Here is a 112,319-nt window from a genome sequence, read left to right as displayed (position 1 = left end):
GTCCAAAGGCGCAAGCTGGCCCGACTTCACTTCCGCGCGCGCGGCAAGCAAATCGTCCATATGCTCGCGCATCAGCTCCGCCAGAAGGCTCTGTTTGTCGCTCGTATAATTATACAAAGCCCCCGCCTGCACGCCCACCTCACCCGCAATCTGGCGCATCGACACGGCCGCATAGCCATGACGCGCAAACAAAGCGCGCGCAGCCGCGCGGATGCGCGGGCCCGTGATATCAGAGTGTGATCCTTGAGTGCGTGCCATAAGCTAGACTTAACTGAACACCCGTTCAAATCAAACCCTTTGCTTGCGCTTTTCGCTCCTCTAGGGCATCACAAAACCCGACACCGCCTCAGGAGCCCCCCATGCGCGCGCCTATCGCCCTTTTTCTCGCCCTCACACTCACCGCTTGCGCGGACTTCCCCGAGCTTGACGCAACCGTGACAAGCGAGATGAAAGCGGCCGATTACCCCGCCCTCGCGCCCACTTCCGAGCTGACAGCGTCCCAAGCCGCTCCCCGCCTGACCGAGACAAGCGCCTCCGAGCTAACAGGCCGCGTCGCATCCTTACGCGCCCGTGCATACCGCTTGCGTGGCAGCATCGTCAGCAGCGCCGACAAGGCGCGTATGCAGGCGGGTGTGAGTGAGCCGGTGGAAGCAGGCGAGTAAACTCAAGTGCAGGTCATCAGCGACATTTCCTCCCTCAAAGGAGCCGATTTTTCATTTCATGAATTCAAGTCTCTACATTTTGACGGCATGGATATTTCCCGGTATCGCTTTGATAATTGCAGCTTCCAAGACTGCTCTTTCGCCAGCGCCCTCATGGAAGAATGCGTGTTTTCCAAATGCAAAGCCCTCAAAGCCGATTTCAGCCATGCCCGCCTGTCTGATGCGTGTTTTGAAGACTGCAACCTGTCTCTCAGCAACTGGACAGGAGCAGATGTTTCCAGCGCAACTTTTCACGACTCCAAGCTAACAGGAGCCGATTTCAAAGACGCGCGGAGCTTGGGAATAGCTTTCAGAGGCTGCGTTCTCTCCGGCGCATTCTTGCGCAAAATGAACTTCAGGAAATACCATCTGGAAAACATCGACTTCACAGATGCCGACCTTGCCGGATGCGATTTCCGCGACACAAGCTTTGACAACTGCCGCTTGGGAGGCGCCCATTTGGCAACCGCCCGCTTCGAAGGCTCCGATCTGCGGCTGGCAGACCTCGGTGCGCTCACGTTCTCAAGCGCAACCTGCTTTAAGGGTGCGATCATCTCCAAAACCCAAGCAACCGAACTGCTGCACGGCTTGGGTTTGAAGGTTCATTAAGCGCTAAAAATTTCTTTAGATTCAGCATACTTCACGTCAGGGTGGGTCGTTGCTTGATCTAATGCTGGCCACAGAGCCTAGCAGCGACACAGTCTCCAACTGAACCACTCGTTACCACGGCAAAGAACTGCTGCCACATATGAGACTGGGCCGCCACAGTTAGGGCATTCTTTCTCTGAAAAGCGCTCATCGTCCCCAGGCCCACAACAACAACCATATCCAATCCGCCTTTCCCCTCCCCTTTCCAACAACCCACGTTGCAAGCCCGCGCGTTAGCGGCTAAATCGCTATTCAACACATCTGACACAGGTAAAAGGCGATATTCCCATGACAAACCCCCTCCGTTTGGGCATCGCAGGCCTCGGAACTGTCGGCGCTGGTGTCGTCAAGATCGTCCGTCAGAAGTCAGAGCTTCTCGCCGCCCGTGCAGGCCGTCCGATCGAGATCGTCGCCGTCTCCGCCCGCTCGCGCGACAAGGACCGTGGCGTAAACCTGTCCGACTACGCATGGGAAGATGATCCCGTCGCCCTCGCCAAACGCGAGGACGTCGATGTCTTCGTCGAACTGATGGGCGGCTCCGAAGGCCCGGCCAAAGCCGCAACAGAAGCCGCACTTGCCCTTGGCAAGGATGTGGTCACAGCCAACAAAGCCCTGCTCGCACATCACGGTCAGGCGCTCGCTCTGGCAGCCGAAGCAAAAGGCGCCGTCATCCGCTATGAGGCCGCCGTCGCAGGCGGCATCCCCGTCATCAAAACGCTGCTCGAAGGCCTCGCAGGCAACGAGATGACCCGCGTCATGGGTGTTATGAACGGCACTTGCAACTATATCCTCACGCGGATGCAAGCCACAGGCCAAGGCTACAACGCACTCTTCGAAGAGGCGAACGCCCTTGGCTATCTTGAGGCCGACCCAAACCTTGATGTCGGCGGCATCGACGCTGGCCACAAGCTCGCGATCCTCTCCTCCATCGCCTTTGGCACGCAGGTCAACTTTGACGGCGTGCAGCTTCAGGGCATCGGCGAGATCACACTGGAAGATATCACCCAAGCTGCCGATATGGGCTATCGCATCAAGCTCCTTGGCGTGGCCCAGATGACAGGCCGTGGCCTTGAGCAACGCATGACCCCTTGCCTCGTGCCTGACACCTCCCCCCTCGGGCAGCTCGAAGGCGGAACAAACATGGTTGTGCTTGAGGGCGACCAAGTCGAGCAAGTCGTGCTGCGCGGCCCCGGAGCGGGCGAAGGCCCCACAGCCAGCGCTGTGATGGGCGATGTAATGGATCTCGCCCGCGGCATCCGTCCCTATATTTTCGGTCGTCCCGCGTCCGAGCTTGTCGCCGCGACCCCTGCCAATGCTTCGGCCCCCGCGCCTTACTATCTGCGCATCTCGCTCGTCGACAAACCCGGCGCACTCGCCAAAATCGCCACAGCTTTGGGCAACGCAGGTGTCTCTATCGACCGTATGCGCCAATACGGCCACGCTGACACCTCGGCCCCCGTGCTGATCGTCACGCATAAATCGGCCCACCCCGACCTGCTCGCCGCACTGGCCGCTATCGAGGCGCTTGATGTGGTCGTCGGCAAGCCCGTGGCCTTGCGGATCGAGGACGTCTGATTGCACGCACGCGCGCTTTGCGCCACACTGGCGGCAACAGATAGCAAGCAGGCAGAGCATGGCATTTCTAGGCGTTGAAACTTCCCTCACAGGGCGCAAGTGGCTTGGCCCAACCGTCGAGCTCGAGCGCGCAAGCGAGCTCATCGTGCAAGAAACAGACCTGCCCCGCGCGCTGGCGCAGGTGCTTGCCCGCCGCGGTGTCTCTGCGCAGGAGGCCGAAGGTTTCCTCGCCCCCCAGTTGCGCGACCTCATGCCAGACCCGCGGTCTCTCAAAGACATGGAAAAAGCCTCCGCCCGCATCGTCACAGCATTGGATAAACGCGAGCGCGTGGCCATCTTCGCCGACTATGATGTCGATGGCGGCACATCCGCTGCCCTCCTGCTCGACTGGTTCCGCGCCCTCGGCCATGATGCAACGCTCTATGTCCCCGACCGTATTGATGAAGGCTACGGCCCCAACGCCCCCGCAATGGAAATGCTCGCGCGCGATCATTCCCTCATCATCTGCGTGGATTGCGGCACTTTGAGCCATGAGGCGCTCGCAGCGGCGTCAGGAACCGATATTATCGTGCTTGATCATCACCTTGGCGGCGAAACCCTTCCGCCCGCGCTGGCCGTGGTCAACCCCAACAGGCAGGATGAAACAGGCGATCTCGCCCATCTCTGCGCTGCCGCCGTGGTCTTTCTCACACTGGTCGATGCAGGCCGCATCCTGCGCGAAGCAGGTCGCAAAACCCCTGATCTCCTCGCCATGCTCGATCTCGTCGCGCTGGCCACGGTTGCCGATGTCGCCCCGCTCATCGGCGTCAACCGCGCCTTTGTCGTGCAGGGCCTCAAGATCATGTCGCGCCGCGCACGCCCCGGCCTTGTCGCACTCTCCGATGTGGGCCGCCTTGATACCGCACCAAAGGCCTATCACCTCGGCTTCGTCCTGGGCCCGCGTATCAACGCAGGTGGCCGCATCGGGCAGGCCGACCTTGGCGCGCGCCTGCTCTCCTGCCGTGACCCTCACGAGGCAAAAGCGCTCGCCGACAAGCTCGACATGCTCAACACCGAGCGCCGCGGCATCGAAGAAGAAGTGCGCGCCGCCGCCCTCACCCAAGCCGAAGAGCGCGGCTTTGAGGCCCCCCTCGTCTGGGCCGCAGGCGAGGGCTGGCACGCAGGTGTGGTCGGCATCGTCGCCTCCCGCCTGAAAGAATCAACAAACCGCCCCGCAATCGTCATCGGCTTTGACGGCGACGAGGGCAAAGGCTCCGGCCGTTCTGTCACAGGGATCGACCTTGGAGCAGCCATCCAGCGCCTCGCCATGGACGGCCTCATCGAAAAGGGCGGCGGGCACAAAATGGCCGCTGGCCTCTCGCTCTCGCGCGCACAGCTTGAGCCCGCCATGGCCCGTCTCTCCGAACTGCTCGACAAACAAGGCGCAGGCGCGCTCGGCCCCTCCGATCTCAAACTCGATGGCGCGCTCATGCCGGGGGCCGCCTCCCAACAGCTCATCGAGCAACTCGATGCCGCCGGCCCTTACGGTGCCTCCGCCGCCGGCCCGCGCTTTGCTTTTCCCGATTGCGTCATCCACTTCGCCAAACAGATCGGGACAGGCCACCTCAAGCTCACCTTCTCCGATGGCACAGGCCCCCGCCTTGAAGCCATCGCCTTTGGCGCATTCGACACAGCGCTTGGCCCCACACTCTTGAACCACGGCGGTGCACGCTTTCACCTCGCAGGGCGGCTTGAGCTCAACACATGGCAAGGGCGCACCAGTGTTCAACTGCGCCTTGACGATGCCGCCCCCGCCCACTGACGCCCGCGTTTCACCTCACGGAAAAAAAAGTGAAAATCCGCGCAAATTTAGGCTTGCACAGATGCGCCACTTTCCCTAGAAACCGCCTCACGGCTGGGTATGCCCCGTTCGTCTATCGGTTAGGACGTCAGGTTTTCAACCTGAAAAGAGGGGTTCGACTCCCCTACGGGGTACCACAGCTTTCTCCCTTGAAAGCAAGCATCACAAAAGCGTTGCCCCCTTGGCAAATCGCTTCAACATGCCCACATTCTGCCTTTACCCGTGAACTTTAAGGGAGCCTCCGCCATGAATTACCAGAAAACACCAGAATCCCTCGCCGCCCTCACCGATGAAGAGCGTTTCGTCACTCAAGAGAGCGGCACAGAGCGGCCCTTTACGGGCAAATACAACAGTCACTTCGAGGCTGGCCTTTATGTGGATATCGTCTCGGGCGAGCCGCTCTTTGCCTCCAGCTCCAAGTTCGAATCAGGCTGTGGCTGGCCGAGCTTCTCCAAGCCCGTCGAGGAAGCCTACGTGAACGAGCTGCGCGACATGACACACGGCATGGTCCGCACCGAAGTGCGCTCTGCCCATGGCGACAGCCACCTTGGCCATGTCTTTCCGGACGGTCCGCCTGAAATGGGCGGGCTACGCTACTGCATCAACTCCGCAAGCCTGCGCTTTGTTCCCAAAGATGAAATGGAAGCCGAAGGCTACGGAGCCTACCTAAACCAAGTGGAGGACGCATCATGACAACCGAAACCGCAATTCTCGCAGGCGGCTGCTTCTGGGGCATGCAAGACCTGATCCGCAAAATGGATGGCGTGGTCAGCACCCGTGTCGGCTACACAGGCGGCGATGTGCCCAACGCCACCTACCGTGACCACGGCACCCACGCCGAAGGTATCGAGGTTGTGTATAACCCCGAAAAAATAAGCTACCGCAAGCTCTTGGAGTTCTTCTTTCAGATTCATGATCCGACCACGGAGAACCGCCAAGGCAATGATCGCGGCATGTCATACCGCTCCGCGATCTACTACATGGACGAGGCGCAAAAAGCCGTCGCGGAAGACACCATCGCCGATGTAAATGCCTCTGGCCTCTGGCCCGCGCGCATTGTGACAGAACTTGAGCCCGCAGGTGATTTTTGGGAAGCCGAGCCAGAGCATCAGGACTATCTGGAACGGATTCCAAATGGTTACACTTGTCACTTCATCCGCCCCGATTGGGTTCTCCCCAAGCGCTCCGCTGCAGAGTAAGCACTAAACTCAAGGCAGTATATCTTTCAACCTCCGCCTGCTTCCCTTCAGGCGGAGGTTTTCTTTTGTGCGACAAGCTTCTGAAACAGAAGAAGTTTTCAGTTTTTCCACAGCCTCATGTTGCAGGTTTCACAAGTCTCGCCGATAAACCCTCTTTACTTCTTATTTGTGCATACATATCAATTCACCCAAGCAAACCAAGGGTAAGCCATGCGCAACGAAGAATATTCAGGATGGGAAGACGTGCGCGCCGAAGCGTTGCGCCGCATTCAGTCGCGCGCATGGGCGCCCGGCGCGCTGATTCCCTCCGAAGAAGAGTTCGCCCGCGAGCTTTCTTGCGCACGCACCACGGTCAACCGCGCCCTGCGCAGCCTCGCTGAAGAGGGGCTGCTTATCCGCAAGCGCCGCGCCGGCACCCGTGTCGCCGAGCTGCCCCAGCGCGCGGCCAAGCTCAATATCTCTCTGGTCGCCGAAGAGATTCGCGCCCGTGGGGCAAGCCCGTCCCATCTCTGCATCCTGCAAGACAGCCGCCCGCTGCCAAGCCATATCGCGGCGGCTATGTCGCTGCCCGTTGCCGCGCCGCTCATTTATGTCGAAACACTGCATCTCGCCGATGCCCGCCCCTTTGCCTTTGAAACCCGCTTTATCAATCCGCAAAGCGTGCCCGCTGCCAGGGAGGCCGACTTTGCGAGCGTTTCCGCCAACGAATGGCTTTTGCGCCACGCGCCGTTCAACCACGGCACACTTGATTACTCCGCCCGGCCCGCTGAAGCGGAGGCTGCAGAAGCCCTCGGCTGCGCGCCCCAAACACCCACACTTGTGCTCGACCGCGTCACCCACGGCCCCGAGGCCGCTATCACTTGGGTTCGCATGGCCTACGCCCCCGATTATCACCTCACCATGAAGCTTTAACCAAAGGAGCCCAACATGCCTCATCCGCTTCTCACCCAAGACCAGATCGAGACCTACCAGCGCGACGGTGTCATCGTCATTCGAGGCCTCTTCAATGACCATGTCGAAACCTTGCGCGCAGGTGTTGAACGCAACATGACCGAGCCAGGCCCTTTCGCGTCCGAAAATAAAAAAGACGGCGAAAAAGGCCGCTTCTTTGATGATTATTGCAACTGGCAGCGCATTCCGGAGTTCGCCGAGGTCATCGCACACTCCCCCGCCGCCGAAGTTGCCGCCGACCTGATGGGCAGCCAAACGACACAAATGTTCCACGACCATGTCCTCGTCAAGGAGCCGGGCACCTCGATGGCGACCCCTTGGCACACTGACGGGCCTTACTACTTCGTCGATGGCGTGCAAAATGTCAGCTTCTGGTCACCGCTCGACCCCGTGAAAGACGCCGCCCTGCGCTGTGTCGCAGGCAGCCACGCTTGGGAAAAGCCAGTGATGCCAATGCGTTGGGTCGCAGGCGAGAGCTATTTCCCCAATAAGGAAGATTATATGCCCGTCCCCGACCCCGAAGCCGAAGGCATGGACATTCGCGAATGGGAGATGGAGCCGGGCGATGCCGTCGCCTTCAACTACGCCATCCTGCACGGCGCACGCGGCAACACCTCCCAAACCCGCCGTCGCGCCTTCAGCCTGCGCCTTGTCGGCGATGATGCCCGCTATGTCGAGCGCCCCGGCCCGACCTCGCCACCCTTCCCCGATCACGGCATGAAAGCAGGCGAGCGCTTGCGCGACGATTGGTTCCCCGTCATCTACACGCGCTAATCCGGCGTAAATCGGGCACAAATTACAACATCTTGGGGGGCAAAATCGCGCGCCCCCCAAGGAAGGGCTGGCCAAGGCTTCAGTTTTGATTCAAACTTTCTGCTTAAAACGAGCGCAGGACAATGAAAGAGAAGCCCGAAGCCATGGTCATTCAAGGCCCGAAACAACTCCCGATCCTGCTCAAAGGCGCGCGCAAAACCGATGTGCGCAGCCAGTTCGCAGCGCTCTGCTACCGGATGCGAAAAGGTGAGCCCGAAGTCTTGCTCATCACCTCGCGCGGCTCCCAGCGCTGGATCATCCCCAAAGGCTGGCCAATGGCCGAGAAAACCCCCGCAGAAGCCGCGCTGCAAGAAGCATGGGAAGAAGCGGGCGTGAAGGGAAAGGCCTATGATCGCTGCTTGGGGCTGTTTTCCTACACCAAAGAACTCAGCCCGAAAGAAAGCTTGCCTTGCATCGCATTGGTCTACCCTGTGCACGTCACCTCGCTTGAAAAGAACTTCCCCGAAAAAGGCCAGCGCCGCCGCAAGTGGTTCAGCCCGAAAAAGGCGGCAGGTAAAGTCTCGGAACCGGAACTGAAGAAAATCCTCAAGACTTTCGATCCCCGCCTGCTCGAAGCCTGAGGCCCGCACAAGGCTTGCACGACGCGCCACAAAGCTTATCTATTTACTAACGATACCTTAAAGGCACGCGATGATCAGTTTTTCGCTCAAATGCGCACATGGCCACAGCTTTGACAGCTGGTTTCAGTCCTCTGAAGCCTTCGAGAGTCTGCGCGCGTCCGGCAAAATAGAATGCGCCGTCTGCGGCTCGCCCGAGGTTGAAAAATCCCTCATGGCGCCGCGGGTCAGCACGCGCGATACGTCAAAAGGCGCACTCAGCCAGCCCGCGCACCCCGCCGAACAGGCATTGTCCGAGATGCGCCGCAAAATTGAGGCCAATTCCGAATATGTCGGCCCCAAATTCGCCGCCGAGGCCCGCAAAATGCACTTGGGCGATGCGCCGGAGCGTGCAATCTATGGCGAAGCCAAGGTGGAAGAGGCCAAAAAGCTCATCGAGGATGGTGTGCCTGTCATGCCCCTGCCCTTCAAGCCGAACAGGAGATCAAATTGAGCCATATTCTCATCACCGGGGCCAATCGTGGCATTGGCGCACGTCTCTCCGAGCTTTACACTGTCACGGGCGACACTGTCACAGCCACCGCCCGCAGCGGTGATGGCTACGCCGCCCTCGATGTGACCAATCCCGCCAGCGTCAAGGCGCTGGCCAATGCCATGTCAACCGAGACAGTCGATCTGCTCGTCTGCAACGCAGGCATCTATCAGGACAAGGGCCAGATTCTGGAAGATGGCTACCCCGCGCAAATGTGGGCTGATACGTTCGCCACCAATGTAACAGGCGTCTTTCTCACCGTTCAGGCCTTCCTGCCGCATCTCCTGCGCTCCGAAGCGCCCAAAATCGCGATCATTTCTTCGCAAATGGGCAGCGACACCCGCGCGCCGGGCGGCAGTTATATCTACCGCAGTTCCAAAGCCGCCGCGCTCAACCTCGCGCGCAATCTCGCAACCGATCTGAAACCTGAAGGCATCGCCGTGGGCTGCTATCACCCGGGTTGGGTCCGCACCGAAATGGGCGGTGAAGGTGGCGATATAGACGTGGCCCAGTCCGCTGAAGGCCTGATCAAGGAGTTCGACGCCCTCAGCCTCGAGACAACAGGCTGCTTTCGCACATGGGATGGCCGCGATCACCCCTATTGAGTCGCTCATTTTGACGCGGCATCACGCTCTTGCTCTCACGTCTCAGAGAGACTAAACCGCGCTTCACGTAATAAAGAGGCCTCCCATGCCCGTTCTGGTGATGAAATTCGGCGGCACATCCGTCGCCAACCCCGACCGCATCCGCCGCGCAGCCAAGCGCGTGGGCGTTGAAGTGGCCAAGGGCTATGATGTGATCGTGATTGTCTCGGCTATGTCCGGCAAGACAAACGAGCTTGTCGGCTGGGTCAATGAAACCTCCCCGCTCTATGACGCGCGCGAATACGACGCGGTCGTTTCCTCGGGTGAAAATGTGACAGCGGGCCTCATGGCGCTGACATTGCAGGAAATGGACATCCCCGCACGCTCTTGGCAGGGCTGGCAAGTGCCTGTGAAAACCACTTCGGCCCATGCCTCTGCACGGATTGAAGATATCCCCCCCGCCAATATCGAAGCAAAGTTTGCCGAAGGTATGCGCGTGGCCGTTGTGGCAGGCTTTCAAGGCATCAGCCCCGAAGGGCGCATCACAACACTGGGCCGCGGCGGCTCCGATACAACGGCTGTCGCCTTTGCGGCGGCGTTCAAGGCCGAGCGCTGCGATATCTACACCGATGTCGACGGCGTCTACACCACCGATCCGCGCATCTCGTCCAAGGCCCGCAAGCTTGATAAAATCGCCTTCGAGGAAATGCTTGAGCTGGCCTCGCTTGGTGCAAAAGTCCTGCAAACCCGCTCGGTCGAACTGGCCATGCGCTACAAAGTCAAACTCAGAGTGCTAAGCTCTTTTGAAGAACAATCCGACGATGCGGGCACGCTCGTTTGCGATGAGGAGGAAGTTATGGAAAACCGCCCCGTATCAGGCATCGCCTATTCCCGCGATGAAGCCAAAATGACGCTGCTCTCCGTGGCCGACCGCCCCGGCATTGCCGCAGCAATCTTCGGCCCGCTCTCCGAGGCCGGCATCAACGTCGATATGATCATCCAGAACATCGCCGAAGACGGCCGCACCGACATGACTTTCTCCTGCCCCGTCGATCAGGTGAAGCGCGCCGAGAAAGCCATGGAAAACGCCAAAGAAAGCGGCGAAATCAACTATCACAACCTCGTTGCCGACACCGATGTAGCCAAGGTTTCGGCCGTGGGAATCGGTATGCGCAGCCAATCCGGCGTGGCCGCGACCATGTTCAAAACGCTATCTGATGAAGGAATAAACATTAAGGTTATTGCGACATCGGAAATCAAGATTTCCGTGCTGATCGACAGGAAATACATGGAACTCGCCGTCCAAGCGCTGCATGATGCGTTTGAGCTTGAGAAACAGGCCTGAGGTTTTCCTTGGGTCAGACCACACAAGGCCCGCAATAAAATGACAGAGCCAAGCGTCCCAATCAAAACAGACAGCCGGCATATGCTGGCCCGTCTGCGCGAGGTTATGGCCGAGGACAGTGCCGGTCAGGCGCGGCTTGATACCATCACCAAGCTTATCGCCGAAGAAATGCACTCAGAGGTTTGCTCGGTCTACCTCTTTCGCGACGATGACACACTCGAACTCTGCGCCACCGAAGGCCTCAAGGCCGAATCTGTCCACCAGACCCGTCTCAGAATAGGCGAAGGCCTCGTTGGGCGCGTCGCGCGCAAGGGCCAGCGGATCAACACCCCCGATGCCCCTTCCGAACGCGGTTTCCGCTTCATGCCCGAAACAGGCGAAGAAATTTACTCCAGCTTCCTCGGCGTGCCGATCCAGCGCTTGGGCGAAAAGCTCGGCGTGCTTGTTGTCCAGACCAAAGACGCCCGCGAATTTGCCGATGAAGAGGTCGATGCCCTCGAAGTTGTCGCCATGGTGCTCGCCGAAATGGCCGAGCTTGGCGCCTTTATCGGAGAGGGAGCGGCCCTTTCGGCGCGCCACACCCAACCCGTCCTTGTGCGCGGCACAACAGGACAGGAAGGCGCGGCCGAAGGCCACGTCTGGCTGCACGAACCCCGCGTGGTGGTGACAAACCCCTTCGCCGAAGACCCGCACCGCGAATTGGAACGCCTCAACGAAGCGGTCGAGGAGTTGCGCGTGGGCGTTGACAAAATGCTCGCAGGCGCGCGCGGCGGCGGCAAAGAACAGCTCGACGTGCTCGAAGCCTACCGCATGTTCGCCAATTCCAAAGGCTGGATGAGCCGCATGGAGCAAGACATCGGCCGCGGCCTCTCCGCCGAAGCCGCTGTCGAAAAAGAACAATCCACCGCCCGCGCCCGTATGCAGCAGGTAAAAGATGCCTACCTGCGCGAGCGCCTGCATGATCTCGATGATCTCTCCAACCGCCTTTTGCGCATCCTCACGGGACAGGGGCTCAACACCGGGGCCGAAATGCCGTCCGATCCCGTGCTGATTGCGCGCAATATCGGCCCCGCCGAACTGCTCGATTATGGCCGCTCGCTCAAAGGCATCGTGCTCGAAGAAGGCTCTGTCGGCTCCCACGCCGCCATCGTTGCCCGCGCATTGGCAATTCCGCTTGTCGTGCATGCCACCCGCATCACCACAGAGGCGCTTAACGGCGATCACATCATGGTTGATGGCGATCAGGGTGTCACACACCTGCGCCCGGATGACAGCGTCGTCGCCGCCTTTCGTGACAAAATCGCAATGCAGGCGGATGCCCAGGAGCGCTACGCCTCAATTCGCGACAAGCCCGCCGAAACGCGCGATGCCCAGACAATCAACCTGCACATGAATGCAGGCCTCATGGCCGATCTGCCCTCGCTTGACGGATCAGGTGCCGATGGCGTCGGCCTGTTCCGCACCGAATTGCAATTTCTGGTGCGTAACCAGATGCCACGGCGCTCCGAACTCTCCGCGCTTTATGCGCGTGTTCTTGATGCGGCACAGGGCAAACGTGTGGTGTTTCGCACGCTCGATATCGGCTCTGACAAGGTGCTCCCCTACATGAAGCCCCACGACGAGCCGAACCCCGCGCTTGGCTGGCGCGCCATCCGTGTGGGTCTCGACAAACCCGGCATCATGCGCATGCAACTTCAAGCGCTTCTGCGCGCCGCAAACGGCCGCCCCCTGACGGTGATGTTCCCTTTTGTGGCCCAGTCCGAAGAGTTCCGCGCCGCCCGCGACGAGATGGACAAAGCCATCGCACGCGAAAAAGTGCTCGGCCACTCCCTGCCCGACACTCTCGAAATCGGCGCGATGCTGGAAACGCCCTCACTGGCCTTTGCCCCTGACAAATTCTTTGACGAGGTTGATTTTCTCTCTATCGGCGGCAACGACCTGAAACAATTCTTCTTCGCCGCCGATAGAGAAAACGAACGCGTCCGCCGCCGCTATGACAGCCTCAACGTGAGCTTTCTGACGTTTCTGGAAGGCATCGTGAAACGCTGCGCCGGCTCGAACACCCCGCTCAGCTTTTGCGGTGAAGACGCGGGCCGCCCGCTCGAAGCGGTCTGCCTCGCAGCCATCGGCCTGCGCACACTGTCAATGCGGCCCGCCTCCATCGGTCCCGTCAAAAGCCTGCTGCGCCGCGTGGACTTGGGCGAGGTCAAAGCCCTCATTGACGCCGCCGCCGAACGCGGCGATCAATCGGTTCGGCCAGCGGTTGTCGAGTATATCCGCTCCCTCAACTGAGGTTTTGCGCTGCGCTACGCGCATCGCGGCGGGGGCCTCGCTTCGCTCGGCCCCGACTTTTATGCCTTCGGCGAGGATATTTTTAGCAAGAAAAAGACAAGGAGCGCCTAGCTGGTGCGGTTGATCTTGGTTTTGCGTATCTTTGTTTTGAATCGTGCCAGCAGATCATCATGCGAAAGGTCCGAATTGATCGCGAGGCGACGTAGGCCGAAATGCACATGCGCCATGTCCTGATAATAGCTCGTGTAGGCGTAATTCGTCGCAGCCCCCGCCGCCGCGCCCAAAACAGGCACGGTCTGAGCCGCAAGTTTCTGGCCCAAAACAACGGAGAGGCGCGGTGCAATCCGCGCAATCAACCCGCTCAAGGCGGCTCCGTTAACCATGATCCGCGTGGAGAGAAACGCAAGATCCGCACCGTCATCGCCATCCAGCGGCCCTGCCACGGCAAAAACAGTGATACAATCGTATTTCACGGCCTCTTCAGAGGTGTCAAACCCGTGCTCCTCGGCAATCGTCTGGATGGCCCGCAAGAGCACTGTTGTTGTCACCGGCAGTTCGGCCAAAGCCGAGGGCAGCCCGCCAAAGCCGCCCGCCGCGCCCATGGCCGTTGTCAAGGCGCGGGTCATCCAGCTTGGCTCGCCCGCCATAGTGCTGCGCGAGCGTGTCGCCGCATCAAGGGCCAGGCGCAAAGCGCGTTCGGTCTGGCTTTCCAGCCCTTCGCGCACAGGCCTTGGCAAGCGCTCCAGCAGGCTGTCGGCCTGACCGCCGATCTGGTTGAGCAGATCAATCACCAAACCGCCTGCGCGCCCGTAACGCCGCGCCAGCGCGGTAAGCTCGGCCTCGACTTCGGCTTCGGAAATCGGCGCGCCCAGTATCTCCATACCGCGTATATCCATGCTCTGTGTCATGCCTTAAAGATCGTGCGCAGCGCTTTGGTTTTCAAGCGTCTTTCGTGACTTTCCCCGTAATGCCGTTCCAAGCCCCGTCTTGAAGCTCAAATCCCAGCACCCGTGCAGGGTTGGTCGGCGGCGGCATTTCCACATTCGCCAGCGGCGTAAAACCAAAGCGCACATAATAGGGCGCATCGCCCACAAGCATCACCCGCGCCCAGCCGCCCGCGCTGGCCGCCGCCAGGCTTTCGCGGATGAGCAACCCGCCCACCCCCTCGCCCTGACGTGTCGGATGCACGGCCACAGGCCCCAGCAGCAAGGCACGCGCAGGCCCGATCCTGACGGGCCAGTAACGGATTGCCCCTGCCAGCTCGCCAAACTCGTCGCGCGCCACATGGCTCAGCCCCTCGGCCGGTGCAACGCCATCGCGCAAACGATAGGAAGAAAGCCCCTCACGCCCGGGCGCGAAGCACAAATCATAAAGTGTCTCAACCTCCCAGCCCTCCTCAGGCTGCTCGGGGCTCAGCTTGATCACGCGGCAAAACCTCCTTTGCACTGGAAACGCCCCTAGCACGGCGCTATGCACGGGGCAAACGCCACGAAGGAGCCCGCGCCATGTTTTTCCGCCCGGAGGAGGGCCACGGCCTTCCGCACAACCCGTTCAATGCCCTCATTGTCCCCCGCCCGATCGCATGGATATCAACCCGCGGCAGCGCAGGTATCGACAATCTTGCGCCCTATTCCTTCTTTTCGGGTGCAGCCTATGTGCCTCCGCAGGTGATGTTTGCTTCAACGGGTACAAAAGAAGACCGCGACGGCACAAAAGATACCCTCGCCAATATCCGCGAAAGCGGCGTCTTCTGCGTGAACCTCGTCGAGGAAGCGGCGACCGATGCAATGAACGCGAGTTCGCAGACTTTGCCTGCCGGGATCTCGGAGTTTGATCACGCGGGGCTCACCCGCACGGCGTGCGAAACCATCCCCTGCGCAAGGCTTGAAGGCGCACCCGCCTCGATGGAGTGCAAACTGGTCGATATCCACAAAAGCCGTGGCGCATCCAACTACGTTGTCATCGGCGAGGTCACGGGCATCCACCTGCGCGATGATTGCATGGTCAACGGCCAGTTTGACGCTACCCGCTTTAACCCGCTCGCCCGCATGGGCTACCGCGAATATAGCGTTGTGCGCGAAGTGTTCGAACTGTCACGCCCGGATGACTGAACAGCAGGGCCACAGCAGGCAAATACGACACCCGAAAGTCGAAAACATGCTTGCTAATACCTGACCCGCTGCCATGCTGGCTCTGATATGCGCCTCCTGATCTCCTTCGCCGCCCTGTTTATGTCAGTGGCGCTCTTGCAACTCTCGACAGGTGGGGTCGGCCCGCTTGATGCGCTTTCAGGCATCGCTCTGGGTTTTTCCCGCGCCGAGATCGGTCTGCTCGGCTCCGCACATTTCCTCGGCTTTTTCATTGGGTGCTGGTGGGCACCGCGCCTCATGGGATCCGTCGGTCACTCCCGCGCTTTTGCCGCCTTCACATCGCTCGGGGCCATCGCCCTTCTGGCGCATTACATCGTGATCGGCCCCTATGCCTGGGCGCTGATGCGGATCGCTTCCGGCCTCTGCGTGGCGGGCTGTTACACCGTCATCGAAGCCTGGCTGCAAGCAAAAGTCACAAATGAAACCCGCGGCCGCACCATGGGTGTCTACCGCCTTGTCGATATGAGCGGCTCGCTGTTCAGCCAACTGCTCATCGGCTTTCTCGCCCCCGCGCACTATGTTTCCTACTCGATCCTCGCCATCCTGTGCTGCGCCGCGATCCTGCCACTCACACTCACTTCGGCCAGCCAGCCCGAAACTCCGAGCGCCCCGCGCCTGCGTCCGATGCTGGCTGTCGCGCGCTCTCCGCTCGCCGCCGTAGGCGTTGTGGTCGCCGCCCTCAGTTCGGCCTCGTTCCGCATGGTCGGCCCGGTCTATGGCCAGGAAGTCGGCCTGCAAGTGACCCAGATCGCAACCTTTCTCGCCGCTTTCGTCCTCGGCGGCGCTCTCGCACAATACCCGGTCGGCTGGCTCGCCGATAAATACGATCGTCGGTGGGTGCTGATCTGGCTCTCCGTCGCCGCCATCATGAGTTGCGCGTCCACAGCCCTGCTGCAAAACCTCAGCACAACAGGTATCCTCCTCAACGCCGCTTTCTTCGGCCTCACCACCTTCCCGATCTACTCTGTCGCCGCCGCTCATGCCCATGATTTCGCAAGCTCCGAAGAACGCGTCGAGCTCTCCGCCGCGCTCATGTTCTGGTTCGCCACAGGTGCCATCGCCGCGCCGCTCGTCGCCTCATACCTCATGGAAGCCTTCGGCCCGCCGGCTCTCTTCATCATGATTGCCGTGGGCCACGCGGGCCTCGCCGTATTCGGCCTTGCCCGCATGCGCAAACGCGCCAGCCCCGCCCAGCGCACGCCCTACATCTATGCACCCCGCACGTCCTTCACCATTGGCCGCCTCCTGGGCCGGAGCCGCGACAAACCCTGACTCCCCCGGCTTATTCTGTTCAAAATACCTTGGGGGTCCGGGGGCAAAGCCCCCGGCGGGTCGGGTTTTCGCGAAGCGAAAATCCGAAACCTGTAGAACCTACGCAAATCATCCGTTACACACCCGCCAAAGCGCAAAACAAAGGCTCTCCAGATGGCACGTCACCTCATCACCTCGGCAATCCCCTACATCAACGGGATCAAACATCTGGGCAACCTCGTCGGCTCCCAGCTCCCAGCCGATCTTTACGCCCGCTACCTGCGCCAGCGCGGCCATGAGGTGCTCTTCCTCTGCGCCACCGATGAACACGGAACGCCCGCCGAACTCGCCGCCGCCAAAGCCGGCAAACCCGTCGCCGACTTCTGCGCCGAAATGCACGAGGTCCAGGCCAATATCGCCAAAGGCTTCGGGCTCTCGTTTGATCACTTCGGCCGCTCGTCCAGTGCGCAAAACCACGCGCTCACACAACACTTCGCAGGCGCGCTCTATAAAGCGGGCCTCATCGAAGAGGTCACAGAAAAACAGATCTACTCCCCGGCCGATGGCCGCTTCCTGCCGGATCGCTACATTGAAGGCACCTGCCCCAACTGCGGCTTTGAAGATGCCCGCGGCGATCAATGCGACAACTGCACCAAACAACTCGACCCGACCGATCTGATCAATCCGCGCTCCTCCGTCTCGGGCGCCACCGATCTGGAAGAACGCGAAACCAAGCACCTCTACCTCAAGCAATCAAACATGCGCGAGCAGTTGCAAGACTGGATCAACAGCAAAACAGACTGGCCCGTCCTCACAACCTCCATCGCCAACAAATGGCTCAATGACGGCGACGGCCTGCAAGACCGTGGCATCACCCGCGATCTCAACTGGGGCATCCCCGTCAAGCGCGGAACCGAGGATTGGCCCGGCATGGAAGGCAAGGTCTTCTACGTCTGGTTTGACGCCCCCATCGAGTATATCGCCTGCGCGCAGGAATGGGCCGATGCAGGACAGGGCCGCGACTGGGAGCGCTGGTGGCGCACCGACAAAGGCGCCGATGATGTCACCTACACCCAGTTCATGGGCAAGGATAACGTCCCTTTCCATACGCTCTCTTTCCCCGCCACCATTCTGGGCTCGGGCGAACCTTGGAAGCTTGTCGATTACATCAAATCCTTCAACTACCTCAATTACGAAGGCGGTCAGTTCAGCACCTCCCGTGGCCGTGGCGTATTTCAGGATCAGGCGCTCGATATCCTGCCCGCCGATGTCTGGCGCTGGTGGCTCCTGTCTCACGCGCCCGAAAGCTCGGACGCCGAGTTCACATGGGAAAACTTCCAAGCCTCGGTGAACAAAGACCTCTCCGATGTGCTGGGCAATTTCGTCTCCCGCGTCACCAAGTTCTGCCGCTCCAAGTTCGGCGAAACTGTCCCGAGCGCCGGTGAATACGGCCCGACTGAAGACGCGCTCATCGCCGACATCGAGGTTCGCATCCGTGCTTACGAGCAACACATGGAGGCGATGGACGTGCGCAAATCAGCTGCCGAACTGCGCGCCATCTGGGCCGCCGGCAATGAATATCTGCAAGAGGCCGCTCCGTGGAGCGTCTTCAAAACAGACGAGGACAAGGCCGCCGCACAAATCCGTCTCGCGCTCAATCTCATCCGCCTTTATGCGGTTCTGTCTGCTCCCTTCATTCCGACAGCCTCGGCAAAGCTTTTCACCGCGATGAACACACTTGATACAAGCTGGCCCGATGATCTGCGCGCAAGCCTCGGCAGCCTGGAAGCGGGCCACGAGTTCTCCGTTCCGGACAACCTCTTTGCCAAAATCACCGATGAAGAGCGTGAAACCTGGGCCGCCAAATTTTCGGGCATCCGCACATAACTCCTTCTCTATTTCACGTCCCCACCGTGCGCCGCATTAGCTAATTTTCCCTTAACAGCTACGGGGTTTTAGCGGTGCACGGGGGGTGCACGCCCTGTGCACGCTTATCGCCCCCGTGGAATCAGCGGCCTTCCCCCGCTCTTAACCAAGCGGTGCGCAGCCGTAATATTCACTTCAGACTTGACTCATGCGCCCCATCTACTTAACATGTTAATTAGATAAGAGGGACATAACCGATGCCGCACTTTTCCATAGAATATTCGGCAAACCTTGAAGAGCACGTTGATATGCCGGCGCTGCTTGATGTGCTCCGCCTCGCGGCCATCGAAACAGGCCTTTTCCCCCTCGCAGGCATCCGCATCCGAGCCTTCAAAGCCAATCACGTGAGCATCGCCGATGGCGACCCCCGGCACGCCTTCCTCGATCTCGGCATCCGCCTGCGTGAAGGCCGCCCTCAAGATGCCAAAGAAGCCGCAGTATCTCATATTTTCAAGACCCTAGAGGGCTTTCTCGCCCCTGCCATGGCCCAACATTCCATCGCCCTTTCCATGGAAATGCGCGACATCGACGCCAGCCTAAGCCCCAAGGCCGGCTCCATCCGTGACCACCTGAAGAAAGACAACTGACATGAGCGATTTAACCGCAAATATCTCCAAGGCTCAGGCTTACCTCACCCGCTTCAAAGAGGTTGGTGTCATGAACCGCATCAACGGCAAATCCCTGCCAGCGCTCTCTGGCGAGACCTTCAAAAACCACTCGCCGGTCGATGAAGACTTCCTCTGCAACGTGGCCAAGTCCGGTGCGGCCGATATCGACGCTGCCGCCCGCGCCGCCCACGCCGCCTTCGCTGAATGGCGCGACCTTCCTGCCGTTAACCGAAAGAAAATACTGCATAAAATCGCAGACGGCATTGAAGCCCGCGCCGAAGAAATCGCCTTCGCCGAGTGTCTTGATACGGGCCAGCCGCTCCGCTTTATGTCCAAGGCCGCCCTGCGCGGCGCAGAGAACTTCCGCTTCTTTGCCGACCGTGCGCCCGCCGCACGTGACGGCCAGTCGCTGCCCTCACCCACGCTGATGAATGTGACAACCCGCGTGCCCATCGGCCCCGTCGGTGTCATCACGCCATGGAACACGCCGTTCATGCTCTCCACATGGAAAATCGCGCCCGCGCTGGCCGCTGGTTGTACCGTGGTTCACAAACCCGCCGAGTTCAGCCCTGTCACCGCCAGTATCCTCTGCGAAATCGCCCATGAAGCGGGCCTGCCCGATGGCGTCTGGAACCTCGTGAACGGCTTTGGCGAAGACGCAGGAAAGGCACTCACCGAGCACAAACTGATCAAGGCCATAGCCTTCGTCGGCGAGAGCAAAACAGGCTCCATGATCATGCGCCAAGGCTCCGAATCGCTGAAGCGCGTGCACTTCGAACTCGGTGGTAAGAATCCCGTAATCGTTTTCGACGATGCTGATCAGGACCGTGCCCTCGATGCCGCGATCTTCATGATTTACTCCCTCAACGGAGAACGCTGCACATCCTCCTCCCGCCTGCTTTTGCAAAAGAGCATCGCAGGCGAATTTATCGACAAGCTCGTCAAGCGGGTGAACAACATAAAAGTGGGTCATCCCCTTGATCCCAATACAGAAATTGGCCCGCTCATTCACAAGGTCCACTATGACAAAGTCTGCTCCTACTTCGATATCGCCAAAAAAGACGGCGCCACAATCGCTGCGGGCGGCAAGGCCCCTTCAGGCAAAGGTCACTATGTTTCCCCCACCCTCTTCACAGATGCCACCCCCGATATGCGCATCGCTCAGGAGGAAATTTTCGGCCCCGTCCTGACAACCCTCACCTTTGAAACCGAGGAAGAAGCGCTAGAAATCGCCAACAGCGTTGATTATGGCCTCACAGGCTACGTCTGGACGCAGGATATCACCCGCGCCATGCGCTTTACCGACAAGCTCGAAGCTGGCATGATCTGGGTGAATTCTGAGAATGTCCGCCACCTGCCCACTCCCTTCGGCGGCGTCAAAGCCTCGGGCATAGGCCGCGACGGCGGCGACTGGTCGTTCGAGTTCTACATGGAACAAAAACACATCGGCTTCGCCATCGGCGAGCACACCATCCCGCGCCTCGGCGCCTGATCTTCACTCGTAGCCCGGAGACACACCATGCCCGTTCCCGCCCCGAACCTTTACCCCGATTTCAACATCGTGCGGCTCTCTCATGTTGAATACCGCGTGAAAGACCTCGCCAAATCGCGGGCGTTCTACGTCGACACCCTCGGCCTGCAAGTCACCCATGAAGACGAAAGCCGCATCTACCTGCGCGCCCTTGAAGAGCGTGGCCATCACTGCATCGCTCTGGTCAAAGCCGACGCAGCCGATGTGGGCGTTTTGGGCTTCAAGCTCTATGATGAACCCGACCTTGAGAAAGCTGAAGAATGGTTCAAAGCCAAAGGCTTGCCCACAGAATGGGTCACACGCCCGCACATGGGTAAGACCCTGCGCACCCGTGATCCCTGGGGCATCCCGCTTGAGTTTTATGTGCGCATGGACCGCCTCGCGCCGATCCATCAGGAGTACAAGCGCTACCACGGCGTGCGCCCCCTGCGTATCGACCATTTCAACATGTTCTCGTCTGATGTCGACGCCTCAGTGGCCTTCTACAACGAGATGGGTTTCCGCACGACAGAATACACCGAAGATGCCGACAGCGGCAAAGTCTGGGCCGCATGGATGCACCGCAAAGGCGGCGTGCATGACGTGGCTTTCACCAACGGCACAGGCCCGCGCCTGCATCACACGGCCTTCTGGGTTCCAACGCCTCTGGCGATCATTGATCTGCTTGATGTCATGGCCACCACAGGCTGGGTTTCCAACATCGAGCGCGGCCCGGGCCGCCACGGAATTTCCAACGCGTTCTTTCTCTATATCCATGATCCCGACGGCCACCGCATCGAAATTTATTGCTCTGACTACCAGACAGTTGATCCGGACCTTGAGCCAATCAAATGGGACCTCAAAGACCCACAACGCCAAACCCTCTGGGGCGCGCCTGCGCCACGTTCTTGGTTTGAGCATGGCAGTGTTTTTGAGGGGGCCGAAACCCGTGAAAGTGAACTCAAGGCGCAGCCGATTATCGCGCCGTAAGGAGGCCACATGTGCAACTCATCTGAAGGAACAGCTAAGGGCGAAGTGCTCATCAACAATGGCCGCGTGCGTGTCACCCGCTGGTCTTTTGCCAACAAGGGCGACAACACAGGCTGGCACAGGCATGAGCACGACTATGTCGTTGTCCCGCAGTTTGATGGAACACTCGAAATTGCGCAGCCCGGGGGAAAGCATATGACAGCCACGTTGCAAACCGGCGTGCCATACTATCGCGAAATCGGCGTCGAGCACGATGTGATCAGCGGCAATAACTTCCCCTGCGCGTTTATTGAAATTGAACTTCTCGACAAGAAAGGCTGAGCCATGCGCTTTGCGACAGTAAACACCGAAACAGGCCAGCTCTACGGGGCGGTCGTCGAGGGCGGCTTTATCGCCCTCTCGCCCGATTTCTCCGAATGGAGCACGATGCGTGATGTCATCGAGGCAGGTGGCTTGCCAGCGCTTGCCAAGGCCGCCGAGGGCCGTGCTGTAACCCACCCCAACGACAGCTTCACCTACGCAGTTCCCGTGCCCGACCCCGAAAAAATAATCTGCGTCGGCGTCAACTTTCCTGACCGTAACGCCGAGTATAAAGATGGGCAGGATGCCCCGCCCAACATGTCGCTCTTTCCGCGCTTTGCGCGCAGCTTCACGGGCCACGACGAGGCGCTGGTGCGCCCGCCCGAAACACCCCAGCTCGACTATGAAGGCGAAATCGCCGTCATCATCGGCAAGGGAGGGAGGCGCATAGCCCAAGCTAATGCATTTGATCATATAGCCGCCATAAGCCTCTGTAATGAAGGCACTTTACGCGATTGGGTGCGCCACGCAAAATTCAACGTCACCCAAGGCAAAAACTGGGACAACTCAGGCGCAATCGGCCCTTGGCTTGTGCCCTTCGAACGCGCCGAACAGCTTGATGACATCCGCCTCACAACCCATGTAAACGGCGAACTCAGGCAAGATGACCGCACCTCGCGAATGCTCTTTCCGATCCGTCGACAGATCGAATACATCTCGACCTTCACCACTCTGGTTCCGGGTGATATCATCATCACAGGCACCCCCACAGGTGCTGGCGCGCGCTTTGATCCGCCCCGCTTTCTCGTGCCGGGTGACGAGATCATCATCGCCGCCGAAGGTATCGGCGAGCTCAGAAACACGGTGCGCGACGAATGACACCTGACGAGATCAAATCCGCTGCAACTGTACTTTTTGAAGCCGAGAAAACGGGCGTTCAAACGGGACTGCTTTCTGTCGCTTATCCGCAGATCAACATGGATGATGCCTATGCGATCCAGGCCGAGCTTGTCGCTCAAAAGAAGGCCGCAGGGCTCAAAACCATCGGCTGGAAAATCGGCCTCACTTCGCGCGCAATGCAGATGGCGCTCAATATCGACATCCCCGACAGCGGCGTGTTGCTTGAAGATATGGCCTTCAAAAATGGCGCGGTAATCCCTGCGGGCCGTTTCATCCAGCCCCGCATCGAGGCCGAAATCGCCTTTGTGATGAAGGCCCCCCTCAAGGGAAAAGTAACCCGAGCACAGGTGATTGCCGCCACAGATTATGTCGCGCCAAGTATCGAAATTCTCGACACCCGCATCCTGCGCGCCGACCCTGCCACAGGCCAGAGCCGCAAGATCTTTGACACCATCTCCGACAACGCTGCCAACGCCGGCATCGTCATGGGGGATGGGCGGTTTGACCCCGCATCAGACCTGCGCTGGATCGGCGCTATCGTCTCCGCGAACGGGCAGGTTGAGGAAACAGGCCTCGGTGCAGGTGTTCTCAATGACCCCGTCGAAGGCATCGTCTGGCTCGCCGCGCGCATGGAGCTTTACGGGCAAAGCATCGAGGCGGGGCAAGTCATTCTTTCAGGCTCGTTCATACGGCCCTTGGAGTGCCCTGCCGACACCCTGATTGAGGCCGACTTTGGCCCATGGGGCGTGGTCAGCTGCCGTTTTGAATAAAGCGTTTGGCGATATCGCCAGACATATAGCTCACCCGTCCGCCAGCAATGGTCGCGGCCATGCGGCGGCTTTCGCCGTCTACGATCATAAAATCCGCGCGCTTGCCCGCCGCCAGAGAGCCGCGGTCCTCAAAGCCCAGAAGCCGCGCTGGCCCGCTAGACACAAGCGCCCAAGCGCCTGCCAGATCGAGCATCCCGGCCTCCTCAACAAAGAACGCCGCGCGCCTTAGCGAAGGATAATGATAATCCGAAGCAAGCGCATCACAATGCCCCATCGCGATCATATCCACTGCGCTCACATTGCCATTGTGGCTGCCGCCGCGCACCACATTGGGCGCCCCGAGAATGACCCCCGCACCCAGCCCACACGCAGCCTCTCCTGCCTCCAAAGTCTCGGGGAATTCAGATAGCGTTACGCCTCGCTCTTGCCAAAAGGCACAGTCATCACGCGAACGGTCATCATGGCTTCCAAGCGTCACACCACGCGCCAACAGCCTCTCGGCCAGCCCGCGGACGGCCTCTGGCACCAACCCGCGCTCGTCGTGCATCTTTTGCAGCTGTTTGTGTAGCGTCTCGGGGCTACGGCGGCTTTTCAGTGCCATCCCGTTCAAACGGCGCGGCACAAGTCCTTTGGCAAGGCGCTCATGCGGGATATGATCGTTAAACACCACATACTCGACACCATGTTCCGCCACGAGCGCTTCAAAGCGGTCGTAGTCCTCAAGCATATGGGTTTCAAAGCGCAGCTGTCTGCGCAGATCCGTCACCGTATCTCCCGCCATGTGGCCCAGAGCCTCAAGAAACTGCGCTGCAAAATCGGGGCCCCGATAGCCGCCTTCCCAGCTGAAAAACTGCGCCATAACAGCCGTGGTAATTCCGTTGGCGGCAAGCTCGGCCTCTGCCGCGCGCAGTCCGGCGCCAAGGTCTTTCATCGCACCACGACGCATCGCCAGATGGCGCTCGAACCCGTCGCCATGAATGTCCACAAGCCCGGGCAGAACAAGATAGCCCGCAAGATTCACCTCGCGGCCACCCGCCTCACAAATCAACCCGTCCGAAAACGAAAGCGGTTCACGCACCAAACCCTCGGGGCCAAGCACATCCGCACCGACCAAACGCAACGAAAGCTCACTCATCTCGCAGCGGCCCTTCCTCTGAAAACATGTTGAGCATGGTGAGATCGTGGTTGAACTTTCCGTTGCGCAAAAACTCTAACACCTGAGCCACAACAAGCGGATTGTTCATCAGAAACGTATGAGTCACGGGCAGCACGATATGGTCTTTCATGCCTGTCACCTTGGTTGACGCAACCGAAACCTTACCGTCGTCAGCGCCCTTCAGCAGCACCGAAAACGCAGGGCTGAGCGAGCGATTGCCCGCAATCACGCCCAGATCGAAATCAACATCCGGCAAATGCGCGGCAATACCGTCGGGCCCCGTGCCAAGCTGCTTTCCCGCAGGTCCGTTGAACCAGCCAAACGCCTCCCAATCGCCAAACTCGTCCACAACCTCCGAGCCCTGATTGGGCGGGGCCAGCATCACTACGCGCCCAAGGTTCTCGGGCTTCACTCCCGCAAACCAGTAGCGCAGCAAAATCCCGCCCATAGAATGCGTAACATAGTGCACCGTATCGTCACCACAGGCCTTGGTCGCCTCGGGCAGAACAGCCGTAGCAAGCGACGCCACGGTTTCCTTCGTCGAAGGGTAATTCGGGCGGATCACGGTGTAGCCCTGCTCCTCGAGCACCTCTTCCATCAGAAAAAGCGAAGCATCACTGCGCGCCAGCCCGTGCAACAGAACAACGCAATCCGCCCGCACGAGGGCAGGCAATAAACACAAGAAAAGGGCTAATCCATAACGCATGCGCTTGAGATAGCCATTATAGCTGGCCTATGAAAGAGACAAAGGAGCACAACCATGCCCCAGCGCCCCATTCGTCTCGCCACCCGCGCGATCATCCTGCACGACAACAGGCTCCTGATGGTCAATGCCTTCGCGGGGGATACCTCCGATCTGTGGTGCGCCCCCGGCGGCGGGGCCGAGCCGCATCAAAGCCTGCCCGACAATCTGGCGCGCGAAGTCTACGAAGAAACGGGGCTGCACATCTCGGTTGGTGCGCCTTGTCTGGTCAACGAATTTCACGCGCCCTCGCATAGCTTTCATCAGGTTGACCTCTACTTTCGCTGCAAGATCATTTCAGGCGCTTTGACAGAGGACTGGCAAGACCCTGAAAATATCGTCACCAAGTGGCAATTTTTCAGCCGCCAAGAGCTTGAGAGCATCCGCTACAAGCCCGACAGCCTGCCAGATATCGCTTGGGGCGATGGCGCCTTCTACGATGCCTTGGAGCCCTTGGTACGATAAAGCGAAAGCACCACACCGCCCAAGACCATGCTTGCAGCCACAGCAAAACGCCAGCTTGGCGGCTCTCCCAGAAAGAGGACCCCGCCTGCAAGTGCTATGATAGGCACAGTGAGCTGCGCCACAGCCGCCACGCTTGAGGGCAGTTCAGGCAACACCCGGTACCAGAGCGCATAGCCCAGACCCGAAGTGACAGCACCAGAAAGAGCCGCCAGAAGTGCGCCAGTTCCACTCATCCCATCCCAAAGAAAAAACGCGGGCAGAAGCCCCAAGGGGGTCGCCCAAACAAAATTACGCGCCGTTGCAGCCAGCGGATCATCTGCCTTTGCGCCGACAAGCGAGTAAATACCCCAGCCGAGAGCGGCGATGAGCATTAGCGCAGCGCCGCCCACAGGAACAGGCGTGGCACTGTTTGGCCACATCAAGAAAGCAAGACCCGCAAAAGCAAGAGACACGCCCGCCCATCGCATCGGCGGCACATGTTCCTGCCGCAAAAGCGCACCGGCAAACATCGTCACCTGCACACCGCCAAACAGGATCAGCGCCCCAAGGCCCGCATCAAGGCTGATGTAGGCAAACGAGAATCCAAGCACATAGGCGAGGAGCGAAAAAGGCCCCACAACGCTTGTCAGCCGCCAGCTCGCTCGCCCACGGATCTGCACCAGAAGCGCAAGCACCAACGCACCCGAAAGAAGGCGCAGCGCCGCAAAGCCCGCCGCCCCCGCCTCGCCGCCGCTCAATGCCATACGGTTCAGAACCGAGTTCGCCGCAAAAGCGACCATCGTAAGTGCAACAAGCATAATCAGTCGCATTGGGTTTGCTGTCTCCATGATGGATGCTGGCAGTTTGCGCGAAGCCGCTGGGAGGCACAAGAAAAGCCCTCCCTTGACAGCCGCACATCTCGCCCTTATCTGCCCCTCAGGGTTCGGACCCCTGCCGCTCGCAGGCGCAAGCCATGGTGAAGTCCGAAAACAACATGAAAAACCGACGTCAGCCCAAGCGGTTCGTTGGCAACGCGAGCGCCCAGCCCATCTCCGCAAGACTGCTGAATGAGGTTAACATGACACATCTACTCCCCTCCCTTGATGCCCTCAAAGCTCAGGCAAAAGCCCTGCGCCGCGCGCTTGATCACCAAGGCAATCCTATCACGCATAGCCAGTCGCTTGAGCTTTTGGCGCAGCAGCTTGGCCACCGTGACTGGAACACATTGCACGCCCAAATCGGCAATCAACCTGCCCAGCCCTTCGCGGTCGGCCAGCGCGTTAGCGGACATTACCTGAAGCAACCGTTCAAAGGCACCATCATTGCGCTCAACAACCAAGGTGGCGGTCAGTATTTCCGCCTCACGCTCGACTTTGACACGCCTGTTGATGTGATCACCTTCGAGAGCATGTCAAACATGCGCAAACGTGTGAGCGTAACAGTCGGCCGCGATGGTCGCACGGTTGAGAAGACCTCCGATGGTCAGCCTCATATGGTGCTGGACATTTAACACCTTCGGGCTGCGCCTCAAGGCGTGGCCCGTCTACTGCCCGTCAAATGCTTTGGGATAGACAAGCTTTGCCTCAGGTGTGCTATCCACTCCAGCAAGTAAAGTGTGCTCAACCGGATATGGGCTCTGCAATTTCGCCGCCCGCGCATGTGAAAACCCGGTGCGCTCGTAAAATTCGGGCTGCCCTAACACAACAACAGGCTGCCCCGCACCCTCCGCCCAGGCTACCAGCTGCCCAATCATCCGCTTGCCGTGGTTCTTCCCTTGCCAATCAGGCCGGATCGCCACAGGCGCAAGGCAGAGCCAGCCTTTCGGCGCAACCATCTGCGAGAGTGCATAGTATCCGATGATATCTTCGCCCAAAGGCAAAACCATCTCCCCCGCCATCGCGCCGCTCTTGCGCAGTTTCCCCACAAGCTCGGCCTCATCGGGGCCACCGAACGCCTCGCGCAACACCGCATCGACCTGCGCAGTTTCATCAGGCTTCATCGGGCGCACGAAAGAGGGGAAAAGAGGAGTGGTCATGGCGCAACCTTAAAGGATTGCACAGATAAGAAAAGGGCGCCCCATATGGAGCGCCCCTCTTTGTTTCAGGCGTCACCCTCTCGGTGGGTTTTCTTCCAGAAAACCACCTGTCGGGCAGACAGAATTCGCTACGCGAATTCGTCTTACATCATGCCGCCCATGCCGCCCATGCCGCCCATGTCGGGCATGCCGCCACCTGCGCCACCGTCTTTTGACGGTTTGTCAGCAACCATGGCTTCTGTTGTGATCAGAAGGCCCGCAACCGAAGCTGCGTCTTGCAGAGCTGTGCGAACAACTTTCGCAGGGTCGATAACGCCGAACTTGAACATGTCGCCATATTCTTCTGTCTGTGCGTTGAAGCCGAACTTCAGGTCGCTGCTTTCGCGGATTTTGCCCGCAACAACCGCTCCGTCAACACCGGCGTTCTCGGCGATCTGGCGCAGAGGCGCTTCGACAGCTTTGCGAACGATGTTGATGCCGACGCTCTGGTCGTTGTTCTCGCCTTCAAGACCGTCAAGAACCTTGCCAGCCTGAACGAGAGCAACACCGCCGCCCACAACGATACCTTCCTGAACAGCCGCGCGTGTGGCGTTCAGAGCATCGTCAACACGGTCTTTGCGCTCTTTCACTTCCACTTCTGTCATGCCGCCAACGCGGATAACAGCAACACCACCTGCGAGTTTCGCAACACGCTCCTGGAGTTTTTCACGGTCGTAATCAGATGTTGTTTCTTCGATTTGCGTGCGGATTTGTGCCACGCGCGCTTCGATTTCGGCTTTGTTACCAGCGCCATCAACGATTGTTGTTTCGTCTTTGGTGATGGAGATTTTCTTGGCCGTGCCGAGCATGTCCATTGTGACAGACTCAAGCTTCATGCCGAGGTCTTCCGAGATCACCTGACCACCTGTGAGGATCGCGATGTCTTGCAACATGGCTTTGCGGCGGTCGCCGAAGCCGGGTGCTTTAACAGCCGCAATTTTCAGACCGCCACGCAGTTTGTTAACCACGAGTGTCGCAAGAGCTTCGCCTTCAACATCTTCTGCGATGATGAGAAGCGGCTTTTGGGACTGGATCACTTGCTCGAGAAGCGGAACCATCGCTTGAAGTGATGACAGCTTTTTCTCGTGAAGCAGGATGAGGCAGTCTTCCAGCTCTGCAACCATTTTGTCAGGGTTTGTCACGAAGTAAGGTGACAGGTAACCGCGGTCAAACTGCATGCCTTCAACAACAACGGTCTCTGTTTCGAGGCCTTTGTTTTCTTCAACGGTGATAACACCTTCGTTGCCGACTTTTTGCATCGCGTCTGCGATTTGCTGGCCAATTTCGCGCTCGCCGTTGGCTGAGATCGTGCCAACCTGGGCAACTTCGTCAGAGCCTGACACGTCACGGGCTGCTGCTTTGATCGCTTCAACGACTTTGCTTGTGGCAAGGTCGATACCGCGCTTCAGATCCATCGGGTTCATGCCCGCGGCAACCGATTTCATGCCTTCTTTGACAATGGCTTGTGCCAGAACTGTCGCAGTTGTTGTGCCGTCGCCGGCTTCGTCGTTGGTGCGTGAGGCCACTTCTTTGACCATCTGCGCGCCCATGTTTTCGAACTTGTCTTCAAGCTCGATCTCTTTGGCAACAGAGACACCGTCTTTGGTGATGCGTGGTGCGCCGAACGATTTGTCGAGCACTACGTTGCGGCCTTTCGGGCCGAGAGTAACTTTAACCGCGTCGGCAAGAATGTTCACACCTTTGAGCATCCGGTTGCGGGCGTCGGTTCCAAACTTTACGTCTTTAGCTGACATAGTTTGCTCCTAATTTATTTGAATTTCGGGGGGACAGTTAGGCAATGATGCCCATGATGTCGGATTCTTTCATGATCAAAAGCTCTTCGCCGTCAATCGTGACTTCTGTGCCGGACCATTTGCCAAACATAATGCGGTCGCCCGCTTTTACGTCCATTGCAATGCGATCGCCGTCTTCGTCGCGTGCACCCGCACCAACAGAAACGATCACGCCTTCGGCGGGCTTTTCTTTTGCGCTTTCGGGGATGATCAATCCGCCAGCTGTTTTTTCTTCGCCTTCTACGCGGCGAACGACTACGCGGTCGTGAAGCGGTGTAAATGCCATCTCTCGAGGCTCCTTACGCTTGAGTTTCAATATCCAACCCGGCTTCTAACCAGGTTTAGCACTCACTACATAGGAGTGCTAACGGCGCATAGCTAGGGCGCGTTCAGGAATGAGTCAAGAAAGGTAGCAAAAAATTTGTGACTATCTGTTTCTTCATCCGCAGCTTGCGTCACCGATCCCTGCATCATAGCCTCACATCAAACACTTCAGAGGCCCCAATGCTGCGCACCCTTCTTCTCACAGCTCTTCTCGTCCTGCCCGTCACGGCCCATGCCGACGCTTGCACAGGTCGAAACCTGTTCACAACCATGCCTCCGCCCGAGATTGCCAGCCTAAATGCCAAAGCCGCGACACAGCCCTATGCCGAAGGACTGCTCTGGCAGGCCACCAAAGGTGCGCGCACCATCACGCTTTTTGGCAGCTATCATCTGCCCCACGAGTTCACCGAAGCGCACCTTGAGCGCCTTCTGCCCCTCGCCAGCACTGCTGATGTCACCTACTTCGAGATGAACGCCGCCGATACAAAGCGCTTCGAACGTGAGATGGCGCAAAAACCCGACATGATGTTTGTCACCTCGGGGCCGACCCTTCCCAGCCTTCTCACGCCCGAGGAATGGGCCTCTGTTCAGGTCAAGATGCAGGCACGCGGCTTTCCGGCTTTCATGACAGCCAAGATGAAGCCGTTTTTCGTCTCGATGATGCTCGGCATGAGCCCCTGCAAAATGCGCCTTATGCAGCAAGGCGATTTGGGCATTGACCGCGCCCTCGCCGAGGCACTCGCCGAAGAGGGGCTACCCACCCGCTCGATTGAAGACTACCGCACCGTCGCCACGCTTTTTGATGCTTTCTCCTCCGAAAAGCAGATCGAATTTCTGCGGCTCTCGCTACTTGAGCTGGTCAATCCTGACGATATGGTCGAAACACTCTATCAAAGTTACATAGCCGAAGAAATCGCGTTAATCTGGGAATACACCGAGGCACTTTCCCTTGAAACAGGCGGAGAAAATGCCGCCGAAGATTTTGCTCTCTTCGAGCAACTTCTGCTCACCAACCGCAACACAGCATGGCGCTCCGAGCTGCTCGCCGCTCCTGAAAAAGATATCCTCGTCGTGGTTGGCGCCGCGCATTTCCCCGGTGAAAACGGTGTGCTGAACCTGCTTGCAAATGAGGGCTACGCCATCACCCGCCTCAAACTCAATCAGGAATAATCCATGCAACTCAAAGCCAACGGTATTACCCTAGAAGTGCAGGATCATGGCGAGGCAGCCAACCCAGCCCTCATCCTTATTCGCGGGCTTGGCACACAGCTGGTTCACTGGCCCGACAACCTGATCAACGGCTTTGTCGCCGCAGGCTTTCGCACCATCGTTTTCGACAACCGCGATGTCGGCCTTTCACAACGCTTTGACGATGCCCCTGCGCTCTCGCAGGCCGACGATATCATCGCAGCTGCCATGCGCGGCGAAGCCATCGAAGAGGCCTACGCCCTTACCGATATGGCAGCCGATGTGATCGGAATCATGGACGCGCTCGGCATCAAGCGCGCGCATATCTTCGGCATCTCCATGGGCGGAGCCATCGCCCAGCTTCTCGCTCTCCACCATCCCGAGCGCCTCCTGACAGATACGATCGTGATGACAACCTGTCGCCCGCTCGTCGAACGCGGCGCTGTAGCCGAGCTTTTGCCTCAGCTCGTGGCGCGTGATGACGCCTCGCTTGAAGCGGCCGAAGATGCACTGATGGCGGAATACGGTATCTGGGGCAGCCCCGGTTACCCTGCCGATGAAGCCTACATTCGCGCGCAGGCCCGAGCCGCCTACCTGCGAGGAGGCCCAAAGGCCGCTGGTATCAACCGCCAGCTTCTCGCCACGATGAACGCCCCCGACAGGCGGCCCGCCTTGAACAAAATCGAAATGCCCTGCTGTGTTATTCACGGGCTGGACGACACCCTCATCCCGCCCGAACTTGGCGCCGAGATTGCCGAACACATCAAAGGCAGCGAATACCACCCGATCAAAGGCATGGGGCATATCATCACCCCGCTCCTATCGCCCGAAATTGTAAGACTTGTCGCCACGTTCATAAAAACAAAAAGCCCCCGCTAGGAGGCTTCTCAAGGCTCGGTATGTTGACAAGAGCTCAGCCCTGCCTTCCCTGCTTATGCTTAGTAAGCTACCGGGTTACAGCCTTCGCCTGCAACATCGTCGCAACCTCTGGCTTGTGCGCCGTAAAGGTTCTGATAAGAAGCTTCGCTCATTTGAACCTGAACAAGGTTTTCACCCGCGTTGCGCGAGCCACATGCAGAAAGGCTGGCAACCATGGCAAGGGAAGCAGCAGAAAGGAAAAAGGATTTACGTGTCATTGGGGCAGCTCCAAAAAGTTATCCACTCCAGTTTTAACCATGTCTGACGAAATCACAAGCGCAAGATCACCTTGAGGGCTTCATCGCCGCACGCCCCACAGAGCTCAGCGCATAAACGCCTTTATCCGCTTTTTCAAACCAACCGTAGTAATTGGCGCGCATCATTATCGTCGCCCGCTCAACGCCGGTTGCGGCCTTCACATCGCGCCCGCGGCATGGCCCGTGCTTAGCCAGATGGCGGGCGCATTTCTCAGCCCCCTGCCTATAAGCGGTCATAATCGTTTCGCGGCTCATGCCGCCAGCGTTCGGATCACCTTCGCGGGCCTCGAACTCGCGCATCAACGCGGCCTTCTTCGGCTTTGACTTACGCGGCTGAAAAGCCGCAGGGTCGCTGTGTGCCTGCACTGTCCCGTCTTCAAGGTTTACCGATAGAACCCCCAAAGCAAGCCGCTTGCACAAGCCGACATTGGCTTTGAACGCCTTCCAGCCTGCCCGCCCCTTCCAACGCGGCACAGCCACATACACACTGTCCGTCAGCCTTTGCCGTGCAATGGCCTGATGCATAAGCTGAAGCGAGAACCCGGTCTTGAGTTCCACAATCACCGGCTCCTCGCCCGCGCGCCGCGCCACAACATCGGCTGCACCCACCTCGCCTTTCACATCATAGCCCAAGGCTTCAAGATAGGCTTTCACAGGAGCGTAGAGCTCGGTTTCTTTCAACTTTGTCATGGAGGTAATCTGCCCCGAGCAAGGCCTCGTGACAAGCCCGCATCATAAGCCTATAAGGCGCGCAAATCAGTCTAATCTTGCAGGAGCAGCCGTAATGACAACCCTCGTTCTGGGCCACAAATCCCCCGACACCGACAGCACAGGCTCGCCCATCCTCTGGGCGTGGTATCTCAACGAAGTCAAAGGCCAAAGCGCCGAAGCCGTGCTTCTGGGCGAGCCCAACACCGAGGCTGCCTTCATGCTCGCAAAATGGGATCTCCCCAAGCCCCGCATTATCGCCGATCTGGATGAAGACCAGCCCTGCGTGATCGTCGATACAAACAACCCCGCCGAGCTGCCCGCAGGTGTGAACAACGCCGATGTGCAGGCCATCATTGATCACCACAAGCTCGTTGGCGGCCTTGAAACAAAAGGCCCGATCGAGATCACCATTCGCCCACTCGCTTGCACCGCCACCTTGATGATCGACCTCATGGGCGATGACGCCGTCAAAATGCCCGACTGGGCCAAAGGCGCAGCTCTCACCTGCATTCTCTCGGATACGCTCGAGTTCCGCTCACCCACAACCACACCGCACGACAAGGCCGTGGCCGAACAGCTCGCACGCGATCTGGGTGTCGATATCCCCGCCTACGCCGCAGAAATGTTTGCCGCCAAGTCTGATGTTTCCGCCTTCTCCGATGCCGAGCTTCTGCGCATGGACAGCAAGGAATACGAAGTCGCCGGCACGAAATTCCGCGTCTCCGTGCTCGAAACCACAGCGCCCGAGACAGTGCTCAGCCGCAAGGCAAGCCTGATCGACAGCTTGGCATCCGTTGCAAAAGAAGATGGCGTGGATCAGGTGCTGCTCTTTGTGGTCGATATCCTGAACGAAGAAGCCACGCTGCTTGTGCCAAACGAACTGGTCAAAACACTCGCCGAGAAAAGCTTCGGCGCAACGGTTTCTGGCGATGCGGTCGTTCTGCCAGGTATCATGAGCCGCAAAAAACAGATCATCCCAAGCCTCAAACTCTGATCTGCTGCCAATCAATCAAAAGGCGCTCCATTCAGGGGCGCCTTTTCTCTTTATGGCCGTTCTCATGCTCGCAAAAATTGCCCTATCTCCCCTCCTCGCCGTTCAAGCGCTGCAAGTGCGCGCCCGCGCGCTGCAACTGCCCGAGCCCGACGGCACACGCACAGGCCAAGCGGGACAGGGTGCGCCCCTGCGCCTGCTCATTGTTGGCGATAGCTCTGCAGCAGGTGTCGGCGCATCACACCAAACGCGTGCGCTTACGGGCCAACTCAGCGAACGCCTAAGCGTGCAACATAACTTCTCGTGGCAGCTTGAGGCGAAAACCGGCGCGACCACAGCCTTGACCATCGCACATCTAAATGCCCTGCCAGCTCAGGCGTTTGATGCCGCCCTCGTTGTGCTCGGCGTCAACGATGTCACCCGCCTTGTGCGCCCGAAGGTCTGGCTTGAGCAACAACAAACCCTGCACAGCCTTCTGCAGCACAAATTCGAAATACAGCACATCTATCGCTCGGGTCTGCCACCGATGGCGCATTTTTCGCTGCTGCCCCAGCCCCTGCGCCGTATTCTCGGAGCCGATGCGGCACGACTTGATCATGCCCTCGCGCAGCTTTGCGCTGCCAGCACGGCACTCACCCATATCCCGCTCGACCTGCCCTTCGCCTCCGAATATCTCGCCGAAGACGGTTTTCACCCTTCCGAGGCAGCCTATGCCCGATGGGCTGAATTGCTCACACCCCATTTCCTCAAAACCCCCTAACTCTTTTTCTTGCTCCAAATATCCCCGCCGGAGGCTCCGCGCTATCCATAGGCGCGCCCTTGGGAGAGGCTTCCCCACTCTCGCAGTTCTGTTGCGGATTTTCGCAGAAAATCCGCCCACCGCGACGCAGCAAAGCTGCGGCGCAACCCCTCTTTTCAACCCCCCGCCCTCCTGCCATAACACTCTCAAGCCTTAAAGGAGCCTGCCCCATGACCCGTATCATCCCCGCTCTCAGCGAAATCTCTGCCCAATATGACGCTCTCTTCGTCGATCTATGGGGCTGCGTCCATGACGGCGTCAAAGCATTCCCCGAGGCCGTGGCCGCACTTCAGGCCTATCGCGCCAGCGGCGGGATTGTGATCCTTGTCACGAACTCCCCCAAACCTCGTGAGGGCGTCGCCAGCCAGCTTGTCCAGTTCGGTGTGTCTGACGATGCCTATGACAGCATCGCAAGCTCGGGTGATTCTGCGCGCGCCGCCATGTTCCGCGGAATGGTTGGGGAAAAGGTCTATTTCATGGGTGAATGGGAACGCGACGCAGGCTTCTTTGAGCCGATGGAGATCATCCATGAGCCTGTGAATATCACCCGGGTCCCCTTGCCGGAGGCCGAAGGCATCGTCTGCTGCGGCCCGTTTGACCCGATGGCAGATCCCGCTGTGAACCGCCCCGATTTTCTCTATGCCAAGCAAAAGGGCATGAAACTACTCTGCGCCAACCCCGATATCGTTGTCGACCGTGGCGAGGTGCGCGAATGGTGCGCGGGAGCCTTGGCCGCGCTTTACACCGAGATGGGCGGCGAAAGCCTCTACTTCGGCAAACCCCATCCCCCAATCTACGATCTGGCCCGCCGCCGCCTCGCAGCGCTCGGAAGCAAGGCCGACACCAGCCGCATCCTCGCCATCGGCGATGGCATCCACACCGACATTCAGGGCGCGCAAGGCGAAGATATCGACTCTCTCTTCATCACAGGTGGCCTCGCCGCTTCAGAAACCAAAACCGGCAACCAGCCCGATGCAGAAGCCCTCGACGCCTTTGTAACCAAAGCAATGGTTACACCGACCTTCGCCATAGGCCGCCTGCGCTGAGCAAAAATAGAAACGGCCCGCACAAGGCGGGCCGCTCCTGAAGCATCCAAGCTCTCGGGCTTAGCGCTTGCCGTTGCTCATAATGTAGAAAACGATCCCGCCAAGCAGCGCGCCGATCACCCAGGCATAACCACTCAACACAGCCAGCGCCGGAACCCAAACCGCCGCGATCGAGAAAACCGCCGCAATCGCCATGGCGACAAGCGCGGTGTTGTTCCATCCGTTTGTATAGTGATACTCGCCACCTTCCATGTTGTAGAGGTCATCACGGTTCAGCTCTTCACGGCGCAAGAGATAGTAATCGACAATCATGATGCCATAGAGAGGCGCAAGCACGGCCCCCAGCGTGTTCACAAACCCGCCAATGCCGACTTCACTGATAAACGCAGTCCATAGTCCGCCAATCACCAGGGCAAAGCCCGAGGTGATAAGCCCCGCCATGCGAAAGCTGATCGACTTCGGCGCAAGGTTGGCAATCCCGTTCACCGCAGGAATGAAGTTGGCCACAAGGTTAATGCCAACCGTTGCTGCAAAAAAGGTAATCGCCGCAATCACACCCAGCAACACCGAGTCGGTGCGCGCCACAATATCGGTCGGATTGATAAGCTTTTCACCATAAACCACAGCCGCACCAGCCGTCGTCAGAAGCGCCAGCGCCGAAAACAGGATCATGTTGAAAGGCAAGCCCGCAAGGTTGCCCTTCTTCATCGCGCTCTTGTCTTTGGCATAGCGTGAGAAGTCCGAGAAGTTGATCATCACAGCAGCAAAATAAGCCACCATCGTGCCGACAATCGCCACAAAACCGGCAATCTCCGTGCCCCATGTGCCTTCCGGGTTGGCAAAGATTGTGCGCGCCTCACTCAGAAGCATTCCGTCCGATTTGACCCAAAGCACAATCACAAGCCCGATCATAACCGCATAAACAAACGGTCCCGCAAAGTTGAGGAAGCCTTCAACCCAGTCCATCCCGCGCCAGAAAATCACGATGTGAAAGGCCCAGACGATCAGGAACGCAACCCAATCGACCCCGTCCAAGCCAAGCATCTGAGCTCCAGGCTCAAGGCCCGTGACCGAGCGGATGAGCAGGGAAATGGCAGTCGAGGCGAAATAGACCTGAACACCATACCAGAAGACAGCCGTGATGGCCCGCAATATAGCGGGCAGCTTGGCACCCTGCGTGCCCATACTGGCGCGCGCGAAAACGGGATAAGGGATACCGTATTTTTCACCTGCCGCGCCGGAGAGGTTCACAAGAAACATCACAAACAATCCTGCAGCAATCAGCGCCGTGAAGGCTGTCCAGCCGCTCACACCAAATGATATGAAAAGAGATGCCACAAGCGTGTAGCCAAAAAGCGACTGAACATCATTCGCCCAAATGTTGAAAATAGCAAACCAGCCCCAAGTCTTTTGGTCCTTGCTCACGGGGTTGAGCGTGTCGTGGTCCCCTTGCGCGCCATGCGCTCCTGAGTTGTCCATGTTGTTCTCCAGTTTCTGTCCCTGTTGATCCCGCTCCGAGATACCTGTTTTGCGGCTCCCTTGAGTCAGGTGCTTTGTTGATGTCGACATCATCAAAAATTGCACCTAACATGTTAGAAGAAATTTCTTCTGGCAGATATATCGGGAAACCAAGTAAGTGTTTATTGAATTGCCTGCAAATCAAGGCCAATAAGGCAGGCCATCCGCCCATTTTTACCGCACTCAAAAAACCTGCAAGGGGGCGTAATGCCAAAAGAAAAACCCGATCTTCAGACCGAACGAGCTTTGTCTGCATTGCTTCAACAGCTGCGCAGCGGTGAGCTTGCAGGTGGCACATTCCTGTCCATGCCGATGCTCGTGGAAAGCCTCGATATGCCAATCTCTTCTGTGCGCGAGGCCGTAAAACGAGCCGAAGCCACAGGGCTTCTGACCATCCTGCCAAAACGCGGCATCATGGTTATGGACGCAGGTCCGGAAACAACCCGCGACTGTCTCGAGCTGCGCGCCATGTTTGATTGCGAGGGCGCACGCTGCCTGATCGAAAGGGGCTCGGAGATGCCACTCGGTGCATTACGGCAAAGCCACGAGTCGCTCTTGAAAGAAGCCGAACAGGAAGCTTTCCCCGATCTGTCCCCCCGCGCCATCTCAACGGATCTATTGCTGCACGACACGCTCGCTGCCGGTATTGGCTCCCAACTAGCGGCGCGTCTTTATGCCGAAAATCGTGACAGAATCGCCATCATCCAGAATTCACGTCCCTTTTTGCCCGCCCGTATCGTCTCGGCCATGCGGGAACACCTTGATATCATTGCTGCACTGGAGGCCCGTGACGTCTCTGCGGCACATGACGCGATCCGCACTCACCTGCGCAACACACTCGGTTGGTGGGGCGTTCAAAGTTGACGCCACTGAGTGACCGAAGCAGAGTTTCCACTTGATCTTTCTGCAACTGCGAAGTAATAAAGTTTCAATCAAAGGCCGCTTAGCGCCCGAATGTTACCAAGCCATATCACGTAAAGGAAGGGCACAATGTTGGATAATCTGCCCCGCGGGACCATCACAATCGAAGAAATCGAGATGGGCATGACGCGCCATCTGCGCAAAACAGTCACCGATGAAGACATCGAGATGTTCGCGCAAGTCTCGACCGATAGAAACCCGGTTCACCTTGATGATGCCTATGCCCAAGACACTATTTTTGAGGGCCGCATCGCCCATGGTATGCTCACAGCGGGCCTTATCTCGGCTGTGATCGGCGAGCAGCTCCCGGGCCACGGCACGGTTTACATGGGCCAGACACTCAAGTTCCTCGGCCCCGTCCGCCCCGGCGACACCGTTCTGGCCGAAGTCGAAGTGATCGGAATCGACGTGGCAAAGCGCCGCGTGCAGCTTGAAACCCGCTGCCTTGTGAACGGCAAGAAAGTCCTCATCGGCGAGGCAACCGTGCTCGCTCCCTCAGGCAAGTTCGACTGACCCTTCCCTAAGCCAAGGTGGACAGAGCGGCCAATTCGCGCCACAAGAGGGCGCAGTTTCAGCTCCCTAAATCCGCGAGGCCACTTTGCAAAACGATCCCGCCTATGCGCTGAGTGCGCGCATCCTGCAAAGCGCCGCCGCCTCGCCCCGCCGTGCTGAAAAAGAAGTCAAGCTCGCGCTCAAGACCCATCCTAAAAGTGCGCATCTGCATTTCGCAGCTGGCCTCATCGCGCTTCAGCAGAAAAAGCCGAAAGACGCGCGCAACAGCTTTATCCGCGCGATCAACACCGGCAATGCACCCGCCGCCGCCCACTTGAATGCAGCCTTGGTTGAGGCCGACATTGGCCAATTTCCCCGCGCGCTTGAAATGCTCGACCGTGCCAGTACCCGCTTCCCTGACGACCGCCAGTTTGAAACAACCGCAATCAAGCTTTGCCTGCAAACCCAAGAGCTTGATCTCGCCCAAGCCCGCATAAAAGCCGCAAGTGAGGCAGGGCTAACGGAAGAGTTACACTTCCTCGCTGGCCGCGTTTATGAAGCGCAGGGCAATCTGCCGCAAGCCATCGTGGCGTATGAGCAAGCCGGAGAAACACCCTTGGCGAAGGCTGCGCTCAGCCAGTGCTATGCCTTCACCAATCAGGAAGCCGCTGCGCTCAAGGCGGCCAAAGCGGGCCTCGCCCTCGCTCCGCAAGACCCTGCGCAGCGGTTCAATCTGGCGTGGCGACAGCTCGAAAGCGGCGCGTTTGACGAGGCCGCGCAGGGCTTTCACGCCTTGCTCACAGCACAGGAACAGCGTTTTGAAGCCTTCAGCGCGCTGGCAAGCCTGCCAACAGTCAAAGGCGCAGACGCCGCTGGTTTGGAAAACACCGCCAAAACTCTCGAAAAAGCGGCGCGCAGCCCCACGGAGAAAGGCCATGTCGCCATGGCTCAAGCGCATCTGGCAGAAAAGCGCGGTGACACAGCCGCTTTTCTCGCGGCCCTCGGAGCAGCCAATGCGTTTTATGCCAAAGACCGCCTCTATGATCACGCGGCCGATGCCAAGGCCCAAGCTCAGGTGTTTGAGGCGTTCGATACCCTGCCGGAAGCCGAAACCGCGCCTCACACACCCACGCCGATCTTCATCACAGGCATGATCCGCTCCGGCACAACCTTGCTTGATCGCCTGCTCTCCGCCTCTCCTGAGGTCAGCAGCCTCGGCGAAGCAGCCACCGTCAGCCGCCATTTCCGCACCACTCTCCCCCATGGCACAACCGAACTCGCAACCTTGCGCAGTGCTTACTCTGCGCTTCAGTCGCTTGTCCCTGATGCGGCCTTCACGCTTGATAAAATGCCCGTCAACGCACTCTATCTCGGATGGATCATGCGCGCTTTCCCAAATGCCAAACTCATCGTGATGGAGCGTGACCGCCGCGATGTGGCAGCCTCCGCCTTCACCTCATATTTCAACGCAGGGCCGATGAACTTCACTTTCCGCGAGGACTGGCTCATGCAAAAGCTTGACTTGTTTGAAGCCCAGATTGCGGGATGGGAAAGCCGCGGTGTGCCGTTCCTGCGCGTGTCCTATGAAAACCTCGTGCGCGAGCCACAAAGCGAACTCGACAGAATCACCGCCTATTGCGGTCTGCCGCCACTTGATGTTGCCGATCTCAGCCAAGCCAAAGGCGCTATTCGCACAGCAAGCTACGCGCAGGCCCGCCGCCCCGTAAACACAAGCTCTATCGGACGCTGGCAACAATTCGAACGCCTCCTGCCAAACCTTTGCAAAAACGGTTAGTGCCGCAATGCCCTGCCCTCTTGCGCCCCGCCCCGCCTAAGGCTACCCAAGCGCTATGCGAGTGATCCGCTCATATCAAAACGTCGCGGCAAAAGACCGTGGCGCTTCCGTTGCCATCGGCAACTTTGACGGTGTGCACCTTGGCCACCAGTCGGTGATCAACATCGCTCGCGGTGCAGGCGAGGCCACAGATGCACCTCTCGGTGTGCTCACATTCGAGCCGCACCCGCGCGCCTTTTTTGCGCCCGATGCCCCCGCCTTCCGCCTGATGAGCCCAGAAGCACGGCAGAACAGGCTCGCCAAATTGGGCGTCAAAATGCTCTATGAACTGCCCTTTAATGCCGAGCTGGCAGCCCTCACGCCGGAATCCTTCGCCCGTGACGTGATCGGCAAAGGGTTGGGCCTTGCCCATGTCGTCATCGGGGAAGACTTCCGCTTTGGCAAAGCCCGCGCTGGCACAGCGGAAGACCTCACACGCTTTGGCGCAGAGATGGGCTTTGGCGTCACCGTCGCCAAACTTGTCGCCGCGCAAGATGCTCAGGTCTCCTCCACAGCCATCCGCACGGCCCTGTCCGAGGGTCGACCGCGCGATGCAGCCGCCATGCTCGGCCATTGGCACAGATTTGAAGGCGCGGTGCAGCATGGCGCAAAGCGTGGCCGTGAACTCGGCTTCCCGACAGCCAATATGCACCTCACCAACCTGCACTTGCCCAAATTCGGCGTTTACGCTGTGGAAGTTGATGTTCTGTCTGGCCCCCACAAAGGCAGCTATACTGGCGCAGCCTCGCTTGGCACACGGCCGATGTTTGGCGAGAACACCCCCAATCTTGAAACTTACATTTTTGATTTCAAAGGCGATCTCTACGGCGAAACGCTCTCTGTGGCGCTGGTCGAGTATCTGCGCCCCGAAGAAACATTCGAGAGCCTTGAGGCCTTCATCGCCCAGATGCATGCCGATTGCGATCTCGCCCGCAGCATCCTGAGCAAGCTATGAACGAGCCCAAAGACCCGATCGCCCGCGACGGCCTCGCCCCCAAATTCTGGGAGCGCAAAAAGCTCGCCGAGTTGAGTGCCAAAGAATGGGAAGCCCTTTGCGATGGTTGCGGCAAATGCTGCCTCAACAAGCTTGAAGATGAAGATACTGGCGACGTTGCCCTCACCCGCGTTGCTTGCCGCCTGTTTGATGACACAACCTGCCGCTGCGCCCAATATGAAACGCGCCACCAGTTCGTGCCCGAGTGCATCAGCCTTACGGCCGAAAACCTCGAGGGGCATATCTACTGGATGCCCGAAACCTGCGCCTACAAGCTCCTGTGGCAAGGCAAGCCGCTCTTTGACTGGCATCCGCTCATAAGCGGCACTGCCGAAAGCGTACATGCGGCAGGAGTTTCCATGCTGCACCGCACCGTGCCCGAATTTGAAATCTCCGAAGACGACTGGGAAGACCACATAATAGAGGAACCGCGCTGATGTTTTTTGCCTCCGACAATTCCGGCCCCGCCCACCCCGAAGTGATGGCAGCCATATCGGCCGCCAACGAGGGTTACGCCATGCCATATGGCGCCGACACGATCATGGACGAGGTCCGCGCCCGCATCCGCACTCTCTTTGAAGCACCGGACGCGGCTGTCTACCTTGTCGCCACGGGCACAGCGGCAAACTCGCTGGCGCTGGCCACCATGTGCGCGCCTTACGAGACGGTGTTTTGCTCACCTACAGCCCACATCCACGAAGACGAATGCAACGCGCCCGAGTTCTACTCGGGCGGGGCGAAGCTTACGATTGTCGGCACGAGCGACCAGATGACACCTGACGCCCTGCGCGCCAGCATCGAATCAGAACAAACCCGCGGCGTTCACGGCCCGCAGCGCGGCCCCGTCTCGATCACCCAGGTGACCGAGCGCGGCGCGGTGCACACCCTTGCCGAAATCAAGGCTCTGGCTGATGTGGCAAAATCCTACGGCCTTGGCGTGCATCTTGACGGCGCGCGCTTTGCCAATGCGCAAGCGGCTCTCGGCTGCACAGCCGCCGAGATGACATGGAAATCCGGCGTTGATGTTGTGTCCTTCGGCGGCACTAAGAATGGCTGCATGGGCGTTGAAGCGGTTATCTTCTTTGACCCGGCCAAAGCATGGGAATTCGAATTGCGCCGCAAACGGGGGGCGCATCTGTTCTCCAAACACCGCTACCTCTCGGCGCAGATGCTGGCCTATCTGATCAATGATCTCTGGCTCACTTCCGCCAAACAGGCCAACGCCAACTGCGCACGGCTGGCTGCGGGTCTCAATGAAGTTGCAGGTGCGCGGATCACCAACCGGCCCGATGCCAACATCATCTTCGCCGAATTGCCTCGCGCCGCACATCAACGCCTCGCCGCAGCCGGGGCGCGCTACTATGTGCTCGCGGGTGATGTAGACATCGGAGATGCGGATGAGCCTTTGCCCTGCCGTCTGGTCTGCGACTGGTCGATCACCGAAGAGCTAATTGATGCATTTGTGGGCACTGCCAAAGGCTGAAGCGCAGAGCATATCTTAGCGCTCAAAACGTCTTCCACTGTCCATACAACCTGCCCTACAGGTTGCCATACTGCTTGCCACACGGTCGCGTCGCCGCCTAAAGACGTTTGACCTCGTCATGCCGAAAACAGGTTGTGAGGTGATCATTCACAAGCCCGCAAGCCTCCATCCATGCATAAACAATAGTCGGCCCACAAAATTTAAACCCACGTTTCTTCAAATCTTTGGAAAATTTTTGCGAGATTTCCGTCTGCGGCGGAACCTCTCCCAAACGCCCCCAGACGTTGTGCAAAGGCTCCCCGCCAACAAAGCTCCAGCAGTAGGTCGAGAAGCCTTCAGTGGCTTCGATTTCAAGATAAGCACGGGCATTTGTGATCGTCGCCTCGATCTTGCCACGATGGCGAATGATGCCCTCGTTCGCCAGCAATCGCAGCACATCATCCTCGCCCCACTCGGCAATTATTTCTGGGTTAAACTCATGAAAAGCCTCACGGAAATTATCACGTTTGCGCAGGATCGTAAGCCAGCTCAGCCCCGCCTGAAAGCCGTCAAGCACGAGCTTTTCCCAAAGCGCGCGGCTGTCCCGTTCGGGCACGCCCCACTCCTCGTCATGATACCTCACATACTCGGGATCATCCCCGTGCCAGCCACATCTTTCCACGTGTTTCTCCCTCGGTTTCAAAGCTCTGCTCAATTTTAGACGATCCTGCCACTTAAACGCTTGTTAGCAAATAGGCTGCAAACCTTCCCGCTCACCAGGCATCACGTGGGAGCGCTACGATGAACAACAGAAACAAGCTTTACAAGGCTACTGCCAACGAAGCCATCAATCCGCTTGGTTACGCGGTCGCAGCCCGCGACAAATCAGTCATGCAAATGGTCGAAATCGCCCTCCGCAACAAGCAGGTTTTGCTCGCCTACCAACCAATCGTTCAGGCAAAAGCACCTGATAAGATAGCTTTTTATGAAGCCCTTCTGCGCCTGACGGACGAGACTGGGCGGATCATTCCAGCCAAAGAGTTCATCACCGAAATCGAGACAACAGAGCTCGGCCGCATCATGGATTGCATCGCTCTGGAGAAGGGCCTGCGCACCCTCGCCCACCAACACGAGTTGCGCCTCTCCATCAACATGTCCGCGCGCTCCATCGGCTATCCGCGCTGGATGCGCACTTTGCGACAAGGTCTGCAGCGCAACGCCACAGTGGGCGAGCGCCTGATTCTCGAAATCACAGAAAGTTCGGCCATGACCGTGCCTGAGCTGGTGGTCACTTTCATGAGCGATCTGCAATCCAAGGGGGTTAGTTTCGCGCTTGATGACTTTGGCGCTGGCTATACATCCTTCCGCTACTTACGCGATTTCTACTTCGACATACTCAAAATTGACGGGCAGTTCATTCGCGGAATCAGCCAGAACCACGACAATCAGGTGCTTACCGGTGCGCTACAAGCAATTGCCGAGCAGTTCGATATGCTTACAGTCGCCGAGTTCGTAGAAAACCGCGAAGATGCTGCTTTCCTTGCTGAAATGGGCATCAACTGCCTGCAAGGCTACTACTTCGCCGCACCCACGGTAAGACCGGTATGGGAGCGCCCCGAACCAGAATCGCGGCGCGCCTGACCCTGCGTCGCTTCGCCTGCCCTGGTATGTTGTCGCGTTGAAACAAATAAGATATGCCTTGCCCAACAGCTCTGGCCGCAGGTGCGACTGGGCTTTTTCATGGGAAAGGAACGTCATGACCAACGTCGTAATCGCCTCTGCCGCCCGCACCGCGGTTGGCTCTTTCACTGGCTCGTTTGCCAATACCCCCGCGCATGACCTTGGCGCAGCTGTCTTGCAAGCCATCGTCGAGCGCGCAGGCATTGAAAAGGATGAAGTCTCCGAAACTATTCTCGGGCAGGTTCTCACCGCCGGACAAGGGCAAAACCCTGCTCGCCAAGCCCATGTCAACGCTGGCCTTCCGATCGAGAGCTCTGCCTGGAGCATCAATCAGGTCTGCGGCTCGGGGCTTCGCGCCGTGGCTCTCGGCGCACAACATATTCAACTGGGCGATGCCGATATCGTGGCGGCTGGCGGGCAAGAAAGCATGTCGCTCAGCCCCCACGTCGCACATCTGCGCAACGGAACGAAAATGGGCGATGTCAGCTATATTGACAGCATGATCCGTGACGGTCTTTGGGATGCCTTTAACGGCTACCACATGGGCCAGACAGCCGAAAACGTTGCTGAGAAATGGCAAATCAGCCGCGATGAGCAAGACAGATTTGCTGTCGCCTCACAAAACAAGGCCGAAGCGGCCCAAAAAGCTGGCAAATTTGCTGACGAGATCGCGGCATTTACGGTTAAGACACGAAAAGGTGACATCGTTGTCGATGCGGACGAATACATCCGCCACGGCGCAACAATGGAGGCCATGCAAAAATTGCGCCCCGCCTTTACCAAAGACGGTTCAGTAACAGCGGCCAACGCTTCGGGCCTCAATGATGGTGCAGCTGGTGTTCTTTTGATGAGCGCTAACAATGCCGAAAAACGCGGCATTGAGCCACTCGCGCGCATTGCGTCTTACGCAACCGTCGGTCTCGACCCGTCCATCATGGGTGTCGGCCCAGTTTATGCAAGCCGTAAAGCACTCGACAAAGCCGGCTGGAGCGTGAGTGATCTGGACCTTGTCGAAGCCAACGAGGCCTTCGCTGCTCAAGCATGTGCCGTAAACAAAGAGATGGGCTGGGACCCCGAGATCGTAAACGTCAACGGCGGGGCGATTGCCATTGGCCATCCGATCGGAGCCTCGGGCTGCCGTGTTCTCAACACGCTGTTGTTTGAAATGCAGCGCCGGGGCGCGAAAAAAGGTCTTGCGACCCTCTGCATCGGTGGCGGCATGGGCGTTGCTCTCTGTGTTGAGCGCCCGTAACCGGCCAACACGTTTACTATTCTGGTTTTCTAAGTTGGGGCGCTCTTTAGGGGGCGCTCCAATTTCATAATGCCCACCTATCTGCTTGCGCAATAATATTGCCTAAAATAGACTAATTGGGTAACAGGATTACGCTGGCAAAAACTTGGAGGAAAACATCATGGCACGAACGGCACTGGTCACGGGCGGCTCACGCGGAATTGGCGCGGCAATTTCAAAAGCGCTTAAGGCGGAAGGCTACAATGTGGCTGCAACCTATGCTGGCAACGATGAAGCGGCAGCGGCGTTTACTGCTGAAACCGGCATCAAAACCTACAAGTGGAACGTAGCAGACTATGACGAATCTGTTGCGGGTATCGCCAAGGTCGAAGCCGAAGTCGGGCCTGTCGATGTGGTCGTCGCCAATGCGGGCATCACCCGTGATGCGCCGTTTCACAAGATGACACCACAGCAATGGCACGAGGTGATCGACACCAACCTGACTGGCGTTTTTAACACAGTGCACCCTGTCTGGAACGGTATGCGCGAGCGCAAGTTTGGCCGCGTAATTGTTATCAGTTCCATCAACGGTCAGAAGGGGCAGTTTGCTCAAGTCAACTATGCAGCGACCAAAGCAGGTGATCTTGGTATCGTGAAGTCACTCGCCCAAGAGGGCGCGCGCGCGGGCATCACGGCAAATGCGATTTGCCCGGGTTATATTGCGACTGAAATGGTTATGGCAGTTCCTGAAAAAGTCCGGGAATCCATTATTGGCCAGATTCCGGCAGGTCGTCTTGGTGAGCCCGAAGAAATCGCGCGCTGCGTGGCCTTCCTTGCCTCCGATGATGCGGGCTTTATCAACGGGTCCACAATCTCTGCGAATGGCGGGCAGTTTTTCGTCTAAGACATTTTCAAGAGAGAGCTTTAAGGCCGCGCCGAAAGGGGCGGCCTTTTCATGTGAGTCTAACTAAAAAACGCGCCCCGAATTTCAGGGGCGCGTTGTGGGCCAGATATTACCTGTTTCAGCCAGCCGTGGCTTCAAAACGGGAAATTTGTTCTTTAATTTTCAGCTTTTGCTTCTTCAGTTCAGCAATCTCTGAATCTGTTGCGCTTGGTGTGCGTTGAAGGAGTTCCACACGGTCGGAGAGGGTTTGGTGCTTTCTTTTCAGTTCTTCTACGTGTCCGTTCAAGCTCATTGCAATCTCCTCTCAATATGTTGCGTTCTCAGTCGAGCATATCAAACATAATAAGTCACGCCGCAGTTGCGAGAGGATGAGCAATAAAATGCTGTCAAATCTTCGGAAATGGCAATGCGGCTGCATTTCTGAGCACTGCGCTGACATTCGGAGCATAGCTTTCAGCGTCTCTCATATGCCGCGTGCCTTCGTGCATTACGAGCCCTGCATGAAGGCGAAAAGCGGCTTTTCCGCTATGACGGGCCCGTAAAAGCACCAGTTGTGAAGCTTGCTCCGTGCGGGGCAAGATGGGCCAAAGCTCGATTGAGCCGAGATAGTCTGGCAGCGCCGTCAGAAGCTCTGGCACACGTTCGGTGCGACAAATCAGCGTAAGGTAGCCTTTGGGCGCAAGCCGGCGGGCGGCAGCTTCAAGCCAAAGGGGGAGAGACGCCCCACCGAGAGCGGTTTCGCGGCCTTCGTCGGGCGCCTTGGAACCTGTCCCACGATCAAAATATGGCGGGTTGGTTAACACGTGATTAAAGCGCCGTTCCTTCAAACTTGCCGGCATTTCATTAACGTTGCCTCGATGAACCGTTAATGCGATTCTGTTCTCCGAGGCGTTTTTCAGCGCCAAATCCGCGTAAAACGGTTGAATTTCCAAACCGTGCAGGTCCAGGCCTTCAATTCGGGTGCCGAGGCAGAGCGCCGCGGCCCCTGCTCCGCAGCCCAGATCAAGCACGCTTTCACCTGCTTTGGCGGAGATAGTGGCGGCCAGCAGAACGGGATCGACGCCTGCACGGTAGCCCTGCTTTGGTTGCCAAAGCTTTAAGCGCCCGCCCAGAAAGGCATCGTGGGTGAGCTCAGACGTGCTCATACGGCTCAAGCCCGTTGTCGCGCAGGGTTTGAGCGGCGTCGTCATACTCATCATCCGCAACCATCAGACGGCGCGGGAAAATTCCGATGCTGCCTTCGAGCACGCTCATATTTACGTCCATTTCAAACACGGCTATACCCTCGCCCTGAAGCAGAGCTTGGGCGAAGGCCAGATCGGCAAGATTGTTTGTGCTAAGAAGCTGTTTCATAAAGTGAATATGACCATTCGGCGGCGAATGTCGAGGTGTCTGACGGGAGCGTGAAGAGCTTGAACGAGACAACAAACAAACCGCACGAAAAACTCGCCTCCCATTTGGCTGCAAGCATGGAGGCGGTGAACGTCTTGATCCGCGAGCGGATGGCCTCGGAACATGCACCTCGAATTCCTGAGGTAACGCAGCATCTGGTCGAGGCCGGCGGCAAGCGTTTGCGCCCCATGCTGACGCTCGCGGCAGCAGAGCTCTGCGGCTACGGCGGCCCCTATCATGTGCATCTGGCGGCGACTGTGGAGTTTATCCATACAGCCACGCTTTTGCATGACGATGTGGTGGACGAAAGCGAGAAACGGCGTGGACGCCCCACAGCTAACCTATTGTGGGACAATAAAAGTTCTGTCCTTGTGGGCGACTACCTGTTTTCACGCTCGTTTCAGTTGATGGTGGAAACAGGCTCTTTGCGGGTACTTGATATCCTTGCGAATGCCTCTGCGACGATTGCGGAAGGCGAGGTTTTGCAGCTGACGGCGGCGCAAGATCTGGCCACCACAGAAGCGATCTATTTGCAGGTAGTGCGGGGCAAAACGGCGGCGCTGTTCTCGGCGGCGACAGAGGTTGGCGGAGTGATTGCAGGCGCTCCCGAAGCGCAAGTGCAAGCGCTGTTTGATTATGGGGACGCGCTTGGGATTGCCTTTCAGATTGTGGATGATCTACTTGATTACAAAGGGTTTTCCGGCGCGACAGGTAAAAATGTGGGCGATGATTTCCGCGAGCGTAAGCTGACCCTGCCTGTTATCAAGGCGGTCGCTTTGGCCAATGCCGAGGAGCGCGCCTTTTGGAGCCGCACCATAGAGAAAGGTGACCAGCGCGACGGAGACCTTGAGCAAGCCATTGAATTGCTTGAAAAACATGGCGCTTTGGAAGCTGCGCGGCACGATGCTTTGAGCTATGCCGCCAAGGCGCGTGCGGCGCTTACCGTGATGCCTGCACACCCTGTTCGGGAGATGCTCGACGAAATCGCAGAATTCGTGGTTTCGCGGATCAATTAACGGAGCGTAAGCCATGGTTAACGCCGCTATCCGGGGCTGATTCCAGGGGGGTGATATGCGTGCACACCCCGTGCACCCTGCGTGCACCGCGTGAATCACTAAAAGTTAAGATAAATTAAGATAACGGAGCGCGCGGAGGTTGGCTGTGGCTGGTGGGCTCGCCCGCCCCATACGGAACGGTTAAGCCAGCGCGCGGTCGTCTTGGAGAGATTTGAGCGCTTTCGCAACGATCTGGAAGGATTTAACCCGCGCAGCGTGATCGTGGATCATACCTGTGACCATAAGTTCATCGGGTTTGTGCTGATCCATGATCGCAGCAAGTTGTGATTTGACCGCTTCGGGCGCGCCCGTGGCCGAGCAACCAAGCGCCTGATGCACGCCCGCGAGAATTTGCGGCGGGATTTCGGCCTCAACATTTTCAACGGGAAGCGGCAGCTTGCCGGGCTTGCCTGTGCGCAGGCGGGCAAAGGCGAGCAGCTGTGACGTGCGAAGATACGCCGCCTCTTCATCGGTATCAGCGGCGCAGGCACCTGCGGCGACCATGGTGTAGGGCGCCTCAAGGTGGACCGAGGGGCGGAAGCTGCGGCGGTATATATAGAGCGCTTCCTCCAACATCGCGGGGGCGAAATGAGAGGCGAAAGCATATGGCAGCCCGAGCATGGCGGCGAGCTGTGCGCCGTAGAGCGAGGAGCCGAGAATCCAGACCGGAACATGGGTGCCTTCCCCCGGAATGGCACGGACACGGGCCGAAGACGTCTCGCCAAAGTAGGCGATAAGCTCCTGCACATCGGTCGGGAAGCTGTCTTCGGGGGCCATATGGCGGCGCAGGGCGCGGGCGGTTTCCATATCGGTTCCCGGTGCGCGGCCAAGGCCAAGGTCGATTCTGCCGGGGAAGAATGTGGCCAGCGTGCCGAAGTGCTCGGCGACAACGAGCGGCGCGTGGTTGGGGAGCATCATGCCGCCTGCCCCGATGCGCATGTGTTTGGTGGCTTGGGCGACCTGACCGATAACAACGGGCGTGGCCGCGCTGGCGATACCGGGCATGTTGTGATGCTCGGCGAGCCAGTAGCGATGATAGCCAGCCTCCTCGGCCGCTTGGGCAAGGCTGATTGTATTGTGGAGCGCGTCCGCCGTGGTCTGGCCTTCGGGAACAGGGGAAAGATCGAGGAGGGAGAAGTGTTTCATAGGGTAGATGTAGGCGCAGTGAAGGCGCTTTGCTAGGCCTGAAACGCTTAGAACGCCTCGGGGCGGGCCTCGCGGGCCATGTGATCAAGCACAGCGTTTACAAAGCTTGCCTCTTTGCCATCAGGGTGGAAGGCGCGGGCGATATCGACAAACTCGGTGATCACCACCTTGGGGGGTGTTTCGGACTGTGTGATCTCGGCGCCTGCGGCGCGGAAAAGCGCGCGCAGAGTTGGATCAATCCGGCCAAGGGGCCATTTGGCAACGAGGGCGCGGTCTGTCATCTGGTCGATTGCGGCCTGGTAGTTGACCGCGTTTTCCATCAGCAGTGCGAAGAGAGCGGCGTCGCCCTCCTGCATATCGCCTTCATCGTAGGATGCCCCAAAGCGGTGCTCTTCAAACTCGGCCATGACCGACTCGACCGTTTGATGCGAGTATTCCATTTGAAAGAGCGCCTGCACGGCGTAGAGCCGTGCGGCAGATTTCATTTTGCGTTTCTGGTTGCCTGAGAGCGTCATGCGGTAGGGTTGCCTTTGTTAGCTTGGGCCAGCTGATACTCTTCGGACTCGGGTTTGAAGCCGGGAGTGCCGCGCTGGCCGCCCCACTTACGAGCGAGGGCGATAAGATGCAAGGCCGCAGCGGCGGCTCCGCCGCCTTTGTTCATATCGGCGGGGTTTGCACGCTCTTCGGCCTGAGCCATGCTCTCGACTGTGAGGATGCCGTTGCCTATGAGCAGGCCTTGCAGGCCAAGCAGCGTGAGCGCGCGGGAGCTGTCGTTGCAGACAGTCTCATAATGCGTGGTTGCGCCGCGGATGACGCAGCCCAGCGCCACATAGCCATCGTAATTCGAGAGGCGCTCGGCCATGGCTATGGTTGTCGGGATTTCCAGCGCGCCGGGCACTTCGATGACATCAAGAGTGGCGCCTGCGGCTTTGGCCTCGGCGCGGGCACCGGAGATGAGATCATTGGTGATATCGCGGTAATAGGGCGCGACCACGATGAGGAGCTTGACGGGGGCCTCGAATGTGGGGCGCGGCAGAATGTAGTGCGATTGGGAGCTTGCCATGATTAGACCTCGGAGATCGGGCGTGTGCCGGTGATCGAGAGGCCGTAGGCGTCGATCCCGACATAGACGGTTTGCGGGGAGTTGGTGAGCAGGGTCATCTCGGTGATGCCGAGGCTGGCGAGGATCTGGCTGCCAAGGCCCGTGTGCTTGATGATGCGGGGGGCGTCTTCATCTTCGGCAAAGGTGAGGCGCGGGTGCGGCTCGCGGAAGAGAAGAACAGCGCCGCGGCCTTCGGCGGCGACGATGCGCATGGCTTTGTGCAACTCGTCCGAAGGTGCCGGGCCAAGGCCGAGGACATCTTCAAGCTCGTTGAGAGCATGGGTGCGCACAAGGACCGGCTCGGAGGTGCTGATATCGCCTTTGATCAGCGCGATATGCTCGGTTCCGCTGATCTGGTCGGTGAAAACGCGCATGTCCCATGTGCCACCGAACTCGGAGGTGACAGGCTGCCGGCGCGTTTCGGTGACAAGGTTGTCGTGGGTGTGGCGGTAGGCGATGAGATCGGAGATCGTCCCGATCTTGAGGCCGTGTTGCGCCGCAAATTCGACGAGGTCGGCCAAGCGGGCCATTGTGCCATCATCTTTCATGATCTCGCAGATGACGCCTGCGGGCTTGCAGCCTGCGAGGCGGGCGATATCAACCGCCGCTTCCGTGTGACCTGCGCGCACGAGCACGCCGCCGTTGCGGGCGCGTAGCGGGAAGACGTGCCCCGGCGTGGCGATAGCGGCGGAGGTGTTCTGCTCGTTGATCGCAACTTCGATCGTGAGGGCGCGGTCGGCGGCGGAGATGCCTGTGGTCACACCTTCGCGGGCCTCGATGGAGACGGTGAAGGCCGTTTCGTGACGCGAGGAGTTGTTGACAGCCATCATAGGCAAGCCGAGGCGGTCAATGCGCTCGGATGTCATCGGCAGGCAGATGAGGCCGCGGCCATGGGTGGCCATGAAATTAACCGCTGCGGCATCGGCGAACTCGGCGACGATGACAAGGTCGCCCTCGTTTTCTCGGTCTTCATGATCGACCAGCACAAACATTTCGCCCGCGCGGGCAGCGGCAATGATCTCTTCAATCGGGGAGATCGCGTCTTTCAGGCTCGCTTCCAGCGGTCCGGGGGTGGTGTATGCATCGCTCATGGTTGGCCTCATTCCTTGCGCCAACGGGAGTAACGCAAGGCTACGAGATTGGCCAGAGGTTTGCGTGGCGGGGTGGGGAAAGGGCGGGATAGACATCGACGTGGCGGGATTTGACTGACGACATTCATTGCGAAAAAAAGAGAATGAGGTTTGCTGCGCGGACGGAGTGGGCTTTCACTTCTTGTGGGGGAATGACCGCTCTCAGCCTGAAGGGGACATTGGTCTTTGACTGTTTGGTATAACCCAAAGTTGTTGCCAATCCAACAGAGGCTTCAAGTTGCCTTGAGACGGGCCAACGCGTACATATAACAGAGTTAATTTACAGAATTGGTGCTAAACATTGAAATGGCTTCTTGAACACTGGCGAGAATTTGCTCGCTCGATCCTAGGTTCATTTGGTGCGATCTTCCTTTCGCTCGAAGCTTACGAGGTTTTGACCGATGGCAACATTAGGATTCCCTTTCTGTGTTTTCTCGCCGTGGGAGTCCTGCCCGGTTTGGGTTTCTTCTTTCTGGACGGTTACTGGCTCAGTGGATTCTTAAAACGCGAAGTTCAGGTTCCAAACCCAAACAACGATACCAAAATCATTATCAAATTTGGAGACTTGCTCGCTGAGACTGGCTGGAAGGCAATTGGAGCAAACGACTTTTTTGACAGCATAGTTGACGAAGACTTGGTATCGTCACGATCCCTGCACGGCTTTGTCCTCAACAAATATTGGACGAACAATCGACATGATTGGGAAAAACAAATCTCTGGGTCACTGAGAAAAATCGAAGGGCATACAGAGAGTCGCTCGAAGGGTAACCGGAAGCGATATCCAATTGGAACTACTGTTCGTGCCTGCACCGAGACCCAAAAGTTCTTGTTTGTCGCGCTCGGAAAAACGGATGCCCAAAGCAACGTGACAAAAGCAAATGCTGAGATGCTGATCTGTGCGGTTCGTGGAATGGTTGATGAAGCGCGCGCAGCGTGTTCAATGGAACCCTTAGTTATTCCGCTCATGGGATCGGGAATGTCCAGAGTTGGAGTTAAGATCTCTGTACTCGTTGACCTTATCATCACCGCCGTCTTGGAAGAGAGCCTACACGGTCGTGTCACAGGGGAAATCAAGATCGTTCTCCCTGAGGACAAGGCGCATGAAATCAATTTGAAGAACCACGTTAGGAACTGGTCCAATGGCAAATAGAACCGGCACATACTTTGCTTTTGACGGCCTTGGACAAGCAGACCGCAGCAAGTCTGACCTAAAATACTACACAGTAGTTCAAGGCTGGAATGCCGCCAAAGGTATCGATTTCAAGTTTGTAAACAGTCATGAGAAAGCAAGCGCAGTTCGCGACACAAGTAAACTGGAAACACTGAAAGTTAGCATTCGCCAACGACTTGTTGTGTCCAAAAACATGGTGGTGATTATTTCGGCTGACACGCGGAAAAGCGGAAGCCTGCTGTCATGGGAAATTGAGAGAGCTGTGGACGTCTATAAGCTTCCGCTGATCGTTGCATATGCAGGTTTCAATTCGATCCTAGAACCAAGGGCTCTTAGCAGCAGGTGGCCGAGTACTTTGGCGACAAGAATTAATAATAGGACGGCCAAAGCAATTCACATACCTTTCAAGAAAGACATTATGCTTGCGTCTATCCGAAGGTTCACTGTTAACGGGGAGGAGATTGGAGGTTCTTTGGTAACCTTTACAAAGCAGGCGCATATCAACTGGGGCTACATTGCCGTTTAATTTCAGAACTTTGCAAAGCCTACTATCTGCGCATTGCGGCCGTTCGTCTATAGCGTAGCTTCGATTACACTCGGCTCAAAGCCGCCACTCGACGCACTAAGCCCGACAGAGCACTTTCTTCCAGCAAGGCTGTTTCTCATCTTTGGTAGGGAAACATTCCCGCCCTACCCCCTCAGAACTGCCAGAGGCTCGGCACGAAGCGATAGGCGTCGCCATCGCGCATGACGTGGCCGACGCCCGGGAAGGGGAAGTGGTAGCCCAGCAGCGCGACACGGTCGGTTGCGGCCATGTCAAGGAGGGCTAGGCGGGTTTTGACGGTTTGTTCGCCGTCAGAGTCAAAGCCGTTGAACCATGTGGGCTGGGCGAAGTTTGTCCAGGCATGGCTCATGGCATCGCCGAGGGCTATCAGGGACTGATCGCCGCTCTCGAGGCGCACCGACATGTGGCCCGGTGTGTGACCCGGCGTGCTGATAAGTGTGACGCCCGGGACGACTTCGTAGCCCTCACCAGCCATTGTCCACTCGACACCTTCTGTGGCGAAGCTGTTGACCGCGCCCGCAACGAACTGCAGCTCTTCGGGAGCGACACGGTCGGCCAGTCCGTCCTGGCTCCAGTAGGTGTATTCAGCCTCGCCGATGATGTATTCGGCATCAGGGAAGAGCGGCTCGTCAAAGTCATCGCGGATGCCCCAGATGTGATCGGGGTGGGCGTGGGTGATGACGACATGGGTGATGTCTGACGGCGTGAGGCCTGCGGCCTCAAGGTTGCTCACAAGGCGACCTGTTGTGTCAAACCAGCGGTTGCCGGAGCCGACATCGACGAGGACTTTGGCCTCGCCTGTCTCGATCAGCAGGTGGTTGGTGTGGCTGTAGCCCTCATCGGGCGAAAGATAATGCGCGGTGAGGAAGACTTGCACCTCTTCGCGCGGGGCATTGATGCCAAGGCCGGCTGTTGGCGTGCTGAAGAAGCCATCGGACAGAATTGTGAGCTTCACATCGCCCATAGAGAAGCGGAAGACGCCGTTGTTGCCTGTGGCGGGGCCACCGAGGGGCGCGTATGTTGCGGCAGAGGCCACGCCGGGCAGCGCAAAAGCCGGCATGGCGGCGGCGATTTTAAGGATGTCACGGCGTGTTGGTTTGATAAGGCTCATGGCAGGCTCCCCAGTTTTGTTGGGGAGCGGCTCCCCCTGTTTGTTTCAGGCGAGTCTACGGGCTGCAACGCCAAACGCAATGCTTTTTGTGAATATGTCAGCCCGCTTCGGCAAGGCGCGCGACATAGCGCGCGAGCGTGTCGATTTCGAGGTTGATGAGATCACCCACCTGAGCCGCGCCCCATGTTGTCGCCTCTTTGGTATGGGGGATGAAGTTGATCCCGAAGCTTGTACCGCTCACCTCGTTGACCGTGAGAGACGTGCCGTTCAAAGCCACCGAGCCTTTGGGCGCGATGAAGCGGGCGAGTTCTTCGGGCGCCTCAAGGGTGACGCGGGTGCTGTCGCCCTCCTCCTGCATCGCGGTGATCACCGCGACACCATCAACATGCCCCGAAACGATATGACCACCGAGTTCGTCGCCCACTTTCAAGGCGCGCTCAAGGTTGACACGGCTGCCCTTGGCCCATGAGCCGATGTTGGTTTTTGCAACGCTTTCGGCGGAGATTTCGACATCAAACCAGCCCTCCCCCAAAGCAATGGCCGTGAGGCACACGCCGTTGCAGGCTATGGAGGCGCCGATGTCGATGCTTTTTGTGTCATATTTTGTGCCGATGCGCGCGCGCAGGTCGCCGCGCTGCTCAAGCTCGAGGAGTGTGCCGATATCGGTGATGATGCCTGTGAACATGGGGCTTCCTTTTGCGCTGTTGTGTGTGAATAGCGCGCGTGCAGGCGGGCTGCAAGAAAGCGCTGGCCTTTGGAGGGCCATTCACCATATTTTCACCACAGTCAGCGTATACAAAAGGATGAAGAGCATTCCAACCAGCGCGAGACATATGGGCAAAGTCACTGGCGATAACCGGGTTTTTCTGTTTTTGCAGGGGCCGCACGGGCCGTTTTTTCACCTCTTGGGGAAAATGCTGGGCCGCGCGGGGGCTAAGGTGTGGCGTGTGGGCTTCAACGCGGGCGACCGTGCTTTCTGGTTCAGCCCCGAGAGTTATATCCCCTACAACGGCACACAGGCCGAATGGGCAGAGAGCTTTACCGCGATTGTTGCCGAGAAAGGCATCACCGATATTGTGCTTTATGGTGACACGCGGCCCATTCATGCCGAGGCTGTGAAGGCCGCGCACGAGATGGGGCTTCAAGTGCATGTCTTTGAAGAAGGCTATATGCGGCCCTATTGGATAACTTACGAGCGTGGCGGCGCAAACGGGCACTCAAAGCTGATGGATATGAGCCTTGCAGAAATGCAGGCGGGGCTGACGCATTCGGACATGGACACGCCCCTGCCCCCTGCCCGCTGGGGCGACACGCGCCAGCATGTGTTTTACGGTGCGCTCTATCATTGGTTTGTGATGTTCCGGAACGGCGATTACCGCAATTTCCGGCCGCACCGCGCGCTCAGTGTCACGAAAGAATTCCAACTGTATCTCAAGCGCCTGCTGCTGATGCCGTTTCAGGCTTTGGAGCGGGGGGCGGCCACGTGGCGTATTCGCAATGGTGGCTTTCCCTATCATCTGGCGCTGTTGCAGCTTGAGCATGACAGCTCGTTCCAGATGCACTCGCCGTTTGCGAGCATGACAGAGTTTCTCGAAGTTGTGATGCACGGCTTTGCCGAGGGGGCGCCCAAGCACCACCACCTTGTTTTCAAGGCCCATCCGCTGGAAGACGGGCGTGTGCCGCTCAGGCGCGAGATCAGACGGCTGGCAAGCGAGCTGGGCCTCAAGGGCCGTGTGCATTATGTGCGCGGCGGCAAGCTGGCGGCGCTGCTCAACGACGTGCGCACGGCTGTGACCGTGAATTCAACCGCAGCGCAGCAGGTGCTTTGGCGCGGCATTCCGCTCAAGGTGTTCGGCCGCGCGGTGTATGACAAGCCCGAGTTTGTCTCGACCCAGCCTTTGAGCGCGTTTTTCACAGCGGCCAAGCGGCCCGACCATAAGGCCTACCAAGATTATCGCCGCTATTTGCTGGAAACCAGCCAGATTCCGGGCGGATTTTACTCCAAACGCGGGCGGCGACAGCTCATGCGCATGGTTGTCGACATGATGCTGAGTGCCGACGATCCTTATGACGCGTTGGAAAGCGGAACCGCGGCTCCGAGGCAACAGTTGCGGCTGGTGCAATAAAATAGGCTAAGTCTAGCGCTTTATTTTTAAATCAAACTGGGTTACGGTTGCGTCAATAACGGCGCGCAAAGTGCTGAATCTGAGGCAGAATAGTAATAGGTCGAGGAGACCGAGCAGTGAAACCCGTAACTCCCAGCTGGGCGCGTTTTGTCGCGCTTGTAGCCGCACTTGCGGTTGTGTCCTCTTGTGGATTGCCGCGCTCCGGCCCCAATAAAAAAGAGATTTTCCAAGGCTCCGTGCAGAAAAACGGCGATGCGTTTATCGTGACTGTCAATGACCGTGTGACACGGGCAACAGGGATTGTGCCGGCCCTCGGGTTTTCGGATGCATTCAAAAACGCAGGCCTGATTGGCGCAGACACGATCCGCCCCGGTGACACGTTGGGCCTGACCATTTGGGAAAACGTCGATGATCCGCTTTTGGGGTCTTCCGGCCCCGCAGGCGGCGGCGCAGCCGTGCTTGAAGAAGTTCAGGTCGATGCGGCGGGCTTTATCTTTATTCCCTACGCCGGACGCATCAAGGCCGCGGGCAACACGCCAGAAGCCATTCGCCAGGTTATCACCCGTAAACTGGGCGAGCAGACCCCTGACCCGCAGGTGCAAGTGCGCCGCCTAGCAGGCGATGGTGCAAGCGTAAGCCTCGTGGGCGCTGTTGGCGGCCAGGGCGTTTTCCCCATCGAACGGCCGACGCGGACGCTTTCGACCATGCTGGCCAACGCAGGCGGCATCACCATTGAACCCGAGATTGCGCAGATCACTGTTTTGCGCGGTGGTATGCGCAGCAAAGTGTGGTTTCAGGACGTCTACAAACACCCCGAGCTCGACATTGCCCTGCGCGATGGCGACCGTATTCTTGTTGAAGAAGACACCCGCTCTTTCACAGCACTTGGCGCGACCGGCACGCAGGCGCGTGTGGCTTTCGAAAGCCAGACGCTGAGCGCGATTGAAGCGATTGCCCAGGTGGGCGGGCTTTCAACGGCGGCGGCAGACCCTACTGGTGTTTTCATTTTCCGCAACGAACCTGCGGATATCGCCAATATCGTTATGGGACGCCAGGATCTTCAGGGCGCGCAACGTCTTGTTTATGTGCTTGATCTGACGCAGCCGAACGGCATGTTCCTTGCGCGTGACTTTTCTGTCCGTGACGACGACACGCTTTACGTAACGGAAGCGCCTTTCACCCAATGGGACAAGACGATTTCAGCGCTCACAGGCTCACTGGCGACAGCCGATACATTGGCAAGCTTCGGCACAGGGGGTTAACCCTTTTGGCGGTTACGCCTGATCACAATGCTGCCGCCGGAACTGCAAAGCTCCGGCGGCTTTTCTATTACAACGCCGGTTTTTTGCGTCAGCGTCGAGTGCGGCGGATTTTGCAACTGGCCGGCTACGAGCTAAAGCTGGGCAAGCCAACTGCCGATGATCAAATCGCGGTTTGGGGCCGTTCGCCCTATGCTGCAAGGGGTGAGGCCATGGCCACGCGCACCGGCGCGGGGCTTGTGCGGATTGAGGATACATTTCTGCGCTCGCTCCGGCCAGGACGCGCGGGAGAGCCGCCGATCGGCCTTATAATTGATGAGACCGGCGTACATTTTGACGCTGAACGCCCCTCAAAGCTTGAAACAATCCTTGCCGAGGACCCGCTGGATAACGCTGCCGAGCTAAAGCTTGCGCGGGCAGGAATTGAGCGGATGAAGGAAGCGCACTTAAGCAAATATGCGGGGTTTGACCCTGCTGCCCCCTGCCCCGAGGCTGGCTATGTTCTGGTGATTGATCAAACGCGCGGCGATGCTTCGGTGACCCACGGGCGCGCCGATGCGAACACATTCAAGGAAATGCTTTACTACGCGCAGGAGGATAACCCCGGCGCACGCATTGTCATCAAGACCCACCCCGAGACGCGCGAGGGCTTTCGGCAAGGCTATTTCCGTGCTGAAGACGCCAGCCGCAAGATCGAGCTGTTTGACGGGGCGGTCAGCCCTTGGGCGCTGATGGAAGGGGCTATTGCAGTTTATACCGTGTCGAGCCAGATGGGTTTTGAGGCCATTATGGCAGGGCATCGCCCACAGGTGTTTGGCCAGCCGTTTTATGCCGGTTGGGGCCTGAGTGAGGACCGCAACCCACACCCCCTGCCCCGCCGTGGCCGTGTTTTGACACGTGCGCAACTGTTTGCGGGGACGATGATCAAGGCGAGCACCTGGTATGATCTGCATGACGACAGGTTGTGCAGCTTTGAGGAGGCATTGGGCAGTTTTGAAGCCGCTGTGCGTTGCTGGCGCGAAGACCACAAAGGCTGGCAGGCAGCCGAAATGCGACTTTGGAAACGTGCGCCCTTGCAGGCGTTTTACGGCACCCACAAACGCATACGTTTTGGCAAGACCGAGAAGGGCGCGCGGCGCGTTATGGTCTGGGCGGGAAAGGCCCGCGAGAATGACACTCGGGTGCGGCTTGAGGACGGTTTTTTGCGCTCGCGCGGGCTTGGGGCAGCTTTGACCCCGCCTTTGAGCCTCGTGCTGGATGACCTCGGGATTTATTATGACCCCACGCGAGAGAGCCGCCTTGAGAGGCTGGTCAAATCACGTGCGCAGATGAGGGATGACCAAACCGCGCGGGCGCGGACACTGATCGAGGCGATCTGTGAGCGCGGTGTCACAAAATACAACCTTGGCGGCGATGTGCCGGACCTGCCCGAGGGACAGCGCGTGCTTGTCCCGGGGCAAGTGGAAGATGACGCCTCGATCCGCCTTGGCGCGGGCGAGATTTGCACCAACCTTGGCCTTTTACGCGCGGCGCGGGCGGCGCACCCAAAGGCTGTGATTGTGTTCAAGCCGCACCCCGATGTAGAGGCGGGCCTGCGCCCCGGAGCGGTGAGTGCAGAGGAGCTTGTAGGGCTGGCGGATGTCTTGGTTGAGCGCGCGAGTGCCGATGCCCTTCTGGCTGTGGTGGACGAGGTGTTTACCATGACCTCCCTGCTCGGCTTTGAAGCGCTGTTGCGCGGGCGCAAGGTGACCACCACTGGCGCGCCGTTTTATGCCGGTTGGGGGCTGACAACAGACAAGGGCCGCGTGCCGGCGCGGCGCGGGATGCATGTGAGCCTTGAGACCTTGGTGCATGCTGCGCTGATTGATTATCCGCGCTACTTTGACCCTGTCAGCAAACGACCCTGTGCGCCCGAACTGGCACTGAAGCGGCTGGCCGAAGGCGGCTATGCGCGCGGGCCCGCAAACCGCGCTCTGGCCAAGGTTCAGGGGGTCTTTGCCAGCTATGCGCACCTTTGGCGGTGATTGCAGAGCGATGCGTGTATGCCTATCTTAAGGCAAAGGAGCATTGTCATGCGTATGTTTGGATTGAGTTTGTTGGCGGTTCTGGCGGCAGGGTCTGTCGGTGCTTTTACGGCGGTGAACGGCGTGAGTGCCTACCCCGAGGTGGGCGATGCGCGCTTTGAGGTGGTGTCTGAGGTCGGTTCGGGGCCACGGCAAATCTGGTGCGCGGCGGCGCAATATGCATTGGTGGCATTGAGTGCGCCCCCCAACACCAGAATTTATCTGGCGCGCGCCATGGCGCCTTCGCCACGCTATCAGGGCAGAAAATCGGCCAGCTTCACAATCCGCCCCGATGCGGCGCTACAAGCAGGGCCAAGACCCGGAGACGGCGGCAACTATTCGGTTTCACTTAAAAATACCGGCTACAGCCTGCGCTTGGCCCATGCGGAGACCTTTTGTCACCCGATCATAGAGTTCTATCCAGACTAAGGGCCATCCGATCCTGAATTTATGGTGTTTTTTCACCCAGAGTGACGCCAAAAAGCGCCATGGGAACCAATCTGCCACATTCCCCCTTCCCTTCATGTTGCGGTTGCATTTGCCCCCTACCCAAACCCTAGGCGCTGACCTATAGTGCCTGTGGATAAGTGGGGGCTAACCCCACATCTTTGAGGCGGAACAAGAAAAGAAGGGGGACGGCCAATGCGCTGCCCGTTTTGCGGAAATATCGACACCCAAGTAAAAGACTCGCGCCCGGCCGAGGACCATGTATCTATCAGGCGGCGGCGCTTTTGCCCGGCCTGCGGCGGGCGGTTTACCACATATGAACGCGTGCAGCTGCGCGACCTTGTGGTGATTAAGACCAACGGCAAACGCGAAGATTTTGACCGCGACAAACTTGAGCGCTCTATTCGTATGTCCATGCAGAAGCGCCCTGTTGAACCCGAACGCATTGATCAGATGATCTCGGGGATTGTGCGGCGGCTGGAGAGCATGGGCGAAACAGACATCCCCTCGCGTGTGATCGGCGAGATCGTTATGGAAAGTCTGGCGCGGATAGATACGGTTGCGTATGTTCGTTTTGCAAGTGTTTACAAGAACTTCCAAGCTGCGGATGACTTCGACAAATTTGTCAGCGAACTGCGGCCAGATATCGAGCCGGAAGACAAGTGAGCCGATCCGACGAGAGCTACATGCGCGCCGCTCTTGGACTGGGGCGGCGCACGATGGGCCAAACATGGCCCAACCCTGCGGTTGGCTGCGTGATTGTGAACAAGGGCCGCATTGTAGGCCGCGGACACACACAGCCCGGTGGACGGCCCCATGCAGAACCAGTGGCCTTGGCGCAAGCCGGACCACTGGCGCGCGGTGCTACGGCTTATGTGACGCTTGAGCCCTGCTCGCATGTCGGGCAGACGCCACCTTGTGCCACTGCCTTGATAGAGGCGGGCATTGCGCGGGTTGTTGCGCCGTTTGAAGACAATGATGCGCGGGTTTCGGGGCGCGGCTTCGAGATGTTGCGGGACGCGGGCATTGAAGTATCGCTTGGCGTTTGCGCCGAAGAAGCCGGCCACGACCACGCCGGCTTTTTGAAGCTTCAAAATACGGGGCGGCCTTGGGTGACACTCAAGCTTGCCAGCAGTTTTGACGGGCGGATCGCTACCGCTACGGGTGAAAGCCAGTGGATCACCGGCGCAGCGGCTCGGGCCGATGTGCACCGCATGCGCGCGCGCCATGACGCCGTGATGGTGGGCGGAGGCACGGCGCGGGCCGATGACCCGATGCTGACCGTGCGTGGCCATGGTGATGTGCGACAGCCCGTGCGCGTTGTTATATCGCGCCATCTTGATTTGCCTATGATGAGCAAGCTCGCGATGAGCGCTGCGGATGTGCCGCTGTGGCTTTGTCACGGGCCCGATGCAGACAGCTATTTGCTTGAAGCCTGGGAGGGGATCGGTGCGAAGCTCATGCCCTGCGGTTTGCAGGGGCGGCAGCTTGATATTATCTCGGTGCTTGATGCTTTGGGCGCAGCGGGGTTGACGCGGGTGTTTTGTGAAGGCGGTGGGGCTTTGGCGGCCTCGCTTCTTGGCGCTGATCTTGTGGACGAGCTTGTGGGCTATACCGCCGGCCTCGCCATTGGTGCAGAAGGCTTGCCGGGCGTGGGCGCTTTGGGGCTGGAAAAGCTCGGCAAGGCGCCGCGGTTTGAACTTGTGGAGACACGGGCTGTCGGTGCGGACGTGTTGTGCCGTTGGGGACGAAACGCCTAACGAAAAAGAGCCCCGAAGGGCTCTTTTGTTTTATTGATCCAAGAAACTGCGCAGCTTGCGCGAGCGGCTAGGGTGCTTGAGCTTCCTAAGCGCTTTGGCCTCGATCTGGCGGATGCGTTCGCGGGTGACCGAGAACTGCTGGCCCACCTCTTCAAGCGTGTGGTCGGTGTTCATCCCGATGCCAAAGCGCATGCGCAGCACGCGCTCTTCACGCGGTGTGAGCGACGAGAGAACGCGGGTGGTTGTCTCTTTGAGGTTCTCCTGAATAGCAGAATCCAGCGGCAGAACAGCGTTCTTGTCTTCGATGAAATCGCCAAGTTGTGAGTCTTCCTCGTCGCCGATAGGCGTTTCGAGGCTGATCGGCTCCTTGGCGATTTTCATCACCTTGCGAACCTTCTCAAGCGGCATTTGCAGCTTTTCGGCCAATTCTTCGGGCGTCGGCTCGCGGCCGATTTCGTGAAGCATCTGGCGGCCTGTGCGCACGAGTTTGTTGATTGTTTCGATCATGTGCACAGGGATACGGATTGTGCGGGCCTGATCGGCAATCGAACGGGTGATGGCCTGACGGATCCACCATGTCGCATAAGTGCTGAACTTGTAGCCCCGGCGGTATTCGAACTTATCGACCGCTTTCATAAGGCCGATGTTACCTTCCTGAATAAGATCAAGGAATTGTAGGCCACGGTTGGTGTATTTCTTGGCGATGGAAATAACGAGGCGCAGGTTGGCTTCGACCATTTCTTTCTTGGCTTGACGGGCCTCTTTTTCGCCCTTCTGGACCTGTCCGACGATGCGGCGGAACTCAGAGATATCGAGGCCGACATACTGGCCGACCTGAGCCATATCGGCGCGCAGCTCTTCGACTTTGTCAACGGAGCGCTCGATGAACATTTGCCAGCCACGGCCGGCCTTGTCGGCCATTTCTTCCATCCAATTCGGGTCAAGCTCGCGACCGCGATAGGCATCAACAAATTCCTTGCGGTTGATGCGGGCCTGATCGGCCAGTTTTACCATGGAACTGTCGATCGACATGATACGACGGTTGATGCCGTAAAGCTGGTCAATCAGCGCTTCGATACGGTTGTTGTGCAGGTGAAGCTCGTTCACCAGAAGAACGATCTCTGAGCGCAGCTTTTGATACTTCTTCTCGGCTTTGTCGGAGAAGCTATTGTCTTCATTCAGGGTCGCCGAGATGCGGCTGTCCTGCATTTCGGAGAGTTTGACGTAGGCGTTGGCGATCTGCTCGAGCGTTTCAAGCACACGCGGCTTGAGTGCGGCTTCCATCGCGGCGAGTGACATATTGGCCTGTTCATCGTCATCGTCGTCGTCATCGTCGTCGCTGCGGATCGGGTTGCCATCGGCGTCAAGCTCGGGCGAGGCGTCGTCTTTCGAAGGTGCGGAGGAGACATTTGCGGCTGTTGCGCCCGGTGCCACAGGTGTTGCACCGACTTCGTCATCATCACCGAGCTGGTTGCCGAAGGTTGTTTCAAGGTCGATCACGTCGCGCAGGAGAATGTCTTCGGAGAGAAGTTCGTCACGCCAGATTGTGATAGCCTGAAAGGTGAGCGGGCTTTCACAAAGCCCGAGGATCATCGTGTTGCGGCCCGCCTCGATGCGCTTGGCGATGGCGATTTCGCCTTCGCGAGAAAGCAGCTCGACAGACCCCATTTCGCGCAGATACATGCGCACGGGGTCATCTGTGCGGTCAAGTTTTTCGGCAGTGCCAGAGCCGAGCGTGAGCTCGCCCTTCTGGCCCACAGCGACCAGATCGCCTTGCTTTTGCTCTTCTTCTTCGGCTTCTTCATCTTCGATGATGTTGATGCCCATTTCGGAGAGCATCGACATCACGTCTTCGATTTGCTCGGAGCTGACCTGATCGGGCGGCAAAACCTGATTGAGCTGATCGTAAGTGATGTAGCCCTTCTCACGCGCCTCGGCGATCATCTTTTTGACGGCCGCTTGGCTCATGTCGAGGGATGTTTCTTCCTCTCCGTCGGGTTTGCGCTCGTCGTTGTCTTTGGCGGCCATGTGGTGCTCCTTCGGAACTGGATAGCGGATGATTCGCTTTAAACGAATCAAGTGCTTTGCGAGGTGATTCGCAACCCGTTTACCTTGTTTTAGTTAGCGCTTCCTCACGAAAACGCATTAATCGGACGAATCACTGTGACCGATTTGCGCCATGAGCGCCGCAAAGGCCTCGCGTTCGGTCTTGCTGATTCGTGCGCCGTTTTTCCCGAGGTCATACTCGGTGTTGTCTTCTGTGCCGCCGCTTTGCGCCCGCCCCACGGCCGCTGCGGCCTGCGAGAGCCGCCATGTCACGGCTTCATCGGCCAGATGGGCCAGATCTTCTTCGGCTTCGGCAATTTCTGTCTTGAGCCCGCGATGGGCCTCAAGCTTTGCCAGCTCTTCCGCCACTGTCATGCGCACGAGCTCTGCATCTGCCGCCTCTTTGAGCGCGGGGACTATGCGCAGATGGGGAGCGGAGAGCAGATTTTCAAGCGTCTCATAGCCAAGTCTTTCCGCGGCCTCCTCAAAAGCATCCGCGCGCTCTTGAGCCTGAAGGCCCAGCAGCACCTGACGCAGCGCCGACAACTCGCCATCGCGGCAATCGAGCATCTCGAGCGCGTGCTCGAACTCGGCGCAAAGCCAGGGATTGCGCAAGAGCACGGCCAGAATGACGGTGATGCGCATACGCTCTTGAGAGGCCTCGTTGCCTGCGGCCAGGTAGCTGTTTTTTGTTTCGGTCAGCACGGGGGGCTGAGGGGGCTGCCATCCGCCCTTGCCGCGCCCTTTTTGAAAGGCGCCACCCTGCTTGAAGCCTCCGCCCGCGGGCTTCCATGCCTCACGCTTGGGGCGGAAAAGCTCATAGCGCATTTCCTTGATCGCTTCGCCATAGTGGCTGCGGATCGAGGGGTCGCGGATGAGTTGGATCTTTTCGCGCAGGGCCTTATCGAGCGCGGCCCTGCGCTCGGGGCTGTCATAGACGCGGCCCTCGGTTTCGCGGCTCCAGAGCAGGTTGACCATGGGCATGGCCTCTTCAACAAGCTTGCGCACAGCCCCTGCCCCCTCGGCGCGGATGATATCATCGGGGTCTTTGCCCTCGGGCATGAGAGCAAAGCGTAAGGATTTGCCCGCCTCAAGCAGCGGCAGAGCGATATCAATAACGCGGTGGGCGGCGCGCAGGCCCGCTGTGTCACCATCGAGAGCAATCACCGGCTCGTCAGAGACGCGCCAGAGCATCTGGAGCTGGTGCTCTGTCACAGCCGTGCCCAGCGGCGCAACAGAGGCGCCGAAACCTGCCTCACTGAGCGCAATCACATCCATGTAGCCTTCAGCCACAATCAGCGGCGCGCCCTTGCCTGCGGCCTCACGCGCGGGGGCGTGGTTGTAAAGCGTGCGGGATTTATCAAACAGCGGCGTTTCGGGGGAATTGAGATATTTGGCATTGTCGGACGGGTCCATCGCGCGGCCGCCAAAGGCGATACAGCGTTTGCGAATATCGCGGATCGGGAACATGATGCGGTTGCGGAAGGTATCATAGGGCTTGCCGCCCGCGCGGGTGCTGGGCTTGGCGAGGCCTGCCTCGATGATCAGATCAGGCGAGACACCTTTGCCTGTGAGGTGATCCCAGAGGTGCTGCCAACCTTCGGGCGCAAAGCCGATTTCAAAACGCTCTTGGGTGGCTTCCTTGAGGCCGCGCTTTTCGAGATAGTCACGCGCCGCGCCGCCTGCCCCTGTTTTGAGCTGAAGGCGGTAAAACTGCACGGCCTGCTCCATAACGGAGGCCAGCTCTGTGTGTTTGTCGGCCTTTTCCTGTGCGCGCGGGTCGCGCTCGGGGATGGGCATCCCTGCTTCTCGCGCAAGAATTTCGACGGCTTCCATGAAGCCGACATTCTCGGTGTCTTTGATAAAGGAAATCGCATCGCCTTTGGCGTGACAGCCGAAGCAGTAGTAGTAACCCTTGCGGTCATCGACGTGAAAGGAAGCTGATTTTTCGTGGTGAAACGGGCAAGGCGCCCACATGTCGCCTTTGCCCTGATTGGATTTGCGCTGATCCCACATGACTTTCCGGCCCACGACCTGAGACAGGGAGGTGCGGGTGCGAAGCTCGTCAAGGAATCCGGGTGGCAGCGACATGCTTCATATATGGTCAGATCGCGCGGCGGCGCAAGTCACTCGGGCTCGAAAGCCGAGCACTGCTCGATGAAGGCTGCAGGCACGTCGATGCCCTTCAGGTCTTTGCGCGGCAAGGTGTAGATGTAGCCGACAAGCAGCGGAACCGAGCCCAGCAGCGCTTCTGCTGTAGTTGCGGAAATCTCTTCATTGGCCTTGGCCTCCTTGGTGCGTTTGAGGCGCAGCTCGACCGCTTTTGTAACGATCTCGCCCTGCTCTTCGCAGCGCGCTTTGCGCTCTTTCGCGGTTTCGGCTGTGGCAGTTGTTGCCGCTGTCATGAGCATGAAGGCGACTGTGGTTGTAAGCAGATGTTTCATTGTGACTCTCTTTTAACTTTGGGCAAGGTTAACGGAGCCGCGCAGAAGAGTCAGCGGGAAATAGGCAAAATATCAACCAGCGGGCGGAGGTTTTCCAAGGCGCTTGACGGAAACTGGCGGGACCGTTTGTTACCGCAGCGCACCGCTTGGTTAACGCCGACAGGAGGCACAAAACAGGGGGGGTGAAAAGCGTGCACCTGGCGTGCACCCCCCGTGCACCGGCTGTTTGGAAACCGGTTAACGCAAATTAACTTAACGGCGCGTGCTCAGACCCGGTATTCGCCGCGCGCCATGTGCCAGTGCAGCATGATCGGCGGGGCAAAGAGCAAAAGCCAGCCGAATGTGAAATAGACATAGATCAGCGCAGGCCACCAGAGCACGGCAAAGACAAGGCCGATTGCACCTGCTGTGCGCATGGCCACATTTTGCGGAAAGAAGCGCAGAAGACCGAGCTGGAGGAGTTTGCCGCCATCCAGCGGCTGTACGGGAAGGAGATTGAAGATGAAGAGCGCAAGATTGAGCCGTGCGAAGAGGCTAAGATAACCACCTATCATATCGAGCCCCATGGAAGGGCCCGAGAAAATCCACCACGAGCCCAGAGAGGCCAGAGCCCAGAGCGCAAGGTTGACCAGCGGACCCATCGCGATGATGAGTTCCTGCTGCTGACGGCTGGCCGAGCGGGCATGTTCACAGAAGCCGCCGCCACCATGAAGGACGATGCGACGCACCGGCACGCCCTGCACCAGACAGCCCCAGGCATGGCCGAGTTCGTGCAGATAGATCGAGGTGAGCAGCATGGCGACAAGGACCGCGACCCAGATGAAATTACTCAGCCCCGAGAGGAACAGGAGCAGGCCCGCGAGCATAACAAGCGATTGGCTGACATCGACCTGCACTCCGAAGAGGCCACGAAAACTGAACAAAGTTGGACCGGTTTGAAACATGGCGCATATTTGCGCGGCTTCGGGCGCGGCGGCAAGGGTAAAAGGCGCTGGCGCTGCGGGTTTGTGCGCGGCTATGGTGAGGCATGAAAGAACAGATTGTGATACTGACGGGCGCCGGCATTTCGGCGGAGAGCGGGCTTGGCACTTTTCGCGACGAAGGCGGCTTATGGGCCAAGCACCGGATCAAGGATGTGGCGACACCTGAAGGGTTTATGCGCGACCCCGAGTTGGTGCTCGGATTTTACAACATGCGCCGTGCGGAGGCTGTGAAGGCCACGCCCAACGCGGCGCATGTTGCTTTGGCCGCGCTTGAGGCGGCGCATGATGTGCTGATCGTGACGCAGAATGTAGACGGGCTGCACGAGGCGGCAGGTGCGCGCAATGTGTTGCATATGCACGGCAGTCTGGCGCGGGCGATGTGCGTGCGCTGCGAGGCCCGCTGGGATGCGCCTTTGGTGATGAGGGTGACAGACACCTGCCCCGAATGCGGCGCGGCCGCAACGCGGCCCGATATCGTCTGGTTCGGGGAGATGCCCTACGGGATGGAAGAGATCGACGCGGCGTTGCGGGAGGCCACGCTGTTCGCCTCGGTCGGGACCAGCGGCAATGTCTACCCGGCTGCGGGATTTGTCGCCGAAGCGCGGCGGATGGGTGTGCCGACTGTGGAGCTTAACCTTGAGCCTTCGGCGGGTCACTCGATGTTTGACGAGGTGCACGTCGGGCCGGCGAGCGAGGTTGTGCCGAAGTGGGTGAACGCACTCTGCCGAAGCTGAAGGCCGTTCACCCTTTCTTATTGCCATAAATATCCCAGGGGGTCCGGGGGACAGCGTCCCCCGGCACAGCGCCGCCAGAGGCGGCGCAACCCCTTTAAAGATCAATCGTTGCTGTCTTTTTTCATGTTGCCGTGGTTCATCTTCATGCCGCCGTGCATGGGCTTGCGCTCGAGATCGACAGGAACTTCGACAACCACATCACCGGCCTTTTCAAACGTGAGCGTGACGGTGACCATGTCATCCTGTTCCATGGCCTCGTTGAGCCCCATGAACATCACGTGGTGGCCGCCGCGTTGCATCATGATGGTTTCGCCAGCCGCAACGGGGAAACCCTCTTCCACATGGGTCATTTTCATGACGCCGTTTTCATCTTCGATGTGCGTGTGCAATTCGACACGCTTGGCGATGTCGGAGCTTGCACCGACGAGGCGGTCATCTTCGCCTGTGTGATTCTCGATCACGATAAAGGCGGCACCCGCTGAGGCACTCATGCCTGCCGCGCGGGCATAGCTGTCTTTGACCATCATGCCATCGGCGAAGGCCGGCATTGCGAGTGCGGTTGCTGCAACAGCAGCGAGAAGTGTTGATTTGAGAGACATGGCTCTACCTTTCACTTAAAATTTTATGGGTATTGTCTTTGGTAAAGGTCAGACGCGGGCGGGTGGGCCACGGGCGCTAACGGCCAGAATACGCTGGGCTTTCAGCTCTGCGACATGGGTAAAGCGCAGAGGTGCGGTCTCGCCAAGCGTGCTTTCCGGCATAGAGAAAGGCGGTGTGATATCGGCAAAAAGCGCCAGAGCACAGTCAGGGCAGATATGGGGCGGGCCTGTCGGCTTGCCTTCGGCATCAACCAAAATGGTGATCGGGCCTGTGCCGGTGCATAAGACCATCTCACCTGCGGCATTCGTCATGGTGCGGGCTTCGGCCATGGCATGTCCAGTGAGCACCAGAACGGCGATCATGAAGGCGGAAGCATATTTTCGCAGAGCGGTCATACCCACAGATTTAGCGCTGTGAGCACAAGATGCAAGAGGACAAAATAAAACAGCCCCGCCGAGGGACGAGGCTGTTTTATACAGTTAGAAAACAGAGGTTTACGCTGCGGCGGTCTGGGCCTTGGCGATCTCTTTTTTCATTTTCAACGCGCGGGTTGAAAGCTCTGTGTCTTTGGCCTTGGCGAGGAACTTGTCCAGACCGCCACGGTGATCAACGGAACGCAGGGCATGAGCCGAGATGCGCAGTTTGAAGCCGCGGCCGAGTGTCTCGGACTGGAGCGTTACATCGTTCAGGTTTGGCAAGAAGCGACGACGCGTTTTGTTGTTCGCGTGGCTTACATTGTTGCCAGTCATCGGGCCTTTTCCGGTCAATTCGCAAACGCGTGACATGGGTTCATCCTCATCTTGTTCTTGATGCCGCCAGTGTCAGCGACCATACGATAGGGCGCCGACAAGCGGCCCCCGTGAATTCTGTTTGCGCTCATTAGGCGGAATCACATGTGCCGTCAAGCCGATATGGCGTATTGGCGAGCAGATTTCATACATCTGTCCTAGCTGGCAAGGAAGCCGCCTGACTGATGCGCCCAGAGGTCGGCATAGATCCCGCCTTTGGCGATGAGCGCATCATGGTGGCCCTCTTCGACAATCCGGCCGTCCCGCATGACGATGATGCGGTCCATCGCGGCGATTGTGGACAGGCGGTGCGCGATGGCGAGCACGGTTTTGCCTTCCATCACGTTCTCAAGCGCGGTCTGGATCGAGGCTTCCACCTCGCTGTCAAGCGCGCTCGTGGCTTCATCGAGCACAAGGATCGGCGCGTCTTTCAGGATCGCGCGGGCCAGAGCGATGCGCTGGCGTTGGCCGCCCGACAGCTTGACGCCGCGCTCGCCCAGGTGGGCTTCATAGCCGCGCCTACCCAGCCCGTCTTGCAGGGTTTCGATAAAATCCGTCGCCTCGGCTTTGGTGACGGCAGCGGTGAGCGCGGCCTCCGGCGCATCTTCGCGGCCATAGGTGATGTTGTCGCGTGCGGAGCGATTGAACAGCGCAGTTTCCTGCGTGACCATGCCGATGGCGCGGCGCAGGCTTGGCTCGCTCACATCGGAGATGTCATGCCCGTCGATCAACACGTGGCCTGTTTCGGGGTCGTAGAGCCTGAGAAGCAGGGAGACGAGCGTGGACTTGCCCGCCCCTGACGCGCCGACGATGCCGAGCTTTTCACCTGCCTTGATGGTGAGAGAGATGTTTTGCACGCCGCCCACATCGCGGCCATAGGAAAAGGTCACGTCTTGGAACGTGATCTCGCCTTTTGGCACGGTCAGCTCTGTGCCTTTGCCCGCGCGCAGGCGTTTGGCGGGGGCGAGTGTGCGCATACCATCTTCCACCTCGCCGAGGTGCATATAGATTGTCATCAGAACAAAGCTGATCCAGCCCGACATTTGCGCGAGGCGGATGGAAACCGCGCCTGTGGCCGCGATATCGCCGGGGGTGACACCGCTTTCGCGCCAGAGGAGCGCCGCGCCGAGGAGCATGACAGGCAGAAGCCCTGCAATGAAGATGAGGCCGTAGCGGAAGACGGAGGAGAGCTCGCCGAAATCAACCGCGCGGTGGCGCAGGGTTTCGAGCACATCGGCTGTGGCCGCTTCTTCAAGCGCATCGCCTGCGAAGAGTTTGACCGTTTTGATATTGGTAATCGTGTCGACAACCTGCCCCGAGACCATGGCCTGCGCCGCTGCGCGCACCTTGGAGCGCGCGCGGATACGCGGCAGGAAGTAGCGCAGGTAGAGCCCGTAGAGAGCGATCCAGCCGCAGAGAATGAGCAGCAGGCGCGTATCAATCGCTGCGACGAGGATGGCGGAGCCGATGACCGAGGCCAGCGCGAAGAGAATGGCGTTGACCGTCTCGATCACAACTTCGGTAAGCGAGCGGGTGGCTTGCACCTGTTTCTGCGCGAGGCGGCCAGCGTAGTCGTCATCAAAATACCCAACCGACTGGCCGAGCGTCCAGCGGTTGAGCCTTCCCAGGATTTGCTTGAAGAGGTTGGGGCCGAGCACGACCGACTGGAACGCTGCGTTGAGGCCGAAAAAGGCGGGACGCAGACCGATGAGCAGGAAAGCCCCGAAAGCGAGCAGCCAGATATGCTCGCTGAGGGGCGCGGCACTTGCGGTGAGGTCGACCACCTCGCCGAGCACATACATGCTGAGCACTTCGGAGGCGCCGGAAAGGGCCGAGACAAACCCTGCAAGGGCGATAACGGGCCAAGCACCCGAGAGGCACCAGCGTGCAAAACCCCAGAGCTCGGTCGGGGGGGTGCCGCGCGCGGGGCGTGTCGGGTCGATCAGGCTTGCCGCCTTCCAGACCATGCGTTGGTACGCTGTGTCAGCCATTATGAAACCCCTTCCTCATCGCCCAGAAACCCGCCCGACTGGCGCGCCCAAAGGTCGGCGTAGACGCCGCCGCGCGCAAGCAGTTCACTATGTGTGCCTTCCTCGAGGATAAGCCCCCGGTCGAGCACCACGATACGGTCCATCTCTGCGATGGTCGAGAGGCGGTGCGCGATGGCGATCACGGTTTTGCCCTTCATCATGCCGTAGAGCGTGTCCTGGATGGCGGCCTCGACCTCGGAATCAAGCGCGCTTGTGGCCTCGTCGAGCAGGAGGATCGGCGCGTTTTTGAGGATCACGCGGGCGAGTGTGATGCGCTGGCGCTGGCCGCCCGAAAGCTTGACGCCGCGCTCGCCGACATGAGCGGACATGCCCTTGCGGCCCTGCGGGTCTTCCAGCGTGTCGATGAACTCCAGCGCTTCGGCCTCTTTGGCAGCTTGCCAGATTTCGGCATCCGACGCCTCGGGGCGGCCATAGGCGATGTTTTCGCGCAAGCTGCGGTGCAGAAGCGAGCTGTCCTGCTGCACCATGCCGATCTGGCTGCGCAGGCTGTCTTGCGTAACATGAGCGATATCCTGACCGTCGATCAGGATGCGGCCCGCCTCGGCATCATAAAAGCGCAGGAGCAGTTTGACGAGCGTTGACTTGCCCGCGCCCGAGCGCCCGACGAGGCCGACTTTTTCACCAGCGCTGATGGTGAGGTTGACGCCTTCGAGTCCGCCGATTTCACGACCGTAGCGGTGCGTGAGGTTTTCGATGCGGATTTCGCCTTGGGCGATGGCAAGTGGCTTGGCGGTGGAGGCATCAACCAGATCAATCGGCTGGGCGATGGTTTCCATGCCTTCGGCCACAACACCAAGCTGGCGGAAAAACGAGGTGAGCGCCCACATGATCCAGCCTGTCATCGCATTCAGACGCAGGGTGAGCGCGGAAGCTGCCGCGACCACGCCGACGGAAGCAGAACCCTGCATCCAGAGGAAAATCGCCCAGCCGACCACACCGACAATGAGCAAGCCGTTGAGTATGACGAGAACAAAATCCATCACGGTGTAGATGCGCATTTCTTCGGCGAAGGTGCGGCGGGCCTCTTCGATGGCCTCGCGGGCGAAATTGATCTCGCCGTCATGGTGCGCGAACATTTTGACGGAGTGAATATTGGTGTAGCTGTCCACCACGCGGCCTGTGACGGCAGAGCGCGCATCGGAGGCTTTTTGCGAGGCGGGGCCAACGCGCTTGAGCGTCCAGCGCATGAGAAGGCTATACCCGACGAGCCAGACGAGCAGCGGCAGCATGAGGCGCAGATCGGCACCATAGAGCAGCACCAGTGCGCCGACGATATAGGCGACGGAATATGTGAGGGCGTCAAACACCTGAAACACCGCCTCGCCTGCGGCGGGGGGCGTTTGCATGATCCGGTTGGCGATACGGCCAGCAAAATCGTTTTCGAACCAGCCGACAGACTGGCGCAAGACGTGATTATGCGCCCGCCAGCGCACCAGTGTGCCAAGATTTGGCAGGATCGTGTTGTTCAGAAGCAGCACATCGACAAGCTGGATTGCAGGGCGGATGAAGAGCACGAAAAGCGCGAGCCAGATCAGCAGATTGCCATGCTCGGCCCAGACTTCGGCGGGGGAGCCTGTGAGCAGGTCCACCAGCCAGCCCATGTAATAGATGAGGCCGATTTCTATTGCCGCCACGACAATGGAAAGAATGCCCGCAGCCCAGAACACGCTTTTGAACGGGCGGGTATAGCCCAGCATGAAGCGCCAGAGCGTTTGGGGCGGCGTATCTTCGCGCGGATAAGGGCCGTAAGGGTCAACGAGGGTTTCGAAATAAGTGAAAAGCTTTTTCATGTCGGGATACCTTGGAAACAGAATAGGGCCGCGCAGACCGGCGCGGATTTATAGAGTGTTCAGCCGGGGAAGCGGCGATCACCCGTTGTTGTTCCAGATCCCGTAAAACATGAGTCCCTCCTTCGTTCACTTGTGAAGGGTAGCGGAGGGTTGCGGGGGAGTCACCCCTATTTGATGAAGGAAGTGCTTGATGGTTTGCACTTTGGCTGCGCCAAAGCGCGGTGGGGCGAGAGGGGCTTTGCCCCCCTCGCGCTCCCCCCAGGATATTTTAAGCAAGAAAAAGGGGCGGGTCCGGCGCGGCATCGACAGAGGGCCGCAGGCACAGCGCTGTCGGGTCAGTCGCAGATGGATTTGAGATCGGCCCATTCGGCCTCGCTCAGCACCGAGGAGGTATCCGGCTGTGTGGCGGCATGGGCGCGGGACTTACCCGCGCGCGCCTTTGACGGCGGGTGGGTGTTGAGGTAAGCGGGCACGGCGGGCCCCTCGCCTTCCTGCTCAAGGATGTAATCAAAGAAAGTGGCAAGGCCTTCACTGCTGACGTCGGCTTCGTGAAGCGCATCAAGGGCGAAATCATCGGCTCTGATTTCGGCCTCGCGGGTATAGCTTGTCGAGATAAGGTGTTCTGCCACGATCACCGCCAGCGTGCCGCCCGAAAAATCACCCAGAACCATAGAGAGCAAGCCAGCCGAGCCGGCCGAACGGAGCGCCCCGATGGTTGCATCGCGGTTTTCGACATGGCCGATCTCGTGCGCGAGCACCCCTGCGACGGCATCGGCGCTTGTGGCCTTGTCGAGCAGGCCACGGACGATGACGATCTGCCCGCCCGGGGCCGCGAAGGCGTTGACCATTTCATGATCCAAGACTTTGATATCAAGGTCATATTCCATATCCGGCCCCTCGGTGAGGCGGCTCTGCATTTTGGCGAGAGCAGCCAGACCCGCTTCGTTGGTGCAGGTCAGGTCTGTCTCGAAATCGCCCGCGAGGAACCAGTGCATCTGGTTGATCACGGCGCGGCCGAACTGCACTTCGCGTTCACGCGGCATGATGTAGGCGAGGCTTGTGGCCATAGCCGGCAGGATGACGAAGATCATCGCCAGAATGGCGACAACGGCGATGCTGATTTTGGTGAGAACCCGCAGGCCTGTGCCTTTGTGGATATCGCGGCGGGTGAGGTTCGGCGCGGCGTGACGCAAGGCTGCGTTCATCGCGCCGTCGCGGCAGGAAAGACGGGCCTCGTGATGCATGGTTTCATCTTCGCCCTCAATGTGCAGTGCGAAGGTGAGCCAGCCGCCTTCGGGCTGGTCGCGCAGCAGGCGCAACTCGGGGAGCGGCCATTCTTCGGGCTGCTCGAGAGCCTCACCATCGAAGGTGAGGATCCCCCGCGCCTCATCAAGGCGCAGGGTGACTTTATGTTTGGCGGCGGATGAGCCGTCAAAAAAGCTGCCATCCGCTTCCAGCATCAGATTGCGCCGCCGATATCGAGCGCATCGGCGAAGCCTTCGGCATCGACGCCTGTTTCGGACGCGCGCTGCCGGATATCGTTGAGCGCATCGGCGTTGTGCACTGTGAAGGTTGTGATGAAATGCGCAATCGTGGGCTGGGTGATGAAAACCAGAGCCATGGCGCCGAGGAGCACCAGAACGATGACATAGAGCACAACGGCAAACACCCCGACCAAGCCGATGTTGCCCATCGGGGCCATACTCATCATTGCGGCAAAAAGCGCGCCGCCAATAGCGGCAAAAACAGCGATCACGGCGCCCATGACGAGCGTGCCGATGATGTAGATTTTGATGACTTCGCCTGTTGTGGGCGTGGCTGTGAAAGTGATTTCGCCGCCCAATGTGCGGTTGGCCGCCATGTAGCGGAAGGCGTGCACGCGATAGTAGACGAAGCCGACCATGAGCCAGATGTAGCCGACAGCCCCTGCTATGCCCATAAGGCTTTCGGACTGCGATGCCCCGCCTATGGCGACACCGCCGACAAGCACGGCGAGACCGATAAAGAGATGTTTGGCCGCGCCGTAGAGCGCTGTCCATTTGCCGTTTTGCTCAAAGCGGGCATCGCCGAAGTAGCTGCGATCGGCCATGTATTTTTCGAGCTTGAAATTGGCGAGCGGGAAGAGTGCGCCAAGGGTCAGGACTGTCAGGAGGCCATAACCGATGGACCGGGCCGAGAAGCCCCATGCGCCTTTTTCCATGCCGAAGCGCACACCCCGCCAGCGCGTGCGGGCCATTTTGTAACGGCGCGCACGATACATGGCATAAAAGACCAGCGGCACGAGTGCGAAAATGTTAAGGTAGAGGATACCGGTGAGTGCGAGCATGCCCTGAGGCGTATCGGGATCAAAGCTGTAGTTGAGACCCGCGAAGAACAGCAACATCTGCACAATGCCAAGGTAGATTGCCAGAGCCACGATGGCGACGAGGAAGCCAAGGAACTTTTCAAGCCCCGTGCCCGTGTATTCGAAAGCGTCACCATCTCCCACTGTGGAAGACCAGATGTATTTGCGGATACGGGTTTTGCCCCAGAAGCGGTAAATGCCGAAAGTAACGAGGGTGAGCAGCGCCACGCCGATGGCGAGCGGAAAAAGCTCGCCGCGTGTGCCGCGATACTGGCCTTGAATATCGTTTGGAGAACTCATTGTGAAATCCTTGACTGTCCAAAAAGCGCGGCTCTTTATGTCTGCCGCTTACTTTGCGTTTTCTGCGACAATGCGGCGCGATTCAAGAGATTACAGGCAGCTCAGTCAAATTTCATATTGCGCGGGAAGCCGTAGGGCGGGCGCTTGCCCACCCCTGCCCGCTTGCCGAGCCAATCGGACAAGTCGGTTTCTGTGCGGGTTTTGCCGCCACCCATGGCCCAGCTGAGGCCCTCTTCCCAAGCAAATGTGGTGAGATCCGACAGACCACCATCCAGCTCGAGCGCGCCTTGTTTGCCGCGGGCCATGTTATACTTTTGCAGGCGCACGCCCTTACCGCGGCCAAGCTCGGGCAGTTCGGCGACGGGGAAGACAAGGAACTTGCCGTTCTGGCTGACGATGGCGACATGATCGCCTGTGAGCGGCTTGCAGATCATCGCGCGGGCGTCTTTGACATTGAGCACCTGCTTGCCGGATTTGGTCTGCGCTATGACCTCTTCTTCAGGGACAACAAAGCCGTTGCCCTCGGAGCTTGCGACGATAAGTTTGCGGCCCTTTTCATGCACGAAGAGCGAGACGATTTCGGCCTCGTTGGGCAGATCGACCATCAGGCGCAGGGGCTCGCCCATGCCGCGCCCGCCGGGGAGGTTGACGGCGCCAAGCGTATAGAAGCGCCCGTTGGAGCCCATGAGGACGATCTTGTCGGTTGTTTCGGCGTGGAAGGCGAAGCGGGCTTCATCGCCGTCTTTGAACTTGAGTTCGCGGGTGAGATCAATGTGGCCCGACATGGCGCGGATCCAGCCCATTTTGGAGCAGACAACGGTGATCGGCTCTTTGTCGATCATCGCTTCGAGCGGCACCTCTTCAACTTCGCCCGCCTCTGCAAAGAGCGTGCGGCGCGCGCCGCCTTCGTAATCTTTGCCAAAGGTTTTCTTGGCAGCTTTGAGCTGATCGGAAATCGCGGACCATTGCATGTCTTCGCTTTCGAGCAGGTCTTCGAGCCCAGCGCGTTCTTCCATCAGCTTGTCGCGCTCGGCCACAAGCTCCATCTCTTCGAGCTTGCGCAAGCTGCGCAGGCGCATGTTGAGAATCGCATCGGCTTGTGCCTCGGTGAGGCCCTCATCAGTGCCCGCCTTGGGCGAAACATAATCGCGCTCGTCAGTGGCGCGCACAAAAGTCTGGCCCCAGTCTTCGCGCATGAGCGCGGCCTTGGGCTCTTCATCGTAGCGGATGATATCAATCACGCGGTCGAGGTTGAGAAAGGCGATGATGAAGCCTTCGAGCACTTCGAGGCGCGCGTCGATCTTCTCCATACGGTGCGTCGAGCGGCGGATCAGAACTTCGCGGCGGAAATCAAGGAAGGCGCGGAGCACCTCTTTCATGGAGCAGACCTTGGGCGTTACGCCGTCGATCAGCACGTTCATGTTGAGGCTGAAGCGTGTCTCGAGATCGGAGTTGCGGAACATCATGTTCATCAACACGTCAGGTTCGACATTCTTTGAGCGCGGCTCCAGCACAAGGCGGATATCTTCGGCGGACTCGTCGCGCACATCGGCGAGAATCGGGATTTTCTTGAGCTGGATCAGTTCGGCGATCTTCTCGATCAGCTTGGACTTCTGGACCTGATAGGGAATTTCGGTGATGACAATCTGCCACTGGCCGCGGCCAAGGTCTTCGACCTCCCACTTGGAGCGCAAACGGAAGGAGCCACGCCCTGTGCGGTAAGCCTGCGCAATGTTTTCGCGCGGCTCGACGATCACCCCGCCTGTGGGAAAGTCGGGGCCGGGAACAAAATTGAGCAGCGTATCATCGCGGGAATCGGGGGTTTTGATGAGGTGTAGGCAAGCATCGACCAGCTCGGCAATATTATGCGGCGGGATGTTTGTTGCCATGCCCACTGCGATGCCTGTGGAGCCGTTGGCGAGCAGGTTCGGGAAGGTGGCCGGGAGCACCGCCGGCTCTTCGAGCCGGCCATCATAGTTGGGCCTGAAATCAACAGCGTTTTCCGCCAGCCCTTCGAGCATGGATTCGGCGACGATGGTCATCCGCGCTTCGGTGTAACGGGCGGCGGCAGGGTTATCGCCGTCGATGTTGCCGAAGTTGCCTTGCCCGTCAACGAGCGGATAACGCACGTTGAAATCTTGTGCGAGGCGGGCCATGGCATCGTAAATCGCGGCGTCACCGTGGGGGTGGAAATCGCCCATCGTGTCGCCCGAAATCTTGGCAGACTTGAGGAAACCGCCTGTCGAGGTGAGCCGCAGACGGCTCATCGCGTAAAGGATACGGCGGTGAACGGGCTTCAGGCCATCACGGGCATCAGGGAGCGCGCGGTGCATGATCGTGGAGAGCGCATAGGTGAGATAGCGCTCGCCAAGGGCGCGGCGCAACGGCTCGAGGTGCTCCGCCTCGGGCTTGTCTTCATCATCCAGCAAATCGCTCATACTGCTTCTTTAGAGACTTTCGCGGGCGGATTGAATCCCAAAAATGAAGCTTCACGTGGCAATTTTACAAAGTGGGGAAAAACCTTAGGAGTTTCTCCCCTTTTAATGTCGCGAATCGTGTAGGCTGGTGACATGGGTTGGCAATATTTCGCTTAGGGGGTTTGCGGTATGTCGCGTTTCATCATCGTTACGTTCGGATTTTTGTTTTTTGCTTTTTACGAGTTAAGCGGTGGATCAGACTATGCGCCGAGCGATGGATCGCGGCAGGCTTTGGCCGCCGAGCGCGCAATTGCCAAAGAGCAAAAACGGATCGCGCTTGCCCAAGCCAAGCCCGAGGCCGTAGCGCCCGCGCCAGTTATGACCAAGGCAAGCGACACACTGACAGGCGGCGACGAAACGGTTGTTCTGGCCTCGGCAGGCGGCGCTGCGTTGCCCGAGCTCAAGCCAGGTGTGGCTACGCTGATCAGCCCGCCTGTGGACCTTGCGAAAGCCGGAGCGCTGACAAAGGTCGCCGTTTCAGAGCCCGCCGAAGCGACAGGCGACGATATTCGCGAAGTGACGGGCAGCCGTGTAAATCTGCGCGGCGGGCCAGGCACGGATTACAACGCGGTTGGCAGCCTGACACGCGGCACAGAGGTGCGCGTGATCTCGGAAGAGAACGGGTGGGTGAAACTGCAAGTGCAGGAAACAGGGCGGATCGGCTATATGGCCGACTTCCTTTTGACGGCATCCAACTGAGCCTTGCCTTGCGCCGGAGCGCCACGTAAGCGGGCGACATGAGCAAAACAATTATGATCACCGGCTGTTCTTCAGGCCTTGGATATGACGCCGCGCACGGGCTTGCGGCGCGTGGCTGGCGGGTGTTTGCGACCTGCCGCAAGGCGCAAGATTGCGAGCGCTTGCGCAGTGAAGGGCTGGAGAGCTTCCAGCTTGATTACGCATCAAGCGAGAGCATCAATGCGGCGGTTGCCGAGGTTTTGTCTCGCACGGGCGGCACGCTGGATGCGCTTTACAACAACGGCGCCTTTGCCATGCCTGGGGCTGTGGAAGACTTGCCCCGGGAGGGCTTGCGCGAGATTTACGAGACCAACCTGTTTGGTGTTCACGAGCTGACCTGCAAGATCATCCCTGTGATGCGCGCGCAGGGGCACGGGCGGATTATCAACTGCTCCTCCGTGCTGGGGCTTGTGCCAATGCGCTGGCGCGGGGCTTACTCGAGCACCAAGTTTGCGCTGGAAGGCCTAACCGACACGCTGCGCATCGAGATGCGCGACACGCCTTTGCACATTATTACGGTGGAGCCCGGGCCTATCACTTCGGACATCCGCAAAAACTCGATCCCGCCATTCGAGCGCTATGTTGACTGGAAAGCTTCCCCTCGGCGTGCGCAATATGAAGAGAGCCTGCTTGCGCGGCTCTACGAGGCGCGCGGGCCCGACCGCTTTGAGCTACCCGCGTCGGCGGTGACAAAAAAGCTCGTTCATGCGCTGGAAAGCGCGCGGCCCAAACCGAGGTATTTTGTCACGACACCGACTTATCTGATGGCAGCGGCGCGTCGGCTGTTGCCAACCCGCGTGCTTGACTGGCTGATCGCGAAAGGCTGAGGCGGCGCTCGCGCCAGACGATAAACAGCCCGCCCGCCGCGATGAGCAGCGCCCCCGGGAAGAGATCGCCCCAAGGTGCTTCGTCATAAAACGCCCAGCCGAGCACAAAAGCCATGGGGATGCCGAAGTAGCTGAAGGGGGCAAGATTGCTCTGCTCGGTCATACGGTAGGCCATGACATAGAGCAGAACAGCCACCCCGCCAAAGCCCCCCATCAGCGCGATCCACGCCAGATCTGTCCAGCTTTGCAAGGGGCTGAAGCCGCCCCAAAAAAGCGCCAGAATAACCGAACCAACCAAGGCGCAACCGGCCGAATACACATTGACCAGCGGAGTGACCACATCGTCATCAAACAGACGCGCGGTGATGGCCGTGGTCGCATAAAGAGCGGCGGCGCCCAGCGGCATCAGCGCGGCCCAACCGAAGGCCTCGCTGCTGGGGCCGATGACAAAAACGACCCCCGCAAAGCCGATGCCAACGGCAAGCCAGCGCAAGGGGCCGACCCGCTCGCCCAGAAGCGGCCACGCCAGCGCGCAGGCAAAAATGGCCGAGGCGTAAGAGAGAGTGGAGGCCGTGGCAAAGGGCATGAAGGCCAGCGAGCCATAAAACATGAGCTGCGCAAAAGAGATGAGCAGCCCGCGAAACAGGCCAAGCTTCCATTGACGGATGGCAAAGCGCCGCCCTGCCGCGCGCCAGGCAGCAGAGGCATAAAGCGCGATGAAGCTTGGAACCAGCCCGAAGACATTGCGATAGGCCGAAAGCTCGGCGGCCGAGTAGCGCGGCGAGAGATGCTTGATGACCAGCCCCATAAGATCAAAGAACAAGAGCGCCAAAAGGCACAGCAGAATTGCGAGCACAGTGTTGTCGCCCGCGCGTGGGCCAGGAGCATGTTTCATTGCGCGAACCTAGCGGCAGTTTGACCCGTGCGCCAGATTTGCCCTCGCAATTTGTGCAAAAATCGCTAGACGGTAAGAACGCCCAAACAAGGGAGGCTTATCATGGCCAAAGATCCACTTTTTATCATTGCCGCTCTGGCTTGCGTTGCTGTTTTGATCATTCTGATGATCGGCGTTGGCGGATTTGCCAAGGGAGGCGATTTTAACCGCAAACATGCCAATCGCATTATGCGCTGGCGGATCGGAGCGCAGTTTATTGCTGTGGCGCTGATCCTGTTCTTTGTCTGGATGCGCTCGGGAGGCTGAATACATGGTTGTTCTCAACAAGATATACACCCGCACGGGTGACAAGGGCGATACAGCGCTCGGCAATGGCGCGCGCGTGGCGAAGCACTCTGCGCGCGTGGCCGCTTACGGCACGTCTGACGAGCTTAATTCGTTCATCGGCGTTGCGCGTCTGGCGGCAACAGGGGAAACTGACGCCGCCTTGGCGCGGATCCAGAACGACTTGTTCGACCTGGGGGCTGATATGTGCCGCCCCGAGCCCTCAAAAGACGGCGAGGCAGAATATGCGCCTTTGCGGATGATCGAGGAACAAACCACGCGGCTTGAGCAAGAGATTGATGTGATGAACGCCAAGCTGACACCGTTGCGCAGCTTTATTCTGCCCGGTGGTTCTGCCCTTGCCGCGCATCTGCATGTCTGCCGCACGGTCTCGCGCCGCGCCGAACGCAAGGCCACCGAGCTGGCCGAGGCTGAAGAGGTAAACGAATGGGCGGTGAAGTATCTCAACCGCTTGAGCGACTGGTTTTTTGTTGCGGCGCGGATTGCCAATGACGACGGCACAAGTGATGTGCTTTGGGTTCCGGGCGCGAACCGCTGAAAGCGGCCTGCCCAAAACCCCGCTTCGCAACATTTTTGCAAAGATCGGCCTCCAAAACGGTCTGACGCGGCGTCCCTGAGACAAAAGATGACGATTTTGCTCTGTTACGCCATGGTCTGAGGCGATATTCAGGCCGAGGAACAATCAGGAGTCGCGCGAGCGGCCAAACGAAACCTTAAAGGAGTGAGAGCCAATGAAGGTGCTTGTGCCTGTCAAACGCGTCATCGACTACAACGTGAAAGTGCGCGTCAAAGCGGACGGATCGGGTGTTGATCTTGCCAACGTAAAAATGTCGATGAACCCTTTCGACGAGATTGCCGTAGAAGAGGCCATTCGCCTCAAGGAAGCGGGCAAAGCCGAAGAAGTGATCGCCGTGTCTATCGGTGTGAAACAGGCGCAGGAAACCCTGCGCACCGCTCTTGCCATGGGCGCGGATCGTGCCATTCTTGTGGTTGCCACAGATGATGTGCACCAGGACATCGAACCCCTCGCTGTTGCCAAAATCCTCGCGAAAGTTGTGGAAGAAGAGCAGCCAGGTATTGTTCTTGCCGGCAAACAGGCGATCGATAACGACATGAACGCGACAGGCCAGATGCTTTCGGCCCTTCTTGGCTGGTCACAGGGCACATTCGCTTCCGAGCTTGATATCGACGGTGACAAAGCCGTTGTGACACGCGAAGTCGATGGCGGTTTGCAAACAATTAATGTGACGATGCCTGCCATCATCACTGTTGATTTGCGTCTCAACGAGCCGCGCTATGCTTCCTTGCCGAACATCATGAAAGCCAAGAAAAAGCCGCTGGATGAAAAGACAGCCGCTGACTACGGCGTTGATGTAAGCCCGCGCCTTGCGATTGTCTCCACAACGGAGCCGGAAGCGCGCAAAGCGGGTGAAATTGTTGGCTCGGTTGACGAGCTTGTGGCGAAACTCAAAGAAGCGGGGGCAGTGTAATGTCGGTTCTTCTTCTCGCAGAAGTAAACAATGGCGAGCTTGCCATGGACGCAACGGCCAAGGCCGTGACAGCAGCCAAGCAACTCGGAGATGTAACGGTTCTGGCGTGTGGGGCTTCGGCCGCAGCCGCTGGTGAAGCCGCAGCAAAGATCGACGGTGTGAGCAAAGTTCTCGTCGCTGAAGATGCGTCCCTCGGCCACCGCCTTGCAGAGCCGACAGCGGCGCTGATCGTCTCGCTTGCGGGCGATTACGAGCATATCGTGGCCCCTGCCACGACAGACGCCAAAAACGTGATGCCCCGTGTGGCGGCTTTGCTTGATGTTATGGTCATCTCTGACGCCTCAGGCGTTGTGGACGGCGACACATTCGAGCGGCCTATCTATGCAGGCAACGCGATCCAGACTGTAAAGTCATCGGACGCCAAGAAAGTTGTCACCTTCCGCACATCGACATTCGATGCAGCGCCTGAAGGCGGCTCGGCCTCTGTCGAGACCATCTCGGCGGTTGATAACCCCGGCCTGTCATCATGGGTTGAAGACAAGGTTGCCGCAAGCGACCGCCCCGAACTTACATCAGCGGGTGTGGTTGTCTCGGGTGGCCGTGGCGTTGGCTCGGAAGACGACTTCAAACTCATCGAGCAGCTTGCAGACAAGCTTGGTGCGGCTGTTGGCGCGTCACGCGCGGCTGTTGACAGCGGCTATGCGCCGAACGACTGGCAAGTTGGCCAAACCGGCAAGGTTGTTGCGCCTGATCTTTATGTTGCTGTCGGCATCTCCGGTGCAATCCAGCACCTTGCGGGCATGAAAGACAGCAAGATCATCGTTGCGATCAACAAGGACGAAGAAGCGCCTATTTTCCAAGTTGCGGATTATGGCCTTGTGGCGGATTTGTTCACGGCTGTGCCCGAGCTGATCGAAAAGCTGTAAGCTCGTCTGACGCAGAATTAGAGAAGGCCCGCTGATCTGGCGGGCCTTTTTCGTTACGGGTTCGTCTTTGTGATTAGTCTTTCAGAGACAGCGTGTGCTCGCGCAGCCAGCTCATGAAGCCACGGGGGTCTTTCTCAAGCAGTTGCATTTGTTCATCGGTCAGCGGCTCACCAACAATGGGCGCCTGGTTTTTGTTGCAGCTGTGCACGACCTCGTGCAGCAGCAGCCCTTGGCGCAGGGTGGCGGAGATGCGGTTGGCGATCTGATAGAGGCGTGAATTGGAGCCGGGGTAGAAGATCGGAACCACGCGCGCGCCGGAGCGGCGGATCATCTGGGCTGTGAAGACATTCCACTCGCGCTCGATGACAGGGCCAAAGGCTGTATCGGAAGAGGCCACAACGCCCGAAGGGAAAAGCGCGACGAGGCCGCCTTGCTTGAGGTGGGCCATGGCCTTTGCGCGCATCTCGACGAATTTCTTCTGCGCATCGTCCTCATAAGGGAACGGCACAGGGATCATGTATTCGGTCGCAGCCTCGTCAATACCGGTGAGCAGCGCGCGGGTGAGGATGCGGTAATCATTGCGCACACGGCCCACGAGATCGGCAAATATCATCCCGTCGACAAGCCCGTGCGGGTGATTGGCAACAACAACGACAGGGCCGTCCTGCGGGATGCGATCAAGCTGGTATTGCGGGGTTTTGAGCTCGATGCCCATAACCTTGAGCACAGCGGGCCAGAAGGCTTGCCCTGTGGGCGGGCCCTGACGCTCGAACTTGCGCACGAGGCGCAGAATTGTCAGCTTGCCTGTGAACCACTCGATCGTTTTGATGACAAGCGACTTGGCGGGGCTGTCAAACGAGTTGGCATAGGTGAGCGAACGGCGGTCGTAGGTATTGGTTACGACGCCCTCTTCTGTCACAATCGGTTTGTTTTGCGTGTGCTCTACCACTCGTGTGTCCCGGCTTGCGAAAGCGCTCGCGCGCTTACATATCCTCTCCGAACCTGTCCGCCACCAAAGCTTCCAGCGCCTGCGCCAGAGCTTCGGCATCGGGGCCTGAAGTCTCGATGTCAATAGAGCTTCCGCGCGCCGCTGCCAACATCAAAAGTCCCATGATGCTGTCACCACTGGCGCTCATACCGTCTTTTGACACTTCGGCGCGGGCATCAAAGCCCTCGACCACTTCGACCAGTTTGGCAGAAGCGCGGGCGTGAAGGCCCTTTTCGTTGATAATTTCCAGTCGCTTCTGATGTGTCCCCGACATCGACGCGCTCCCTTTTTATATGTGAGCTTTATGTAATCTGTTGGCTGTCTATGTATTTGCGGCCCGCATCAAGAGCCAGACGCACAGCATCGGGCACGGACATATGGCGCGATTTTGCCAGTTTAACGAGCATGGGCAGGTTTGCTCCATAAAGGATGCGACGATTGTCGCAGCGGCAGGCCATGAGCGAGAGGTTTGAGGGCGAACCGCCGAACATATCGGTGACGACGACAACGCCTCCCCCCTGATCGACAGTGTTTGCTGCGCTGCAGATTTCGGCTTCTTTGGCGGAGCGGTCACAATCGGCCTCGATTGTCACCGCGCGGACACCTTGCTGGCGGCCGACAACATGCTCGACCGCGGCAAGATATTCTTGCGCCAAACCGCCATGTGCAACAATCACAATCCCGATCACGTTTTTTGGCCCTCTTGTGGCAAGGTTTCGCCCATGGATGCACCTGTGGGGGCACCACTGTTTGTGCGCTCCAATTCGCGGTGCCTTATAGACACCTGCCAGCCCTCTTCTGCAAGGGCTTTTGCCAACCTTTCCGCTAGGGTAACCGAACGGTGACGCCCGCCAGTGCAGCCGAAGGCAATCGCAAAGTGAATTTTGCCTTCTTCCTTGTAGGCGGGCAGCAAATCAAGCGAGATATCTTTGACACGGTTGAAGAAGCCCTCGAAGCGTTCGTCAGCAGCAACATAGGCTTGAACGGCTTCGTCGCGACCATCCCCGCTGCGCAGGGCTTCATCCCAATGCGGATTGCGCAGAAAACGCGTATCAAAAACCATATTGGCGCCGCGCGGCAGGCCGCGTTTGTAAGAGAATGACTGGATCGCAACGGACAGACGTGACCCCTCTTCGCTGCCAAACAGGCGGCCAAGCTCGGCGCGCAGTTCATGCGGGGAAAAATCAGCTGTGTTGATCAGCGTGTCGGCACGGGTGCGCACGGAGGCGAGCAGATCCTGTTCGCGGGAGATGCCGACTGCGGGATCATCGTTTGGTGCGAGCGGATGACGGCGGCGGGTTTCGGAGTAACGACGCAGCAGGACATCTTCGGAGCAGTCGAGGTAGAGCAGCTCGGCATTGAAACCGTGAACAGAGATGGCTTCTTCGAGCGCCTCCAGAAGGGCGCTGGCAGAAAAGTCACGGTTGCGCACATCGAGGCCAAGGGCAAGCGGGCGCGAGAGCGGCGGACCATCGAGAAGCCGCCCCATCAGGCTAAGCGGCAGGTTATCAATCGCTTCATAGCCCAGATCTTCGAGCGCGTTGATGGCCGTGCTGCGGCCGGCACCCGAGGGGCCGGTGACGAGAATAAGTTGTTTGTGCACCTTTTCCATTCCGGGCCTTTCTAACGACAGCCGCTCTCAGGCCAGCCGCCCCGTATTAACATATTGCAAAATCGCGGCGGGGAAATGGTACCCCTCGGTTTTGTGAACACAGGGAAACGTAAGCCCCATCAGCTCTGAAGTGCGCCACGGGGGCAAGCGTTCTGTCTCGATCGTATCCATATTAACAATAAGGGCAATAGGGGCAGGCGCAGCGGGCGGTGCTTTCAGAATACCGACAAAGCGCGCTTCTATCTGGCCCTGAATGGCCTCGGGGGCTGAAGCGATGATTTTGTCACCCGCTCTGGTGAGCTGTGTACGGTCATCGGCGAGAAGCTCTGCCCCCAACGCGAGGAGTTGAAGCGCGAGGCCGGATTTGCCGCTGCCGGATGCGCCCGTGATAAGAACGGCTCGGCCTGCAATGGCCACCGCAGAGCCATGAACAATTTGAAAGGGGGGCGCGGCAGGAGTGGCCACGCCAGACTAAACCGGAAGGCCGACGACGAAACGCGCGCCGAGCGGCTCGGAGGTGATGTCGGCATCTGTGGGGCGGATGTTTTCGGCCCAGATGACACCATCATGAGCTTCGACGATCTGCTTGGAAATGGCGAGGCCGAGGCCAGAGTTATTGCCGAATTGTTGCTCGGGGCGCTCGGAATAGAAGCGCTTGAAGATTTTGGTGAGCGCTTCTTCGGGGATACCGGGGCCGGTGTCTTCGACCACGACGAGCACACGGTTTTCACGCTGACGCGCCCAAACGCGGATGGCATCGCCATCTTCACAGAAAGAAATCGCGTTTGTGATCAGGTTGACAAACACCTGTGCCACGCGGGCTTCGAGGCCTGCGAGGACGATCGGATTATTGGGCAGATCAGAGATAAAGTCGATGCCCTTGGACTTGGCATCTTCGCCGAGGAACTGACAGATATTATCCAGCATTTTCAAGAGGTCGAACTCTTCCTGCTCTTCTTTGACAAGCTCTGAATCAAGCCGTGAGGCATTGGAGATATCACTGACGAGGCGGTCAAGGCGGCGCACATCATGGTCGATCACACTGAGGAGTTTTTCACGCTGGTCATCGCGCTTGGCGACACGGAGCGTGCCGACGGCCGAGCGCAGGGAGGCCAGCGGATTTTTGATCTCGTGGGCGACGTCTGCAGCGAACTGTTCGTTCGCATCTATGCGGTCATAAAGGGCGGAGACCATGCCGCGCAGAGCGCCCGAGAGACGCCCTATTTCATCGGGGCGGGCTGTGAGATCGGGGATGCGAATACGGCCCGGCGCGACATTGCGGCTGTCGCGGTCGCGACCAAGCTCGGCGGAGGCGGCCAGATCGCTCAGGGGATTGGCGATTGTGGAGGCGAGAACGAGGCTGAGACCGATCGAGATGATCACCCCGACAAGAAACATTTGCAGCACCTGCTCCCGTTCGAGGCGCACGAAATAGTCGATCTCGCCTGAGGTGGAGGCAAGAACGACAACCCCGACCACATCTTCTCCCTGCCGCACGGGGGTCGCCACGGTGAAACTGCCGCCCAAGTCGATTGCATTGTTGATTTGCGAACGCCCGCCCATGGCCGCAACCACAATTTCACGGGCCTGTTTTTCGAGCGAGGGCGGGTTGGATTTGTCATTGCCGCCAAAAGGGATCGAGATGAAGGACCAAAGCGCATTGAGCCCGTCGGTGAGATAGGTCTTTTGCTGGCGGTCATTCACGCCCCTGAGATCGGCACTGAGCCCGCGGCCTTCAGTGCGTGCAACGAGCGTTTCGGCGCGGTCAAACAGCAGAACCTCAAGACCTTCGCGCAGATCAAGCCCCTCAAGGGCTGTCGCGGGGTCGATGCCATCGGCAGTGGCCAGATTGACGGGCGCGCCCTTGGGCATTTGCGCCTCGATCACATCAGCAATCAGTTCGGCCTCACTGATCAGGGCTTTGGCCCGTTGCAGCGCCAGACCGTCACGCGAGGAGTTGAGATAAAGGATACCCGCCAACAGGAGCGACATGGCGATGAGATTGAATGTAATGATTTTGCGGGCCAGCGGAGAGCGACGCAACGAGAAAAAGCCGCGACGCTCACGGCGTGCGCGGATATTCTCATCAACAGTGCTGTGCGGGGCGACAAAATCGTCGCCCAGAACAACATCACCGTTGCGCTCAGGTGCTCTGTTTCGCACCGCCATCCTCTTGGCCCCGCCCTTCTAGGCTTACTTGATCTTCACTGGCTTTAGTCTTCGCCAGCCTATTCTTCGTTATATCTGTAGCCGATGCCATACAGGGTCTCAATTGCCGAGAATGTATCATCAACCGAGCGCATTTTCTTACGCAGGCGCTTGATGTGGCTGTCGATCGTACGATCATCGACATAAACTTGGTCATCGTAAGCAACATCCATCAGCTGATCACGGCTTTTTACAAAGCCCGGACGCTGTGCGAGGGCTTGCAGAAGCAAGAACTCTGTCACTGTGAGAGACACATCCTTGCCTTTCCAGGCAACGGCGTGACGCAGAGGGTCCATCTTGAGATCGCCGCGGTCCATGACCTTGGTTTCTTCTGTTTCGGGAATTGTCTCGCCCGCGATGGCATCCTGGCGGCGCAGAAGCGCGCGGATACGCTCGACCAGCAGGCGCTGCGAGAAGGGCTTTTTGACATAATCGTCAGCGCCCATACGCAGACCAAGCACCTCGTCGATCTCATCATCTTTCGACGTGAGGAAGATGACGGGCATTGTTGTTTTCTGACGCAAGCGCTGCAACAGATCCATGCCGTCCATACGGGGCATCTTGATGTCGAGCACGGCCATATCGGGGAGCTTTTTGTTAAAAGCGTCGAGTGCCTGTTGACCGTCGTGATAGGTTTCGACCTCAAAACCTTCGGCTTCAAGGCACATTGCTACGGATGTCAGAATATTCCTGTCATCGTCCACAAGGGCGATTTTGGACATTTTATTGTTCCTTATACTGCTCTTACTGCCTAGTTTTTTCACTCACCATTGCCTTTTTTGAAGGACTGATCAATCCCTTGAAGCGAATCAGTTGGCCTTATGAGTCGATTTTGCCTCACAAAGTCCTGAGAAATGGCTAAATTGCCTCACTTTCTGTTTCGGGCTGCGACAATGCGGGCAAGATACTGCCTGTGGTTGCGCTAACCTCGTGTTGATTGCGCTAACTGCGGCGTTGCGCCTGTTGCGACACAAAAGCGTCATGTTATGAGCAGTCCAAGTCCGGCCGCGCCGCTGCGTTGGCCCATCAACAAGAATTGCCAAAACAGGCCAAGGAGCATTTCACATGTCATCAGGACGCGTAAACCTCAAATTCACCCTCGAGGATCAAGGTATCACAGGGCTGGGCGCTGTTTACTACAACCTGATGGAACCTGCGCTCATTCAGGCCGCCATCAAGAACGGTGAAGGCACACTCGGACAAGGCGGAGCATTTCTGGTTGAGACAGGCAAGTTTACGGGCCGCTCGCCAAAAGACAAACATGTTGTGAAAACAGCCTCGGTTGCCGACACTATCTGGTGGGAAAACAACGCCGAGATGAGCCCTGAAGGCTTTGACGCGCTTTACGAAGACATGCTGGCCCACATGAAGGGCCGTGACTATTATGTGCAAGACCTTGTTGGCGGAGCTGACCCGGAGCACGCGATTAACGTGCGGATGGTGACAGAGCTTGCCTGGCACAACCTCTTTATCCGCCACCTGCTGCGCCGCCCCGAGCGTGACGCGCTCAACAGCTTTCTGGCCGATTTCACCGTGATCAACTGCCCGAGCTTTCAGGCCGACCCCGCCAAGCACAACTGCCGCAGCGAGACGGTTATTGCGATGAACTTCGACCGCAAGCTGATCCTGATTGGCGGAACAGAGTATGCGGGCGAAAACAAGAAGTCTGTTTTCTCGCTACTGAACTACCTGCTGCCCGAAAAAGGCATCATGCCGATGCATTGCTCGGCCAACCACGCCAAGGGCAACCCCGTTGACAGCGCGATTTTCTTCGGCCTCTCGGGCACGGGCAAAACCACGTTGTCTGCCGACCCTGCGCGCACGCTGATCGGCGATGACGAGCACGGCTGGTCCAACAACGGCACATTCAACTTTGAAGGCGGTTGCTACGCTAAAACCATCAACCTGTCGGCAGAAGCCGAGCCCGAGATTTTTGCGACGACAACCAAGTTCGGCACTGTCATCGAAAACATGGTCTTCGACGAAGAGACCTTCGAGCTTGATTATGAAGACAGCTCGCTGACCGAGAACATGCGCTGCGCCTACCCGCTGCACTATATCTCGAATGCTTCCGAGACAGCGACAGGCGGCCACCCGAAAAACATCATTCTGCTGACATGCGATGCATACGGCGTTCTGCCTCCTATCGCGCGGCTCACACCTGCGCAGGCGATGTATCACTTTCTCTCGGGCTTCACCTCAAAGACACCGGGCACAGAGCGCGGCGTTGTCGAGCCTGAACCCACATTCTCGACCTGCTTTGGCGCACCGTTCATGCCGCGCCGCCCCGAAGTCTACGGCAACCTCTTGCGCGAAAAAATCGCCAAACACGGCGCAACATGCTGGCTGGTGAACACAGGCTGGACAGGTGGCTCCTATGGCACGGGCTCGCGGATGCCGATCAAGGCGACACGTGCGCTTCTGACTGCTGCGCTGGACGGCTCGCTGAATGAGGCGACCTTCCGCAAGGATGGAAACTTCGGATTTGACGTGCCCGTCACGCTGAAAGGCGTTGATGCAACCTTGCTGGACCCACGCAGCACATGGGCCGATGGCGCGGCTTACGACGCGCAGGCACAAAAGCTGGTCAAGATGTTTGCCGAGAACTTCGAGCAGTATATGCCCCACATCGACGATGATGTGAAAGCCGCGGCTATCGGTTAAGCGAACGGCGGCTTCGGCCCTCGCCCTACAGGGTTTGCAAACGGCGTCTCTTGAGCGGGGCGCCGTTTTGCTTTTGTCAGCCCATCAAGCCGCGGCGCAACAGGTTGAGGCCAGCAATGAACAAAACGATCTGGGTGAGCCGCTTGAAGCTTTTCTGATCAATCCTGTCGTGGAATTTGAAACCAAGCCAGATGCCGAGCATCGCAGGAACAAGCATGGCAACAGAGAACGGAAGCGTGCGTGCGTTGAGCACACCGGAACTGACATGTGAAAACATCAGAAGCACCGCGCCGAGGCCGTAGATTACCCCCTGAATACAGAGGGATTCCCTCTTGGCCACGTCAAGTGCGTGAAGATACATGACGGTGGGTGGCCCCCATATTCCGGAGATGCCGCCGATACTGCCGGCAACAAAGCCGAAAAGGGCTTCGACACCTTTTGAAGTGCCGGACAGTCCGGGCGACCAGCCAAACAGTTGCAGTCCGGTGAAAAGGCTCACGGTGATGCCTATCACCAGCAACAAGACATGTTGGGGCACGACACTGACAAGCTGTGCCGAGAGCAGCAGCATGACGCCGCCCACAATAAGGAACACCTTGAACGACTTGACCACGGCAAAGGCTTCACGCGGGCCATAGCGCAGCGCTTGCATCGCGTTTGCGGCCACTGTGGGCAGGATGAGGCCCGCAAGCGCCAGTTCGGGCGCGATAAAACTTGAGAGCCCCGAGACCATGATCATCGGGAGGGCAAAGCCGACCATGCCTTTCACCGCACCCGCGAGGAATGTGACAGCAAAAGCAAGGGCGAAGAGCGCGGGCGTGAGACCTGACAAAAAGACATCCATGCAGCTCTCTTACGCTGCGACAACGCGAATGACACGCGCAATTTTTGATCTTTTTGCCGCACCACAGCGTAGCAATGTTGCGCTGCACCTGCATAATAGCTAGACACGGCTAACCCGATAAAAAGGCTGATTCACTCATGGACGGACATATACCAATGGCTCAAAACGCTCTTCTCCCCGATTTGCTTGATCTGACCGGCGCGGCAGTAAAGCCGGCCGAGGCTCTGCTGGACGTGGCTGTGAAGCGTGTGCGCGAGACAGTAAGTGCCGAGGGCCGCGTTTCAGCAGCACTGCTGGAAGACAACCAGACGGCGGCGCACGGGCTTGCCTGGCTTGCGACATATGTTGAAAGCTTGCGCCAGATGCAGAAATGGGCGGAAGGCTTGCAGGCCAAAGGCCAGCTTGGCGAGATGGAACAGCTCATTCACCAGATCGCGTTTGGAGAGTATCTCTGGCAGATTTACGGCGGCATCCAGATGAACCAGGGCGAGGTTGTGCGCCTGCAAGACATCGGGCTTTCGCAAGACGATGCGCGCGGGCTGATGACCCCCGAGGTGATGACGCTTTGTGAAAAGGGCAATACACAGGCCGCGCGGCTGGCGCTTGTGACGCGGATGCAGGACGGCAAGGCCGAGATTACCTTTGGCAAGACGGGTCTTGAGGAAGAACTCGAGATGATCCGCGAGCAGTTTCGCCGCTATGCAGTTGAAAAAGTTATGCCTTTTGCCCATGAATGGCATTTGAAAGATGAGTTGATCCCTATGGAAGTGATCGAAGAACTCGCCGAAATGGGCGTGTTCGGCCTGACGATCCCTGAGGAGTTTGGCGGCTTCGGGTTGAGTAAAGCCTCGATGGTTGTCGTCTCGGAAGAGCTTTCGCGCGGCTACATCGGCGTTGGCTCACTTGGCACGCGCTCGGAGATTGCGGCAGAACTTATCCTCGCCGGCGGCACGGATGCACAGAAGGAACACTGGCTGCCCAAACTGGCCAGCGCCGAAATTCTGCCGACAGCGGTGTTTACCGAGCCCAACACCGGATCGGACCTTGGCAGCTTGCGCACCCGCGCAGTGAAGAATGCCGAGGGCGATTACGAGATCACGGGCAACAAGACATGGATCACCCATGCGGCGCGCACCCATGTGATGACGCTACTGGCGCGCACGAACCCCGACAGCACGGACCACAAGGGCTTGTCGATGTTTCTGGCTGAAAAAACACCGGGGACAGACGAAGCCCCCTTCCCCACCGAGGGCATGACGGGCGGGGAGATCGAAGTGCTCGGCTATCGCGGGATGAAAGAATACGAGCTGGCGTTTGACGCCTTCAAGGTGAAGGGCGAAAACCTGCTTGGCTCGGACGAAGGCCAAGGCTTCAAGCAATTGATGCAGACATTCGAGGCTGCGCGCATCCAGACAGCCGCGCGCGCCATTGGCGTGGCACAATCGGCACTTGATGTAGGGCTGCAATATGCCGAGGATCGCAAGCAATTTGGCAAAGCGCTCATAGACTTCCCGCGCGTGGCAAGCAAGCTCGCGATGATGGCTGTTGAGATTATGGTGGCGCGTCAGCTCACCTATTTCTCGGCTTGGGAAAAAGACAACGACCGCCGCTGCGACCTTGAGGCCGGCATGGCCAAGCTTCTGGGCGCGCGTGTGGCATGGGCGGCGGCGGACAATGCGCTGCAAATCCACGGTGGCAACGGCTTTGCGCTGGAATACCAGATATCCCGGATCCTCTGTGATGCGCGGATTCTGAATATCTTCGAGGGTGCTGCCGAGATTCAGGCGCAGGTCATCGCGCGTAGGTTGCTGGGCTAAACTCTTTTCGAATTTGCTTTGCAAATCCGACCGGCTGGGGGCTTTGCCCCCAGACCCCCAAGGTATTTTTGAACAGAAGAAGCGTTAAGGCTTTTTTATCTCCTGCCAAGGCTTCGCTTTTTGGCCGCGATACTTGATTGTCAGGTCCGCATCCATGTCGCCCTCTTCGGGCACACCGATTACGATCCCTTTCGTGCTGCGCCCGCTGCGCCGGGCGATCAGGCTGTCGTGGTTGATGGTGGTGCGTTGCGAGACACGGCGCGCCCATTTGTGGAGCTTGTCATACATGGCGGCGATGATATCGGCGTGAGCTTCGCTTGCGCCAAGGTCTGTAAGTTCGTTCGGGTCTTTTTCCAGATCAAACAGCATTGGTCTGTCGCCTGTTTCAAAATGGATAAGCTTATAGCGCGCATCGGCGACCATATACATATTGGCCTGCTCCACCGTTGCGCCTGTGAGGCGGGCGACGGGGGCGCCTGAGTAGTCGTATTCACAGATCACGAAGTCGCGTTCGGTGTCGGCTTCTTTGCCATGCAGCAGCGGCACGAGGCTTTCGCCTTCGAGGATATGCGGGAGGGCTGCACCGCCCGACATCTCAAGGAAGGTCGGGGCAAGATCGATGCTTTCGACGAGCGCTTCGGAGACCATGCCGCGAGTGCTGTCGGCCTCTGGTGAGGGGTCATAAATAATCAAAGGCACACGCACGCTTTGCTCAAAGAAGAATGTTTTTTCGCCGAGCCAGTGATCCCCCAAAAAATCGCCATGATCGGAGGTGAGCGCGATCACCGTGTTGTCCCAGCGGCCTGTCTCTTTAAGCCAGTCGAACAGGCGGCCCATCTGGTCATCGACCTGTTTGATAAGGCCCATATAAGCGGGGATTACGGCTTCGCGCACGTCTTCGCGGGAAAAGCTCTGGCCCACGGGGGTGTCCATGAAGGCTTTGAGCACAGGGTGCGCCTGCTGGCGTTCGGCATCGGAGCGCACGACGGGGAGGACATGTTCGGAGCCGAACATGCTCGCGTAGGGCTCGGGCACGATGTAGGGCCAGTGCGGCTTGATATAGCTGAGGTGGCAGCACCACGGCGCGCTTGTGGCTTCCATGAACTCCATCGCGCGGCCCGTGAGGTAGGGTGTTTCGCTGTCGGGTTCATCAATGTTGGCGGCATAGGCCGAGTTTTTGAGGAACCAGCCCGAGATGACATTGCCTTCAGCATCCAGCCCTGAATTGGCGAAGTCGTGCCAGGGATTATCGCTTTCGTAGCCCTTTTCGCGCAGCCATTCGTTATAGGCCAGAGCCCCCCTCGGATCATAGCTGCCGTCGGGGCCTTCGGGCTTCATGCCGTCGTCACGCTCAAAGACATCAAATCCGCATTCGGCGACGCGCACGCCGATCACGCTGTCGGGCTCAAGGCCGAGACGCGCCATGCCTTCGGCATCGGCTTCCATATGGGTTTTGCCGACAAGCCAGCTGTTGACCCCGACGGCGCGCAAATGATCGCCCAGTGTTTGCTCTCCCACCTTGAGGGGGATCTTGTTGTTGCTCGCCCCGTGACTGTGAACATAGCGGCCTGTGTAGGTGCTCATCCGCGAAGAGCCGCAGATGGGCGACTGGATATAGGCGCGGTTGAAACGCACACCTTGCGAGGCGAGCCAATCGATATTGGGGGTGTGAAGATGCGGATGGCCATAGCAACTCAGGTAATCCCAGCGAAGCTGGTCAAACATGATGAAGAGGATGTTCTTTTGCTGCGCCATGGAACCGGCCTCACGAATGGTTGACTAATTCAACGAATTTTAGACGAAAAGTCACGGGCCGCAAGAACTCTCCTGCGGCCCGCTTCGACATCTGGCAATATGAGGCAGGGCTTAAGCCGCCCATTCCCACGGGCGCGTGAAGCTGCCTAGCACTTTTCCGACAGCCTCATCGCTGGCTCCGTTGGCCTCAAGCATGGCCACGAGGCCGCGTTTTTTGTCATCGACAACAGAGGTGACGCGCGCGTTTACACCCGCCTCTTCGAGAGCAGCGTTATAAACCCGTGTGATTGCAGATTTTCGCAGATCGGGTTTGAAGACCTTACCCACAGCCGTTTTGGGCAATTCATCCAGAATTTCCACATGCTTGGGATAGGCTGCGCGCTCGTGAATATGTTTGCGCGCATGGGCCATGAGCTCTTCGGTTGTGGCTGTCGCGCCTGAAACAAGCTCGACATAGACGCAAGGCAGCTCGCCTGCGTGCGCGTCGGGTTGGCCGATCGCGCCTGCGAAGGCAACATCCTGATGGGCGAGCAGCGCATCCTCGATCTCGGCGGGGTCGATATTGTGACCGCCGCGGATGATCAGGTCTTTCGCGCGGCCCGTGATCCAGATGTAGCCATCAGGATCAATGCGGCCCAGATCACCTGTGCGCAGGTATTTTTCATGAAAGTAGAGGTCTTTGTTTTTATCGGCCTCTGTGTAGGTGTTGCCAGCCCATACCCCCGGACCTGCAACGCAGATCTCACCGATTTCATCAGGGGCGCACTCAACAGGGCCATTACCTTTCTGGGCGATGATTTTCACATCGTTATAAGGGAATGGCAGGCCCACCGAGCCAACACGCTTTTCGCCATCGACAGGGTTGATCGACACCAGAACGGTGGCTTCGGTGAGGCCGTAGCCCTCGATGATCTGGATGCCTGTGGATTTGGTGAAACGGTTGAAGAGCTCCAGCGGCATGGGAGCCGAGCCAGAGAAGGCGTTTTTGACTTTGGAGACATCGGCATCGACGGGCCGTTGCATGAGGGCCGACACCGCTGTTGGAACCGTGATGATGAAGGTTGTTCCCCAGCGCTCGCAGAGCTTCCAGAAATTGTCGAACACACCATCGCCACGATAGCCCGCTGGCGTAGGGAAGACCACATGGGCGCCGGATTTGAGCATCGACATGAGGATGACGTGACAGGCGAAAACGTGGAACAGTGGCAGCGGGCACATGACGCTTTCGTTTTCATCAAACAGAAGCTCGTGGCCGAGCCAGCCTTGATAGATCATACCCGAATTGAGGTGTTGTGCCACTTTGGGCATGCCTGTTGTGCCGCCCGTGTGGAAATAGGCTGCGACGCGATCAACCTTGCGGTCCTCAAAGCTGAGGGTTTTGGGCTGTTTGGCCATCTCTGCATTAAAGCTTTTGACATCGGCATGGTGGTTCACCGTCATCTTCGGGCGCACCAGCGGAACGATCCAGCTTTTGGGCGGCGTCAGGTAGCGGTTGAGATCAACGGTGAGGATTGTATGCACGCCGGGCGCGTGCTTGACGGCCTCGGCTGTTTTTTGCGCCACATCCGTTTTGGGGAAGTTGCGAAGGGTTACGACGACTTTGGCCTTGGTCTCGCGCAGGATGGCGGCGATCTGCTCGGACTCAAGCAGCGGATTGATCGGGTTGACGATACCTGCGGTCATACCACCGATGAGTGCGACGGCTGTTTCTGTTGCGTTCGGCAGGACCAGCGCGACCACATCGCCCTCGCCCACACCGAGGCTGCGGAAGAGGTTGGCAGCCTGACAGACCTGCTCGTGATATTCGCGCCAGTTGAGTGTTTCGGCCTTGTCGGTTGCACCTGACATGAGCTGGTAGCTAACGGCAGGACGGTCTGGAAATTTTCCCGCTGTAATCGAGAGCATTTCGTAAACCGTAGCGGGCACATCACGCTCCGCCCACGGCATTTCATTGGTCATGTCGAGACTGTCCTGCAACGTGCTGAACTTCATGTTATATCCTCCCCTTTAACTCGTAATTTCGAGCCTTCTCCTGATCTGAGTGTGTAGCGCTTTGGCTTTTCGCGCAAGAGCGGTGGCGCAACGTCAGTTTTACGCTGATTGTTGTATTTGCGTTTCAAAACCCGCAGAAAGCACCATATGCTACAGGCTTCACCCCAGATGCGCCAGAATTGGAGACACCCTCATGAAAATTGCGACCGCCGCCTACCCTGTCAGTTGGTGCTCCACTTGGGAGATCTATGCGCAAAAACAGCGCGACTGGGTTATGAGTGCCTCCGGTAACGGGGCCGATCTTCTGGTCTTTCCCGAATACGCAGCGATGGAACTTGCGGCCCTTGCGGGCGCAGAAGCGGCGGGCGACATTCAGGGTTCGATTGATGCGGTAAGTGCGCGGCAGCCCGAGATGAACAAGTTGTTTGCCGATCTGGCTGAAGAGTTTGCCATGCATATCCTTGCCCCCTCGGCGCCAGTTCGGGAAGCGGGCAAGACGGTGAACCGCGCGGGGTTGTTTACCCCCACGGGGCTAGCAGGCTTTCAGGACAAGCAGATCATGACCCGTTTCGAGCGCGACGAATGGAATGTTTCGGGCGGCGGGCCGCTCAAGCTGTTTGATACGGCTTTGGGTAAAATCGGTGTTCTGATTTGTTATGACAGCGAGTTTCCGCTTTTGGCACGCGCACTTGTGGAAGCCGGCGCCGAGATTATCCTTGTGCCCTCGTGCACCGAGGCGCTTGAAGGTTACTGGCGCGTGCGCGTTGGCGCAATGGCGCGGGCGCTTGAGGGCCAATGTGTGACCGTGATGGCAAGCCTGATCGGAAAGGAGCCGCGACTCTATGGTGTGGAAGACAACTCCGGCATGGGCGGCATTTTCGGCCCCATGGATGAGGGCTTTCCACCCACAGGAGTTTTGGCGGAGGGCAACCTGAACAAGGCCGGCTGGACTTATGCCAGCCTAGACACCAAAAAAATCGCCCATATCCGCGAAGATGGCCATGTATTGGGTGTGAAACACTGGGGCGAGCAAGTTCCGCGCGCCTCAGATGTCACATTAGAGGCTTTGCGCTAAGAAAGGCCTTGAAAAACTTGCTGGATAGGCGCATTTAACCCGCGCTTGCCACGGTTGGCTTGCGAAACTCTAGGAGAGACCATGGCCAAGGAAGAACTGCTCGAATTCCCCGGTGTCGTAAAGGAACTCCTGCCGAATGCGACATTCCTGGTCGAGCTGGAAAACGGCCATACGATCATCGCTCATACGGCAGGCAAGATGCGCAAGAACCGTATCCGCGTTCTGGCTGGCGACAAGGTGCAGGTGGAAATGACACCGTATGATCTGACGAAAGGTCGGATCAACTACCGCTTTAAGTAAGACATGAAGCTGGTTCTCGGCTCAGGTAGCCCGCGCCGCAAGGAATTGCTGGCGCAAATTGGTGTTGTGGCTGATGACATTCGCCCGCCCGACATTGACGAAACCCCGCTGAAGGCCGAACTGCCCCGCCCCTATTGTGCGCGGATGGCGCGCGAAAAGGCGATGGCTGTGACCGCTGCGCCTGACGAGATCGTGCTTTGCGCGGATACCACTGTGGCGCTCGGGCGGCGCATCCTGGGCAAGCCTGAAGATGCAGCCGAAGCGGAACGCTTTCTGCGCCAGCTTTCAGGGCGGCGTCACCGGGTGATTACGGCTGTTACCGTACGCAAAGGTGAGCAACTCTGGCAGCGTGACGTGGTGACTGCCGTGAAGATGAAACGGCTCTCCGATGCCGAGATTGCCGGCTATATCGCCACGAACGACTGGCAGGGGAAAGCAGGGGGTTATGGTATCCAGGGCCCCGCCGGCGCGCTGATCCCATGGATTGAAGGCTCGTTTACTGCTGTTGTCGGATTGCCTTTGGCAGAAACCGCAGGACTGTTGCAAGCAGCGGGCTATCCGCTTTGGAGGGTCTCATGAAGGGACGTCAGATTATTCTGGACCATTTGGGCACGCGCGAAGCGGCGGCGCTGATGGTGGACGGGCAGCTGCATGACTTGCTTGTGGAGGCAGACGCCCCCCGCCCCGGCACGATTTATCGCGCACGCGCAACCAAACCACAAAAGGGCCAAGGCGGGATTTTCCTTGAAACTCCTGATGGCAACGCCTTTTTGAAGCAAGTCAAAGGCATTGCCCCCGGTGATATGCTGACCGTGCAGCTCACGGGCTATGCCGAAGAGAGCAAAGCGCTGCCTGTAACGCTGAAGCTTCTGTTCAAGTCTCGCTACGCGATTGTGACGCCTGATGCGCCGGGCCTCAATATTTCGCGCTCGATCCGCGATGACGCACGCCGCGACGAGCTGATGATGATTGCCAAAGACGAGATGCAGGGGCTTGAGATGGGCCTTATTCTGCGCTCCTCTTGCGAAGAGGCTTCTGATGAAGACATCGCCGAAGATTTGCGCGCGATGGTCGATCTCGCACAGACGGTTCTGGGCGAAGCCGGCACCGCACCGGAAGTACTGACGGAAGGCGACAGCCCGCATGTGCTTGCCTGGCGCGACTGGGTCGAGCCTGCGGACATTGTGACCGAGGCGGGCAGCTTTGCGAGCCATGGCGTGCTTGAGGCAGTTGATGCGCTGCAAAACGCTTATGTAAAGCTTGCGGGCGGTGCTTCGCTTTATATCGAGCCAACCCGCGCGCTAACGGCTGTGGATGTGAACACGGGCGCTGACGGCTCTTTTGCGGCCGGAACACGCGCCAATTTTGCCTGTGCCAAGGAATTGCCGCGCCAGTTGCGGCTGCGCGGGCTTGGCGGGCAGATCACGATTGACTTGGCCCCCATGCCCAAGAAAGACCGCCGCGGCTTTGAGGCCTCTTTGCGCGCGGCATTGAAAGCTGATGGCATTGACACGGTGCTGGCGGGGTTTACCCCGCTGGGGCACTACGAGTTGCAACGCAAGCGCGCGCGCTTGCCATTGGCGGAGCTTCTGAACGAGGCCAACGCATGAGCTGCCCGATTTGTGCCGATAAAACCGATGCGCGCTACAAGCCGTTTTGCTCGCGGCGCTGTGCCGATATTGACCTCGCCAAATGGCTGGGGGGCGGCTACGCCCTTCCCTCAACTGACCCTGAGGATGCAGAGCACCTTGCCGACGAGCTGGAAAAGCAGGCACAAAAGCCGCACTGAGCCTTAGCCGTTACTGGTGGCGCAGAGCCTCGATCGGATCGAGCCTTGCGGCGCGGCGGGCAGGGAAATAGCCGAAAATTACCCCCACAGCCGCCGAAAACAGAAACGCGATTGCAACAATCATCGGATCGGGGCTGAACGGGATCACCATGATGTTGGAGGCAATCGCGGCGAGGCTGAGGCCCAAGATGATGCCGACCACGCCCCCGATGATGGAAAGCACAACCGCCTCGACCAGAAATTGCAGCAACACCTGATTGCCGGTTGCGCCCACGGCAAGCCTGATGCCGATTTCGCGGGTGCGTTCGGTCACCGAAACCAGCATGATATTCATGATCCCGATACCGCCAACCAGAAGGCTGACAGCCGCCACGGCAGACAAAAGCCCCGTGAGAACATCGGTGATCCCTGTCAGCATCGAGGCCAGTTGCTTCATGTCGCGAACGTTGAAATCGTCTTCCTCACCTGCGCCGATGCGCCGCCGCTCGCGCATGAGGGTTTCAATTTCGACCAGCGCGCGGTCGGTCGAGACGTTGTTTGCCGCAGCGACATAGATCATCGAGACATCCGCCGAACCTGTGACGCGGCGCTGAAACGCCTTGATCGGGATCAGGACGATATCATCTTGATCAGTGCCGAAACTTGACGCGCCTTTGGCTTCGAGCAAGCCTATTACATCACAGGAGACATTTTTCAGACGCACGGTTTCGCCTATCGGATCGGTGTTACCGAAGAGCTCCTGCCGCACGGTTTCGCCGATAATGCAAACTGCCCTGCCCGAGCTTTCTTCGGCGGGTAGAAAGCCACGGCCCATAACAATGGGCCAGTCGACCACATCAAGGTAGCGCGCATCTGTGCCGGCAAGGGAGGTGCGGGTATCTTCAGTTCCGTAGACGGCATTAAGAGAGGTTTGGTTATAAGGCGCGGCGGTGCGCACGCTTGAAAGCTGGTTTATAAGTGCTTCGACATCTTTCATCTCAAGAGCCGCTGAAACCGAGTTGTTGCCCGGCCCCATCCGCCCGGCCCCCGGCATGACCATGAGCACGTTGGTTCCCAGCTTTTCGACATCGGCAGTCACCTGATTGGAGCTGCCCTGCCCGACTGTGACCATTGCGATGACGGCAGCCACGCCGATAACAATGCCCAGAACCGTGAGGATCGAGCGCAGAGTATTACGGAAAATAGCTTGAATGGCCAAGCGGACAGTTTCCCAGATCATGCGCTTTGCCTTCCGTGGCTGAACACTTCTTCCGGCGTGCCTGTGCGTTCGACTTTGCCATCGACCATCCAGATAACCCTGTGGGCGTAAGCGGCCATATCCTCTTCGTGAGTGACCATGACGATGGTGATGTGATCGCGCTCGTTCAGGTCTTTGAGCAATTCCATGATTTCGACGGAAAGTTTGGTATCAAGGTTGCCTGTCGGCTCGTCGGCAAGGATCACTTGTGGATTGCCTGCCAGGGCGCGGGCAATGGCTGCGCGCTGTTGCTGCCCCCCCGAGAGTTCGGAAGGGTCGTGATGCTCACGACCGCTCAAGCCGACTTTGGCAAGGGCTTCACGAGCCTTTTCGCGCCGCTCGGTGGCAGGCATACCTTTGTAGATCATCGGCAGTTCGACGTTTTCAAGCGCTGTGGTGCGGGCCAACAGGTTGAAACCCTGAAACACGAACCCAAGATAGTTGCGGCGTAGTAAGGCGCGCTGGTCCTGGCTAAGCTTTGCGACTTGCACGCCGTTAAACAGGTATTCGCCGCTTGTCGGGCTATCGAGGCAGCCGATCATATTCATTGCGGTTGATTTGCCCGAGCCTGACGGCCCCATGATCGCGACAAACTCGCCGCTTTCAATGGTGATATCCACCCCGTCCATAGCGCGCACTTCGGCCTCGCCATGGCCGTAAACCTTGGTGACATTGCGAAGCTCGATGACGGGAGTGGTATCCGCGGCCCGGTGTGGCATTCTAGTTGCCCTCGACCATATCGACGACAACCTGATCGCCCGCTGACAGCTCGCTGCTTGTAATGATAGCGAGCAATCCGTCACTGTCGCCGCGCTCAACCTCAACTTCGACAGCCACACCATTGCGCAAGACCCAGAGCGTGCTGTCGGATGCGTTGCGGGTGGTTTCATTTCTGTTGCGAGATGGCATGATGAGCTTGAGTAAACCGCCACCACCGTTGTCATCGGATGTTTCCGCCTCGACGACTTGCGGAGGGGCAAACCTGAGTGCGGCATTGGGCACAAGCAACACATCGGTATAGGAGGCAACGGTAATGTCAGCGGTTGCTGTCATGCCGGGGCGCAGCAACAGGTTGTCATTTTCAACCGAGAGTATGGCTTTGTAAGTGACAAGCCCGTCTGTGCTATCGGAAGCATAGCGCACCATCGAAATTTGCGCGGGGAAGGTTGAGTTATCGTAGGCATCCACGGTGAAGCTTGCCATATCGCCCACCGAGATACGGCCGATATCGGCCTCGGCCACATCGACTTGCAGCTCCATTTGCGCCAGGTCTTCGGCAATGGTGAAAAGTTCGGGCGCCGAGAGGCTTGCCGCCACGATTTGCCCCGCATCAACCGCTCTTTCGAGCACGATTCCGTTGATGGGCGAAATTATGGTGGCTTTGCTCAAGACAGCCTCCTGAGCTTCCAGCTGTGCCTGCGCCAGATCTAGATTGGCTTGGCCACTGGCAATATTGGCGTTGGCGCGGCTGAGAGCAGCCTGTGAGGTAACAAGATTGGTGTGAGAGGTCACGCCGCGCGCGTCAAGTTGGCGCACAATCTCATAATCGGCTTCTGCTTCGAGCAGGCTGGCGCGGGCACTGGCAAGTTGCGCCTCGGCGGCGGCATGGCTTGCCCGCTGAACCGACATCTGTGCCTCAAGCTGCACTGTATCGAGCCGCGCAAGCACCTGCCCTGCTTTCACCTCATCGTTGTAATCAACCAGAACATCCACGATTGTTCCTGACAGCTCCGAGGATATTTCAACCAGATTTGTCGGCTCGATCGTACCTGTTGCAGTGACGGTCACGGTGAGGTCACCTTGAGTGACACTCTCGGTTATATAACTGATTTTCGCGCGCTCTTCAGCGCCTTGCATCCACCAGAACGCAAGTGCGCCGGCCACAGCAGCGGCGGCCAGCCAAACCATCCATGCGGGGATATGGCGCTTGGCCGCACCGACACCAAGTGAAGCTTCTATCTTGCGTTGGATTTCACTCATGCGACGGCTCCTGCAAACCTTGTGTATTCGGATAACGGCTAATGCAACGGGCACGTCATTACATTGATCTTTGTCATACTACGGGGGCAAAGCGGTTTTCCGTCGCTGTTTCTGATGGATTTCACCACCTTACTTACCGACACTCGCACATCTCTGGCCATTTGTCCGGATTTGCGACGTTAAGCCGTAAAGTATGGCCTTCGCCGAGAAAATCTCTCCTTTCGCCAAATGCGCCAAAGCGTTTTCACAACGTTTTGAGAGCCTCGATGGCATAGCTTTTTCACTGTCTGTCTTAAGCGGCTGAAAATGAGTAAAAAAGCGACGACGAGAGACTTGACACTTGCAGGGCGATGTAAGATTAACCGCACACGATGTGAACAAAGTGTGCAGGTCTCACCCGGACCACACCATGCCGCCAGTCTTGACTGCATTAAGTTTGTCTCGTGAGCCTTTGTTTTCAATGGCACGCCCGGGTAGCTCAGGGGTAGAGCAGTGGATTGAAAATCCTCGTGTCGGTGGTTCGATTCCGCCCCCGGGCACCACTTCAAATCATTGATATTTAAGTGAAAAATTTACCTGGCAGCTATGTGGAAAAGGTTTAATTCTTATCTGGGGACGCAATGGGGACGCAATCCGTTTCGCACTCGTTGTATTTGGAGAGTTCTCCGGATTTCAAAGACGCGGGGCATTTTGACTTACAGTGCTGATTTTTTCGCAACCTATCGCAAGCAAGGTATGTAAGACCTATCTAACCAGATTAGCGGTGGGAAAACCCATTGCCCTCGTGTTTGAAAGCGATGATCTGCAGCCTTAGCTCGGCGCAGCCAATCATGTTAGCTGCCAAGAATGGAACATATAAATGACCAGCCCTTTACGTATTGATATAGTGTCCGATGTAATGTGCCCATGGTGCATCATCGGATATCGGCAATTGTCGCAAGCGCTCGAGGCGGTCGGCACCGACCATGAAATCCACTGGCATCCGTTCGAGTTGAACCCACAAATGCCTCCAGAGGGCCAGAACACCCGCGATCATATTATTGAGAAATATGGCAGCACCCCTGAGCAATCCGAACAATCGCGGCAGCACATGACGGCATTGGCTGACGAACTGGGGTTCGATTTTGAGTGGACCGAAGACTCCCGGATGCACAATACATTCAACTCCCATCAGCTGCTCCATTGGGCTGGCACCCAAGGCCGCAAGCATGATCTGAAACTGGCACTGTTCACCGCCCATTTTACAGACCAACGCAACTTGTCTGATGATGACGTGCTTGCTGACATTGCCGCCGAAATCGGGCTGGACCGCACTCAAGCCGCTGCCGTTCTTGACGATCAGCGCTTTGCCAATGACGTTCGCAGCGCCGAAGAATATTGGCAACAACAGGGTATTTCTGGCGTGCCTGCCGTAGTGTTTGACCGAAAGCATCTCATTACTGGCGCGCAGGGCGTGGACAATTACACCAACATTCTCTCGCAACTCGCCAAAATGAGAGCCTGATCCGTAGCAGAGAATTATGACCGCGCGGGCAGTCTGGGCGGAAACCGGACTTTCGCTGCTATCTTTCTATGCTCGGTCGCCACCTTCAAAAGCGGACATTGCAGGATGGTCACAACATGGATTTTTGAGGCGAGCCATCCAAGTCAGTTGCGCCATGTTGCTTACTCTCGTTTTGAAATGGGTTGAGTAGACCTATCAGGAAAACAATTTGACCATTTTTGGCGAGCGCTCACGGTTTGGTTATCTTCGAAGCCTCCAGTCAGGCGCTGTCGCCGTTTTGACGGTGGCAGTTGACGGATAGAGCTATTCGGGCATAGTTGAAACTGAGACTGTGGAGGCGAAGCGTGGCGGCAGTATTTCAATTGACAACTGCGCGGTTTTGGCATGCTCGGTTTTGTTAACAGCGACCCTAAGCTCCCTTTTCATTGGAGGTTCAATGTCACATTTATGGTTTCGCCAAACCGCTCTGGCAGCGGCACTTGTCCTCACGCCAACACTTTGTGTCGCGCAAGATGTTTTCGGCACTCTGACAGCCACCATCGAGAGCACCGAACGCAATTGGTTCCTGACAGCAGACGGGGAACAGAGCCAAAGCCATGGCCTGACAATAGCGGTCGCAAATTTGCAGAGCTTCAGTCTTTGGGGGCAACCGACGGAGAACACCGTCGCTGAAGCCAAAGACAGCCTACTGCTCAAGTTTGATATCATGTCGGTTGGTGGCAAAACGGTGCCGTTGAACGTGTCGCTGACCTATCTCGCTGACGGTTGGGCGTCGGGCTGGCTGGCCGATGAGGGCGAGCAAACCGCGCTTTCCCTGACTACGCTTGAGGAAGTCGACGGTGGCCTTCTCCTAGAAGGGCGCTTTTCCTCCACTGCCTATTACAGCAATAATTTGATGACCGGGCAGGTCGATCCGTCGCAGAAGATGCAAATTGACGGGACGTTCAGTGCAAACTTGCCCGAAGCCTTGTTGAAAGAGCAATGAGGGAAAGGGACATCCCTGTGGCGTCAAAAGCGCTAAAACTCCCCTCCAATGATAAGCGAATGAGACAATGATCAAGGCTTTTTCCTTAACCTGCGGCATCGCAACCGCTTTGTTGGCGTCATCTCCTGCGCAGGCGGAACCGAATGTCGCCTGCAACTACGGCTCACAAAAGGCGTGGGACAAGATCAGCCTCATGTATGTCGGCCCTTGGCAGATTACGCATCATGCGGGCTATGTAATTTCAGGCCCGATGACGATGCCTTTCCCTGCAAGTGGTGACGTCGAAACGATGCAAATCGAAATGTCGCCAAATGGCGGGCTTGTGGGCACGCACCCGGAGGCACAGCAGCCCGTTGTGTTTAGCTGGGCCGACGAGCCTCCCTGGAGCTTTGAGGCTCACGCGACCAAAGACGGCGTTCCTGCGCCCATGCTGTCGTCATCTGACGTTGAGACGTTAATGGGATGTGGCGTTGAAAACCTCGCCCGCCTGATCGGACGGACACAGGTCACAATCGACGGCGTAACGATGGATATGACCCTGCGTTTGATGGTTGTCGGTCCTGACCAGATGTATGGCATTTTTTATACGTCGACCGTCGTCAAGGGGATCCCCGTCAAGAGCTGGCGCGCCGTGACCCTCACGCGCTGACGCGATGCAAAGGATATGGTGATGGACGAACCGAAACAGACATTGGCCAAAGTGATGTGGCGTCAACAAATATGGGTCTACCCGTTACTTATCGCGGCGGGCATCGGGTTTGCGATGCTTAAAATCTCCGACTATCGAAAGGCCGCCGCATTCACGGACCACGGCGTCAAAGTGGTCGGTGAAGTCACTAATTTGCACGAGACCATAACGAACAAGCCAAATACCTACGATGTCGCCTACATCTTTCCCACTGAAGCCGATCCTTATAACCGTGGGAATCAACGTGTCAGAGAACAGCTTTTCGACACTCTGAGCGACGGCGGCCCGATCGACATTTGGTATCTGCCAGACGATCCCAAACAAAGCGCGGTCGATTTAGGTTATCTTACACGGTATTTCCGGCTCGCATTGCTTTGTTCGGCGGTCCTGATGCTTACCGGTCTTGTCGGCGGTTGGTTTGCGATCAAACGAGCGCGTGCGACTGTCCTCGCCCAAGGTAGCGACAGCTAGCCCAACACTACTAACGGCGATCAGTCTGCGGTCACGGTCAACAGGGTCGCCCCCAGAACCACCTCGTTTTGCCCCAAGACGTAACGGATTTCATACTCCCCCGCGGCGTCAGGCAGTTGGATGGTCAAAGGATTGCCCGCCTTCGTATAGGCATAGGTCACATAGCCGCTCTCGCCTGTTTTGGATATGCTGATGTAGTCACGGGAGTAATCGGGCCCGTCCCAATCAACAGAGATGCTTTGCGCCGAAAGCGCGACGCTTAGTGGGGCGGTTAGCTTTGCGTCGACAGGCGTGACGGTGACTGGCTCTCTGCTCAGGATCACGTTGTCCTGCGCCAGTATGTAGCGGATTTCATAGTCGCCTGCCTGTGACGGCATGAGCAAGTTTAGTGGGGAGCCACTTTCGGTGTAGGTGTAGTTCACGTATTGCCCGCCATCAACTCCAACACGCGCCACGGAGATGTAGTCGCGATCATAATCCGGCCCCATCCACTCCACGACGACCGAAGCGCCCATAGGCGCAACGGATGGTGCAGTCAGACTGGCGTCCACATCCTTTACCGTGATCGTTCGGTTGGCCAGGATCACGTTGTCCTGTGAGACAATATAGCGAACCTCATAGGTGCCTGCCTCGGAGGGCATAAGCAATGAAAGCGGGGTTCCCTCTTTCGTGTAGGTGTAGTTCTCATATTGACCGCCCGCGCCGCCAACTTTGGCGACCGAGATGTAGTCGCGGTCATAGTTCGGCCCCGTCCAGTCAACCGCAATGGTTTCCCCCACCGCCGCCGTGTCGGGCGCGGCAAGCGTGGCAGCAACACGCTGAACCGAGATCGACGCGCGCGCCATGATCGTGTTGCCCTGTGCCAGGATGTAGCGCAGCTCGTAGTCTCCGGCCTCGGAGGGCATCAACAGGGACAGCGGACTGCCGTCTTTCGTATAGGTGTAATTGACGTAAGTGCCGCCATTTCCATCAGGTGATGCGACAGAGATATAGTCTCGTTCGTAGTCCGGACCATTCCACTCAACGGTGATGGACTCGCCTGCGCTGGCGATGGTCGGCGCGGTCAGCATGACCTCTACCGGCGTGATCGTGATCGGGCGGGTCGCAAGCACAGAGTTGGTGGCCGACGACACATAGCGCAGCTCATAGGTGCCAGTTGTGGGCGGCATCAACAACCCCCGTTCGGCAAGGTCAGAGATATAAGTGTAATTGACGTAGGATGTCCCGGTTTGATCGACGGCCGCCACGGAGATGTAATCACGTTCATCGTTTGGCCCCGTCCACTCTACAGGAATAGTTGCTCCGACGGGAGCGGTGTCTTGTGCGGTAATCGTGGCGTCAGGTTGCGGCACTGGGAGCACGACCGTTACCGTCAGAGGGGCCACATCCACGACGAAATGGGTTATGCCCTCACTCCCGTTGGCCACATCCCGCGCAATCGCGGTATATTCTTCCGATACAACTAGGTCGGTTGAAAAGGGCTCTTCAGATGTGGCGACACCATCTTTTACCACGACGCCTTTAGAGTCCGAGATTTCCCAGACTATATCGGCGGTCACTTCCGGTCCATCCTCACCTCGTATTGCGCGAAACGTTAAGGGGGCTGCGAGTGGCTCTGGCGCGACGGGTGCGGTGACTTTGCTTAAAGCATCCGCCAGTTCATCCGCGTTTGACGCGGTCAGAAACGCACCGCCCGTTTCATCGGCAATACATTGCATTTGCGCCAGAGCTGCCGCCTCGGTCACATCGAACCCGACAACATGCGCGGTAAAGTCGATACCAGCCTCTTCAAGCGCACGAGCAGCGGCGCATGGGTCGGGATTACAGGTTTCGATACCATCCGAGACCAGAATAACGGTCGCGGCCTCTTCAGTGTAGCGCAGCGCCTGCGCCGCAGCGATGATCGCGTCGGTCATCGGGGTTTTGCCACGAGGATTGATCGCGTTCACGGCGGCAAGAATGTCCGCCGCTGTGTGTGGCCCCGGCGCGACGATGGTCTCGATGTCAGCACAATTGCCCCGCTCACGGTGGCCATAGACCGTCAGCCCAAGGTTTTCTTCGGGTGGGAAATCTGCAAGAATTTTCCCAACGACATCGCGCGCGATGACAATCTTGTTCACCCCGTCAATCTGGCCCCACATGGAGCCGGACCCGTCCAGAACGAGTATTGTATTGGCGCGATCCTGCGCCGATGAGAGGCTGGGAACCAGCGAGAGGCATAGAAGCAAGATCGTAAAAAAGCGCATGATAGTAACCCATCTAAATGCAACCAACGTGCAAATCGTGCGCTATTTCGGATATTGGGTCAAGAAATTGTGAATTACAAAAAATGTGGCCACGGCAGGAATTGATCCGCCTATAGGCGTCGCGGGTGTGCCAACCATTTCCGAGCTGTAAAAATTTCTCGGGGAGCAGACCCTGAAGCGCCGAAAATGCTGGGCGTTTCACGGATGGACGCTTCGGAGAACGTCGAAGACGGGTTTTGTGCCTTGCTCAAAATCCGCAACGGGCCGTCCACGAGGACGGCCCGTGCTTTTAAATTTCAATTGCTTCAGCAATAGCGAGAGCGTCTTCGAGCTCCACTCCCAGGTACCTGACCGTGCTATCCATTTTTGTATGCCCGAGGAGCAACTGTACAGCGCGCAGGTTGCCAGTTTTCTTGTAGATCTGAGTTACCTTAGTTCGTCTCATTGAGTGCGTGCCGTAGGCGGTAGCCTCTAAGCCAATTGATGTAACCCAATCTCGAACGATCCTCGCGTATTGACGTGTTGAGATGTGGAGGCGCTCATGGAAGCGACCTGGCCAGAGGTATTCCGACCCGACCATCAGCGGATCCTCCATCCACTTTGCAACAGAAGCTCGCGTCCCTGCCGAAATCTCGAAACGCACAGGCTTCTTTGTCTTGCTTTGAAGAACCGATGCCCGCTCCCTAATCTGGCCCGATGCCATCACATCCACAACCTGCATCCGACAGAGATCACAACCGCGGAGTTTGCTATCAATCGCCATGTTGAATAAGGCAAGATCGCGATGTTTCTCGGCGAGTTCGAGTCGGACTCTGATCGCCCAGACATGCTTTGGTTTTAGTGGGCGTTTCTGACCGACAATACGGCCTTTATTCCAAGCAGGGCGAAGCGCACGAATGGCAGGTAAGTTTGGTATGCCCATGACAGATCCTCCGATCCGCCAATCCCTCCCAATTCTTCAACCCGACGTTGATGATGCATCATATCACAAAAAAACTGCGGTGCATCTGAGGGCTGCTTTGAGCCCACATGTATGTACGGGCTGCTGTTCGCAAGTGTTCAATTGCACGTCTTCAGGAAGTCGCTGATATGTATCCGGCCTTTGGATCGGCTTGAG

General features: G+C 58.3%; 116 protein-coding genes and 2 tRNA genes (1 of these 118 running past the window's edge). 67 read left to right on the top strand and 51 right to left on the bottom strand.

The features are described 5' to 3' along the window. Positions 1–258, bottom strand: the beginning of a protein-coding gene (locus OE750_RS15260; RefSeq protein ID WP_263765171.1) for a TetR/AcrR family transcriptional regulator. 333 nt of this gene lie to the left of the window's left edge; 258 of the gene's 591 nt are visible here — the first part of the coding sequence; it begins with the start codon at positions 256–258; the stop codon falls past the left edge of the window. A 101-nt stretch (positions 259–359) separates the two neighbouring features. Here OE750_RS15260 and OE750_RS15255 point away from each other — a divergent pair, with 101 nt between their 5' ends. Then, a complete protein-coding gene (locus OE750_RS15255; RefSeq protein ID WP_263765170.1) occupies positions 360–662 on the top strand; it encodes a hypothetical protein in 303 nt (100 codons plus the stop codon). A gap of 72 nt (positions 663–734) precedes the next feature. Here the strand turns inward: OE750_RS15255 and OE750_RS15250 are convergent, their stop codons facing one another. After that, positions 735–869 (bottom strand): hypothetical protein, encoded by a 135-nt coding sequence (locus tag OE750_RS15250; RefSeq protein ID WP_263765211.1) that lies wholly within the window; start codon positions 867–869, stop codon positions 735–737. Between OE750_RS15250 and OE750_RS15245 the strand changes: the two genes are divergently transcribed. The 13 genes from OE750_RS15245 to ptsP all read left to right on the top strand — a co-directional run bounded on the left by OE750_RS15245 (position 816) and on the right by ptsP (position 13,058). Then, positions 816–1,310: a pentapeptide repeat-containing protein gene (locus tag OE750_RS15245; RefSeq protein WP_263765208.1), complete on the top strand. Its 495-nt coding sequence runs from the start codon at positions 816–818 to the stop codon at positions 1,308–1,310. The genes OE750_RS15250 and OE750_RS15245 overlap by 54 nt on opposite strands. A 327-nt stretch (positions 1,311–1,637) precedes the next feature. Beyond that, on the top strand, positions 1,638–2,924 hold the full coding sequence (locus OE750_RS15240) for a homoserine dehydrogenase (protein ID WP_263765169.1): 1,287 nt from the start codon (positions 1,638–1,640) through the stop codon (positions 2,922–2,924). 58 nt (positions 2,925–2,982) lie between these two features. Beyond that, positions 2,983–4,725, top strand: coding sequence for a single-stranded-DNA-specific exonuclease RecJ (gene recJ, locus OE750_RS15235; RefSeq protein ID WP_263765168.1), 1,743 nt, complete (start codon positions 2,983–2,985; stop codon positions 4,723–4,725). Between the two features lie 101 nt (positions 4,726–4,826). After that, a tRNA-Glu gene (locus OE750_RS15230) sits at positions 4,827–4,901 on the top strand. 109 nt (positions 4,902–5,010) lie between these two features. Further along, positions 5,011–5,457 carry a peptide-methionine (R)-S-oxide reductase MsrB gene (gene msrB / locus OE750_RS15225; protein WP_263765167.1) on the top strand — a complete coding sequence of 149 codons (447 nt, stop codon included), beginning with the start codon at positions 5,011–5,013 and terminating at the stop codon, positions 5,455–5,457. Further along, a complete protein-coding gene (gene msrA, locus OE750_RS15220; RefSeq protein WP_263765166.1) occupies positions 5,454–5,963 on the top strand; it encodes a peptide-methionine (S)-S-oxide reductase MsrA in 510 nt (169 codons plus the stop codon). The genes msrB and msrA overlap by 4 nt, the downstream gene beginning before the upstream one ends. A gap of 210 nt (positions 5,964–6,173) precedes the next feature. Next, entirely contained in the window at positions 6,174–6,875 is a 702-nt protein-coding gene (locus OE750_RS15215; protein WP_263765165.1) for a GntR family transcriptional regulator, read from the top strand. 15 nt (positions 6,876–6,890) lie between these two features. Next, on the top strand, positions 6,891–7,688 hold the full coding sequence (locus OE750_RS15210; protein ID WP_263765164.1) for a phytanoyl-CoA dioxygenase family protein: 798 nt from the start codon (positions 6,891–6,893) through the stop codon (positions 7,686–7,688). A 122-nt stretch (positions 7,689–7,810) separates the two neighbouring features. Next, entirely contained in the window at positions 7,811–8,308 is a 498-nt protein-coding gene (locus tag OE750_RS15205; RefSeq protein ID WP_318528003.1) for an NUDIX hydrolase, read from the top strand. 70 nt (positions 8,309–8,378) lie between these two features. Next, the gene (locus OE750_RS15200) at positions 8,379–8,798 is read left to right on the top strand and encodes a DUF1178 family protein (RefSeq protein ID WP_263765163.1); all 420 of its coding nucleotides are present in this window, start codon (positions 8,379–8,381) and stop codon (positions 8,796–8,798) included. Further along, positions 8,795–9,442 carry an SDR family oxidoreductase gene (locus OE750_RS15195; protein WP_263765162.1) on the top strand — a complete coding sequence of 216 codons (648 nt, stop codon included), beginning with the start codon at positions 8,795–8,797 and terminating at the stop codon, positions 9,440–9,442. Before OE750_RS15200 ends, OE750_RS15195 begins: the two co-directional genes overlap by 4 nt. Before the next feature lie 85 nt (positions 9,443–9,527). Next, the gene (locus OE750_RS15190) at positions 9,528–10,766 is read left to right on the top strand and encodes an aspartate kinase (RefSeq protein ID WP_263765161.1); all 1,239 of its coding nucleotides are present in this window, start codon (positions 9,528–9,530) and stop codon (positions 10,764–10,766) included. A gap of 39 nt (positions 10,767–10,805) precedes the next feature. Further along, a complete protein-coding gene (gene ptsP / locus OE750_RS15185; RefSeq protein WP_263765160.1) occupies positions 10,806–13,058 on the top strand; it encodes a phosphoenolpyruvate--protein phosphotransferase in 2,253 nt (750 codons plus the stop codon). 107 nt (positions 13,059–13,165) lie between these two features. On the opposite strand, the gene OE750_RS15180 is transcribed toward ptsP, so the two are convergent. Together OE750_RS15180 and OE750_RS15175 are read right to left on the bottom strand one after the other, a co-directional pair. Then, positions 13,166–13,966, bottom strand: a complete 801-nt coding sequence (locus tag OE750_RS15180; RefSeq protein ID WP_263765159.1) for an EcsC family protein — start codon at positions 13,964–13,966, stop codon at positions 13,166–13,168. 31 nt (positions 13,967–13,997) lie between these two features. Next, positions 13,998–14,483 carry a GNAT family N-acetyltransferase gene (locus OE750_RS15175; RefSeq protein ID WP_263765158.1) on the bottom strand — a complete coding sequence of 162 codons (486 nt, stop codon included), beginning with the start codon at positions 14,481–14,483 and terminating at the stop codon, positions 13,998–14,000. Between the two features lie 80 nt (positions 14,484–14,563). Here OE750_RS15175 and OE750_RS15170 point away from each other — a divergent pair, with 80 nt between their 5' ends. The 9 genes from OE750_RS15170 (at position 14,564) to hpaH (ending at position 23,463) form a co-directional block, all read left to right on the top strand. Continuing rightward, positions 14,564–15,169, top strand: a complete 606-nt coding sequence (locus OE750_RS15170) for a flavin reductase family protein (protein ID WP_263765157.1) — start codon at positions 14,564–14,566, stop codon at positions 15,167–15,169. An 87-nt stretch (positions 15,170–15,256) separates the two neighbouring features. Continuing rightward, a complete protein-coding gene (locus OE750_RS15165; RefSeq protein ID WP_263765156.1) occupies positions 15,257–16,480 on the top strand; it encodes an MFS transporter in 1,224 nt (407 codons plus the stop codon). A 153-nt stretch (positions 16,481–16,633) separates the two neighbouring features. After that, positions 16,634–18,346 carry a methionine--tRNA ligase gene (gene metG, locus OE750_RS15160; RefSeq protein ID WP_263765155.1) on the top strand — a complete coding sequence of 571 codons (1,713 nt, stop codon included), beginning with the start codon at positions 16,634–16,636 and terminating at the stop codon, positions 18,344–18,346. 236 nt (positions 18,347–18,582) lie between these two features. Then, positions 18,583–18,972 carry a 5-carboxymethyl-2-hydroxymuconate Delta-isomerase gene (locus OE750_RS15155; RefSeq protein ID WP_263765154.1) on the top strand — a complete coding sequence of 130 codons (390 nt, stop codon included), beginning with the start codon at positions 18,583–18,585 and terminating at the stop codon, positions 18,970–18,972. A gap of 1 nt (position 18,973) precedes the next feature. Next, the gene (hpaE, locus tag OE750_RS15150; protein ID WP_263765153.1) at positions 18,974–20,485 is read left to right on the top strand and encodes a 5-carboxymethyl-2-hydroxymuconate semialdehyde dehydrogenase; all 1,512 of its coding nucleotides are present in this window, start codon (positions 18,974–18,976) and stop codon (positions 20,483–20,485) included. Positions 20,486–20,512: 27 nt separating this feature from the next. Beyond that, a complete protein-coding gene (hpaD, locus tag OE750_RS15145) occupies positions 20,513–21,493 on the top strand; it encodes a 3,4-dihydroxyphenylacetate 2,3-dioxygenase (RefSeq protein ID WP_263765152.1) in 981 nt (326 codons plus the stop codon). Positions 21,494–21,502: 9 nt separating this feature from the next. After that, positions 21,503–21,814, top strand: coding sequence for a cupin domain-containing protein (locus OE750_RS15140; RefSeq protein WP_263765151.1), 312 nt, complete (start codon positions 21,503–21,505; stop codon positions 21,812–21,814). 3 nt (positions 21,815–21,817) lie between these two features. Further along, positions 21,818–22,672 carry a fumarylacetoacetate hydrolase family protein gene (locus OE750_RS15135; RefSeq protein ID WP_263765150.1) on the top strand — a complete coding sequence of 285 codons (855 nt, stop codon included), beginning with the start codon at positions 21,818–21,820 and terminating at the stop codon, positions 22,670–22,672. After that, a complete protein-coding gene (hpaH, locus tag OE750_RS15130) occupies positions 22,669–23,463 on the top strand; it encodes a 2-oxo-hept-4-ene-1,7-dioate hydratase (protein WP_263765149.1) in 795 nt (264 codons plus the stop codon). The genes OE750_RS15135 and hpaH overlap by 4 nt, the downstream gene beginning before the upstream one ends. Here hpaH and OE750_RS15125 read toward each other — a convergent pair. Further along, positions 23,444–24,598 (bottom strand): alpha-D-ribose 1-methylphosphonate 5-triphosphate diphosphatase, encoded by a 1,155-nt coding sequence (locus OE750_RS15125; protein WP_263765148.1) that lies wholly within the window; start codon positions 24,596–24,598, stop codon positions 23,444–23,446. The two genes, hpaH and OE750_RS15125, sit on opposite strands and share 20 nt — an antisense overlap. After that, positions 24,591–25,325, bottom strand: coding sequence for an alpha/beta fold hydrolase (locus OE750_RS15120; RefSeq protein ID WP_263765147.1), 735 nt, complete (start codon positions 25,323–25,325; stop codon positions 24,591–24,593). Before OE750_RS15120 ends, OE750_RS15125 begins: the two co-directional genes overlap by 8 nt. Before the next feature lie 54 nt (positions 25,326–25,379). Between OE750_RS15120 and OE750_RS15115 the strand changes: the two genes are divergently transcribed. Further along, positions 25,380–25,826: an NUDIX domain-containing protein gene (locus OE750_RS15115; RefSeq protein WP_263765146.1), complete on the top strand. Its 447-nt coding sequence runs from the start codon at positions 25,380–25,382 to the stop codon at positions 25,824–25,826. Here the strand turns inward: OE750_RS15115 and OE750_RS15110 are convergent. Then, a complete protein-coding gene (locus OE750_RS15110) occupies positions 25,796–26,653 on the bottom strand; it encodes a DMT family transporter (RefSeq protein WP_263765145.1) in 858 nt (285 codons plus the stop codon). The genes OE750_RS15115 and OE750_RS15110 overlap by 31 nt on opposite strands. 230 nt (positions 26,654–26,883) lie before the next feature. Between OE750_RS15110 and OE750_RS15105 the strand changes: the two genes are divergently transcribed. Continuing rightward, the gene (locus tag OE750_RS15105) at positions 26,884–27,315 is read left to right on the top strand and encodes a glyoxalase superfamily protein (RefSeq protein ID WP_263765144.1); all 432 of its coding nucleotides are present in this window, start codon (positions 26,884–26,886) and stop codon (positions 27,313–27,315) included. Positions 27,316–27,348: 33 nt separating this feature from the next. Here the strand turns inward: OE750_RS15105 and OE750_RS15100 are convergent, their stop codons facing one another. The 3 genes from OE750_RS15100 to OE750_RS15090 all read right to left on the bottom strand — a co-directional run bounded on the left by OE750_RS15100 (position 27,349) and on the right by OE750_RS15090 (position 29,958). Then, positions 27,349–27,840 carry a GNAT family N-acetyltransferase gene (locus tag OE750_RS15100; protein ID WP_263765143.1) on the bottom strand — a complete coding sequence of 164 codons (492 nt, stop codon included), beginning with the start codon at positions 27,838–27,840 and terminating at the stop codon, positions 27,349–27,351. 143 nt (positions 27,841–27,983) lie between these two features. Continuing rightward, a complete protein-coding gene (gene groL / locus OE750_RS15095) occupies positions 27,984–29,633 on the bottom strand; it encodes a chaperonin GroEL (RefSeq protein ID WP_263765142.1) in 1,650 nt (549 codons plus the stop codon). 37 nt (positions 29,634–29,670) lie between these two features. Further along, positions 29,671–29,958, bottom strand: coding sequence for a co-chaperone GroES (locus OE750_RS15090; RefSeq protein ID WP_263765141.1), 288 nt, complete (start codon positions 29,956–29,958; stop codon positions 29,671–29,673). Positions 29,959–30,176: 218 nt separating this feature from the next. On the opposite strand from OE750_RS15090, the gene OE750_RS15085 reads away from it, so the two are divergent. Together OE750_RS15085 and OE750_RS15080 are read left to right on the top strand one after the other, a co-directional pair. Further along, positions 30,177–31,166 carry a TraB/GumN family protein gene (locus OE750_RS15085; RefSeq protein WP_263765140.1) on the top strand — a complete coding sequence of 330 codons (990 nt, stop codon included), beginning with the start codon at positions 30,177–30,179 and terminating at the stop codon, positions 31,164–31,166. A 3-nt stretch (positions 31,167–31,169) separates the two neighbouring features. Then, positions 31,170–32,063 (top strand): alpha/beta fold hydrolase, encoded by an 894-nt coding sequence (locus OE750_RS15080; RefSeq protein WP_263765139.1) that lies wholly within the window; start codon positions 31,170–31,172, stop codon positions 32,061–32,063. A 59-nt stretch (positions 32,064–32,122) separates the two neighbouring features. Here OE750_RS15080 and OE750_RS15075 read toward each other — a convergent pair whose 3' ends face one another. Further along, positions 32,123–32,320 (bottom strand): hypothetical protein, encoded by a 198-nt coding sequence (locus tag OE750_RS15075; RefSeq protein ID WP_263765138.1) that lies wholly within the window; start codon positions 32,318–32,320, stop codon positions 32,123–32,125. A 66-nt stretch (positions 32,321–32,386) separates the two neighbouring features. Then, positions 32,387–33,049 (bottom strand): DUF2161 domain-containing phosphodiesterase, encoded by a 663-nt coding sequence (locus tag OE750_RS15070; protein WP_263765137.1) that lies wholly within the window; start codon positions 33,047–33,049, stop codon positions 32,387–32,389. Between the two features lie 94 nt (positions 33,050–33,143). Between OE750_RS15070 and OE750_RS15065 the strand changes: the two genes are divergently transcribed. From OE750_RS15065 to OE750_RS15055, 3 genes are all read left to right on the top strand, one after another. Next, a complete protein-coding gene (locus OE750_RS15065) occupies positions 33,144–34,064 on the top strand; it encodes a manganese-dependent inorganic pyrophosphatase (RefSeq protein ID WP_263765136.1) in 921 nt (306 codons plus the stop codon). Between the two features lie 64 nt (positions 34,065–34,128). Continuing rightward, the gene (locus OE750_RS15060; RefSeq protein ID WP_263765135.1) at positions 34,129–34,821 is read left to right on the top strand and encodes an SGNH/GDSL hydrolase family protein; all 693 of its coding nucleotides are present in this window, start codon (positions 34,129–34,131) and stop codon (positions 34,819–34,821) included. A gap of 209 nt (positions 34,822–35,030) precedes the next feature. Continuing rightward, a complete protein-coding gene (locus tag OE750_RS15055; RefSeq protein WP_263765134.1) occupies positions 35,031–35,906 on the top strand; it encodes a TIGR01459 family HAD-type hydrolase in 876 nt (291 codons plus the stop codon). 60 nt (positions 35,907–35,966) lie between these two features. On the opposite strand, the gene OE750_RS15050 is transcribed toward OE750_RS15055, so the two are convergent. Continuing rightward, entirely contained in the window at positions 35,967–37,385 is a 1,419-nt protein-coding gene (locus OE750_RS15050; protein ID WP_263765133.1) for an NCS1 family nucleobase:cation symporter-1, read from the bottom strand. Positions 37,386–37,631: 246 nt separating this feature from the next. Here OE750_RS15050 and OE750_RS15045 point away from each other — a divergent pair, with 246 nt between their 5' ends. From OE750_RS15045 to OE750_RS15020, 6 genes are all read left to right on the top strand, one after another. Then, a complete protein-coding gene (locus tag OE750_RS15045; protein ID WP_263765132.1) occupies positions 37,632–38,288 on the top strand; it encodes a GntR family transcriptional regulator in 657 nt (218 codons plus the stop codon). A gap of 126 nt (positions 38,289–38,414) precedes the next feature. Then, a complete protein-coding gene (locus OE750_RS15040; RefSeq protein WP_263765131.1) occupies positions 38,415–38,858 on the top strand; it encodes a MaoC family dehydratase in 444 nt (147 codons plus the stop codon). Between the two features lie 85 nt (positions 38,859–38,943). Beyond that, the gene (locus OE750_RS15035; protein ID WP_263765130.1) at positions 38,944–40,632 is read left to right on the top strand and encodes a tetratricopeptide repeat-containing sulfotransferase family protein; all 1,689 of its coding nucleotides are present in this window, start codon (positions 38,944–38,946) and stop codon (positions 40,630–40,632) included. Between the two features lie 55 nt (positions 40,633–40,687). Beyond that, entirely contained in the window at positions 40,688–41,626 is a 939-nt protein-coding gene (locus OE750_RS15030) for a bifunctional riboflavin kinase/FAD synthetase (RefSeq protein WP_263765129.1), read from the top strand. Then, positions 41,623–42,102 (top strand): YcgN family cysteine cluster protein, encoded by a 480-nt coding sequence (locus OE750_RS15025; RefSeq protein WP_263765128.1) that lies wholly within the window; start codon positions 41,623–41,625, stop codon positions 42,100–42,102. The genes OE750_RS15030 and OE750_RS15025 overlap by 4 nt, the downstream gene beginning before the upstream one ends. Continuing rightward, positions 42,102–43,148, top strand: coding sequence for a threonine aldolase family protein (locus tag OE750_RS15020; protein ID WP_263765127.1), 1,047 nt, complete (start codon positions 42,102–42,104; stop codon positions 43,146–43,148). The genes OE750_RS15025 and OE750_RS15020 overlap by 1 nt, the downstream gene beginning before the upstream one ends. A gap of 97 nt (positions 43,149–43,245) precedes the next feature. Here the strand turns inward: OE750_RS15020 and OE750_RS15015 are convergent, their stop codons facing one another. Beyond that, complete coding sequence (locus OE750_RS15015; protein WP_263765126.1) at positions 43,246–43,809, bottom strand: DNA-3-methyladenine glycosylase I; 564 nt, start codon at positions 43,807–43,809, stop codon at positions 43,246–43,248. A gap of 119 nt (positions 43,810–43,928) precedes the next feature. On the opposite strand from OE750_RS15015, the gene OE750_RS15010 reads away from it, so the two are divergent. From OE750_RS15010 to phbB, 3 genes are all read left to right on the top strand, one after another. Further along, positions 43,929–44,768: an EAL domain-containing protein gene (locus tag OE750_RS15010; RefSeq protein WP_263765125.1), complete on the top strand. Its 840-nt coding sequence runs from the start codon at positions 43,929–43,931 to the stop codon at positions 44,766–44,768. A gap of 115 nt (positions 44,769–44,883) precedes the next feature. Continuing rightward, positions 44,884–46,059 (top strand): acetyl-CoA C-acetyltransferase, encoded by a 1,176-nt coding sequence (locus OE750_RS15005; protein WP_263765124.1) that lies wholly within the window; start codon positions 44,884–44,886, stop codon positions 46,057–46,059. A 160-nt stretch (positions 46,060–46,219) separates the two neighbouring features. Next, a complete protein-coding gene (phbB, locus tag OE750_RS15000; protein ID WP_263765123.1) occupies positions 46,220–46,942 on the top strand; it encodes an acetoacetyl-CoA reductase in 723 nt (240 codons plus the stop codon). A gap of 118 nt (positions 46,943–47,060) precedes the next feature. Here the strand turns inward: phbB and OE750_RS14995 are convergent, their stop codons facing one another. The 3 genes from OE750_RS14995 to OE750_RS14985 form a co-directional block, all read right to left on the bottom strand. Continuing rightward, a complete protein-coding gene (locus tag OE750_RS14995; RefSeq protein WP_263765122.1) occupies positions 47,061–47,234 on the bottom strand; it encodes a YdcH family protein in 174 nt (57 codons plus the stop codon). A gap of 94 nt (positions 47,235–47,328) precedes the next feature. Further along, positions 47,329–48,087: a tRNA1(Val) (adenine(37)-N6)-methyltransferase gene (locus OE750_RS14990; RefSeq protein WP_263765121.1), complete on the bottom strand. Its 759-nt coding sequence runs from the start codon at positions 48,085–48,087 to the stop codon at positions 47,329–47,331. Then, the gene (locus tag OE750_RS14985) at positions 48,074–48,295 is read right to left on the bottom strand and encodes a DUF2007 domain-containing protein (RefSeq protein ID WP_263765120.1); all 222 of its coding nucleotides are present in this window, start codon (positions 48,293–48,295) and stop codon (positions 48,074–48,076) included. The genes OE750_RS14990 and OE750_RS14985 overlap by 14 nt, the downstream gene beginning before the upstream one ends. Before the next feature lie 116 nt (positions 48,296–48,411). On the opposite strand from OE750_RS14985, the gene OE750_RS14980 reads away from it, so the two are divergent. Beyond that, on the top strand, positions 48,412–49,350 hold the full coding sequence (locus OE750_RS14980) for a polyprenyl synthetase family protein (protein ID WP_263765206.1): 939 nt from the start codon (positions 48,412–48,414) through the stop codon (positions 49,348–49,350). Between the two features lie 180 nt (positions 49,351–49,530). On the opposite strand, the gene OE750_RS14975 is transcribed toward OE750_RS14980, so the two are convergent. The 4 genes from OE750_RS14975 to ribB are packed head-to-tail and all read right to left on the bottom strand — an operon-like array spanning position 49,531 to position 52,728. Continuing rightward, the gene (locus tag OE750_RS14975; RefSeq protein WP_263765119.1) at positions 49,531–50,535 is read right to left on the bottom strand and encodes an LLM class flavin-dependent oxidoreductase; all 1,005 of its coding nucleotides are present in this window, start codon (positions 50,533–50,535) and stop codon (positions 49,531–49,533) included. A 47-nt stretch (positions 50,536–50,582) separates the two neighbouring features. Further along, positions 50,583–51,050: a transcription antitermination factor NusB gene (nusB, locus tag OE750_RS14970; protein WP_263765118.1), complete on the bottom strand. Its 468-nt coding sequence runs from the start codon at positions 51,048–51,050 to the stop codon at positions 50,583–50,585. Continuing rightward, positions 51,047–51,598 carry a 6,7-dimethyl-8-ribityllumazine synthase gene (locus tag OE750_RS14965; RefSeq protein WP_263765117.1) on the bottom strand — a complete coding sequence of 184 codons (552 nt, stop codon included), beginning with the start codon at positions 51,596–51,598 and terminating at the stop codon, positions 51,047–51,049. The genes nusB and OE750_RS14965 overlap by 4 nt, the downstream gene beginning before the upstream one ends. 2 nt (positions 51,599–51,600) lie before the next feature. After that, complete coding sequence (gene ribB / locus OE750_RS14960; protein WP_263765116.1) at positions 51,601–52,728, bottom strand: 3,4-dihydroxy-2-butanone-4-phosphate synthase; 1,128 nt, start codon at positions 52,726–52,728, stop codon at positions 51,601–51,603. Positions 52,729–53,068: 340 nt separating this feature from the next. On the opposite strand from ribB, the gene OE750_RS14955 reads away from it, so the two are divergent. Further along, positions 53,069–53,917 (top strand): macro domain-containing protein, encoded by an 849-nt coding sequence (locus OE750_RS14955; protein ID WP_263765115.1) that lies wholly within the window; start codon positions 53,069–53,071, stop codon positions 53,915–53,917. Continuing rightward, the gene (locus OE750_RS14950) at positions 53,907–54,464 is read left to right on the top strand and encodes a TIR domain-containing protein (RefSeq protein ID WP_263765114.1); all 558 of its coding nucleotides are present in this window, start codon (positions 53,907–53,909) and stop codon (positions 54,462–54,464) included. Before OE750_RS14955 ends, OE750_RS14950 begins: the two co-directional genes overlap by 11 nt. Positions 54,465–54,636: 172 nt before the next feature. Here the strand turns inward: OE750_RS14950 and OE750_RS14945 are convergent, their stop codons facing one another. Together OE750_RS14945 and OE750_RS14940 are read right to left on the bottom strand one after the other, a co-directional pair. Next, entirely contained in the window at positions 54,637–55,614 is a 978-nt protein-coding gene (locus OE750_RS14945; protein WP_263765113.1) for an MBL fold metallo-hydrolase, read from the bottom strand. Positions 55,615–55,711: 97 nt separating this feature from the next. Next, positions 55,712–56,299 (bottom strand): riboflavin synthase, encoded by a 588-nt coding sequence (locus tag OE750_RS14940; RefSeq protein WP_263765112.1) that lies wholly within the window; start codon positions 56,297–56,299, stop codon positions 55,712–55,714. A gap of 118 nt (positions 56,300–56,417) precedes the next feature. On the opposite strand from OE750_RS14940, the gene OE750_RS14935 reads away from it, so the two are divergent. The 6 genes from OE750_RS14935 (at position 56,418) to ribD (ending at position 63,269) form a co-directional block, all read left to right on the top strand. Next, the gene (locus tag OE750_RS14935; protein ID WP_263765111.1) at positions 56,418–57,740 is read left to right on the top strand and encodes a capsule biosynthesis protein; all 1,323 of its coding nucleotides are present in this window, start codon (positions 56,418–56,420) and stop codon (positions 57,738–57,740) included. Positions 57,741–57,856: 116 nt separating this feature from the next. Next, positions 57,857–59,002: a polysaccharide biosynthesis/export family protein gene (locus tag OE750_RS14930; protein WP_263765110.1), complete on the top strand. Its 1,146-nt coding sequence runs from the start codon at positions 57,857–57,859 to the stop codon at positions 59,000–59,002. 5 nt (positions 59,003–59,007) lie between these two features. Continuing rightward, complete coding sequence (locus tag OE750_RS14925) at positions 59,008–61,023, top strand: capsular polysaccharide biosynthesis protein (protein WP_412176233.1); 2,016 nt, start codon at positions 59,008–59,010, stop codon at positions 61,021–61,023. Between the two features lie 48 nt (positions 61,024–61,071). Continuing rightward, on the top strand, positions 61,072–61,491 hold the full coding sequence (locus OE750_RS14920) for a hypothetical protein (RefSeq protein WP_263765108.1): 420 nt from the start codon (positions 61,072–61,074) through the stop codon (positions 61,489–61,491). Positions 61,492–61,704: 213 nt separating this feature from the next. Further along, on the top strand, positions 61,705–62,175 hold the full coding sequence (nrdR, locus tag OE750_RS14915) for a transcriptional regulator NrdR (protein ID WP_263765107.1): 471 nt from the start codon (positions 61,705–61,707) through the stop codon (positions 62,173–62,175). After that, positions 62,172–63,269 (top strand): bifunctional diaminohydroxyphosphoribosylaminopyrimidine deaminase/5-amino-6-(5-phosphoribosylamino)uracil reductase RibD, encoded by a 1,098-nt coding sequence (ribD, locus tag OE750_RS14910; protein WP_263765106.1) that lies wholly within the window; start codon positions 62,172–62,174, stop codon positions 63,267–63,269. The genes nrdR and ribD overlap by 4 nt, the downstream gene beginning before the upstream one ends. A gap of 30 nt (positions 63,270–63,299) precedes the next feature. Here the strand turns inward: ribD and rpoD are convergent, their stop codons facing one another. From rpoD to OE750_RS14890, 4 genes are all read right to left on the bottom strand, one after another. After that, positions 63,300–65,297, bottom strand: a complete 1,998-nt coding sequence (gene rpoD, locus OE750_RS14905) for an RNA polymerase sigma factor RpoD (protein ID WP_263765105.1) — start codon at positions 65,295–65,297, stop codon at positions 63,300–63,302. A gap of 117 nt (positions 65,298–65,414) precedes the next feature. Next, positions 65,415–67,406 carry a DNA primase gene (gene dnaG / locus OE750_RS14900; protein ID WP_263765104.1) on the bottom strand — a complete coding sequence of 664 codons (1,992 nt, stop codon included), beginning with the start codon at positions 67,404–67,406 and terminating at the stop codon, positions 65,415–65,417. A gap of 35 nt (positions 67,407–67,441) precedes the next feature. Beyond that, positions 67,442–67,759, bottom strand: coding sequence for a hypothetical protein (locus OE750_RS14895; protein WP_263765103.1), 318 nt, complete (start codon positions 67,757–67,759; stop codon positions 67,442–67,444). Positions 67,760–68,025: 266 nt separating this feature from the next. After that, a complete protein-coding gene (locus tag OE750_RS14890) occupies positions 68,026–68,703 on the bottom strand; it encodes a site-2 protease family protein (RefSeq protein ID WP_263765102.1) in 678 nt (225 codons plus the stop codon). An 83-nt stretch (positions 68,704–68,786) separates the two neighbouring features. On the opposite strand from OE750_RS14890, the gene OE750_RS14885 reads away from it, so the two are divergent. After that, complete coding sequence (locus OE750_RS14885; RefSeq protein WP_263765101.1) at positions 68,787–69,476, top strand: NAD-dependent deacylase; 690 nt, start codon at positions 68,787–68,789, stop codon at positions 69,474–69,476. A gap of 101 nt (positions 69,477–69,577) precedes the next feature. On the opposite strand, the gene OE750_RS14880 is transcribed toward OE750_RS14885, so the two are convergent. The 8 genes from OE750_RS14880 to parC all read right to left on the bottom strand — a co-directional run bounded on the left by OE750_RS14880 (position 69,578) and on the right by parC (position 79,787). Further along, on the bottom strand, positions 69,578–70,075 hold the full coding sequence (locus tag OE750_RS14880) for a copper chaperone PCu(A)C (RefSeq protein WP_263765100.1): 498 nt from the start codon (positions 70,073–70,075) through the stop codon (positions 69,578–69,580). Positions 70,076–70,123: 48 nt separating this feature from the next. Next, positions 70,124–70,471 (bottom strand): hypothetical protein, encoded by a 348-nt coding sequence (locus OE750_RS14875; RefSeq protein ID WP_263765099.1) that lies wholly within the window; start codon positions 70,469–70,471, stop codon positions 70,124–70,126. A 99-nt stretch (positions 70,472–70,570) separates the two neighbouring features. Next, positions 70,571–70,861: a 50S ribosomal protein L28 gene (rpmB, locus tag OE750_RS14870; RefSeq protein ID WP_263765098.1), complete on the bottom strand. Its 291-nt coding sequence runs from the start codon at positions 70,859–70,861 to the stop codon at positions 70,571–70,573. A 161-nt stretch (positions 70,862–71,022) separates the two neighbouring features. Next, entirely contained in the window at positions 71,023–72,855 is a 1,833-nt protein-coding gene (locus OE750_RS14865) for an ABC transporter ATP-binding protein (RefSeq protein ID WP_263765097.1), read from the bottom strand. Beyond that, positions 72,855–74,705 (bottom strand): ABC transporter ATP-binding protein, encoded by a 1,851-nt coding sequence (locus OE750_RS14860; protein ID WP_263765096.1) that lies wholly within the window; start codon positions 74,703–74,705, stop codon positions 72,855–72,857. The genes OE750_RS14865 and OE750_RS14860 overlap by 1 nt, the downstream gene beginning before the upstream one ends. Before the next feature lie 335 nt (positions 74,706–75,040). Further along, positions 75,041–76,165 carry a M48 family metallopeptidase gene (locus OE750_RS14855; protein WP_263765095.1) on the bottom strand — a complete coding sequence of 375 codons (1,125 nt, stop codon included), beginning with the start codon at positions 76,163–76,165 and terminating at the stop codon, positions 75,041–75,043. Then, positions 76,165–77,349 carry a YjgN family protein gene (locus tag OE750_RS14850; protein ID WP_263765093.1) on the bottom strand — a complete coding sequence of 395 codons (1,185 nt, stop codon included), beginning with the start codon at positions 77,347–77,349 and terminating at the stop codon, positions 76,165–76,167. Before OE750_RS14850 ends, OE750_RS14855 begins: the two co-directional genes overlap by 1 nt. A gap of 101 nt (positions 77,350–77,450) precedes the next feature. Further along, complete coding sequence (gene parC, locus OE750_RS14845; RefSeq protein ID WP_263765091.1) at positions 77,451–79,787, bottom strand: DNA topoisomerase IV subunit A; 2,337 nt, start codon at positions 79,785–79,787, stop codon at positions 77,451–77,453. A gap of 168 nt (positions 79,788–79,955) precedes the next feature. Here parC and OE750_RS14840 point away from each other — a divergent pair, with 168 nt between their 5' ends. Both OE750_RS14840 and OE750_RS14835 read left to right on the top strand, forming a co-directional pair. Continuing rightward, complete coding sequence (locus tag OE750_RS14840) at positions 79,956–80,525, top strand: SH3 domain-containing protein (protein ID WP_263765089.1); 570 nt, start codon at positions 79,956–79,958, stop codon at positions 80,523–80,525. A 38-nt stretch (positions 80,526–80,563) separates the two neighbouring features. Next, positions 80,564–81,391, top strand: a complete 828-nt coding sequence (locus OE750_RS14835) for an SDR family NAD(P)-dependent oxidoreductase (protein ID WP_263765087.1) — start codon at positions 80,564–80,566, stop codon at positions 81,389–81,391. On the opposite strand, the gene OE750_RS14830 is transcribed toward OE750_RS14835, so the two are convergent. Continuing rightward, positions 81,309–82,286, bottom strand: a complete 978-nt coding sequence (locus OE750_RS14830) for a DMT family transporter (RefSeq protein WP_263765085.1) — start codon at positions 82,284–82,286, stop codon at positions 81,309–81,311. The genes OE750_RS14835 and OE750_RS14830 overlap by 83 nt on opposite strands. Before the next feature lie 102 nt (positions 82,287–82,388). Between OE750_RS14830 and OE750_RS14825 the strand changes: the two genes are divergently transcribed. From OE750_RS14825 to OE750_RS14810, 4 genes are all read left to right on the top strand, one after another. After that, positions 82,389–82,592 (top strand): twin transmembrane helix small protein, encoded by a 204-nt coding sequence (locus OE750_RS14825; protein ID WP_263765084.1) that lies wholly within the window; start codon positions 82,389–82,391, stop codon positions 82,590–82,592. 4 nt (positions 82,593–82,596) lie between these two features. Beyond that, positions 82,597–83,169: a cob(I)yrinic acid a,c-diamide adenosyltransferase gene (locus tag OE750_RS14820; RefSeq protein ID WP_263765083.1), complete on the top strand. Its 573-nt coding sequence runs from the start codon at positions 82,597–82,599 to the stop codon at positions 83,167–83,169. Between the two features lie 193 nt (positions 83,170–83,362). Beyond that, positions 83,363–84,121, top strand: a complete 759-nt coding sequence (locus tag OE750_RS14815) for an electron transfer flavoprotein subunit beta/FixA family protein (RefSeq protein ID WP_263765082.1) — start codon at positions 83,363–83,365, stop codon at positions 84,119–84,121. After that, entirely contained in the window at positions 84,121–85,047 is a 927-nt protein-coding gene (locus OE750_RS14810) for an electron transfer flavoprotein subunit alpha/FixB family protein (protein WP_263765081.1), read from the top strand. The genes OE750_RS14815 and OE750_RS14810 overlap by 1 nt, the downstream gene beginning before the upstream one ends. Positions 85,048–85,120: 73 nt before the next feature. On the opposite strand, the gene OE750_RS14805 is transcribed toward OE750_RS14810, so the two are convergent. Genes OE750_RS14805 through OE750_RS14775 form a run of 7 tightly spaced genes read right to left on the bottom strand, consistent with a single transcriptional unit; the run spans position 85,121 to position 90,577 of the window. Further along, the gene (locus OE750_RS14805) at positions 85,121–85,996 is read right to left on the bottom strand and encodes a lysophospholipid acyltransferase family protein (protein WP_263765079.1); all 876 of its coding nucleotides are present in this window, start codon (positions 85,994–85,996) and stop codon (positions 85,121–85,123) included. A gap of 34 nt (positions 85,997–86,030) precedes the next feature. After that, the gene (locus tag OE750_RS14800) at positions 86,031–86,309 is read right to left on the bottom strand and encodes an HPr family phosphocarrier protein (RefSeq protein WP_263765077.1); all 279 of its coding nucleotides are present in this window, start codon (positions 86,307–86,309) and stop codon (positions 86,031–86,033) included. A gap of 28 nt (positions 86,310–86,337) precedes the next feature. Next, positions 86,338–86,724 carry a PTS sugar transporter subunit IIA gene (locus OE750_RS14795; protein WP_263765076.1) on the bottom strand — a complete coding sequence of 129 codons (387 nt, stop codon included), beginning with the start codon at positions 86,722–86,724 and terminating at the stop codon, positions 86,338–86,340. Further along, complete coding sequence (gene rapZ, locus OE750_RS14790) at positions 86,721–87,647, bottom strand: RNase adapter RapZ (protein ID WP_263765075.1); 927 nt, start codon at positions 87,645–87,647, stop codon at positions 86,721–86,723. The genes OE750_RS14795 and rapZ overlap by 4 nt, the downstream gene beginning before the upstream one ends. 27 nt (positions 87,648–87,674) lie before the next feature. Next, the gene (locus tag OE750_RS14785; protein ID WP_263765073.1) at positions 87,675–88,112 is read right to left on the bottom strand and encodes an HPr kinase/phosphorylase; all 438 of its coding nucleotides are present in this window, start codon (positions 88,110–88,112) and stop codon (positions 87,675–87,677) included. 6 nt (positions 88,113–88,118) lie between these two features. Further along, positions 88,119–89,816, bottom strand: coding sequence for a sensor histidine kinase (locus OE750_RS14780; RefSeq protein WP_263765072.1), 1,698 nt, complete (start codon positions 89,814–89,816; stop codon positions 88,119–88,121). Positions 89,817–89,875: 59 nt separating this feature from the next. Beyond that, positions 89,876–90,577 (bottom strand): response regulator transcription factor, encoded by a 702-nt coding sequence (locus tag OE750_RS14775; protein WP_263765070.1) that lies wholly within the window; start codon positions 90,575–90,577, stop codon positions 89,876–89,878. Between the two features lie 343 nt (positions 90,578–90,920). Between OE750_RS14775 and OE750_RS14770 the strand changes: the two genes are divergently transcribed. Next, positions 90,921–92,519 (top strand): phosphoenolpyruvate carboxykinase, encoded by a 1,599-nt coding sequence (locus OE750_RS14770; protein WP_263765068.1) that lies wholly within the window; start codon positions 90,921–90,923, stop codon positions 92,517–92,519. A gap of 76 nt (positions 92,520–92,595) precedes the next feature. Here the strand turns inward: OE750_RS14770 and OE750_RS14765 are convergent, their stop codons facing one another. After that, on the bottom strand, positions 92,596–93,363 hold the full coding sequence (locus OE750_RS14765; RefSeq protein WP_263765066.1) for a sulfite exporter TauE/SafE family protein: 768 nt from the start codon (positions 93,361–93,363) through the stop codon (positions 92,596–92,598). Positions 93,364–93,518: 155 nt separating this feature from the next. Here OE750_RS14765 and OE750_RS14760 point away from each other — a divergent pair, with 155 nt between their 5' ends. Next, positions 93,519–95,180 carry an acyl-CoA dehydrogenase family protein gene (locus OE750_RS14760; protein ID WP_263765065.1) on the top strand — a complete coding sequence of 554 codons (1,662 nt, stop codon included), beginning with the start codon at positions 93,519–93,521 and terminating at the stop codon, positions 95,178–95,180. An 84-nt stretch (positions 95,181–95,264) separates the two neighbouring features. On the opposite strand, the gene OE750_RS14755 is transcribed toward OE750_RS14760, so the two are convergent. Beyond that, the gene (locus OE750_RS14755) at positions 95,265–96,935 is read right to left on the bottom strand and encodes a sulfatase-like hydrolase/transferase (RefSeq protein ID WP_263765063.1); all 1,671 of its coding nucleotides are present in this window, start codon (positions 96,933–96,935) and stop codon (positions 95,265–95,267) included. A 111-nt stretch (positions 96,936–97,046) separates the two neighbouring features. Then, positions 97,047–98,927: an acyl-CoA synthetase gene (locus OE750_RS14750; RefSeq protein WP_263765062.1), complete on the bottom strand. Its 1,881-nt coding sequence runs from the start codon at positions 98,925–98,927 to the stop codon at positions 97,047–97,049. Positions 98,928–99,120: 193 nt separating this feature from the next. Between OE750_RS14750 and OE750_RS14745 the strand changes: the two genes are divergently transcribed. From OE750_RS14745 to OE750_RS14725, 5 genes are all read left to right on the top strand, one after another. Next, positions 99,121–100,002: a carbon-nitrogen hydrolase family protein gene (locus tag OE750_RS14745; RefSeq protein WP_263765061.1), complete on the top strand. Its 882-nt coding sequence runs from the start codon at positions 99,121–99,123 to the stop codon at positions 100,000–100,002. Between the two features lie 81 nt (positions 100,003–100,083). Next, the gene (infA, locus tag OE750_RS14740) at positions 100,084–100,302 is read left to right on the top strand and encodes a translation initiation factor IF-1 (RefSeq protein WP_008186030.1); all 219 of its coding nucleotides are present in this window, start codon (positions 100,084–100,086) and stop codon (positions 100,300–100,302) included. 3 nt (positions 100,303–100,305) lie between these two features. Then, on the top strand, positions 100,306–100,881 hold the full coding sequence (locus tag OE750_RS14735) for a Maf family protein (RefSeq protein WP_263765053.1): 576 nt from the start codon (positions 100,306–100,308) through the stop codon (positions 100,879–100,881). Next, positions 100,878–101,912, top strand: coding sequence for a ribonuclease E/G (locus tag OE750_RS14730; protein WP_263765052.1), 1,035 nt, complete (start codon positions 100,878–100,880; stop codon positions 101,910–101,912). The genes OE750_RS14735 and OE750_RS14730 overlap by 4 nt, the downstream gene beginning before the upstream one ends. Beyond that, positions 101,909–102,091: a DNA gyrase inhibitor YacG gene (locus tag OE750_RS14725; RefSeq protein WP_263765051.1), complete on the top strand. Its 183-nt coding sequence runs from the start codon at positions 101,909–101,911 to the stop codon at positions 102,089–102,091. Before OE750_RS14730 ends, OE750_RS14725 begins: the two co-directional genes overlap by 4 nt. Positions 102,092–102,101: 10 nt before the next feature. On the opposite strand, the gene OE750_RS14720 is transcribed toward OE750_RS14725, so the two are convergent. Genes OE750_RS14720 through OE750_RS14710 form a run of 3 tightly spaced genes read right to left on the bottom strand, consistent with a single transcriptional unit; the run spans position 102,102 to position 105,308 of the window. Then, positions 102,102–103,310 (bottom strand): ABC transporter permease, encoded by a 1,209-nt coding sequence (locus OE750_RS14720; RefSeq protein ID WP_263765050.1) that lies wholly within the window; start codon positions 103,308–103,310, stop codon positions 102,102–102,104. Beyond that, a complete protein-coding gene (locus OE750_RS14715) occupies positions 103,307–104,047 on the bottom strand; it encodes an ABC transporter ATP-binding protein (RefSeq protein WP_263765049.1) in 741 nt (246 codons plus the stop codon). Before OE750_RS14715 ends, OE750_RS14720 begins: the two co-directional genes overlap by 4 nt. Position 104,048: 1 nt before the next feature. Then, positions 104,049–105,308: an efflux RND transporter periplasmic adaptor subunit gene (locus OE750_RS14710; protein ID WP_263765048.1), complete on the bottom strand. Its 1,260-nt coding sequence runs from the start codon at positions 105,306–105,308 to the stop codon at positions 104,049–104,051. 467 nt (positions 105,309–105,775) lie between these two features. On the opposite strand from OE750_RS14710, the gene OE750_RS14705 reads away from it, so the two are divergent. From OE750_RS14705 to OE750_RS14685, 5 genes are all read left to right on the top strand, one after another. Then, positions 105,776–105,850: transfer RNA gene (locus OE750_RS14705), tRNA-Phe, on the top strand. Positions 105,851–106,167: 317 nt separating this feature from the next. After that, positions 106,168–106,812: a DsbA family protein gene (locus OE750_RS14700; protein WP_263765047.1), complete on the top strand. Its 645-nt coding sequence runs from the start codon at positions 106,168–106,170 to the stop codon at positions 106,810–106,812. A gap of 436 nt (positions 106,813–107,248) precedes the next feature. Then, positions 107,249–107,797, top strand: a complete 549-nt coding sequence (locus OE750_RS14695; RefSeq protein ID WP_263765046.1) for a hypothetical protein — start codon at positions 107,249–107,251, stop codon at positions 107,795–107,797. A gap of 67 nt (positions 107,798–107,864) precedes the next feature. Continuing rightward, positions 107,865–108,446, top strand: a complete 582-nt coding sequence (locus tag OE750_RS14690; protein WP_263765045.1) for a hypothetical protein — start codon at positions 107,865–107,867, stop codon at positions 108,444–108,446. Positions 108,447–108,467: 21 nt separating this feature from the next. Then, on the top strand, positions 108,468–108,956 hold the full coding sequence (locus OE750_RS14685; protein WP_263765044.1) for a DUF3592 domain-containing protein: 489 nt from the start codon (positions 108,468–108,470) through the stop codon (positions 108,954–108,956). 20 nt (positions 108,957–108,976) lie between these two features. Here OE750_RS14685 and OE750_RS14680 read toward each other — a convergent pair whose 3' ends face one another. After that, positions 108,977–111,202: a VWA domain-containing protein gene (locus OE750_RS14680; RefSeq protein WP_263765043.1), complete on the bottom strand. Its 2,226-nt coding sequence runs from the start codon at positions 111,200–111,202 to the stop codon at positions 108,977–108,979. Positions 111,203–111,491: 289 nt separating this feature from the next. Further along, positions 111,492–112,124 carry a tyrosine-type recombinase/integrase gene (locus OE750_RS14675; protein WP_263765042.1) on the bottom strand — a complete coding sequence of 211 codons (633 nt, stop codon included), beginning with the start codon at positions 112,122–112,124 and terminating at the stop codon, positions 111,492–111,494. Positions 112,125–112,319: the final 195 nt, after the last annotated feature.

The sequence above is a fragment of the Lentibacter sp. XHP0401 genome (genome assembly GCF_025751535.1).
Lineage (GTDB): Bacteria > Pseudomonadota > Alphaproteobacteria > Rhodobacterales > Rhodobacteraceae > Lentibacter.
Note: the sequence above shows the minus strand (reverse complement) of the source record. Positions and strands in the feature narration are given on the sequence as shown.

Coding starts and splice junctions, on each gene's coding strand:
- OE750_RS15105 (WP_263765144.1), top strand. CDS start 26,884: ATGACACATCTACTCCCCTCCCTTGATGCCCTCAAAGCTCAGGCAAAA.
- OE750_RS14750 (WP_263765062.1), bottom strand. CDS start 98,927: ATGAAGTTCAGCACGTTGCAGGACAGTCTCGACATGACCAATGAAATG.
- nusB (WP_263765118.1), bottom strand. CDS start 51,050: ATGACGCTCTCAGGCAACCAGAAACGCAAAATGAAATCTGCCGCACGG.
- OE750_RS14880 (WP_263765100.1), bottom strand. CDS start 70,075: ATGTCTCTCAAATCAACACTTCTCGCTGCTGTTGCAGCAACCGCACTC.
- parC (WP_263765091.1), bottom strand. CDS start 79,787: ATGAGCGATTTGCTGGATGATGAAGACAAGCCCGAGGCGGAGCACCTC.
- OE750_RS15205 (WP_318528003.1), top strand. CDS start 7,811: ATGAAAGAGAAGCCCGAAGCCATGGTCATTCAAGGCCCGAAACAACTC.
- OE750_RS14715 (WP_263765049.1), bottom strand. CDS start 104,047: ATGCCACACCGGGCCGCGGATACCACTCCCGTCATCGAGCTTCGCAAT.
- rpmB (WP_263765098.1), bottom strand. CDS start 70,861: ATGTCACGCGTTTGCGAATTGACCGGAAAAGGCCCGATGACTGGCAAC.
- ribB (WP_263765116.1), bottom strand. CDS start 52,728: ATGAGCGATGCATACACCACCCCCGGACCGCTGGAAGCGAGCCTGAAA.
- msrB (WP_263765167.1), top strand. CDS start 5,011: ATGAATTACCAGAAAACACCAGAATCCCTCGCCGCCCTCACCGATGAA.
- OE750_RS14810 (WP_263765081.1), top strand. CDS start 84,121: ATGTCGGTTCTTCTTCTCGCAGAAGTAAACAATGGCGAGCTTGCCATG.
- OE750_RS14720 (WP_263765050.1), bottom strand. CDS start 103,310: ATGATCTGGGAAACTGTCCGCTTGGCCATTCAAGCTATTTTCCGTAAT.
- OE750_RS15025 (WP_263765128.1), top strand. CDS start 41,623: ATGAACGAGCCCAAAGACCCGATCGCCCGCGACGGCCTCGCCCCCAAA.
- OE750_RS14935 (WP_263765111.1), top strand. CDS start 56,418: ATGAAGAGCATTCCAACCAGCGCGAGACATATGGGCAAAGTCACTGGC.
- OE750_RS15215 (WP_263765165.1), top strand. CDS start 6,174: ATGCGCAACGAAGAATATTCAGGATGGGAAGACGTGCGCGCCGAAGCG.
- OE750_RS15245 (WP_263765208.1), top strand. CDS start 816: ATGGAAGAATGCGTGTTTTCCAAATGCAAAGCCCTCAAAGCCGATTTC.
- OE750_RS15085 (WP_263765140.1), top strand. CDS start 30,177: ATGCTGCGCACCCTTCTTCTCACAGCTCTTCTCGTCCTGCCCGTCACG.
- hpaH (WP_263765149.1), top strand. CDS start 22,669: ATGACACCTGACGAGATCAAATCCGCTGCAACTGTACTTTTTGAAGCC.
- OE750_RS15170 (WP_263765157.1), top strand. CDS start 14,564: ATGTTTTTCCGCCCGGAGGAGGGCCACGGCCTTCCGCACAACCCGTTC.
- OE750_RS14725 (WP_263765051.1), top strand. CDS start 101,909: ATGAGCTGCCCGATTTGTGCCGATAAAACCGATGCGCGCTACAAGCCG.
- OE750_RS14825 (WP_263765084.1), top strand. CDS start 82,389: ATGGCCAAAGATCCACTTTTTATCATTGCCGCTCTGGCTTGCGTTGCT.
- OE750_RS14700 (WP_263765047.1), top strand. CDS start 106,168: ATGACCAGCCCTTTACGTATTGATATAGTGTCCGATGTAATGTGCCCA.
- OE750_RS14695 (WP_263765046.1), top strand. CDS start 107,249: ATGTCACATTTATGGTTTCGCCAAACCGCTCTGGCAGCGGCACTTGTC.
- OE750_RS15020 (WP_263765127.1), top strand. CDS start 42,102: ATGTTTTTTGCCTCCGACAATTCCGGCCCCGCCCACCCCGAAGTGATG.
- OE750_RS15080 (WP_263765139.1), top strand. CDS start 31,170: ATGCAACTCAAAGCCAACGGTATTACCCTAGAAGTGCAGGATCATGGC.
- OE750_RS14765 (WP_263765066.1), bottom strand. CDS start 93,363: ATGGATGTCTTTTTGTCAGGTCTCACGCCCGCGCTCTTCGCCCTTGCT.
- OE750_RS15090 (WP_263765141.1), bottom strand. CDS start 29,958: ATGGCATTTACACCGCTTCACGACCGCGTAGTCGTTCGCCGCGTAGAA.
- OE750_RS15255 (WP_263765170.1), top strand. CDS start 360: ATGCGCGCGCCTATCGCCCTTTTTCTCGCCCTCACACTCACCGCTTGC.
- nrdR (WP_263765107.1), top strand. CDS start 61,705: ATGCGCTGCCCGTTTTGCGGAAATATCGACACCCAAGTAAAAGACTCG.
- OE750_RS15140 (WP_263765151.1), top strand. CDS start 21,503: ATGTGCAACTCATCTGAAGGAACAGCTAAGGGCGAAGTGCTCATCAAC.
- msrA (WP_263765166.1), top strand. CDS start 5,454: ATGACAACCGAAACCGCAATTCTCGCAGGCGGCTGCTTCTGGGGCATG.
- OE750_RS14815 (WP_263765082.1), top strand. CDS start 83,363: ATGAAGGTGCTTGTGCCTGTCAAACGCGTCATCGACTACAACGTGAAA.
- OE750_RS14855 (WP_263765095.1), bottom strand. CDS start 76,165: ATGCTGGAAGCGGATGGCAGCTTTTTTGACGGCTCATCCGCCGCCAAA.
- OE750_RS14895 (WP_263765103.1), bottom strand. CDS start 67,759: ATGAAACATCTGCTTACAACCACAGTCGCCTTCATGCTCATGACAGCG.
- OE750_RS14775 (WP_263765070.1), bottom strand. CDS start 90,577: ATGTCCAAAATCGCCCTTGTGGACGATGACAGGAATATTCTGACATCC.
- OE750_RS15165 (WP_263765156.1), top strand. CDS start 15,257: ATGCGCCTCCTGATCTCCTTCGCCGCCCTGTTTATGTCAGTGGCGCTC.
- OE750_RS15190 (WP_263765161.1), top strand. CDS start 9,528: ATGCCCGTTCTGGTGATGAAATTCGGCGGCACATCCGTCGCCAACCCC.
- OE750_RS14990 (WP_263765121.1), bottom strand. CDS start 48,087: ATGAGCACGTCTGAGCTCACCCACGATGCCTTTCTGGGCGGGCGCTTA.
- OE750_RS15110 (WP_263765145.1), bottom strand. CDS start 26,653: ATGGAGACAGCAAACCCAATGCGACTGATTATGCTTGTTGCACTTACG.
- OE750_RS15005 (WP_263765124.1), top strand. CDS start 44,884: ATGACCAACGTCGTAATCGCCTCTGCCGCCCGCACCGCGGTTGGCTCT.
- OE750_RS14975 (WP_263765119.1), bottom strand. CDS start 50,535: ATGAAACACTTCTCCCTCCTCGATCTTTCCCCTGTTCCCGAAGGCCAG.
- OE750_RS14985 (WP_263765120.1), bottom strand. CDS start 48,295: ATGAAACAGCTTCTTAGCACAAACAATCTTGCCGATCTGGCCTTCGCC.
- OE750_RS15050 (WP_263765133.1), bottom strand. CDS start 37,385: ATGGACAACTCAGGAGCGCATGGCGCGCAAGGGGACCACGACACGCTC.
- OE750_RS14995 (WP_263765122.1), bottom strand. CDS start 47,234: ATGAGCTTGAACGGACACGTAGAAGAACTGAAAAGAAAGCACCAAACC.
- OE750_RS15040 (WP_263765131.1), top strand. CDS start 38,415: ATGTTGGATAATCTGCCCCGCGGGACCATCACAATCGAAGAAATCGAG.
- OE750_RS15055 (WP_263765134.1), top strand. CDS start 35,031: ATGACCCGTATCATCCCCGCTCTCAGCGAAATCTCTGCCCAATATGAC.
- metG (WP_263765155.1), top strand. CDS start 16,634: ATGGCACGTCACCTCATCACCTCGGCAATCCCCTACATCAACGGGATC.
- hpaE (WP_263765153.1), top strand. CDS start 18,974: ATGAGCGATTTAACCGCAAATATCTCCAAGGCTCAGGCTTACCTCACC.
- OE750_RS14735 (WP_263765053.1), top strand. CDS start 100,306: ATGAAGCTGGTTCTCGGCTCAGGTAGCCCGCGCCGCAAGGAATTGCTG.
- OE750_RS15210 (WP_263765164.1), top strand. CDS start 6,891: ATGCCTCATCCGCTTCTCACCCAAGACCAGATCGAGACCTACCAGCGC.
- phbB (WP_263765123.1), top strand. CDS start 46,220: ATGGCACGAACGGCACTGGTCACGGGCGGCTCACGCGGAATTGGCGCG.
- OE750_RS15100 (WP_263765143.1), bottom strand. CDS start 27,840: ATGACCACTCCTCTTTTCCCCTCTTTCGTGCGCCCGATGAAGCCTGAT.
- OE750_RS15045 (WP_263765132.1), top strand. CDS start 37,632: ATGCCAAAAGAAAAACCCGATCTTCAGACCGAACGAGCTTTGTCTGCA.
- rpoD (WP_263765105.1), bottom strand. CDS start 65,297: ATGGCCGCCAAAGACAACGACGAGCGCAAACCCGACGGAGAGGAAGAA.
- OE750_RS14980 (WP_263765206.1), top strand. CDS start 48,412: ATGGAGGCGGTGAACGTCTTGATCCGCGAGCGGATGGCCTCGGAACAT.
- hpaD (WP_263765152.1), top strand. CDS start 20,513: ATGCCCGTTCCCGCCCCGAACCTTTACCCCGATTTCAACATCGTGCGG.
- OE750_RS15125 (WP_263765148.1), bottom strand. CDS start 24,598: ATGAGTGAGCTTTCGTTGCGTTTGGTCGGTGCGGATGTGCTTGGCCCC.
- OE750_RS14690 (WP_263765045.1), top strand. CDS start 107,865: ATGATCAAGGCTTTTTCCTTAACCTGCGGCATCGCAACCGCTTTGTTG.
- OE750_RS14755 (WP_263765063.1), bottom strand. CDS start 96,935: ATGGCGCAGCAAAAGAACATCCTCTTCATCATGTTTGACCAGCTTCGC.
- OE750_RS15010 (WP_263765125.1), top strand. CDS start 43,929: ATGAACAACAGAAACAAGCTTTACAAGGCTACTGCCAACGAAGCCATC.
- OE750_RS14710 (WP_263765048.1), bottom strand. CDS start 105,308: ATGAGTGAAATCCAACGCAAGATAGAAGCTTCACTTGGTGTCGGTGCG.
- OE750_RS14820 (WP_263765083.1), top strand. CDS start 82,597: ATGGTTGTTCTCAACAAGATATACACCCGCACGGGTGACAAGGGCGAT.
- OE750_RS15250 (WP_263765211.1), bottom strand. CDS start 869: ATGGCTGAAATCGGCTTTGAGGGCTTTGCATTTGGAAAACACGCATTC.
- groL (WP_263765142.1), bottom strand. CDS start 29,633: ATGTCAGCTAAAGACGTAAAGTTTGGAACCGACGCCCGCAACCGGATG.
- OE750_RS14865 (WP_263765097.1), bottom strand. CDS start 72,855: ATGGCTGACACAGCGTACCAACGCATGGTCTGGAAGGCGGCAAGCCTG.
- rapZ (WP_263765075.1), bottom strand. CDS start 87,647: ATGGAAAAGGTGCACAAACAACTTATTCTCGTCACCGGCCCCTCGGGT.
- OE750_RS14770 (WP_263765068.1), top strand. CDS start 90,921: ATGTCATCAGGACGCGTAAACCTCAAATTCACCCTCGAGGATCAAGGT.
- OE750_RS15115 (WP_263765146.1), top strand. CDS start 25,380: ATGCCCCAGCGCCCCATTCGTCTCGCCACCCGCGCGATCATCCTGCAC.
- OE750_RS14945 (WP_263765113.1), bottom strand. CDS start 55,614: ATGAGCCTTATCAAACCAACACGCCGTGACATCCTTAAAATCGCCGCC.
- OE750_RS14965 (WP_263765117.1), bottom strand. CDS start 51,598: ATGGCAAGCTCCCAATCGCACTACATTCTGCCGCGCCCCACATTCGAG.
- OE750_RS14685 (WP_263765044.1), top strand. CDS start 108,468: ATGGACGAACCGAAACAGACATTGGCCAAAGTGATGTGGCGTCAACAA.
- OE750_RS15070 (WP_263765137.1), bottom strand. CDS start 33,049: ATGACAAAGTTGAAAGAAACCGAGCTCTACGCTCCTGTGAAAGCCTAT.
- OE750_RS15240 (WP_263765169.1), top strand. CDS start 1,638: ATGACAAACCCCCTCCGTTTGGGCATCGCAGGCCTCGGAACTGTCGGC.
- OE750_RS15135 (WP_263765150.1), top strand. CDS start 21,818: ATGCGCTTTGCGACAGTAAACACCGAAACAGGCCAGCTCTACGGGGCG.
- OE750_RS14860 (WP_263765096.1), bottom strand. CDS start 74,705: ATGAAAAAGCTTTTCACTTATTTCGAAACCCTCGTTGACCCTTACGGC.
- OE750_RS15120 (WP_263765147.1), bottom strand. CDS start 25,325: ATGCGTTATGGATTAGCCCTTTTCTTGTGTTTATTGCCTGCCCTCGTG.
- OE750_RS15180 (WP_263765159.1), bottom strand. CDS start 13,966: ATGACACAGAGCATGGATATACGCGGTATGGAGATACTGGGCGCGCCG.
- OE750_RS14780 (WP_263765072.1), bottom strand. CDS start 89,816: ATGGCGGTGCGAAACAGAGCACCTGAGCGCAACGGTGATGTTGTTCTG.
- OE750_RS14850 (WP_263765093.1), bottom strand. CDS start 77,349: ATGAGTTCTCCAAACGATATTCAAGGCCAGTATCGCGGCACACGCGGC.
- OE750_RS14890 (WP_263765102.1), bottom strand. CDS start 68,703: ATGTTTCAAACCGGTCCAACTTTGTTCAGTTTTCGTGGCCTCTTCGGA.
- OE750_RS14675 (WP_263765042.1), bottom strand. CDS start 112,124: ATGGGCATACCAAACTTACCTGCCATTCGTGCGCTTCGCCCTGCTTGG.
- OE750_RS15030 (WP_263765129.1), top strand. CDS start 40,688: ATGCGAGTGATCCGCTCATATCAAAACGTCGCGGCAAAAGACCGTGGC.
- OE750_RS15200 (WP_263765163.1), top strand. CDS start 8,379: ATGATCAGTTTTTCGCTCAAATGCGCACATGGCCACAGCTTTGACAGC.
- OE750_RS14835 (WP_263765087.1), top strand. CDS start 80,564: ATGAGCAAAACAATTATGATCACCGGCTGTTCTTCAGGCCTTGGATAT.
- OE750_RS14730 (WP_263765052.1), top strand. CDS start 100,878: ATGAAGGGACGTCAGATTATTCTGGACCATTTGGGCACGCGCGAAGCG.
- OE750_RS15155 (WP_263765154.1), top strand. CDS start 18,583: ATGCCGCACTTTTCCATAGAATATTCGGCAAACCTTGAAGAGCACGTT.
- OE750_RS14830 (WP_263765085.1), bottom strand. CDS start 82,286: ATGAAACATGCTCCTGGCCCACGCGCGGGCGACAACACTGTGCTCGCA.
- OE750_RS14840 (WP_263765089.1), top strand. CDS start 79,956: ATGTCGCGTTTCATCATCGTTACGTTCGGATTTTTGTTTTTTGCTTTT.
- OE750_RS14800 (WP_263765077.1), bottom strand. CDS start 86,309: ATGTCGGGGACACATCAGAAGCGACTGGAAATTATCAACGAAAAGGGC.
- OE750_RS14760 (WP_263765065.1), top strand. CDS start 93,519: ATGGCTCAAAACGCTCTTCTCCCCGATTTGCTTGATCTGACCGGCGCG.
- OE750_RS14920 (WP_263765108.1), top strand. CDS start 61,072: ATGCGTATGTTTGGATTGAGTTTGTTGGCGGTTCTGGCGGCAGGGTCT.
- ptsP (WP_263765160.1), top strand. CDS start 10,806: ATGACAGAGCCAAGCGTCCCAATCAAAACAGACAGCCGGCATATGCTG.
- OE750_RS14885 (WP_263765101.1), top strand. CDS start 68,787: ATGAAAGAACAGATTGTGATACTGACGGGCGCCGGCATTTCGGCGGAG.
- OE750_RS14950 (WP_263765114.1), top strand. CDS start 53,907: ATGGCAAATAGAACCGGCACATACTTTGCTTTTGACGGCCTTGGACAA.
- OE750_RS14680 (WP_263765043.1), bottom strand. CDS start 111,202: ATGCGCTTTTTTACGATCTTGCTTCTATGCCTCTCGCTGGTTCCCAGC.
- OE750_RS15075 (WP_263765138.1), bottom strand. CDS start 32,320: ATGACACGTAAATCCTTTTTCCTTTCTGCTGCTTCCCTTGCCATGGTT.
- OE750_RS14940 (WP_263765112.1), bottom strand. CDS start 56,299: ATGTTCACAGGCATCATCACCGATATCGGCACACTCCTCGAGCTTGAG.
- dnaG (WP_263765104.1), bottom strand. CDS start 67,406: ATGTCGCTGCCACCCGGATTCCTTGACGAGCTTCGCACCCGCACCTCC.
- OE750_RS15065 (WP_263765136.1), top strand. CDS start 33,144: ATGACAACCCTCGTTCTGGGCCACAAATCCCCCGACACCGACAGCACA.
- OE750_RS14875 (WP_263765099.1), bottom strand. CDS start 70,471: ATGACCGCTCTGCGAAAATATGCTTCCGCCTTCATGATCGCCGTTCTG.
- recJ (WP_263765168.1), top strand. CDS start 2,983: ATGGCATTTCTAGGCGTTGAAACTTCCCTCACAGGGCGCAAGTGGCTT.
- infA (WP_008186030.1), top strand. CDS start 100,084: ATGGCCAAGGAAGAACTGCTCGAATTCCCCGGTGTCGTAAAGGAACTC.
- OE750_RS14745 (WP_263765061.1), top strand. CDS start 99,121: ATGAAAATTGCGACCGCCGCCTACCCTGTCAGTTGGTGCTCCACTTGG.
- OE750_RS15060 (WP_263765135.1), top strand. CDS start 34,129: ATGCTCGCAAAAATTGCCCTATCTCCCCTCCTCGCCGTTCAAGCGCTG.